Annotated in this window: 111 protein-coding genes, 1 tRNA gene, 1 other RNA gene, 1 pseudogene and 1 riboswitch (1 of these 115 cut by a window edge); of the genes and pseudogenes, 87 read left to right on the top strand and 27 right to left on the bottom strand. The window is 68.0% G+C overall.

Going from position 1 to position 113,405, the window contains the following annotated elements; translation table 11 throughout:
* A protein-coding gene (locus ABZ909_RS18605; protein ID WP_357000930.1) for a hypothetical protein crosses the window boundary here: on the bottom strand, positions 1-251 show its 5' portion. Its footprint begins 91 nt before the window's first position; 251 of the gene's 342 nt are visible here — the first part of the coding sequence; its start codon is at positions 249-251; its stop codon lies beyond the left edge, outside the window.
* A 104-nt stretch (positions 252-355) separates the two neighbouring features.
* Here ABZ909_RS18605 and ABZ909_RS18600 point away from each other — a divergent pair, with 104 nt between their 5' ends.
* From ABZ909_RS18600 to ABZ909_RS18590, 3 genes are all read left to right on the top strand, one after another.
* Positions 356-565: a hypothetical protein gene (locus tag ABZ909_RS18600; RefSeq protein ID WP_357000927.1), complete on the top strand. Its 210-nt coding sequence runs from the start codon at positions 356-358 to the stop codon at positions 563-565.
* Positions 566-716: 151 nt separating this feature from the next.
* Positions 717-968, top strand: a complete 252-nt coding sequence (locus ABZ909_RS18595) for a hypothetical protein (RefSeq protein WP_357000924.1) — start codon at positions 717-719, stop codon at positions 966-968.
* Positions 965-1,324, top strand: a complete 360-nt coding sequence (locus ABZ909_RS18590; protein ID WP_357000922.1) for a hypothetical protein — start codon at positions 965-967, stop codon at positions 1,322-1,324. Before ABZ909_RS18595 ends, ABZ909_RS18590 begins: the two co-directional genes overlap by 4 nt.
* A 125-nt stretch (positions 1,325-1,449) precedes the next feature.
* Here ABZ909_RS18590 and ABZ909_RS18585 read toward each other — a convergent pair whose 3' ends face one another.
* The gene (locus ABZ909_RS18585; RefSeq protein WP_357000920.1) at positions 1,450-2,076 is read right to left on the bottom strand and encodes a hypothetical protein; all 627 of its coding nucleotides are present in this window, start codon (positions 2,074-2,076) and stop codon (positions 1,450-1,452) included.
* Positions 2,077-2,285: 209 nt separating this feature from the next.
* On the opposite strand from ABZ909_RS18585, the gene ABZ909_RS18580 reads away from it, so the two are divergent.
* The 30 genes from ABZ909_RS18580 to ABZ909_RS18435 all read left to right on the top strand — a co-directional run bounded on the left by ABZ909_RS18580 (position 2,286) and on the right by ABZ909_RS18435 (position 23,309).
* Positions 2,286-2,546: a hypothetical protein gene (locus ABZ909_RS18580; protein WP_357000917.1), complete on the top strand. Its 261-nt coding sequence runs from the start codon at positions 2,286-2,288 to the stop codon at positions 2,544-2,546.
* On the top strand, positions 2,533-2,946 hold the full coding sequence (locus ABZ909_RS18575) for a hypothetical protein (RefSeq protein ID WP_357000915.1): 414 nt from the start codon (positions 2,533-2,535) through the stop codon (positions 2,944-2,946). Before ABZ909_RS18580 ends, ABZ909_RS18575 begins: the two co-directional genes overlap by 14 nt.
* Positions 2,891-4,354 carry a hypothetical protein gene (locus ABZ909_RS18570; RefSeq protein WP_357000913.1) on the top strand — a complete coding sequence of 488 codons (1,464 nt, stop codon included), beginning with the start codon at positions 2,891-2,893 and terminating at the stop codon, positions 4,352-4,354. Before ABZ909_RS18575 ends, ABZ909_RS18570 begins: the two co-directional genes overlap by 56 nt.
* An 11-nt stretch (positions 4,355-4,365) precedes the next feature.
* Positions 4,366-4,554 (top strand): hypothetical protein, encoded by a 189-nt coding sequence (locus ABZ909_RS18565; RefSeq protein ID WP_357000911.1) that lies wholly within the window; start codon positions 4,366-4,368, stop codon positions 4,552-4,554.
* Positions 4,551-4,697 (top strand): hypothetical protein, encoded by a 147-nt coding sequence (locus ABZ909_RS18560; protein ID WP_357000909.1) that lies wholly within the window; start codon positions 4,551-4,553, stop codon positions 4,695-4,697. The genes ABZ909_RS18565 and ABZ909_RS18560 overlap by 4 nt, the downstream gene beginning before the upstream one ends.
* Before the next feature lie 5 nt (positions 4,698-4,702).
* On the top strand, positions 4,703-5,944 hold the full coding sequence (locus ABZ909_RS18555) for a phage portal protein (RefSeq protein WP_357000906.1): 1,242 nt from the start codon (positions 4,703-4,705) through the stop codon (positions 5,942-5,944).
* Positions 5,941-6,744 (top strand): HK97 family phage prohead protease, encoded by an 804-nt coding sequence (locus ABZ909_RS18550; protein WP_357000904.1) that lies wholly within the window; start codon positions 5,941-5,943, stop codon positions 6,742-6,744. Before ABZ909_RS18555 ends, ABZ909_RS18550 begins: the two co-directional genes overlap by 4 nt.
* Positions 6,745-6,902: 158 nt before the next feature.
* A complete protein-coding gene (locus ABZ909_RS18545; RefSeq protein WP_357000902.1) occupies positions 6,903-8,315 on the top strand; it encodes a phage major capsid protein in 1,413 nt (470 codons plus the stop codon).
* 87 nt (positions 8,316-8,402) lie between these two features.
* A complete protein-coding gene (locus ABZ909_RS18540; RefSeq protein WP_357000899.1) occupies positions 8,403-8,792 on the top strand; it encodes a hypothetical protein in 390 nt (129 codons plus the stop codon).
* 76 nt (positions 8,793-8,868) lie between these two features.
* Positions 8,869-9,471 (top strand): hypothetical protein, encoded by a 603-nt coding sequence (locus tag ABZ909_RS18535; RefSeq protein WP_357000896.1) that lies wholly within the window; start codon positions 8,869-8,871, stop codon positions 9,469-9,471.
* A complete protein-coding gene (locus tag ABZ909_RS18530; RefSeq protein WP_357000894.1) occupies positions 9,468-9,950 on the top strand; it encodes a hypothetical protein in 483 nt (160 codons plus the stop codon). Before ABZ909_RS18535 ends, ABZ909_RS18530 begins: the two co-directional genes overlap by 4 nt.
* 16 nt (positions 9,951-9,966) lie before the next feature.
* Positions 9,967-10,236 carry a hypothetical protein gene (locus tag ABZ909_RS18525; protein ID WP_357000891.1) on the top strand — a complete coding sequence of 90 codons (270 nt, stop codon included), beginning with the start codon at positions 9,967-9,969 and terminating at the stop codon, positions 10,234-10,236.
* Positions 10,237-10,238: 2 nt separating this feature from the next.
* A complete protein-coding gene (locus ABZ909_RS18520) occupies positions 10,239-11,534 on the top strand; it encodes a phage tail tube protein (RefSeq protein WP_357000888.1) in 1,296 nt (431 codons plus the stop codon).
* Between the two features lie 14 nt (positions 11,535-11,548).
* The gene (locus ABZ909_RS18515) at positions 11,549-11,995 is read left to right on the top strand and encodes a hypothetical protein (protein WP_357000886.1); all 447 of its coding nucleotides are present in this window, start codon (positions 11,549-11,551) and stop codon (positions 11,993-11,995) included.
* Positions 11,996-12,033: 38 nt separating this feature from the next.
* On the top strand, positions 12,034-12,213 hold the full coding sequence (locus ABZ909_RS18510) for a hypothetical protein (RefSeq protein ID WP_357000883.1): 180 nt from the start codon (positions 12,034-12,036) through the stop codon (positions 12,211-12,213).
* Entirely contained in the window at positions 12,210-12,698 is a 489-nt protein-coding gene (locus tag ABZ909_RS18505) for a hypothetical protein (RefSeq protein WP_357000881.1), read from the top strand. The genes ABZ909_RS18510 and ABZ909_RS18505 overlap by 4 nt, the downstream gene beginning before the upstream one ends.
* 9 nt (positions 12,699-12,707) lie before the next feature.
* Entirely contained in the window at positions 12,708-15,293 is a 2,586-nt protein-coding gene (locus ABZ909_RS18500) for a phage tail tape measure protein (RefSeq protein ID WP_357000878.1), read from the top strand.
* Positions 15,290-17,269 (top strand): hypothetical protein, encoded by a 1,980-nt coding sequence (locus ABZ909_RS18495; RefSeq protein WP_357000876.1) that lies wholly within the window; start codon positions 15,290-15,292, stop codon positions 17,267-17,269. Before ABZ909_RS18500 ends, ABZ909_RS18495 begins: the two co-directional genes overlap by 4 nt.
* Positions 17,270-17,298: 29 nt before the next feature.
* A complete protein-coding gene (locus tag ABZ909_RS18490; RefSeq protein WP_357000873.1) occupies positions 17,299-17,823 on the top strand; it encodes a hypothetical protein in 525 nt (174 codons plus the stop codon).
* Position 17,824: 1 nt separating this feature from the next.
* Positions 17,825-18,352 (top strand): hypothetical protein, encoded by a 528-nt coding sequence (locus ABZ909_RS18485; RefSeq protein ID WP_357000870.1) that lies wholly within the window; start codon positions 17,825-17,827, stop codon positions 18,350-18,352.
* A 4-nt stretch (positions 18,353-18,356) separates the two neighbouring features.
* Positions 18,357-18,887 (top strand): hypothetical protein, encoded by a 531-nt coding sequence (locus ABZ909_RS18480; RefSeq protein WP_357000867.1) that lies wholly within the window; start codon positions 18,357-18,359, stop codon positions 18,885-18,887.
* Positions 18,888-18,903: 16 nt separating this feature from the next.
* The gene (locus ABZ909_RS18475) at positions 18,904-19,797 is read left to right on the top strand and encodes a glycoside hydrolase domain-containing protein (protein ID WP_357000864.1); all 894 of its coding nucleotides are present in this window, start codon (positions 18,904-18,906) and stop codon (positions 19,795-19,797) included.
* On the top strand, positions 19,794-20,147 hold the full coding sequence (locus tag ABZ909_RS18470) for a hypothetical protein (RefSeq protein WP_357000861.1): 354 nt from the start codon (positions 19,794-19,796) through the stop codon (positions 20,145-20,147). The genes ABZ909_RS18475 and ABZ909_RS18470 overlap by 4 nt, the downstream gene beginning before the upstream one ends.
* Positions 20,144-20,569, top strand: a complete 426-nt coding sequence (locus tag ABZ909_RS18465; RefSeq protein ID WP_357000859.1) for a hypothetical protein — start codon at positions 20,144-20,146, stop codon at positions 20,567-20,569. The genes ABZ909_RS18470 and ABZ909_RS18465 overlap by 4 nt, the downstream gene beginning before the upstream one ends.
* An 8-nt stretch (positions 20,570-20,577) precedes the next feature.
* Positions 20,578-20,922, top strand: a complete 345-nt coding sequence (locus ABZ909_RS18460) for a hypothetical protein (protein ID WP_357000857.1) — start codon at positions 20,578-20,580, stop codon at positions 20,920-20,922.
* The gene (locus ABZ909_RS18455; RefSeq protein WP_357000854.1) at positions 20,919-21,236 is read left to right on the top strand and encodes a hypothetical protein; all 318 of its coding nucleotides are present in this window, start codon (positions 20,919-20,921) and stop codon (positions 21,234-21,236) included. Before ABZ909_RS18460 ends, ABZ909_RS18455 begins: the two co-directional genes overlap by 4 nt.
* A 78-nt stretch (positions 21,237-21,314) precedes the next feature.
* Positions 21,315-22,049 carry a hypothetical protein gene (locus tag ABZ909_RS18450; protein ID WP_357000851.1) on the top strand — a complete coding sequence of 245 codons (735 nt, stop codon included), beginning with the start codon at positions 21,315-21,317 and terminating at the stop codon, positions 22,047-22,049.
* A 4-nt stretch (positions 22,050-22,053) separates the two neighbouring features.
* Positions 22,054-22,203, top strand: a complete 150-nt coding sequence (locus tag ABZ909_RS18445) for a hypothetical protein (protein WP_357000849.1) — start codon at positions 22,054-22,056, stop codon at positions 22,201-22,203.
* A gap of 3 nt (positions 22,204-22,206) precedes the next feature.
* Complete coding sequence (locus ABZ909_RS18440; protein ID WP_357000846.1) at positions 22,207-22,575, top strand: hypothetical protein; 369 nt, start codon at positions 22,207-22,209, stop codon at positions 22,573-22,575.
* Positions 22,572-23,309 (top strand): hypothetical protein, encoded by a 738-nt coding sequence (locus ABZ909_RS18435; RefSeq protein ID WP_357000844.1) that lies wholly within the window; start codon positions 22,572-22,574, stop codon positions 23,307-23,309. Before ABZ909_RS18440 ends, ABZ909_RS18435 begins: the two co-directional genes overlap by 4 nt.
* Positions 23,310-23,378: 69 nt before the next feature.
* On the opposite strand, the gene ABZ909_RS18430 is transcribed toward ABZ909_RS18435, so the two are convergent.
* Positions 23,379-23,771 (bottom strand): hypothetical protein, encoded by a 393-nt coding sequence (locus ABZ909_RS18430; protein WP_357000841.1) that lies wholly within the window; start codon positions 23,769-23,771, stop codon positions 23,379-23,381.
* A 393-nt stretch (positions 23,772-24,164) separates the two neighbouring features.
* A complete protein-coding gene (locus tag ABZ909_RS18425) occupies positions 24,165-24,476 on the bottom strand; it encodes a hypothetical protein (protein WP_357000838.1) in 312 nt (103 codons plus the stop codon).
* A 147-nt stretch (positions 24,477-24,623) separates the two neighbouring features.
* On the opposite strand from ABZ909_RS18425, the gene ABZ909_RS18420 reads away from it, so the two are divergent.
* Positions 24,624-25,337, top strand: a complete 714-nt coding sequence (locus tag ABZ909_RS18420; RefSeq protein WP_357000835.1) for a helix-turn-helix transcriptional regulator — start codon at positions 24,624-24,626, stop codon at positions 25,335-25,337.
* 3 nt (positions 25,338-25,340) lie between these two features.
* Positions 25,341-25,670 carry a DUF296 domain-containing protein gene (locus ABZ909_RS18415; RefSeq protein WP_083868508.1) on the top strand — a complete coding sequence of 110 codons (330 nt, stop codon included), beginning with the start codon at positions 25,341-25,343 and terminating at the stop codon, positions 25,668-25,670.
* Between the two features lie 65 nt (positions 25,671-25,735).
* On the opposite strand, the gene ABZ909_RS18410 is transcribed toward ABZ909_RS18415, so the two are convergent.
* The 3 genes from ABZ909_RS18410 to ABZ909_RS18400 form a co-directional block, all read right to left on the bottom strand.
* Positions 25,736-27,148 (bottom strand): site-specific integrase, encoded by a 1,413-nt coding sequence (locus ABZ909_RS18410; protein WP_357000831.1) that lies wholly within the window; start codon positions 27,146-27,148, stop codon positions 25,736-25,738.
* Positions 27,149-27,298: 150 nt separating this feature from the next.
* A tRNA-Ser gene (locus ABZ909_RS18405) sits at positions 27,299-27,387 on the bottom strand.
* Positions 27,388-27,441: 54 nt separating this feature from the next.
* Positions 27,442-28,512, bottom strand: a complete 1,071-nt coding sequence (locus ABZ909_RS18400; protein ID WP_357000829.1) for a hypothetical protein — start codon at positions 28,510-28,512, stop codon at positions 27,442-27,444.
* 99 nt (positions 28,513-28,611) lie between these two features.
* Between ABZ909_RS18400 and ffs the strand changes: the two genes are divergently transcribed.
* Both ffs and ABZ909_RS18390 read left to right on the top strand, forming a co-directional pair.
* Positions 28,612-28,706, top strand: an RNA gene (ffs, locus tag ABZ909_RS18395) — signal recognition particle sRNA small type.
* A gap of 140 nt (positions 28,707-28,846) precedes the next feature.
* The gene (locus tag ABZ909_RS18390; protein ID WP_357000826.1) at positions 28,847-30,154 is read left to right on the top strand and encodes an aminotransferase class I/II-fold pyridoxal phosphate-dependent enzyme; all 1,308 of its coding nucleotides are present in this window, start codon (positions 28,847-28,849) and stop codon (positions 30,152-30,154) included.
* 166 nt (positions 30,155-30,320) lie between these two features.
* Here ABZ909_RS18390 and ABZ909_RS18385 read toward each other — a convergent pair whose 3' ends face one another.
* Positions 30,321-31,175 carry a methyltransferase domain-containing protein gene (locus ABZ909_RS18385; protein WP_357000823.1) on the bottom strand — a complete coding sequence of 285 codons (855 nt, stop codon included), beginning with the start codon at positions 31,173-31,175 and terminating at the stop codon, positions 30,321-30,323.
* A 79-nt stretch (positions 31,176-31,254) separates the two neighbouring features.
* On the opposite strand from ABZ909_RS18385, the gene ABZ909_RS18380 reads away from it, so the two are divergent.
* The 18 genes and pseudogenes from ABZ909_RS18380 (at position 31,255) to ABZ909_RS18295 (ending at position 47,033) form a co-directional block, all read left to right on the top strand.
* On the top strand, positions 31,255-31,830 hold the full coding sequence (locus tag ABZ909_RS18380; protein WP_357001204.1) for an HhH-GPD-type base excision DNA repair protein: 576 nt from the start codon (positions 31,255-31,257) through the stop codon (positions 31,828-31,830).
* A 117-nt stretch (positions 31,831-31,947) separates the two neighbouring features.
* Positions 31,948-32,643, top strand: a complete 696-nt coding sequence (locus tag ABZ909_RS18375; protein ID WP_357000821.1) for a hypothetical protein — start codon at positions 31,948-31,950, stop codon at positions 32,641-32,643.
* Positions 32,644-32,802: 159 nt separating this feature from the next.
* On the top strand, positions 32,803-33,525 hold the full coding sequence (locus ABZ909_RS18370; protein WP_357000818.1) for a hypothetical protein: 723 nt from the start codon (positions 32,803-32,805) through the stop codon (positions 33,523-33,525).
* Between the two features lie 138 nt (positions 33,526-33,663).
* On the top strand, positions 33,664-33,786 hold the full coding sequence (locus tag ABZ909_RS18365) for a hypothetical protein (protein ID WP_357001218.1): 123 nt from the start codon (positions 33,664-33,666) through the stop codon (positions 33,784-33,786).
* A gap of 141 nt (positions 33,787-33,927) precedes the next feature.
* Positions 33,928-34,476 carry a flavin reductase family protein gene (locus tag ABZ909_RS18360; protein ID WP_357000815.1) on the top strand — a complete coding sequence of 183 codons (549 nt, stop codon included), beginning with the start codon at positions 33,928-33,930 and terminating at the stop codon, positions 34,474-34,476.
* A gap of 102 nt (positions 34,477-34,578) precedes the next feature.
* Positions 34,579-34,671: riboswitch (SAM riboswitch) on the top strand.
* Between the two features lie 8 nt (positions 34,672-34,679).
* Positions 34,680-35,576 carry an amino acid ABC transporter permease gene (locus ABZ909_RS18355; protein WP_357000812.1) on the top strand — a complete coding sequence of 299 codons (897 nt, stop codon included), beginning with the start codon at positions 34,680-34,682 and terminating at the stop codon, positions 35,574-35,576.
* Positions 35,573-36,337 carry an amino acid ABC transporter ATP-binding protein gene (locus tag ABZ909_RS18350; RefSeq protein WP_357000809.1) on the top strand — a complete coding sequence of 255 codons (765 nt, stop codon included), beginning with the start codon at positions 35,573-35,575 and terminating at the stop codon, positions 36,335-36,337. The genes ABZ909_RS18355 and ABZ909_RS18350 overlap by 4 nt, the downstream gene beginning before the upstream one ends.
* 28 nt (positions 36,338-36,365) lie before the next feature.
* Positions 36,366-37,343, top strand: a complete 978-nt coding sequence (locus ABZ909_RS18345; protein WP_357000807.1) for an ABC transporter substrate-binding protein — start codon at positions 36,366-36,368, stop codon at positions 37,341-37,343.
* Entirely contained in the window at positions 37,340-37,858 is a 519-nt protein-coding gene (locus ABZ909_RS18340) for a GNAT family N-acetyltransferase (protein WP_357000804.1), read from the top strand. The genes ABZ909_RS18345 and ABZ909_RS18340 overlap by 4 nt, the downstream gene beginning before the upstream one ends.
* The gene (locus tag ABZ909_RS18335; protein WP_357000801.1) at positions 37,855-38,925 is read left to right on the top strand and encodes an LLM class flavin-dependent oxidoreductase; all 1,071 of its coding nucleotides are present in this window, start codon (positions 37,855-37,857) and stop codon (positions 38,923-38,925) included. Before ABZ909_RS18340 ends, ABZ909_RS18335 begins: the two co-directional genes overlap by 4 nt.
* Entirely contained in the window at positions 38,922-40,556 is a 1,635-nt protein-coding gene (locus ABZ909_RS18330; protein WP_357000799.1) for an ABC transporter substrate-binding protein, read from the top strand. Before ABZ909_RS18335 ends, ABZ909_RS18330 begins: the two co-directional genes overlap by 4 nt.
* A 2-nt stretch (positions 40,557-40,558) precedes the next feature.
* Positions 40,559-41,518 (top strand): ABC transporter permease, encoded by a 960-nt coding sequence (locus ABZ909_RS18325; protein ID WP_357000796.1) that lies wholly within the window; start codon positions 40,559-40,561, stop codon positions 41,516-41,518.
* Positions 41,511-41,666, top strand: a complete 156-nt coding sequence (locus ABZ909_RS18320; RefSeq protein WP_357000794.1) for a hypothetical protein — start codon at positions 41,511-41,513, stop codon at positions 41,664-41,666. Before ABZ909_RS18325 ends, ABZ909_RS18320 begins: the two co-directional genes overlap by 8 nt.
* Positions 41,659-42,498 carry an ABC transporter permease gene (locus ABZ909_RS18315; RefSeq protein WP_357000791.1) on the top strand — a complete coding sequence of 280 codons (840 nt, stop codon included), beginning with the start codon at positions 41,659-41,661 and terminating at the stop codon, positions 42,496-42,498. The genes ABZ909_RS18320 and ABZ909_RS18315 overlap by 8 nt, the downstream gene beginning before the upstream one ends.
* On the top strand, positions 42,495-44,120 hold the full coding sequence (locus ABZ909_RS18310) for an ABC transporter ATP-binding protein (RefSeq protein ID WP_357000789.1): 1,626 nt from the start codon (positions 42,495-42,497) through the stop codon (positions 44,118-44,120). Before ABZ909_RS18315 ends, ABZ909_RS18310 begins: the two co-directional genes overlap by 4 nt.
* Before the next feature lie 29 nt (positions 44,121-44,149).
* Positions 44,150-45,091: pseudogene (locus ABZ909_RS18305) on the top strand (LLM class flavin-dependent oxidoreductase); the annotation flags it as partial.
* The gene (locus tag ABZ909_RS18300; RefSeq protein ID WP_357000786.1) at positions 45,088-45,900 is read left to right on the top strand and encodes a DUF1684 domain-containing protein; all 813 of its coding nucleotides are present in this window, start codon (positions 45,088-45,090) and stop codon (positions 45,898-45,900) included. The pseudogene ABZ909_RS18305 and the gene ABZ909_RS18300, both read left to right, overlap by 4 nt.
* Positions 45,897-47,033 (top strand): LLM class flavin-dependent oxidoreductase, encoded by a 1,137-nt coding sequence (locus tag ABZ909_RS18295; RefSeq protein WP_357000784.1) that lies wholly within the window; start codon positions 45,897-45,899, stop codon positions 47,031-47,033. Before ABZ909_RS18300 ends, ABZ909_RS18295 begins: the two co-directional genes overlap by 4 nt.
* Positions 47,034-47,218: 185 nt before the next feature.
* Here ABZ909_RS18295 and ABZ909_RS18290 read toward each other — a convergent pair whose 3' ends face one another.
* Positions 47,219-48,493 (bottom strand): ROK family protein, encoded by a 1,275-nt coding sequence (locus ABZ909_RS18290; protein ID WP_357000781.1) that lies wholly within the window; start codon positions 48,491-48,493, stop codon positions 47,219-47,221.
* 705 nt (positions 48,494-49,198) lie between these two features.
* Here ABZ909_RS18290 and ABZ909_RS18285 point away from each other — a divergent pair.
* Genes ABZ909_RS18285 through ABZ909_RS18260 form a run of 6 tightly spaced genes read left to right on the top strand, consistent with a single transcriptional unit; the run spans position 49,199 to position 56,078 of the window.
* Positions 49,199-49,987, top strand: coding sequence for a GntR family transcriptional regulator (locus ABZ909_RS18285; RefSeq protein WP_357000779.1), 789 nt, complete (start codon positions 49,199-49,201; stop codon positions 49,985-49,987).
* Complete coding sequence (locus ABZ909_RS18280; protein ID WP_357000776.1) at positions 49,988-50,215, top strand: ferredoxin family protein; 228 nt, start codon at positions 49,988-49,990, stop codon at positions 50,213-50,215.
* Between the two features lie 8 nt (positions 50,216-50,223).
* Positions 50,224-51,663, top strand: coding sequence for an ABC transporter substrate-binding protein (locus ABZ909_RS18275; protein ID WP_357000774.1), 1,440 nt, complete (start codon positions 50,224-50,226; stop codon positions 51,661-51,663).
* A gap of 31 nt (positions 51,664-51,694) precedes the next feature.
* The gene (locus ABZ909_RS18270; RefSeq protein WP_357000771.1) at positions 51,695-52,561 is read left to right on the top strand and encodes an ABC transporter permease; all 867 of its coding nucleotides are present in this window, start codon (positions 51,695-51,697) and stop codon (positions 52,559-52,561) included.
* Positions 52,558-53,319 carry an ABC transporter ATP-binding protein gene (locus tag ABZ909_RS18265; RefSeq protein WP_357000768.1) on the top strand — a complete coding sequence of 254 codons (762 nt, stop codon included), beginning with the start codon at positions 52,558-52,560 and terminating at the stop codon, positions 53,317-53,319. Before ABZ909_RS18270 ends, ABZ909_RS18265 begins: the two co-directional genes overlap by 4 nt.
* Positions 53,319-56,078: a fumarate reductase/succinate dehydrogenase flavoprotein subunit gene (locus tag ABZ909_RS18260; RefSeq protein WP_357000766.1), complete on the top strand. Its 2,760-nt coding sequence runs from the start codon at positions 53,319-53,321 to the stop codon at positions 56,076-56,078. The genes ABZ909_RS18265 and ABZ909_RS18260 overlap by 1 nt, the downstream gene beginning before the upstream one ends.
* On the opposite strand, the gene ABZ909_RS18255 is transcribed toward ABZ909_RS18260, so the two are convergent.
* Positions 56,035-57,636, bottom strand: coding sequence for a DUF2207 domain-containing protein (locus ABZ909_RS18255; protein WP_357000763.1), 1,602 nt, complete (start codon positions 57,634-57,636; stop codon positions 56,035-56,037). The two genes, ABZ909_RS18260 and ABZ909_RS18255, sit on opposite strands and share 44 nt — an antisense overlap.
* A 100-nt stretch (positions 57,637-57,736) precedes the next feature.
* Between ABZ909_RS18255 and ABZ909_RS18250 the strand changes: the two genes are divergently transcribed.
* A complete protein-coding gene (locus ABZ909_RS18250; protein ID WP_357000760.1) occupies positions 57,737-59,065 on the top strand; it encodes a neutral zinc metallopeptidase in 1,329 nt (442 codons plus the stop codon).
* Positions 59,066-59,200: 135 nt separating this feature from the next.
* On the opposite strand, the gene ABZ909_RS18245 is transcribed toward ABZ909_RS18250, so the two are convergent.
* Positions 59,201-60,496: an ammonium transporter gene (locus ABZ909_RS18245; protein ID WP_357000758.1), complete on the bottom strand. Its 1,296-nt coding sequence runs from the start codon at positions 60,494-60,496 to the stop codon at positions 59,201-59,203.
* Positions 60,497-60,602: 106 nt separating this feature from the next.
* Positions 60,603-61,436 (bottom strand): hypothetical protein, encoded by an 834-nt coding sequence (locus ABZ909_RS18240; protein WP_357000756.1) that lies wholly within the window; start codon positions 61,434-61,436, stop codon positions 60,603-60,605.
* Positions 61,437-61,860: 424 nt separating this feature from the next.
* Here ABZ909_RS18240 and ABZ909_RS18235 point away from each other — a divergent pair, with 424 nt between their 5' ends.
* From ABZ909_RS18235 to ABZ909_RS18215, 5 genes are all read left to right on the top strand, one after another.
* Entirely contained in the window at positions 61,861-64,356 is a 2,496-nt protein-coding gene (locus ABZ909_RS18235; protein WP_357000754.1) for a DNA polymerase III subunit gamma and tau, read from the top strand.
* Between the two features lie 254 nt (positions 64,357-64,610).
* A complete protein-coding gene (locus ABZ909_RS18230; RefSeq protein ID WP_357000751.1) occupies positions 64,611-65,822 on the top strand; it encodes an acetyl-CoA C-acetyltransferase in 1,212 nt (403 codons plus the stop codon).
* 113 nt (positions 65,823-65,935) lie between these two features.
* Positions 65,936-68,089, top strand: a complete 2,154-nt coding sequence (locus ABZ909_RS18225; protein WP_357000748.1) for a 3-hydroxyacyl-CoA dehydrogenase NAD-binding domain-containing protein — start codon at positions 65,936-65,938, stop codon at positions 68,087-68,089.
* A 192-nt stretch (positions 68,090-68,281) separates the two neighbouring features.
* On the top strand, positions 68,282-71,899 hold the full coding sequence (locus ABZ909_RS18220; protein ID WP_357000745.1) for a protein kinase: 3,618 nt from the start codon (positions 68,282-68,284) through the stop codon (positions 71,897-71,899).
* 111 nt (positions 71,900-72,010) lie between these two features.
* A complete protein-coding gene (locus tag ABZ909_RS18215) occupies positions 72,011-73,483 on the top strand; it encodes an alpha/beta hydrolase-fold protein (RefSeq protein WP_357000742.1) in 1,473 nt (490 codons plus the stop codon).
* Between the two features lie 56 nt (positions 73,484-73,539).
* Here the strand turns inward: ABZ909_RS18215 and ABZ909_RS18210 are convergent, their stop codons facing one another.
* Together ABZ909_RS18210 and ABZ909_RS18205 are read right to left on the bottom strand one after the other, a co-directional pair.
* Complete coding sequence (locus ABZ909_RS18210) at positions 73,540-74,856, bottom strand: class I SAM-dependent methyltransferase (RefSeq protein ID WP_357000739.1); 1,317 nt, start codon at positions 74,854-74,856, stop codon at positions 73,540-73,542.
* Positions 74,853-76,301 (bottom strand): FAD-binding oxidoreductase, encoded by a 1,449-nt coding sequence (locus ABZ909_RS18205; RefSeq protein WP_357000736.1) that lies wholly within the window; start codon positions 76,299-76,301, stop codon positions 74,853-74,855. The genes ABZ909_RS18210 and ABZ909_RS18205 overlap by 4 nt, the downstream gene beginning before the upstream one ends.
* 353 nt (positions 76,302-76,654) lie before the next feature.
* On the opposite strand from ABZ909_RS18205, the gene ABZ909_RS18200 reads away from it, so the two are divergent.
* A complete protein-coding gene (locus ABZ909_RS18200; protein WP_354838852.1) occupies positions 76,655-77,089 on the top strand; it encodes an SRPBCC family protein in 435 nt (144 codons plus the stop codon).
* Between the two features lie 10 nt (positions 77,090-77,099).
* Here the strand turns inward: ABZ909_RS18200 and ABZ909_RS18195 are convergent, their stop codons facing one another.
* Together ABZ909_RS18195 and ABZ909_RS18190 are read right to left on the bottom strand one after the other, a co-directional pair.
* Positions 77,100-77,453 carry a VOC family protein gene (locus ABZ909_RS18195; protein WP_357000734.1) on the bottom strand — a complete coding sequence of 118 codons (354 nt, stop codon included), beginning with the start codon at positions 77,451-77,453 and terminating at the stop codon, positions 77,100-77,102.
* Positions 77,454-77,468: 15 nt separating this feature from the next.
* Positions 77,469-78,278, bottom strand: a complete 810-nt coding sequence (locus tag ABZ909_RS18190) for a MerR family transcriptional regulator (protein ID WP_357000731.1) — start codon at positions 78,276-78,278, stop codon at positions 77,469-77,471.
* Between the two features lie 100 nt (positions 78,279-78,378).
* Here ABZ909_RS18190 and ABZ909_RS18185 point away from each other — a divergent pair, with 100 nt between their 5' ends.
* A complete protein-coding gene (locus tag ABZ909_RS18185; RefSeq protein WP_354838861.1) occupies positions 78,379-78,711 on the top strand; it encodes a YbaB/EbfC family nucleoid-associated protein in 333 nt (110 codons plus the stop codon).
* A 14-nt stretch (positions 78,712-78,725) separates the two neighbouring features.
* Positions 78,726-79,334: a recombination mediator RecR gene (recR, locus tag ABZ909_RS18180; protein WP_033090831.1), complete on the top strand. Its 609-nt coding sequence runs from the start codon at positions 78,726-78,728 to the stop codon at positions 79,332-79,334.
* Positions 79,335-79,353: 19 nt separating this feature from the next.
* Here the strand turns inward: recR and ABZ909_RS18175 are convergent, their stop codons facing one another.
* The 3 genes from ABZ909_RS18175 to ABZ909_RS18165 form a co-directional block, all read right to left on the bottom strand.
* Positions 79,354-79,560, bottom strand: coding sequence for a hypothetical protein (locus tag ABZ909_RS18175; protein ID WP_357000727.1), 207 nt, complete (start codon positions 79,558-79,560; stop codon positions 79,354-79,356).
* Between the two features lie 144 nt (positions 79,561-79,704).
* Positions 79,705-80,346, bottom strand: coding sequence for a hypothetical protein (locus tag ABZ909_RS18170; protein ID WP_357000725.1), 642 nt, complete (start codon positions 80,344-80,346; stop codon positions 79,705-79,707).
* A gap of 16 nt (positions 80,347-80,362) precedes the next feature.
* Positions 80,363-80,581: a hypothetical protein gene (locus ABZ909_RS18165; RefSeq protein WP_357000723.1), complete on the bottom strand. Its 219-nt coding sequence runs from the start codon at positions 80,579-80,581 to the stop codon at positions 80,363-80,365.
* A gap of 129 nt (positions 80,582-80,710) precedes the next feature.
* Between ABZ909_RS18165 and ABZ909_RS18160 the strand changes: the two genes are divergently transcribed.
* The 5 genes from ABZ909_RS18160 to ABZ909_RS18140 all read left to right on the top strand — a co-directional run bounded on the left by ABZ909_RS18160 (position 80,711) and on the right by ABZ909_RS18140 (position 91,957).
* Entirely contained in the window at positions 80,711-84,277 is a 3,567-nt protein-coding gene (locus tag ABZ909_RS18160) for a transglutaminase family protein (protein WP_357000720.1), read from the top strand.
* A gap of 23 nt (positions 84,278-84,300) precedes the next feature.
* Positions 84,301-87,069, top strand: a complete 2,769-nt coding sequence (locus ABZ909_RS18155) for a circularly permuted type 2 ATP-grasp protein (RefSeq protein ID WP_357000717.1) — start codon at positions 84,301-84,303, stop codon at positions 87,067-87,069.
* Positions 87,069-87,944, top strand: coding sequence for a transglutaminase family protein (locus ABZ909_RS18150; protein WP_357000715.1), 876 nt, complete (start codon positions 87,069-87,071; stop codon positions 87,942-87,944). Before ABZ909_RS18155 ends, ABZ909_RS18150 begins: the two co-directional genes overlap by 1 nt.
* A 199-nt stretch (positions 87,945-88,143) precedes the next feature.
* A complete protein-coding gene (gene leuA / locus ABZ909_RS18145; protein ID WP_357000712.1) occupies positions 88,144-89,946 on the top strand; it encodes a 2-isopropylmalate synthase in 1,803 nt (600 codons plus the stop codon).
* Between the two features lie 136 nt (positions 89,947-90,082).
* Complete coding sequence (locus tag ABZ909_RS18140) at positions 90,083-91,957, top strand: AAA family ATPase (RefSeq protein ID WP_357000710.1); 1,875 nt, start codon at positions 90,083-90,085, stop codon at positions 91,955-91,957.
* Between the two features lie 82 nt (positions 91,958-92,039).
* Here the strand turns inward: ABZ909_RS18140 and ABZ909_RS18135 are convergent, their stop codons facing one another.
* Together ABZ909_RS18135 and ABZ909_RS18130 are read right to left on the bottom strand one after the other, a co-directional pair.
* Positions 92,040-93,029, bottom strand: a complete 990-nt coding sequence (locus tag ABZ909_RS18135; RefSeq protein ID WP_357000708.1) for an LLM class F420-dependent oxidoreductase — start codon at positions 93,027-93,029, stop codon at positions 92,040-92,042.
* Between the two features lie 69 nt (positions 93,030-93,098).
* Entirely contained in the window at positions 93,099-93,998 is a 900-nt protein-coding gene (locus ABZ909_RS18130; protein WP_357000705.1) for a LysR family transcriptional regulator, read from the bottom strand.
* A gap of 327 nt (positions 93,999-94,325) precedes the next feature.
* Here ABZ909_RS18130 and ABZ909_RS18125 point away from each other — a divergent pair, with 327 nt between their 5' ends.
* The 7 genes from ABZ909_RS18125 (at position 94,326) to ABZ909_RS18095 (ending at position 102,706) form a co-directional block, all read left to right on the top strand.
* Positions 94,326-95,303: an EamA family transporter gene (locus tag ABZ909_RS18125; protein ID WP_357000702.1), complete on the top strand. Its 978-nt coding sequence runs from the start codon at positions 94,326-94,328 to the stop codon at positions 95,301-95,303.
* 126 nt (positions 95,304-95,429) lie between these two features.
* Positions 95,430-97,196 (top strand): FAD-dependent oxidoreductase, encoded by a 1,767-nt coding sequence (locus ABZ909_RS18120; RefSeq protein WP_357000700.1) that lies wholly within the window; start codon positions 95,430-95,432, stop codon positions 97,194-97,196.
* 64 nt (positions 97,197-97,260) lie between these two features.
* On the top strand, positions 97,261-97,884 hold the full coding sequence (locus ABZ909_RS18115) for a pyridoxamine 5'-phosphate oxidase family protein (protein WP_357000697.1): 624 nt from the start codon (positions 97,261-97,263) through the stop codon (positions 97,882-97,884).
* An 88-nt stretch (positions 97,885-97,972) separates the two neighbouring features.
* A complete protein-coding gene (locus ABZ909_RS18110) occupies positions 97,973-99,223 on the top strand; it encodes a MurT ligase domain-containing protein (RefSeq protein WP_357001202.1) in 1,251 nt (416 codons plus the stop codon).
* An 88-nt stretch (positions 99,224-99,311) separates the two neighbouring features.
* Complete coding sequence (locus tag ABZ909_RS18105; protein WP_357000695.1) at positions 99,312-100,022, top strand: glutamine amidotransferase; 711 nt, start codon at positions 99,312-99,314, stop codon at positions 100,020-100,022.
* Between the two features lie 158 nt (positions 100,023-100,180).
* Positions 100,181-101,809, top strand: coding sequence for a GMC oxidoreductase (locus tag ABZ909_RS18100; protein ID WP_357000693.1), 1,629 nt, complete (start codon positions 100,181-100,183; stop codon positions 101,807-101,809).
* A 108-nt stretch (positions 101,810-101,917) separates the two neighbouring features.
* On the top strand, positions 101,918-102,706 hold the full coding sequence (locus ABZ909_RS18095) for an ion transporter (RefSeq protein ID WP_357000691.1): 789 nt from the start codon (positions 101,918-101,920) through the stop codon (positions 102,704-102,706).
* Between the two features lie 28 nt (positions 102,707-102,734).
* Here the strand turns inward: ABZ909_RS18095 and ABZ909_RS18090 are convergent, their stop codons facing one another.
* The 4 genes from ABZ909_RS18090 to ABZ909_RS18075 form a co-directional block, all read right to left on the bottom strand.
* The gene (locus tag ABZ909_RS18090) at positions 102,735-103,943 is read right to left on the bottom strand and encodes a low temperature requirement protein A (protein ID WP_357000688.1); all 1,209 of its coding nucleotides are present in this window, start codon (positions 103,941-103,943) and stop codon (positions 102,735-102,737) included.
* Positions 103,944-104,034: 91 nt separating this feature from the next.
* Positions 104,035-104,625: an SRPBCC family protein gene (locus ABZ909_RS18085; protein WP_357000685.1), complete on the bottom strand. Its 591-nt coding sequence runs from the start codon at positions 104,623-104,625 to the stop codon at positions 104,035-104,037.
* Between the two features lie 194 nt (positions 104,626-104,819).
* Positions 104,820-105,002 (bottom strand): DUF1918 domain-containing protein, encoded by a 183-nt coding sequence (locus ABZ909_RS18080; protein ID WP_357000682.1) that lies wholly within the window; start codon positions 105,000-105,002, stop codon positions 104,820-104,822.
* Between the two features lie 31 nt (positions 105,003-105,033).
* Complete coding sequence (locus tag ABZ909_RS18075) at positions 105,034-105,612, bottom strand: TetR family transcriptional regulator (protein ID WP_357000680.1); 579 nt, start codon at positions 105,610-105,612, stop codon at positions 105,034-105,036.
* A gap of 72 nt (positions 105,613-105,684) precedes the next feature.
* On the opposite strand from ABZ909_RS18075, the gene ABZ909_RS18070 reads away from it, so the two are divergent.
* Positions 105,685-106,260, top strand: coding sequence for a dihydrofolate reductase family protein (locus ABZ909_RS18070; protein WP_357000677.1), 576 nt, complete (start codon positions 105,685-105,687; stop codon positions 106,258-106,260).
* A 13-nt stretch (positions 106,261-106,273) separates the two neighbouring features.
* Here the strand turns inward: ABZ909_RS18070 and ABZ909_RS18065 are convergent, their stop codons facing one another.
* A complete protein-coding gene (locus ABZ909_RS18065; protein ID WP_357000674.1) occupies positions 106,274-106,738 on the bottom strand; it encodes a MarR family transcriptional regulator in 465 nt (154 codons plus the stop codon).
* Positions 106,739-106,835: 97 nt separating this feature from the next.
* Between ABZ909_RS18065 and ABZ909_RS18060 the strand changes: the two genes are divergently transcribed.
* From ABZ909_RS18060 to ABZ909_RS18045, 4 genes are all read left to right on the top strand, one after another.
* Positions 106,836-107,294 (top strand): SgcJ/EcaC family oxidoreductase, encoded by a 459-nt coding sequence (locus ABZ909_RS18060; protein ID WP_357000672.1) that lies wholly within the window; start codon positions 106,836-106,838, stop codon positions 107,292-107,294.
* Positions 107,295-107,406: 112 nt separating this feature from the next.
* Positions 107,407-108,672: an aspartate kinase gene (locus ABZ909_RS18055; protein WP_357000669.1), complete on the top strand. Its 1,266-nt coding sequence runs from the start codon at positions 107,407-107,409 to the stop codon at positions 108,670-108,672.
* Positions 108,673-108,750: 78 nt separating this feature from the next.
* Positions 108,751-109,782, top strand: a complete 1,032-nt coding sequence (locus tag ABZ909_RS18050; protein WP_357000667.1) for an aspartate-semialdehyde dehydrogenase — start codon at positions 108,751-108,753, stop codon at positions 109,780-109,782.
* 752 nt (positions 109,783-110,534) lie between these two features.
* A complete protein-coding gene (locus tag ABZ909_RS18045) occupies positions 110,535-111,785 on the top strand; it encodes a helix-turn-helix transcriptional regulator (RefSeq protein ID WP_357000664.1) in 1,251 nt (416 codons plus the stop codon).
* 22 nt (positions 111,786-111,807) lie between these two features.
* Here ABZ909_RS18045 and ABZ909_RS18040 read toward each other — a convergent pair whose 3' ends face one another.
* The gene (locus ABZ909_RS18040) at positions 111,808-113,151 is read right to left on the bottom strand and encodes a serine hydrolase (protein ID WP_357000661.1); all 1,344 of its coding nucleotides are present in this window, start codon (positions 113,149-113,151) and stop codon (positions 111,808-111,810) included.
* Between the last annotated feature and the right edge of the window lie 254 nt (positions 113,152-113,405).

The raw sequence follows: 113,405 nt of genomic DNA, 5'->3' as shown, positions 1-113,405 counted from the left end.
AGGTATCGCCGGTACATCTCGATTCCGGTCAACCACTTCAACATCAACTCGCCGATGAAGTACTTGGCGTCTCCGTCGCCCGGAAGGTCCGGCAGGTGGAGGTACGCGTCGATCACTGCCCGGTAGTGGCTTCCGATCGTCTCCGGATCATGGAGCTCCGGCAGATCGTAGGGAAGTTCGAGCCTGAGGAGCAGGCACTTCCGGAGGATCATGTACGTCTCGAGGAATTGATCGTTCCGTGGATCGATCATCTCAATCTCCTTGTCTCTGTGGAATTTTCGATGTGCTTGCCTTGCTCCCTAACTATACAACATGACGTTGCAAGGTGGCAACACTACGTTGTAAGGTGATTCGCATGATCGAGTACCTCGGAATCAAGCAATTCGCCGAACTGCACGGGATCGAAGAGGCGACCGCTCGCCGGTACAAGCACGACGGCCGATTGCCCCCACCCGACGCCGTGATCGGCACCGGCCCGCGCGCGCATCACGGCTGGCTGCGCGAAACCGCCGAAGCATGGAAGCGGCCGGGGCAAGGAGCTCGCACGGATCTGCAAAACGACTGAGCCGCCACGCGGTGGGCGGCTGGATCGGCCGCCGGAAAAATCCCAGGTGGTACGGTATTGCACAACAGGCCGCTACTGACCGCGCATGCGCGGAACCAGGTAGCGGCCTTTCTCGTGCCCTCGAAACTGGTCGCCGAACGGGGGTGGTCACATGTACCGGCCCTCCGGCGAGACAACTTGGCTCACGCTCGGCGCAATCGTCGTCGCGCACGAATTGCTGTGCCGTGATGGTCAATTCCTGACCGAGGCATGCGACCGGGCGCGGCGGCGACACCCGGTGCTGGTCTGGGCGACCATCCTCACGACCGCCGGCCACCTGCTCGACGTCCTGCCGCACGAAATCGACCCGTGGCGCCGCCTGGGCCGCCCGCTGGCCGCTGCGGTGAAAGCGAGGCTCGCGTGAGCGCCGACGACGAGCAGGCGACCGGCGAGCCCGGCCTCGCGCGCCGCGCGCTCGACCAGTTGCCCGCGCTGCTCGCCTCGACACCCGTGATCGTCCTCGGCGTCGGGCTGTTCGGCTATCTCGTCGTATTCGCTGGTATTGCAACGCTTCTCGGCCACCCCGACGCCGTTTCGACCAATGCGCAACTCATCCTCGGCAACTACACCAACGTCTCGAGCTCGGTCGGTGCGGGCGTGGCCGCCGGTGCCTCCGTGCACGCCGCTCGACGCCATCGGCGCACACATGCGCTCATGCGCGAGGCCCATCGGCTCGCCGAGGAAACTCACGCGCTGCTGAACCGCCTGCACGGTGACTAGCGGCCCTGAACGCCTGAAACCGGTTCGGGCACAACAGAATAAGGAGTGATCCATCATGGTTACCAACCTGATCACCGATGTCGTCAAGCTGATCGGCGACCTCATCGCCGACGTGCCGAAGCTGGTCACCGACGGTATTGCCGTCGCCCACTCGCTCGGCCTGTTCTAGGCGGATGGCCGGGGCCATGAAGCGGCGAGCGTCGCGCGATATGCGCACCACCACCGAGCGTGGCCTCGGCTACCAGCACCGGCAGAACCGCGAGTACCTGCTCGCCAAGCACCACGACGGCGCACCGTGCCCAATGTGCGGACAGCCGATGTACCTGAGCCAGGGACTCGACGCCGATCATTCTCGGCCCAGAGTGGCCGGTGGTACCAAGGCCGATCGCCTGGCGCACGCATCGTGTAACCGGTCCGCTGGGGCGCGGCTCGCCCACCGACGACAGGGCCATCGCGCCCGGCCCGAACCGTCCGCAATTCCTCAGGATCGAACCTCGGAAAGCTGGTGACCCATGGCCGGCCGTCGCACCCATCACACCCGAGGACATGCACCTACCCACCACGTCGCCCACCGTGCGGCGGCGCGGCATCGCCGACAGGAGCAGCGCGGCGAGCACCACACCGGGCACCGCGGCGCCACACACCAACAGCACGGTGTCGGCCACCACCAGGGCGCGCACCGCACCGGCGTGCACGACCACCAGCGCGCGGCGCGGGGTGCGCACGATCAGCACACGCAGCACGGCCAGCACTCGCAGCACCACCACAAATAGGACATACCGGACCGGTCGGCCTGGTCGAGATGTCCGGTTCGTACCTGAGTGTCGGGTACACCCGGTTTTTGGGTCGGGGGGCGCGTGACCGCCACACAGGAGCCTTCTTTTCTCTCCCCGAAGCGTTCCGAACTCGCCCCGATCTGTACCGAACCCGCCTGATCTGCGGAAATGCGAGGGGGAACGCCATGTATTTGCGCCAGCACTTCGGCGGCATGTGCACATGCGGCCTGTGCCAGGGCCGCGGCGGCGTCGAGTTGTGCGGCGAGCTCGAGCAGCACACCGCATTCTCGCCCGAGCTGCTCGACCAGGCCGCGGCCTGGTACCTCACCCGCGTCGAGGACGTAGTGACGCTGCGGTGTCTGAACGGGAACTTCCGCTATCGCCTCACCGGCGAGCAGGTGGTCGGCGGCCTGGCCGCGGAGTTGATCACCGATGCCGCGGGCTGACCCGCTCCGCTCACCGCGCGCCCTCGGCCCGGCCGGGCAAGCCCTGTGGCGCGAGATCAACACCGGCCGCACCCTCGACGGCCCGACCGCCCTGCTGGTCACCCAGGCGTGCCGGATCGCCGATATCTGCGCGGGCCTGCGCGAGGAGCTCGACCGCTCCCCGCTGACCGTGACCAACGACCGCGGCGACGAGGCCCCGAGCCCGCTGGTCAGCGAGACCCGTCAGCAGTCCCTCGCCCTGCTGAACATCCTGACCAAGCTCGGCGTCGGCAAGCTCCCGGCCGCCGCGAAGACCACGCGCTCGGCCCTCGACGAGCTCGCCGACGAGTTGAAGGAGCGCAGGCGTGCCAAAGCTGCTCGGGTCGACGACGCCGAGGATCCAGACGGCACCGGCGGCTGAGGACACCCTCGGTCCCTTGGTCGTCAAGGCGGCGCAGGCCGCCGGCCTCCGGTTATTCCCCTGGCAGAGGCACGTACTCGACGTCGCGCTCGGCGAGAACGACGAGGGCAAATGGGCCGCTTCGCAAGTCGGGCTCATAGTGCCTCGTCAGAACGGCAAGGGCGGGATTATCGAGGCCCTCGAGCTCGCCTGGTTGTTCCTCACCAAAGAGGAACTGATCTTGCACTCGGCGCACGAGTTCAAGACCGCGGCCGACGCCTACCGGCGAATCACTGCGCTGATCAAGAACGTCCCCGAGTGGGCCGAGCAATGCAAATTCTCGAACACCAACGGCAAGGAAGGTATCGAGCTCGACGACGGCCGCGCACTGAAATTCGTTGCGCGCTCTACTGGTTCGGGCCGAGGCTTCCCCGCGAAAAAGCTCGTGATCGACGAGGCATACGACTACACCGAGGCCGAAAACGCCGCGATGGCTCCGACGCTGACCGCGGCCGAGAACCCACAAACCTGGTTCACCTCGACGCCGGTCAACCAAGAGCAGCACCACAACGGCCACATCCTGGCGAAAGTCCGACGCCGCGGTATCAAGGGCGAGGCGAACCTCGCCTACTTCGAATGGTCCATGCCCGACGACCTGCCGCTCGACCGCTACGGCGACGAGGACGTCTGGGCGGCCGCGAACCCGTCCTACGGCCGTACCATCCAACGGCGCACCCTCGCAGACGATTTCGGCACCATGACGCGCAAGGTCTTCGGTGTCGAACATCTCGGCATCGGTGACTGGCCGCTGCCGCTCGACGAGACGTCGACTGTGATCGACATGGGCCTGTGGCGCTACCTCACCGACCCGCGGTCGCGGATTGAGGGCGAGCGGGCGTTCGCGGTCGACGTTTCGCGCGGCGGCGAGCGCGCCTCGATCGCGGTCGCGGGCCGCCGGTCGGACGACCTCCTGCACGTCGAGATCGTGGACCGGAGAAACGGAACCTCGTGGCTGCTGCCGCGCCTCGCCGAGCTCGCCGACCGCTGGCGACCGCGGGCAATCGTGGTCGACGTGAAGTCGGCGGCGGGCGGCCTGGCCGTTGACCTCGAAAAGCACTACCGCACCACCGACGGCCGCCGCTCAAGCACCATGCCCGACATCCTCCGTATCGACTACACCGAGGTCTGCCAAGCCTTCGCGCTGTGGCGAGACAAGGTCGTCGACGAGCAGCTCGTGCGCCACATCGGACAGGACTCGTTGACCGAGGCTCTTGAGGGTGCGAGCACCCGCACCATCGGCGAGGCGCAGGCATGGGACCGCAAGAACACCAGCGTCGACCTGACACCGCTGGTCGCTGTCACAAATGCCCTGTGGGGCTTCACCGTGTCGGCCGGTCGCGTCATCGATGCCGCTGCGAACGTTTGGTGAGGAGTCAACGCATGTCCGTACAACGGACCGGCCGCCGCGGTTGGGCTGCTCGGCGCGCGCGTCTGGATTCGATGCTCCGCCGCGACGGCACGGTCGAATACCGGCGCGTCCGACTGCCGGACGGGAATTCGGCCGACGACGCGCACGTCGTCGGACAGCCCGCGTCGGCACAGTGGGATACCTCGGCGAGCGTCTGGTGAGTACCCACAGCCTCACTCACCTCGTGAAAGTTGTTGCCGCGCTGGCACTGATCGGCGTCGGCGTTGCCCTGTGGTCGGTTCCGGCCGCGCTGATCACCCTCGGCGTCCTGGTCCTCGTCGACATCGTGACCGATCGGAGGTAGCGGGCGTGGGCATCCTGTTCGGCAGTCCTGGGCGTGAACGACGGCAGGCATTTCCTGAGCCGCCGATCCCGCCGTTCCCGGGCGCGCCTACCGGCTATTCGACCTCGACCCCGAACGTCGACACGGCCATGCAAGTACCGTCGGTGTGGGCCTGCGTTGCGCTACTGGCCAATTCGGTTGCCATGCTGCCGCTGGAAACGTTCCGGCACGAGGGCGAGCTGAAACGGCGCATCCCGGATCCGCTGATCGTGACGAGCCCGGCGCCGCGCATGACGCAATCGGAGTTCTGGCACATGGCGATGGTCTCGCTGCTGCTGCGCGGGAACTCGTACAACCTGATCACGCAGCGCGATCCCACGAGCGGCTATCCGACGCAGGTGCTTCCGCTGCACCCCGACGAGGTGAGCGTCCGCATCGACCACGAGGGCCAGATCACCTACTGGGCCCGCAACGGCAAACAGATTCCGGCCGAGGACGTTTGGCATATCAAGGGCCTCACGGTGCCCGGCGAGGTGTGCGGCCTGTCGCCGATCAGTTACGCGGCGGCGAGCATCGGCGTCGATCTGTCCTCGCGCCGGTTTGCCACCGAGTTCTTCGACGGGTCGCAGATCCCCAAGGCGACCTTGGAATCGGACCTGGAGATCAACCAGGAGCAGGCCGAGACGATCAAACAGCGCATGATCACGGCTACTCAGACGAGGCAGCCGATCGTGCTCGGCGCGGGCCTGAAGTATGTGCCGATCCAGGTCAAGCCGGAAGAGTCGCAATTCCTGCTGACCCAGAAGGACAACGTTGCTCAGATCGCGAGGTATTTCAGCGTCCCGCCGGAAATGATCGGCGGCACCGGCACGAGTTCCATGACGTACGCGAACGTGGAACAGAGGAGCATCGACTTCCTGACCTACTCAGTGTCGTTCTGGCTCAAGCGGATTGAGGACAGCATGTTTCCGATGCTGCCCGGCAAGCAGTTCACCCGCTTTAACACGACGGCGCTGCTCCGGACCGACGCCGAGACGCAGGCAAAGGTGCACGTACAGCAGGTCGCCGCCAAGCTGCGGACCCCATCAGAGATCCGTGTGTTCGACCTGAATCTCGCGCCCATGACCGACGACCAAAAGGCCGAGGTCGACATGGTCCCGCTCACGGTCACGCCGAACGGCGGCGCGAAGGCCCTCGCCGGCATAAAGAATCCCGGCGGCAACCCGGCCGCGGTCGCGCCCGACGACGAAGGAGATGACTCCCAATGAAACTGGCCGATCGCGGAGCCCTGACCAAACAACCGGAATTCCGTTCCTACCCGGCTGATTTCGCGGTCAGATCCACGGGCCCGACCACGGTCGAGGTCGAGGGCTACGCCTCGGTCACCGAGACCCCGTACACGATGTACGACTATTACGGCGAGTACTCCGAAGTCGTACGCGCCGGGGCGTTCGCGAAGACCCTCGGCGAGGGCGCGGACGTCGCTTATCTGGCCAATCACGGCGGATTGACGTTGGCGCGCACCAAGACCGGCACGCTCGCCCTGTCCGAGGACTCGACCGGCCTACACACCGTCGCCACCCTGAACACCGCCCGCGGCGACGCCCGAGACCTGGTGACCGCGATCCAGGACGGTGCAATCACCGAAATGTCGTTCGCGTTCCGCGTGATCCGCCAGCAGTGGAGCCCGGACTACGACGAGCGCGCGCTCGTCGAGCTCGACCTGAACCGGGGCGATGTGTCCGCGGTGAACTACGGCGCGAACCCGTACACCTCGGTCGGAACCCGCGCGTTCCGCTCGGCCCGTCCCGCCAGGATCGCGCGCCTCGCGGCGCAGGTTCGAGCGGGCTCGCTGTCCGACGTCGACGCCGCCACCATCGCGCACGTACTCGACCTGGTGGCCGCCGCCGATGTCGCGGTCGACCGGGCTCAGCCGCTACTCGCCGAGCTGATCGGCGTGCCGAACCCCGATGACGAGGACGGCGACGAGGACCAGGCCGCGCGCGGCGCGGGCCTCGTCGAGGTGCTGCGCATGGCCGAGGCCGAGCGCGCACACCGCTCCCGCTGACCCATCCCACAAGCCACCGGACGGCCGCCCGGCCGCCCGGTTCCAGTTGTGCGCGCACAGCGCCGGACCTCGCGCCGACCGACCCGATCGGTCACCCGAGGCACCACCCGAAGGCAAGCGCAACGCCACCACCACCCACCACAGAAAGGAGTGCCGCCATGAACGCACTCGATATCGTGCGGGCGCGGCTGGCCGAGCTGCGTACCGAGATCCAGACCCACAGCGACAAGCGCGGCGCGATCCTCGACGCCGCCGCCCTGGCCAAGCGCGGACTGACCGACGCCGAGCAGGCCGACTACGACGCGGCCGGCACCGCACGGGCCGCGGCCGAGGCTCAGGTCGCCCCGCTCGTCGAGCGCGAGGCCGAGCTCGTCGCCGAGGAGCAGCGCGAGACCGCGCAAGCACACGCCCGCGTCCAGGTCGGACAGGCCGACACCCGCAGCGGCGGCGCCAGCGTCACCGACGCCCCGGTGTACGAGCGCGGCAATCACGAGACGTCGTATTTCCGCGATCTCTACCTCGCCCAGCGCACCCAGGACGGCCAGGCTGCAGAGCGGCTGCGCCGCAGCGACGCGCAGATCATCGACGCCTACAAGCGCCGCGCGCCCGAGGCCCGCGCGCTGAACACCGCCCCGGGCACGATCGGCGAGTTCGCGCCGCCGCTGTGGATGGTCGCCGAGTTCGTCAAGCTGGCCCGCCCGGGCCGGGTCTTCGCCGACTCGCTGAACCCGATGACGCTGCCCAAGGGCGTGAGCAGCGTGAATATCCCGAAGGTCGGCGCGGGTACCTTGTCCGGCCTCCAGTCGGCGCAGAACACCGCTCTGCCTCAGCAGGACATGAAGTCGACGAGCATCTCGTCGGGCATCAGCACCCATGGCGGCAAGCAGGTCATCAGCTTGCAGCTGATCCAGCAGTCCGGCATCAATATCGACGAGGTCATCGTCCCGGACCTGGCCGCCGCCTACGCACAGGACTTCAATAACGCTGCGGTCAACGGCGCGGGCAGCCCGGATCTCATGGGCGTTCTCACCCAGGCGAGCGCGGGCCCGAACAACGTCACTTTCACCTCGGCCAGCCCGGCGCCCGGCGCGTTCTACTCCAAGGTGATGGGCGCGATCCAGTCGATCGCGACCACCTTGTTCCGGCCCGCGGACACCATCTACATGCACCCGCGCCGCTGGTACTGGCTGCTCGCCCAGACCGACTCGCAGGGCCGCCCCCTGGTCGTGCCCTCGACGATCGACACGGTCTCGATGAACGCCATGGGCGACGGCTCCGCCGATGTGCCTCAGGGCACCGTTGGACGGATGGGCGGCCTGCCGGTCGTCACGGATCCGCTGTTCCCGACCACCCTCGGCGCGGGCAACAACCAGGACTGCGTTTTGGTCGCCCGCCGCGCCGAGCTGCGTCTGTGGGAGGGCCAGCTCAACGCCGATACCCAGACCGCGCCGTATGCCGACAGCCTGGGCGTGCTGTTCCGGGCGTGGGCGTACTCGGCCGCGATCCACTCCCGCTACCCGCAGGCGCTGGCGCGCATCGACGGTACCGGCCTCGTCGCGCCGACCTTCTGACCATGACCGAGCAGTCGGCCCGCTCGCAGTCTCCGCGACTGGAGCGGGCCGTGCCCCCTCGCCTCGAAAACCGAACGGAGACAGCCCATGCCGAACTACACGGCGACCCTGCCCGCACAGAGCGCGGGCGGCGCAACCTCGACCACGATCATTTGCTCGACCGCACCGACTGACGCCGCTGGCGTCGGCATCACCTCGGTCGCGCTCACCTCGCCCTCGGCCGTGACCGGCGCGGCGACCAACAACGCGACCATCAACGTGCGCCAGCTGCGCAACGGCACACCGATCGCTGGCTCGCCGATCGCGACGCTCACCCTCGCGGCAGGTACCAACCTCGCCGCCGAGGTCCCGGTCGCCCTGGCGATCACCCTCGGCTCGTACGTGCAGCCCGGCGACGTCCTCGACGTGCAGCTCGTACAGAACGGCACCGGCCTCGCGCTCCCGGCCGGGCTCGTCGTGTCGATCGTCGTCGCCTGATCCCTCCCGGAACGGGCGCGCCGGCCTACTCCCCGGCGCGCCCGCAATCCCCTATGTATCGGAAGGCGGTAGCCCCGTGGGCCTGGTCTCCATGTCGGATGTCTATCGGCATTTGAACCTCGACGAGTCCGACCTCGCGCCGATGGCCGAGCTACAGGGATTCATCGACGCCGCAACACCGTTCGTCGAATACATCACGGGCCCGATGCTGCCGACCACCGTCACCGAGACCTATCCGGTCGTGGTCGGACAGACGCAGATCATGTTGCGTACATGCCCGGTGCTCTCGATCCAAACCGTCACCGAATACCTCGCCACCGTCGCCCGCACGCTGACCAACCAGCCGCGCGGGTCGAGCACCGACAACTACGGCTACAGCCTCGACATCGCCTCGGCCGGACTGCTGGTGCGCCGCGGCGTCGTCGGTGTCGCGATCCCGTTCCTCGGCGATACCGTCGTCGTCTCCTATACCGCTGGTCGCGCCACCGTCCCGGCACATGTGCGCATGGCCGCGCTCGAGGACATCCGCGGCCTGTGGCAGCAGACCCAGCAGGGCGGCAACCCGCGCTTCGGCGGCGACCGCGCGGCCGAGGACGGCTGGACCGTCGGACCCATCCACCTGTTCCCGCGGCTCGCGGCGCTACTCGAGGGCACGACGAGAGTGCAGTCGATCGCATGACCACCCCGGCCGCGCAGATCCCGGTGTCGACCGTCCCGGCGGTGAAAGCGTTTCTGTTCCAGCAGATCTCGGCGTCGGTCACGCCGAACCCGAACCCGTCGTTTCCGTTGCTGGTCACCTACGACCAGCCCGGCACGAACCAACCCGCGGAGATCGTGGTCGTCGGATCGACCCGCCACCGCACCGCCAAACCTTTTCAGATGGTCGGCAGCGGCGGGCACGGGTGGCTGTACGAGGAATACGAGCTCGAGCTCGAGATCGCCGTATTCCACGGCGGCGACGACGCGCAGGGCTGCTACGAGCGCGCGTATTCGATCCTCGGCCAGATCGAGGCCGTCATCCGCTCCGATCCCTCGCTCGGCGGGCGGGTGGTCGTCGCCCACCCCGCGACCACGCGCGACACCTGTACGTGGGAGCAGGAGCACAAGGGCCGATTAGTCGTTGTCGAGCTCACCGTGAACGTGTCCGCTCAAATCTGAAAGGGATAGGCGTGCAATGAAATACCACTATGTCGGCGAGCCCGAGCGGGTCTATCCCGAGCTCGGTATCGAGCCCGAATTCGGCGAAACCTACGAACTCGACCGCGACCCCGGCGACGGCCGATGGATGGCCGTCATTCCCGGCCTCGACACCGTCGCCGAGGCCCTCGGCGAACCGGCTGCCGCCGCGGACGTGCCTGCGTGCGAGGACCAGGCCGACGAGGACGACCCCGAGCCCGACGACGAGACCGACCCGGCCGTCGACGACCACGACGAGGAGCAGTAGTCATGCCTATCGCACGGTTTCGGTCATTCATGGGCATCGCCAAGGAGGCGACGCCCGGAACCCCGGTTTCGCCAACGGATTACATCACCCTGACCAGTGATCCGAAGCCCAAGGACACCTATACCAAGCTCGACGACAAGAGTTGGCGCGGATCCGCGGTCTCGACGTATGCGAAGGTGGTCGGCCAGCGCAAGGCCGAGATCTCCATCGACGGCAACGTGAACCCGAGCACCATCGGATACCTGCTCGGGTCGCTGCTGCCCGACCTGTCGACCACCGCGGCCAACACCACGACCCTGAGCCTCGGCACGACCGCCAGCTCGGGCGGCACGTTCGCCGCGGGCGCCGAGTACTGGGTGATCACCGCGCTCGGTGCATGGGGTGAGTCCGGCAAGAGCAACGAGGTCACCGCCACCCTGGTAGCCAACGGCACGCAGGTACTCAACTGGGTCGCGGTTGTCGGCGCGACCGGCTACAAGATCTACCGCGGCACCACGCCCGCAGGCGAGTCCGTGCTCGTCACCACCATCGGCAGTGGCGCGACCATCACCTACACCGATACCGGCACCAGCTCGGGTGCGGGCACGCCCCCGGCCGCCGGCACTTTCCTCAACACGCACGCGTTCGCGGTCCGCAACGTCGTCGACGGCCAGCCGACCTCGTTCACGCTCACCGATTTCAACGGCGACCAGGCCAAGCAGTACGCCGCCGCGAAATTCGAGGATCTCGCGTTCAAGTTCTCGGCCGACGGCCTGATCACCTACGCGGCCAAGGCGAAATGCTGGGCGTCGAGCGTCGCCGGAAGCATTCCGACGCCGAGCTATTCGACCGTCGATCCCATGGCGGCCTGGACCGGTGTCGTCTCCCTGTCCGGTGCGCCGGTGCCCTACGTGATGTCGGGAGAACTCTCGATCAAGCGCCCCGTCGAGGTCCTGCAGACCATCAACGGCATTCAGGACCCCTACGCGCTGTTCTCGGGCGCGGTATCGGTCACCGGCAAGTTCTCGACCGTGTGGCAGACCAACGACCCGAACTATCAGAACTACATCGGCGCGACCGGCGGCGGATACCTGCCGATCGATATCAAGTTCACGCAGCCGAATTCGTCCAACTCGCTGCAGCTGCATTGCAGCAAGGCGGCTTACACGATGGTCGAGTACGCCCGAGGCAAGGACTATGTCGAGGGCGCCCTCTCGTTCGAGGCCGTCGGCAGCACCTCGGACGCCGGTGCGTCCGCGGGCTATTCACCGATCAAAGCCACGCTGACCAACATGGTCGCGTCCGGAACCTACCAGTAGACAAGGGAATTCGAATGGCGACGCGTGTCGAGCTGCCCGCCGGACAGTGGGCCGAGCTGTACGAACCGACCCAACTGCCCGAGGGGCGGCGGCGGCGATTGAAGATCGCGCAAATGCGGATGGGATCGATCCCGAGTTTCCGCGAGGCGATCCGCTCCGGCCGATTCGAGGACGTCGCCGGCATCGACGCCAAGGCGGCGATCGAGTTCGTTGACCCGGCCGACATGGAACAGGTCATGTCGCTGTCGATGGAAATCGAGGACACCGCGATCCTCGCCTACGTGCGCGCCTGGTCGGCGGGCCCGACCGTCGACGCCGTGACCCTGCTGGAACTGCCCGGCGAGGTCTATGACGCTCTCAAGGATCACGTCGGGGCGCTGACCAAGGGCGGCAGCGCGCACGAGCTCGACACTGCACCGAATCCGGATCCGGCATCCCCTATCGAGCCCTCGATCGTCTGAGGCAGGCGATCGAGGGTGCCGATGTCGGGGCGTGGGAGTTGCCCGAGTGGGCGCAGACCGCGACCCGGCGGCATCGGTTGCTGTCGCTCGGGGTGAGCGTCACCGAGCAGGAACAGTTGCCCGCCTACGAGCTCGACGCGCTGCTCGCTGTGGACGACGTGATTAACCGAGTGCAGTCCGACCGGATCGACCGCGCGAAATCGGAGGCCACACCATGAGTTTCGAGGCATCACTCCGCTCGGACTTGACTCGCTGGATCGAGGCCAAGGCCGAAATGGATGTGCTCGTGGACAGGGCGAGCATGTGGGCACTGCGCGAGGCCGGTCGCCAGGTCAAACGCGAGGCCCGCAAACTCGCACCGGTTTACGGCGGCACGACCAAGTCGGTCGCGATCGGATCCCGGCGCGGGTTCAATGTCACCACCGGCCCGCGCAATGCCGAGGGCAAGCGGGGCTACAAGTACGTCGAGGGCGTGCAGCCCGGCTTGCTTCAGAGCTCGATCAGCCCGAGCCGCAGGCTCAAGAAACGCGGCGAGCACGACTATCGCCTCTCGGTCGGTCCGCGCGGCGGGCACGTGCACCTGTATTCGGGCAAGCAAGAGGGCCGCGTCGGCTATATGGAGGCGGGCCGCGCCGCGGCATCTGGCCGCTTTCAAACCATCTTCGAGACCGCGCAGCGAAATGTGCTGCGCAAGTACGGATAGGGGGCAGCCGTGAGCATTCCCGTCATGGTCAGCCTCGACGCCGTTGCGGGTGGATTCTTCTCCGTGCTCGGCCAGGCTGGAACGTCGCTGACCAAGCTCGGTGACGATTCGGAAATGGCTGCGGCCAAGCTCAAGAAGATCGGCACGGCGGTCGCGATCGGCGTGACTGCGGCCGCCGCGACTATCGCCGTGAAAACTGCTGAGATGGCAGCAGATTGGGAATCGGCGGTTACGCACCTGGTGACCGATGACGGCGAGCTGCGCGAGAACATGAAGATGGTCTCCGACGGCATGCTCGACGTCGCCCAGAAGACCGGGACCTCGGCCATGGCACTCCAGGACGCCATGAAGCCGATCGAGTCCTCGGGCTATCACGGTGCCGACGCGCTCAACGTGCTCAAGGTGGCGGCCGAGGGGGCGAAGGTCGGCAATGCCCAGCTGACCACGGTCACCGACGCCATGACCTCGATCATGGCGTCGTTCGGCTATAAGGCCCAGGACGCGACGGGCGTGATGAACGCGCTCGTCGAGACCGTCAAGAACGGCAAGATCCGCATGGAGGACCTCGCGGGCGCGATCGGCAATGTCGCGCCGGCCGCCGCGACCGCCCACATCGGCCTCGAACAGGTGCTCGGCGCGATGACGACCATGACCTCGCAGGGCACCGACGCGAGCAAGGCTGGCACCTACCTGCGTCAAACCATCACCGCCCTGTCCGCGCCATCAGCGAAGGCAGCCACGGAGATGCGAGGTCTCGGGATCGACGTGTTCGACCTGCAGCAGCACCTCGGCGACCGCGGCCTGACCGGAACCCTGAAAATCCTGTCCGACGCCATCGCCTCGCACGCGGGCCCCGACGGGGCGGTCCTGGTCGAGACATTCAAGAAGTCCAAGAACGCCACCTCGGATTTTCAGAAGATCCTCGCGAACCTGCCGCCCGAGAGTCAGACCGCGCTGCAGGCCATGGCCGACATGATGGGTGGCGCGAAGTCCATGCAAGCCGCGCTCGAGCTCACGGGTCCGGCCGCCGACCACTTCAACACCGCTGTCCAAAACATCGGGAATTCGCTGCACGGGTCGGGCAGCGACGTGCAGGACTGGGCCGAGATCCAGGAAACGGCCAAGCAGAAGATGGAGGAGGTCAAGGCCACCGTCAACGCCCTCGGAATCAAGCTCGGCGAGCACCTGCTCCCGGCCGTGAAGAAGGTCGCCGACGCATTCCTGTCCAGCGTCGAGTTTTTCGAGAAGCACAAGACCGCCGCCGAGGTGCTGATCGGTGTGATCGGCGTGGGCCTGGTCCTCGCGTTCGGCATGGCCGCCGCGGCGGCATGGAGTTTCGCGGCCGCGATGTGGGCGACCGGCATTCCCGAGATCGTGCTCGCCATCGTCGCCGCGATCGTCGTGATCGTCATCATCGTCATTTGGGTCAAAGACCATTGGCGGCAGGCGTGGGAGGACATCAAGCAGTGGGCCAAGGACGCCGCCGACTGGATCGTCGGCGCATGGAATTGGCTGTATGACAAGGCATCTGACATCTGGCAGGGCATCGTCGATTGGATCAAAGGCGTCTGGAACGGTCTCACCTCATGGGTCTCGGGCGCGTGGCATACCGTGACCGACCCGATCGTGAACGGATTCCATTGGCTCTGGGACCATATCGTTTCCATTTGGAACGGCATCAAAGGATTCTTCGAGCAGTGGTGGCCGCTGCTGCTGGTCATCTTCGCGACGCCGGTCGCGATCATCATCGCCCTGTGGAACCACTTCCACAATGCGATCATGGGTGCGGTCCATTTCGTGTGGAACGCGATCAAGGGCTTTCTGTCGACCATCTGGGACGGAATCACCTCGGCCGCCCAGGGCGCGTGGGATCTATTCAGCCGCTATGTGATTCAGCCCGTCCAAGCCTTGTGGGGCTTCCTCGTCACCATCTGGAACGGGGCCGTGGCGTTCCTGTCCGGCATCTGGTCGAGCATCACCTCGGCCGTGTCCGACGCGTGGAACTCGATCTACGACACCGTCTCGAATCTGCTCAACTCGATTTGGACCGTGATCACCACCATCGGCGAGGACATCTGGCAGGCGATCAAAGCGCCATTCGTAACCGCCTGGAACGCGATCAAGGACATGGTCGGTGAGTTCATGGACCTCGGCAAGAACATCGTCGATGGCGTGATTCAGGGCGTCGAAAACGCAGGGGGCGCACTGATTCAGAAATTGAAGGACCTCGCCCACTCCGCGCTCAACGCCGCAAAATCGTTCCTCGGCATCAGCTCACCGTCGAGGATGTTCGCCGACGAGGTCGGTCAGTGGATCCCGCACGGCATTGCCGAGGGCATCACCGCGCACGCCGGGGTTGTTGGCAACGCGATCACTGCGGCCACCGATGCGCGCGGCTTGCGGCTGGGCCCGGGCCCGATCGGTGGTCTGAGTGCCGGCGGATTCGGCGCGGCGCCGGGTGGCATCGCGCTCACGGTCCAGTTCCAGGGCCCGTTCTACGGACAGGGCGGCGTCGAGCAGGCCGCCGCAGATATCCGTGATGCGCTGCTGCGCTTGCAAGTTCGCACGCCCCTCGGGTTCAAGGCGACGGCATGACGACCAACCCGAATTGGCCGAGCATCGCGGTCCAAGTGCAGTTCTCGGGCTCGACCTGGACCGATATTGCGGGGCGGGTGCAGAAGATCGACGCGAAGCGCGGGCGGCAGTATGAGCTGACCCGCGCGCAGGCCGGATCGCTGACGCTGACCGTCGACAATAGCGACGGCGCGCTCGACCCGACCAACACCGCGAGCCCCTATTACCCGAATGTCATTCTGTACCGGCCGATTCGGGTGCAGGCCACATGGGCGGGCGTGACCTCGACGCTGTGGAGCGGGTTTGTCGAGCGGTGGCCGCAGGAATGGGGCGAGGCGGGCAACCATCAGATGACAACGGTTGTGGCCGTGGACATTCTGGCTGCGCTCGCGCAGAAGAAGTTCGACGAGCACCTGACCGGCGAGCTGATCAACCAGCTCGGGCCTACCTATTGGTGGCCGTTGGAGCGGTCGACCGCGGCCTATCAGACTCCCGAGCGGGTCGGCGGTGTATGGAACGGGCGCGTGCTCACCTACGGCGGCAATCAACAGGTGCAGGTCGGCAGCGGCAACGGGCTCACCGGCTCACCGGGCGCGGGAGGCCTCGAGGGCGCGTCGATCGCTGTATTCACCCCGCAAATGGTCGGTTCGAACGTGGCGACGAACGCCTCGATCATCCGCCTCTACAGCACGGTGAACGGGCAGGCTCTCGCGTTCCCGGCGACGCCATGGACGCTGACGCTGACCCTGCAAACGAATCAGCGCTCGACCAGCAACGGCCCGGCCGTCTTCCTGGCCTTCGAGGATTCCGGCGCGGGCAATCAGTACCTGCGATTCGCGGTCGACCCCTACGGCTTCCTGTTCATCTGGGCCCGCGATTCGAACGGCTCGTCGTATTCGACCTCGTGGGGTGTGCAGCTGGGCGACGGCTCACCGCACGTGCTGTCGATCGAGCTGTCGGGTACAAACCCGGTGCTGTATTTCAGCGTCGACGGCGGCGGCTACGGCACCGTGTCGAGCGGCAATCCGTCGGGCTGGCAGTTCACGAACCTTGTCGACCTCAACCTCGGCGCGCAGTGGCCGCGGAACTCGGCCGCGGACGCCGCCCTGTTCTACGCCTATGGCGGCCTGCTGGGGCATGTCGCCTGGTTCGGCGGGCACAACTATGTCACCGCCGGCACTTTCTCCGGCGCGACCAGCTACCCGGCCCGAGCCGTGAAGGGCCTCGGTGGCGACGACACCTCGGCCCGGATCGCCAACATCATGTCCGTCGCAGGGCGCGGCTCGTCGTTCACCTCGCTCGGCACCGGAGACGCCACCCTCGAGAGCGCCGTGATCGGCGGCAAGGACGCCGCGGGCGCGATCCTCGAAACCAACGATTGGGAGAACGGCACCCTGTTCGTGCGCGGCGACGGTCAAATCGTGTTCGCGCCGAGGCGATCTCGCTACAAGCCGGTCAGTGCCTATACCCTCGGCGCGGGGACGAGTTACCCGCTCACGGTCCTCGCCCTGGACTACGACACGACCAAGCTCGCCAACGTGGTCAGCGTCGACCGGCGCGGCGGCATCAATACCATCACGACCAACTCGGCGTCGGTCTCGACGTACGGCACCTGGACCAAGCAGGTCAGTTCGACCGGGCTGGCCGACGACAATCAGTCCTACGCCCTGGGCCAATATCTCGCGGGCCGCTACAGCGCACCAGCCACCCGAATCAGCAAGGCCGCGCTCGATCCAGCGGGCAATCCGTCCTTGTGGCCGCTCATCGCGGGATCGTCTTCACTGGAGATCAATTCGTGTGTGACTGTGCAGCATTCGCCGCTCGCTGGGCACGCGGTCACCCTTCAATGCTGGGTCGAGTCAATCAATTACCAGATCAGCCCGGACCAGTTCGTCGTGTCCATGGATCTCTCACCCACCGACGCACGCACGTGGCTAACGCTCGACGATGCCACGAACGGACACCTTGACACGCCCCCGATCTTGCTGAGTTTCTGAAAGGTGCTGTGATGGCGGTAATTCCGGTCATGCCCTCATTCACTGCGGGTAACTTCGTCAAGGCCGCGGACCTCAATGCGTTGCGCGACGGGATCAACCTGCTCACGACCGGCATGCCGCACGCGTTCGCGCGCCAGGCCCTCACCACGACCAGCGTGCAGCCGAACACGTGGACGACCATCGTGTTCGACACGACCGAGGTCGACGTCGATGACGGGTGGGGGAGCAGCGGCGTCTACACCTGCGCGACTCCCGGTTGGTATTTCGTCACGGCGTCGGTGTGCTGGGCGAACCCCACGAACAGCACCTCGGGCAACCGCGGAACCCGGATCGTGGTCAACAACACCGCGGTTACCGGGGTCTCGCTGCTACCCGCGGCGACCTCGATCGTCACCGGCGGCTCGCTGGCGCGCATGGTCAAACTCGCGTTCGGCGATCAGCTCCAGGTGCAGGCGTTCCAGGACACCGGCGCGGCGATCACCACGATCGTCAACTACGCGGCCGGACGCAGCGAGGTCAGCTTCTGCGATATCGCGTTCTTCGCGGCGGCCTGACATGTCGACCATCCCCGTACAGCCCTCGTGGGTGGTGGGCCAGCAGGTCAACGCCGCCGCCCTGAACGCGATCCCGAACGGCCTCGCCTGGCTCTATCAGTCCCGGCCCGTGTGCACCGTGCGGGCGGCGAGCTCGCTGACGACCAGCCTGCCCAACCAGACATGGACAACCGTGCAGATGAACACCGTCGACGCCGACACCGATAGCGGATTCTCCACGAGCACAAGCCTTTACACCTGCGCGACGGCCGGTTGGTACTTCGTCATGGGGTGCGGAGTTTTCCAAACCCCCGCGTCGAACACCGGCAGCCGAGCAATCCGGTTCGCACTCAACGGCAACCCCGTCGCTGGAATCGCCGCGCACCCGCCGAGTAACTACAACGCTGGTGTCTCGCTGCAACGCACCGTCTACATGGGCCGCGGCGACACACTCGCGCTTCAAGCCTTCCAGGACTGCGGCAGCACGATCAGCACCGGCGCCAATGGCACCGAGTACCCGTTCATGTCCCTGTTCTTCTACGGAGCGTGATGCGATGCCCGCGCCGCCTACTCAGCACACCTACGCGACCGCCGAGGTCGTCACGGCCGCCAACCTGAACACGCACCCCCAGGGCATCACGTGGCAGCTCCGGAACAAGCCGCAGATGCTCGCCCGGCAGGTCTCGGCGACCACCTCGATACCGAACAACGCATGGACCATCGTCAAAATGGACACGGTCGATATCGACACCGAGACCGGATACTCCACCAGCACAGGCAAATACACGTGCAAGGTCGCGGGCTGGCACTACATCACGGCCAACATCGTTTTTGCCGCGAACAGCACCGGCGACCGCGGTGTTCACATCGTGACGTCCTTCGGGAACATCACCGGCGTCGAGCTCGCCCCGGCGTCGAACCTGAACACCGGCCTGAATTTCGCGGTCATGATCCGCTTGAACATCGGCGACACCGTGTGGTGCGAGGCGATCCAGACGAGCGGCGCGGCCTTGTCGACCAGCACGAACTACGCCAGCGGCCGCGCCGAGGCGTCATTCCTCGACATCATGTACCTCCGATTCTGAAAGGTCCGGTGCTGCAATGAAACTCGGATTGGATTACGCGGGCGGCCGCCCCGCCCCGCAGGCCATCGCAGACGCCGGATACGCATTCGTCGTCCGCTACCTCTGCGACGGCGGCCCCGACTTGCCCGGCAAGCTGCTCACCCCTGAGGAGGCATGCGGGCTGCGTGCGGCCGGTGTCTCGATCGTGTCGAACTGGGAGACGACGGCCGAGCGGATGCTCGACGGCTACGCGGCCGGGGCCGATGACGCCCGCGCCGCACTGGCACAGGCCCAAGCCTGCGGCGCACCGGCCGGACGCCCGGTCTACTTCTCGGCGGATTTCGATGCCGCGCCCGAGCAACAGCCCGCCATCGACGACTACCTCCGCGGCGCGGCCAGCGTGCTCGGCCCGGACTGCGTCGGCATCTACGGCGGATTCTGGCCCGTCTCCCGGGCCCTCGACGCCGGGACCGCACGTTGGGGCTGGCAGACCGACGCATGGTCGGGCGGGCAGCTCGACCCCCGCTGTGCCATTCACCAGCGCATCGAACAGGCCACCGTCGATGGCGTCAGCTGCGACGTGAACGAGACCCAGGTCGACGACTTCGGGCAATGGGATCACCAACAACAGGAGGCACCTGTGACCGCTCCCGGTATTCCGCCCGTCCCGCCGCCCCCGCCCGGCGAGCCCCTCAGCGTCGAGTACTTCCTCGGATTCATGAACAACGTCGTCAGCGACGGCAAAGACGCGCGCCAGCAGCTCACCGGCTCACGGGATCTCATGCGCAGCGCGGACGGCACGGTCGACGTGGCCGCGTCGTTCCCGGGCTGGCCTCAGCTCGGCGGCCGCACAATCGTCGACGCCGTCGCTGCTATCGGCGCACACCTGGGCCTGCCCGGCTTCGCCGATCCGAAAGCGGGGCACCAGTGATCAACGTCGAGAAGTACGCGAAGGCGGTCGAGGGCGCGCTCGGCATGGCCACCATGGTCGGCGCGGGCGTCCTGCAGTCGACCGCCGGCACTCTGCCGGGCCCGTGGCTGACCGCCGCGCAATCGGCGATCGCCACGATCACCGTTTGGCGAATCTGGCTTGTGCGCGAAGAACCGGCCATCGACGCCGCCGCGGCTGAGGCCGAGCAACTTGTTGCCGCGGCCCAAGGCTTCAACGGCCACAGCATCATCGAATCTCGACGCCCCCTCACTGCGGACGAACTCGCCGCGCTGCGCCGCACTGTGCGCCCGGCCGAGTCCGCGCACAATCCGCCGGGGGTGCAGCCATGATGTCCGCGATCCTGACGACCCTGCTCGGCGGCGCGGTCGGATCCGGCACGACGGTCGGATTCAGCCACCTCGCCGGAAAGCGGCGCGAACGCGCCGAGGTGGGCCTCGCCAACGCCGGGGCCGAGGCCCACCGGACCCAAACCGCTATCTCGTGGTCGGACGCGGCCGAGCGCCGCCTCGAGGAGGCCGAGAAACGCCTCGAACACTCCGACCAACGGATCGAGCAACTCGAGGCCGAACAGGCGCAATTCCGTAGCGAGCAAGCCGAATTCCGGGTCGAACAGACCCGCCTCGAGGGCCTGCTCGGCGACGCCCTCGACGCGATCCGCGAATTCATCGCCATCGTGGGCCGCGCCGGACTGCAATCCGCCCCGCTGACCGAGCGACTACGCGCCGAACTGGCGCGCCGCGCACAGGGATAGGGGCGACCGTGGCACCGATTGTGGCCGGGCAGACGCCGACACACCTGATCGTCGTGCTCAACCCTGGGTCGTTTTGGTCGTTCACTGTGAACAGCTCGAACCCCAACGGGACCGCCTATATGTGGCCCGTTGGGTCGACCGCGAAGATCAATCTCGTCAATAATGATGTGACGCCAGCATTTTCGGTCACGTGGGCGGGCGCGATCACGGGCTCTCAGATCGTGTTCACCGCGACGGCGACGCAGTGCGATGCGGTGCCGGACGGATCGATGTGCGAGCTCTATACCGACGCATCGGGCAACGGCACACAGCCGATGCTGCAAATGTCGGGGCGGGTGGTGCGCCGGTCATGACGAGCCCGATTGTCCTCACGGTCGCGCCGCCTTCGTCGGTTTCGATGGTCGCCGCTCCGCCACCGGCGACCACATTCGTTGCCGTGCCAGGAGTTCCGGGCCCCCAGGGCTCGACCGGTGGCAGCGGCTACGTCTGGACCCAGACCGTCGCGCAGGCGTCCTGGACGGTCAATCACACTCTCGGCCGCCTGCCGCTGGCCGTCATGGTCACCGTCGGCGGCCTGCCGGTCCTCACCGACATCGTCGCTCTCACCGCGACCCAAGTCGTCGTGCAATTCGCTACGCCGCAGACCGGCACCGTCTCACTCGTCTAGGAGTCCAGCATGTCTCTGTCAGTTCTGAATGGGTTGAACCTCAACAGCACTCGCATCAGCAACGTTCTGGACCCGTCGGTGTCCAGCGACGCCGCGACCAAGAACTACGTCGACGCCGCGATTCGCGGCCTGTCCTGGCACACCCCCGTACGCGTGGCCACCTCGACGAACACGACGCTATCGTCGCCGGGCACGAGCATCGACGGCGTGACCCTCGCCAACGGCGACCGCGTGCTCTTGTTCGGCCAATCGACCCAATCGCAAAACGGGCTGTGGGTATTCAACGGCAGCGCCGCCGCGATGACGCGACCGACCGACTACGCCTCGGCCGCAACGATTTCCCCGATCGCCGTCGCGGTCTCGGTCGAGGCGGGTACCACCAACGGCGACAAGATCTATTTGCTCTACACCTCGGCCAACGCCAACCCGCAACAGGTCGTTGTCGACACCGACGCAACCACCTGGAACACGGTCGCGGGCGGCGGCGCGACCTACACCGCAGGCAACGGCATCAACATCACCTCGAATGTGGTGAGCGCCGTTGCGGGCACCGGCATCACGGTCAACGGCTCGGGCATCAACGTCAATACCTCGGTCGTCGTGCAGAAGTACACGACCACCCTCTCGACGTCGTCGACGAGCTACACGATCACGCACAACCTCGGCACGCAGTACGTACAGACGACCGTGTTCAACCTGTCGACCGGGGCCGTCGTCTACCCGGACGTCGCCAACACGAACACCACGACCACGACGATTACGTTCGCCAGCGCACCCACTGCGGGCACCTACGGCGTCGTCTGCATGGGGTGAACCGATGGCACTCGCAGCAGTCAACGGCGTCAACGCCAACGGCAACAAGGTCACCAGCGTCGCCGATCCGACCACCTCGACCGACGCCGCAACCAAGAACTACGTCGACACCACCGCGAGGCCCGCCGCGCTCGCGCTCGTACTGGGAGGCTGACCGATGGCAGGCGCGGACGTTCTTCACGCGGCGACGATTTCGCCGCTGGTGCTCCAGTCCGGACAGCTCGGCACGACCGCGGACGCCACGATCTACACCGCGGCGGCGAGCACCTCGGTCAAGATCACGACCGCGGTCGTCTGCAACACGACCGGCTCGGCCGCGACGGTCTCGGTCGGTGTCTGCAAGGCCGGCCAGACCGCCGGCGCGGCGAACCGCGTTGTGTCCGGCTACAGCCTCGCCGCAGGCGACTCGCTGAGCCTGTCGGCCTATTTGAATGGTGCGATGCTCGGGCCCGGCGATTTCATCACCGCCTACGCCGGTACCGCCTCGGCGGTCAATCTCATCATCACGGGGATCGTGAACGCGTGATCGAGGCGAAGTCGCTGCTCGCGGGCCGCGCGCGCACGCTCGCGAATCTGCATGCAACGGCGCATGTTTGGGATGCGGCGCTCGCGGGGTACCGCGATCACTTCCCGGACCTCACCCGGTACGCCACCTATCGCGAGGACTTCAACGGTGGCGCGGGGTCCGGATGGGGTCCGAACTTCCGTCTCGACGTCAATACGCCGCAGGTCAGCAACAACGCCGCCCAGCCCGGCAATCTGCCGAGCAACTCAGGGACTACGGCGTTTTGGGGTACGTACACCGGCGGCAGCAACGGCGGCGCGATGTACACCGACAATGTGCTGATTACGGCGTCGCTCATCACGCCGATGTACTCGACCGCCAGCAACATGAATTGCTCGATCGTCCTGCGTAGCCCTGACACCTTCACCGGGTCTGGCACAACGATGGTCGTTATCAACACCACGACCGGCAACGGGTCGGCGATCTACACCTACAGCGGGTCGACGGGTACCGCGCGGGCCACGACGTCGACCAGCGTCACAGCCGGGGCCCTGTTGCAATGCGGTGCGGTCGGCAACCATTACGCTGCATTCGTCGGCGGCATACCCCTCATTTCGTGGGACGACACGACTGGAGTCGTGAAATGCGGGGCAGGGCAACGCCGGTGGGGAATCGAGATGGAAGCTAACTATCCGCTGTTCCAGCAGCAGTTCGACTCGCTGGCGATAGATTGGGTCACAGCGGTCGACCTGTGATCTGCGGCGGTGTAACGCAATACGGCCCGCCCTCACCTGGTGAGGGCGGGCCGTATTCGCGTGTCCAGGTCAGGCAGCCCGGCCGAACTGGTCCCACCCGAGATGGGCCTCGACCGCCCGTTTGGTCGCGCGCTTCCAATTCTGGATCTTGACTAAGCGCACGATCATCCAGATGTCGGCCGCCAGGAACAGCACGAGACCCAGCGGCGGCAACACGATCACCAGAATCAGGGAAACCACTATCGCCGCCCCGGCCCACTTGACCGGCGTCGTCAACGCGGCGGGTGTCTTCGGCATCGGCACGGCCTCGCGGGTGCGAGCTACACCGGCATGCACCCCGAACCCGGTGCCACCGCCGAGGCTGGCCCCGGAGTACGTGGTCGACGATTCGTGCGGCCGGTTCGGCAGCGCGGCGAGAAATTCCGGATCGAGTTCGGACCGGTCCGGGCGGTGGTGCGTCATGCTGTCCCTCTCGTTGATGGAGCCGGGTACGAACACTGCTGCTGAGATATCACGGAATATCGCTGACTGTTAGCCGTCGCGGTCACGTTGGCACGCAGTGTCGGCGTATTTGGCATGACATGGAAAGACCCCCGGTGCAAGCGGGGGGACTCCAGTAGGTTTGCGGCGCAACTGAAGAGGCACCTGCCGGGGGCCTTCCTGTGGAGCAGCACGGGGATAGGGTTGCCGGCGCTGCATCATCATGTCCTGAATGCTGTCTCTGTACGCACCTCCCTTCGAGATCCCGAGCATCGAAGTGGCCTAGTTCTCCCCGCAGTGTTCATCGGCGCGGCCATACCGCCCATATCAGGACCAGTACGCACAGCCCGATTGCGAAAGTCAGTCCGAGACAGGTCATTTCCGGCCCTCGTGCATGGCGAGCGCCCAGCGGGCGAAGCTCATCCGCGGTAGCACGACCTCGACGTCGACGAGCGACAGGAGCGCGTTCAGCATGAGCGGGTCGAGGTGTTCTGGGCGCGGAATGATCAGGGCGTCGACGTCGGCCTCGCGCACTACGTCGACGAGCGGAATCGTCAGAACCTCGGGCGCCCACTCCAGTTGGTAGCCGAGATGGCGGGCGAGTCGTCGAATCTGAGGCCGATCCCAATCTGGCGTTTCCGTCACGCCAATGTCGAGCCATCCCAATGCTGTTGGCTTATTTCGCATGGCTAGTCCCGTCGCCGATCGGACGTCGGGCCGCCAGGGAATTCGAAAGGGGGCCGTCAACACCCCGGCGGCTCGACGTAGGAGTAGCGTCCTGCACATCCGGCAACCGCCGAGGTCTACTCGCGTCTACTTCTTTCGGGAGTCGCCGTGATCAGGGGGCATCAACTCAGGGAGCTGCGTCGGTCGGCGCGGCTCAGCCTCGACGCCTTCGCGTTGAGGTGCTATCTGTCCAAGTCGTACATCGGCCTGGTCGAGACCGGCCGAAAGCCTGTGACCGAGACTGTCATTGGCGAATATGAACGAGTTCTAGGCGTACGCCTGTCCGGCGGGCATGATGACGATGTGAATCGTCGGATGTTTTTCGGTGCCGTCGCCCTCGCTGCTACCAACGCGTCATTGATCGGCGACCTCGGCGCATCCCTGTCCGGCGGTGATCCGGGCCCGCTGGCGTCCGTGCAGACATCGAACTCGCTAGACCATGCCATTGCCGCGACCGTCGACCGTCCGGTGTGGCGAAAGCTGGCGCGTTGGTCCGTCGGCGAATCCAGTGCCATTACCCGCGTGAACGCCCTCGGGATCGTCGCCAAGGCTCCAGGACAATCACTCGGGCAGCACGTCGCGACCGTGCTCGAGCACGACGAGGCTGTGCGCGACCTCTACCTCGCCGCAGTCGCCGCGCGCGTCCTCGGCGTTGAGCACACCACGGCCGCCTCCTACGTCGCAGACCCGGCCCGGCTGCCCGCCGTGCATCTCGCCGCACAACGCTTCGCGAGCGAAGCGATTGCGCCGAACGATGCCGGGGCTCGTTGGTGCGCGGCTACGATGCTGGCGCGTATGGCTCCCCACATCGGAAGGCGTTGAGAGATGCAGGTTTTCGAGATCAAGAACGGCGAGCTGATCAGCGAGCTTGAGGCACAGATTCGCGAGGCCGGTATCACCGATGCCGCGATCGTGTCCCTCATCGGTGCCGCTGATGAATTCACCATCTCCACGATGCCGGCGCACGACGCGAGCGCGGACATCGTCAACCGGTACGTTCTGCCCGCCGAGATGCACGGTTGCGGCGAGGTGCGTGATGGAAAGGTCCACCTGCACGCCACGATGGCCGTGCAGGGCGACCGCGCGGTCGCTGGACACCTGCATGCCGCTGTCATCGGCGAGTGGTTCGGCCGGGCATATGTGATTCCGGCCTAACGCCTCAGGCCTCAAAAGCGACGAGGGCCGCCCGGTCGGGCGGCCCTCCTGTTCTGATTGGTTCGCTACTTCACGCGGAACAAGGTGCGCAGTCTGGAGAGCTTGATATCCGCTGCCCCGCCGTGCTCCGATGCCTCGACGACCTCGGAGAGCAGTTCGCGTACCTCGTCGTCGGTCGGGCCGTCCCACCAGTAGAGCTTCCAGTCCTGCCACTCGCACCGTTCGCCGTTCTGCGCCACCCGCTCGAACTCGACCGTCCGGCCGATCCGGTCGGACAGCCATACCGAGAGAGCACGCACATCGAACGGGCCGGGGAACCGGAAACGCGCGCCGGTGCTCGGCTCGTCCGGCGAAGGGCCGGCGGGCACGTCTGCCGCGATCGCGCCGGGCAGATTGGCGGCGACCATGGCCGCGGCGGCAGTCGCCGACCGGCGATCGAAATGCCCGTATCTGTCGACGGTGGTCGTGATGCTCTCGTGCCCGAGGTGTGCCTGAACGACGTGCGGTACCGCGCCGCCGATCAGCATCCACGACGCGCAGGTGTGGCGGAGGTCGTGAATCCGAGGCCGCTTCCCGTGCAGGGGATCCCGGGCGTCGTGGTGGATCGCGTCGAGCGTGGGCACCCAGACACCTTTGTAGAAGCTGCTGATCTGGATCGGATTCCCGTCGTCGTTGACGAACAGGAACTCTGAGCGCTTGCGCCCGGCGAGCGGCAGCTCGGCGACGAGACCCGCGTCGAGGTTCAAATACCGATTCGAGCGCTTGGTCTTCGGCGCGCCGAGGATTCGCTTGCCCCCGGTGTACTTCCATGCCCGGTGCACGTGCACGGTGCACTGCACAGGGTTGACGTCGCCGACGCGCAGCGCGGTTGTCTCGCCCCACCGAGTGCCGGCGGCGACCATGAATTTCACGAGCAGTCGCCAGCGCTCGGGAATCTCGCGGTACAGCGCGGCAAATTCGTCGGCGTCCAAGAAACACATCTCTGCAGCCGTGGTTTCGGGGAGCTGAGTATCGGTGCACGGGTTTGTGGTCAGGATGGATTTCTTGACCAGCGACGCGCAGAAAGCGAACGCGAAGCCATGCTTATTCGCTATGGTCTTCGCGCTGTTGCCGACTTCCAGCTGTAGCCAGTTGACCCACCGGGAGACCCCGAGCTCGCCGAGCGCGGAGGACGGAATATCTCCAAAGAACGGCAGCAGGTCGTTACGCATGAATGCGCGGTACCGCTTGCGCGTGCCTTCCTCGATTCCGGTGAGATGGGCGATGTATTCCTCACCCGCGACCGAAAGTGGCGGTGCGCCGGTGCCCTTGGCACCTCGCTCGCCGTCGAGCAGTTTCAGGAATTCATCCGGTCCGACCGCGTCGAGAATCTCTTGCCAGCGGGCCGCGGCGGTCGCGTCCTCGAAGGTTTCGGAGGTCTGTTTGCCGTGGTGGCGGAAGCGAAGTTGATAGCAGGGCTTGCCCTGGCTGGTTCGCATGCGAAGCGAAGACATATGGCGGGCTCTCTCGGGTTGGGGTTCTCCGTAGGAGCCCCGCCGACATCCCCTCAGATGTCCCGAGTGTGGACCGCTGGTGTGGACGAGCCCCGGTCGGATCTGGCGAAAACCAGATCCGACCAGGGCTGATCCTGGCGGAGGATAGGGGATTTGAACCCCTGAGGGCTGTTAACCCAACCCGCGTTCCAGGCGAGCGCCATAGGCCACTAGGCGAATCCTCCGCCGAGCAATATACCGGGTGCCCCCCTGGTGGAAGCAAATGCCGTGGTCGGCGGCTACTTCTTCTTCAGATTGTCGAGGGCCTTCCGGGCCTGGTCCTTGCAGACCTGAGCGATCTCGTCCTTGCTGACGTCCTGGCCCTTGGCCATGCGCAGCCGGATGTTGACCTTGACCGACGCGTTGTCGTCCTTGACCGCGACCGTGTAGTCGGTGGTGGTCCAGTAGGTCCAGTCGTCGACCTTGGCCGACCAGTAGCCCGCCTCGCCGATGCCGTTCACGTCGCCGGCGGTGCGGCCGCTGCCGGTGGTGCCCGTGTCGGACGTCTTCCAGGTGTCGTATTCGGGCCGATTGTAGGCGGTCGACGAGCCGCTCAGGAAGGACACGTCGAGGGTGAGGTCGGCGGTGTTGGTGGTGTACTTGTCGGTCTTGCTGGCCTCTTCATTGCCGGCGCGGCATTCGAAGCGCCCGCCCGAGTAGTCGGTGGGTTTGGTCTCGGAGTGCTCGGGGGCGCCCTTGGAGGTGGGCACCCACTTGCTGAGCACCGAGGTGTCGATCACACTGCAGCCGTTGGTGACACCGTCCATCGTGTACTTGCCGGCGTTCTTCTTCTTGTCGTCGCTCAGCGGCGAGGGGCCGTCGCCGCCGGAGAGGGCGACCGCGCCGATGATGACGCCGACGATCACCACCAGGCCGATGACACCGCCGACGATCCAGCCGGTCTTGTTGCCGCCCGAGCGGGGCGGCTGTGCCGGGTAGCCGTAGGCGGGCGCGATCGGCGGGGTCGAAGGCGGCGGGGTGTACTGCTGCTGCGGGAAGCCGCCGGACATCGGCTGCTGCGCATAGCCCCCGGGGGCCGCCTGCTGCGGGTAACCGCCCGACACCGGCTGCTGCGGGAATCCACCCGACGCCGCCGGGTAGCCGCCGGAGGGCTGGCCGGTCGAAAGCGGCTGGGCGGGCGGCGTGTACGGCGGCATGCCGGCGGCGTTGTAGTTGAGCATGGTCGGGTCCGCGCCCTGGACCGGTTGGCCGGCGTCGGTTCCGGTAGGCGGGGTGGCCCACCACTGCGCGGTCTCCTGGGCTTTCGCCGGGTCGTGCGGCCCACCCGATCCTGGATCGGAACTCGTCATCTTGTCTTTCCCCTCCGGAATTTCGCGGGGGACCCCGCTTATCGCAGGCATCGTATCGACCCCGTGCCGCACGGGGCGCGGTGAGCCGCTACACTGGCCGACGGATCCAGCGCGGCGCGCATCCTGTGAACTCCCCCAGGGCCGGAAGGCAGCAAGGGTCAACGGGCTCTGCCGGGTGCGCTGGGTCCCCTTCTATTTTCGGGGCCCGGTCGCGTGGCGGCGGAACTGTATATATCCCTGCCGAATCGGAGCGGCTTCCTAGTAACGTGGTCGGTTGGGTTCGCGGTGCGCGCAACCCTGGACAAACATCCCACGCCATTGGAAAGGCTGTCAGATGCCTCGGCAGACGCAATTCGGTTTGATGAGCCATGCGGAACTCGTGACGGAACACGAGACGCAGACCGCGAACTACGCGAAGCTCAAGACCGAGAAGCTGACGCTGGACATTACGAGGGGAAAGCCCTCGCCCGAGCAGCTGGACCTTTCGCAGGAACTCCTCGAGCTGCCGGGCACCGCCGACTACCGCGACGCCAACGGCACCGATGTGCGCAATTACGGTGGCCTGCACGGCCTGCCGGAGCTGCGCGCCATCTTCGCCGAGCTGCTCGGCATTCCGGTGTCGAACCTGCTCGCCGGCAACAACGCCAGCCTGGAGATCATGCACGACCTGCTGGTGTTCTCGATGCTGCACGGCACCGCGGATTCGGTGCGCCGCTGGGCGGACGAGCCGGTGCTCAAGTTCCTGTGCCCGGTGCCGGGTTACGACCGGCACTTCGCCATCACCGAGTCGCTGGGCTTCGAGATGATCCCGATCCCGATGCAGGGTGACGGCCCGGACACCCACCTGATCGCGGAGCTGGTGGCCTCGGACCCCAGCATCAAGGGTCTGTGGGCGGTGCCGAACTACTCCAACCCGACCGGCGTCACCTTCTCCGAAGCCGTTACCCGCGAACTGGTTTCGATGCCGACGGCCGCGCCGGACTTCCGCCTGTTCTGGGACAACGCCTACGCGGTGCACCCGCTCACCGACACCGCGGAGCCGGTGCTGGACGTGCTGGGCCTGGCTGAGGCGGCAGGGCACCCGAACCGCCCGTTCGTGCTGGCCTCCACCTCGAAGATCACCTTCGCGGGTGCGGGCGTGAGCTTCTTCGGCTCGTCGACCGCCAACCTGGAGTGGTACCTGAAGCACCTGGGCAAGAAGACCATCGGCCCGGACAAGGTGAACCAGCTGCGGCACCTGCGCTTCTTCGGGGACGCCGAGGGCGTGCGGGCGCACATGCAGAAGCACCGCGCCATCCTGGAGCCGAAATTCAAGCTGGTGCTGCGGATCCTGGAGGACCGGCTGGGCGCCTCGAAGGTGGCGTCCTGGACCGAGCCCAAGGGCGGCTACTTCATCAGCCTGGACGTGCTGGAGGGCACCGCGAGCAAGGTGGTGGCGCTGGCCAAGGACGCGGGCATCGCGCTGACCCCCGCCGGATCGTCCTATCCGTACGGAAAGGACCCGGAGGACAAGAACATTCGCATCGCGCCCAGCTTCCCGTCCGAGGGTGAGCTGGAGAAGGCGATGGACGGCCTGGCCACCTGTGTGCTGCTGGCCGCGTCCGAGAAGCTCATGAGCTCCCACGCCTCCTCGAGCCTTTAGCGGGCGGCTCGGGTGCCGTGACCAGTCGGCAACCCGTGTCGGCGGTTGGGCGCCACTACCATTTCGGGGGTCCCCGGCGAGTTACCCTCGCGCCCCGAAATCAGTTGTTGCGAAGCATTTTCTCGCATTGGGCGCGCACCGAATCGGTGCGCGCCCAAGAGGTTTCTCAGCGCGGCTTGTGGGCCAGCACCGCGAAGATGGTCACCGACAGGTGGATGTCGCCGCTGGCGGCACCGGCCTCGAGGTCGGCGAGCAGCTGGTCGCGCTGGCGCTCCGTAATCGCGCTGCGTGCGACGGCCCGGTCCGCCACCCGGGCCACGAGTGCGCCCGCGCCGATGCGGCCGTCCTGCACCAACGCGTGCGAGCCGATGTCGTCGACGACCAGCCCGGCCTTGGTGAGCTGACCCGCCAGCCGGCGGCCCGCGTAGGGATTGGTGGTGCCCGCGATCATGGTCTCGATGACCTCGTGCACGACGTGCCGGTCGCCGGGATGCACGATGGCTGTGCCCCAGTCGCTGTCCATGACCACCACGCGCCCGCCGGGACGCAGCACCCGGGCGATCTCCCCGGCGGCCCGGGCGGGTGCGGTGAGGTGCTGGAAGACGCGCTCGCACAGTGCCACGTCGAAGCTCTCACTGCCGACGGGCAGACCGTAGGCGTCACCGCTGATGAATTTGGCGGCGGATCCGGCCTGGGCGGCGCGGCGTTCGGCGGCGCTCAGCAGGTGCGGGTCGGGTTCGACGCCGAGCGCGGTGCCGGTGGGGCCGACCAGGTCGGCGAAGGTCAGTACCTCCGACCCGGAACCGGACCCGATGTCGACGGCGCTCTCGCCGGTCCGGGTGGCCAGGGCCTCGTGGACCCAGGCGCGCAGGCTCCGGATGCCCGGCAGCGCTGCCTGTAGATCGTGAACGTCGACGAGCTGGTCTTGTCCATCGCGGTCGAAACGGTCCGGTCGCAGTCCGGACCCAGCGGCAGGGTGCGCCGCGGCTCGCACTGAAGAATTAGCCATGGTGTCGGGCATGGCCGAAGCCTAGTCCTTCGGAGGGCATAGCGTGACCCGCGTCACCGCGACCCGGGATGAATGGGATGATCGATACATGGTGAGCCGCACGCTGTGTATTGCGCAGGAATCCGATGCCGACGAGCTGCTTTCGACCGATGATTTCGCCTTGTTGGTCGGAATGATGCTGGATCAGCAGTTTCCGATGGAGCACGCATTCCGCGGCCCGTGGAAACTCGCCGACCGCATGGGCGGGTTCGATATTCACAAGATCGCCGCCGCCGATCCCGAGGAATTCGAGGAGCTGGCCGCGACCCCGCCGGCCATCCACCGCTACGGCCGGTCCATGGGCCGACGCGTGCAGGAGCTGGCTCGATTCATCGTGGAGAACTATGACGGCACGACCGCGGCGCTGTGGACCGAGGGTGATCCGGATGGCAAGGAAATCCTGAAGCGGCTGAAGAAGCTGCCGGGTTTCGGAGATCAGAAGGCCCGGATCTTCCTGGCGCTCCTGGGTAAACAGGGCGGTCTGACCGCCAAGGGTTGGCGCGAGGCCGCGGGCGCGTACGGTGAGGACGGTTCCCGCCGCTCGGTCGCCGATGTCACCGACGCCGAATCTCTCACGCAGGTACGGGAATTCAAGAAGCAGGCGAAGGCCGCCGCCAAGGCAAAGTAAACGATGTCCAGTTCGTCTGGATCGAATCAAGCTGGTTTTTAACCTCCAGAAACCTGGGAGGTTGCTTAATGCTTGCCGCCGACAGTTCAGTTCGTCGCAGTGGGAAGCAGTACCAGCATGAAGATGAGGAAATTCGCCGGAATCGCGGCATTGACGATCGCGGCGACCGGCGTGACGGCCGGAACCGCCTATGCCGGCCCGGCCGAGGTCGATGGCGGCGCGATCAATTACACGGCCCAGACCACCGATGCCGGCACGGTCATTCGGACCGACGCCGGTTCGATCGTGGTCGATGACGGCGCTTTGAAGATCAAGGCCGCCGATGGAACCACCGTCGCGGGCACGGAATTGAAATTCCGTGTCGACGAATTCGAATTCCCGATCGCGGCGCAAGTCAGCGACCGCACGGCCACCCTGACGCCGCAGCTCGATGTGGACCACGCGGTCTACAAGCCGGTCGCGCTGCCGTACGAGGACCAGGCCCCCTGGAAGACCCAGTACGACCGTGAGCAGGCCGCCTGGAACCGCCTGCGCGACACCATCGGCGTGGGCGCGACGGTGGGCACGCTGGTCGGCGGCCTCGGCGGCGCGGCGCTGGGCTGCGTTGCGGGTATCGGTGTCGGCCTGGTAGCCACCGGTGCGCTGGCCACGCTGTTCGGCGCGGGTCCGCTCGCGGGCTGCGTGGTCGGTGCGGCCACCGTCGGCTTCCTGGGTACCATCGCCGGTCAGTTGTTCGTGACGGCTCCGGTCGCGATTGCCGCTGCGGTGCAATACTTCACGACTATCAATCAGCCCTTCACGCCTGCTAAATAGGAAATTTCGGCAACCGATGGGCAAAGGTTCACCGGCAAGGAACCGACCTGCCACGTGGCGTTTGTAAAAGCCGGTTTCTATCACAGCGTCCCAGGGGTTACACCTGACCTTGTTCCCCTGGGACGCATCCGCTCATCACAAGAGGAATCCCGAATACACATGCGTCTCAAGAATTTCGCCGCAGTGTCTGCGCTCGTGGTCGCGGCACTGGGTGTCACCGCCGGCACCGTGAACGCCGCGCCCGCCGCCGATGACAACGCGCCGATCAACTACACCGCCACCAACTCCGAGACCAACACCGTCATCCGCACCGACGGTGGTTCGATGGTCGTCGAGAACGGCAACTTCGAGATCAAGGCCGCCAACGGCAACATCATCGCCGGCATGCCGCTCAAGGTGCAGGTGGACGACTTCACCTTCCCGATCGCCGCGGAGATCTCGGACCGCACCGCGACCCTGACCCCGCAGTACGACATGGACCACGCGGTCTACACCCCGCAGAACGTCAAGGACGTTGCCCTGCCGTACGAGGACCAGGCTCCGTGGAAGTCGGACTACGACCGTGAGCAGGCCGCCTTCAACCGCATGAAGGACACCATCTCCACCGGTGCCACCATCGCCACCCTGGTCGGTGGCCTGAGTGCCGCGGCCGTCGGCTGCGTCCTCGGCTTCGGTGTCGCGGGCCTCGCTTCGGCTCCGCTGGCCGCCCTGTTCGGCGCGGGCCCGATCATCGGCTGCCTCGTCGGCGCCGCCACCGTCGGCTTCCTGGGCACCATCGCCGGTCAGCTGTTCATCACGGCGCCGGTCGCGATCGCCGCCGCGATCCAGTACTTCTCCACCGTCAACGAGCCGCACATCACCGCTCCGGCTCCGGCCAAGTAAGAGCGCGGTTCTATAAGAGCGAGGGGCTCTATAGGCATCAGCGAATACCTCATCGGGACAGCCCGTTCGGCCGTATGGCCGGGCGGGTTTCCCATTTTCAACGGTGCGCTGCGCCAGGCTCGCTCGGCTGCATCCTGGGTGCGGATCGGCTTCCTGGGCACCATCGCCGGTCAGCTGTTCGTGACCGCGCCGGTCGCCATTGCCGCCGCCTACAACTACTTCGTCACCATCAACCAGCCGCACATCGAGGCGCCGAAGTAACAATCGCGAGGATCCCGACCAGCGTCCGGTGCCTGCCGGGCGGGGTTTCGCATTGTCCCGCAACAGGACCGCGGCCGCCGACTTGCAATCGAGGTGAATGCAATCCTGTTGCGGCGCGTACGCCGGTGCTGGAGTGGGGTAATGGGCGAGCTGACCTCGATTCACGGCGCGGCCGCCGCGCTCACTCCGGTCGACGGGACCGATCTGCGGCGGACCTTTTCGCACTTTCCCAGCGGGGTGGTGGCCGTGTGCGCACGCCTTGGCGGGACACCATATGGCCTGGTGGCGAGCACCTTCGTGCCGGTCTCCCTGGACCCGCCGCTGGTGTCGATCTGCATTCAGTATTCGTCGGAGACCTGGCCGCGGTTGGAGCAGGCGAGTCGTTTGGGCCTGAGCCTGCTGAGCAGCGAGCAGGAGCCGGCGGCGCGTGGGCTGAGCTCGCGGCGCGGGGACCGCTTCCGCAATGTCGACCTGCATGCCGGGAACGGGAACGCGGTGTTCGTAGCCGGGGCCACGGCGTGGCTGGAAACCTCGGTGCACGAGCAGGTTCCGGCCGGTGATCACGCGGTGGTATTGCTGCGGGTGCACCGGCTCGGCACCCACCCCGATTCCGAGCCGCTGGTCTTCCACCGCAGCGGTTTCCGCGCCCTCTACGACCCGGCCCCGGAGCGCGACGAGGAAGCGGGCTGATCTCCCCGTTTCCACCGGAATTCAGGAAAAGGGCTGTCATGCAATTGAATTCACGTTGATCCGGACCGGCGACATGCGCAGCCGGAATTCGTAGTGTCGTCTACACCATCCAGAGCGATCGAGAGACCCGGCTCGCAGACATCGCAGCAACCCCCGCGCACGTGGTGCGGGTGCTTCCGCCGGGACCGATGGAGGACGAATCCATGAGTACGCTGGCGGCACCCACGCAGACGGAGCCCGAAGCCGAACACCACGACGGGGATCTGCCGGTCGTCCGCGCCCGCCACCCGTGGCGCTGGGTCACCGCGGCGATCGCACTGGTGCTGGTCGCGCAGTTCGGGCACGGGTTGATCACCAATCCGGGCTGGGACTGGGGAACCTTCGCGCAGTATGTCACCGCGAAGTCGGTGTTGTCGGCATTGAAGGTGACGCTGGAGCTGACCTTCTGGGGCACCCTGCTGGGCTTCTTCCTGGGTGTCTGGCTGGCCGTGGGCCGGTTGTCGAAGAACCCGGTGCTGCAGGCGATCTCGTGGAGCTATGTCTGGGCTTTCCGCTCGATCCCGCTGATCGTGCAGCTGCTGTTCTGGTTCAATCTGGCCTACCTGTACAAGTCGCTGTCGCTGGGCATTCCGTTCGGGCCGGAGTTCGCGCGGTTCCAGACCAATGGCGTGATCAGCGGATTCACCGCGGCCGTCATCGGTTTGGCGCTGCATCAGGCCGCGTATTCGGCGGAGATCATCCGGGCCGGGATCATCTCGGTGGACGAGGGTCAGTGGGAGGCGGCCCGGTCGCTGGGCCTGCCGTGGCGTCGGCAGTTCTTCACGATTGTCGCGCCCCAGGCCATGCGCGGAATTCTCCCGAACGCCGCCAATGAGGTGATCAGCCTCTTCAAGGGCACCTCGATCGTGTCGACCATGGCGATTGCCGAGCTGTTCTATCAGGTGCAGGTCATCTATGGCCGCAATGGCCGGGTGGTGCCGCTGCTCATGGTGGCCACGGTCTGGTACATCCTGCTGACCAGCGTGCTGAGCGTCATCCAGTTCTATATCGAGCGGCATTTCTCGAAGGGGCGTCGTTCGAAGGCCGGTGATCGTCGGTGACCGAGTTCGCGATCGAATTGCGCGGCATCCGAAAGTCATTCGGCCGCAATGAAGTGCTCTCCGGTATCGACTTGGCGGTACGTCCCGGCGAGGTGGCGGTGATCCTGGGCCCATCGGGTTCGGGCAAGTCGACGCTGCTGCGCACCATCAACCATCTCGAGCAGGTGGACGGCGGCACCGTGCGGGTCGGCGGCGAGCTGGTCGGCTACCGGCGTGGGGACGGCAAGTTGCACGAGCTGCACGAGCGCGAGATTCTGCGGCAGCGGGCGCGCATCGGATTCGTGTTCCAGAACTTCAATCTCTTTCCGCATCTGACGGTTCGGGAGAATGTGGCGCTCGCGCCGGTGGCCGCGCAGCGCCGCGCCAAGGCCGAGGTGAACGTCAAGGCGCTGGAGCTGCTGGCGCGGGTCGGCCTGGCCGACAAGGCGGACGAGTATCCGAGCCGGTTGTCGGGTGGGCAGCAGCAGCGCGTGGCCATTGCGCGGGCGCTGGCCCTGCGGCCGGAGGTGGTGCTGTTCGACGAGCCCACCTCCGCGCTGGATCCCGAGCTGGTCGGTGAAGTCCTCGATGTCATCAAGGATCTGGCGCGCGGCGGTTCGACCCTGGTGATCGTCACCCACGAGATCGGTTTCGCCCGCGAGGTCGCCGACACCGTGGTGCTGATGGACGCCGGCCGCATCGTCGAGCATGGTCCGCCCGCGCGCGTGCTGGACAACCCTTCGCACCCACGCACCAAAGCCTTTCTCGCGCATGTCCTCTGACGTGTTCTCACCAGGTAAGGAAAAGCCCATGTCTCTGGCGAGCCGTCGCAGACGGATCAGCGCCTTGATCGCCGTCACCCTGCTGAGTCTGTTGGTGGGCGGCTGTGCCAAGGGTGATGGCGGCACCACCGACACGCGCAGCGTGAACGGCCTGACGTACGACCTGTCACCGGAGCAGAAGGGGCGCATTCACGCCGAAAAGGTGGATTCGATTGCCGCGCAGGTCCCGCGGGCCATTCGCGACCGCGGCACCCTGGTGGTGACCGGCACCATCGGCGCGACCCCGCCGCTGGGCTTCTACGCCACCGACGATCGCACCGTCATCGGTTCCGAAGTGGATGTCGCGGAGCTGATCGCCGACATTCTCGGTCTGAAGGTGGACCACCGGAACGGGGACTGGGCGCAGAACTTCGTGAAGATCGACTCCGGCGAGGCCGACCTGTTCGTCAGCAATACCACGGTCACCGAGGAGCGCAAGGAGAAGTACGACTTCGCCACCTATCGCAAGGACAATATCGCCCTGGAGGTGCCCAAGGATTCGACCTGGACCTATCAGGATCGGAAATCGCTGGCGGGCAAGAAGATCGGCGTCGCCTCCGGCACCAATCAGGAGCAGCTGCTGGTCGCCTGGAACGACCGGAACGTGGCCGAGGGCCTGCCCAGGCTGGAACTCGCCTACTACCAGCAGCCCGCCGACTACTACCTGGCGCTGTCCTCCGGCCGCATCGACGGTTACGTGGGGCCCAACCCGTCGGCGCAGTACCACTCGTCGACGACCGGCAACAAGGTCCTGACCACCTGGTCCGGCGCGGGCGACGCGTTGCAGGCCGAGATCGCGGCGCTAACGCGCAAGGACAACGGGCTGATCGGGCCCGTGCAGCAGGCCATCCAGTACGCCATCGACCACGGCACCTACAAGCAGGTATTGGACCGGTGGGGCCTGGGCGGCGAAGCCGTGTCGCAGTCGCGGATCAATCCGCCCGGACTACCCAAGAAGAAGGGATGAGCGTGTCGCGCACCGTATTCCACATCGCACAGCACGATCCGCTGGCCGCGCCGCTGCTGGCGGAGCTGGCCATCGAATACAGCAGCCGCTACGGCCGTACCCCGGGTGAGGTGCACGCGGATCTGACCGGCTATTCGGCCAGTCATTTCGCGCCGCCGCACGGCGATCTGCTGGTCGTGGTGGAGGACGGCGAACCGGTGGCCGGCGGCGCTTTCCAGCGCTTCGACGCGGAAACCGCGGAGCTGAAACGGATCTGGACGTCGAGCGCGCACCGCCGCCGGGGGCTGGGCCGGTTCGTGCTCGAGCAGCTGGAGGCCGAGATCGCCCGGCGCGGCTACCGGCGCATCTACCTGACCACCGGACCGCGTCAGCCGGAGGCCGTGGCGCTGTACACGGCCGCGGGCTACACCGCGCTGCCGCGCGACATCGTGAAGGAGGTCGGACACGTGCACCCGTTCGAGAAGTTCGTCCCCGCCGGCGAGCGCTCCGGCGACACCGAGGCGGTCCCGGCATGAAATTCCTGCTCCTGACCCTGATTACGCACACCCCGGACCCGGTGACCGGCACAGCCGAGACGCCCCGGCAGCGGTTGCGCCGCGTGATCGACAGTGCCCGGCTGGCCGAGGACCTCGGCTACGACGGTTTCGCGGTGGGGGAGCGGCACGAGGATCCGTTCATTTCCGCCGCCCCGCCGGTGGTGCTGAGCCATATCGCCGCGGTCACCTCGCGCGTGGCCCTGTTCACCGGTGTCACCACGCTGAGCCTGCTGGATCCGGTGCGCGCGTTCGAGGACTACTCCACCCTGGACAATCTCTCCGACGGGCGCCTGGAACTGATCATCGGCAAGGGTAATGGCGCGGCGCAGGCCAAGCTGTTCCATGTCACCACCGATGACCAGTGGGATCGCAATCGCGAGGGCTACGAGCTGTTCCGCAAGCTCTGGGACAGCGACAACGTCACCTGGTCCGGCCGTTTCCGGCCGGCGCTGAACGAGGCCAAGGCGCTGCCCCGGCCACTGCAGCCGCGCCTGCGCATCTGGCACGGCAGCGCGACCAGCCGGGAATCTGCGGATTATGCGGCGCTCCACGGGGATCCGCTGTTCTCGGCGAATGTCACCTATCCGATCGAGCCGTACGCCGAACTGGTGGACCACTACCGGGAACGCTGGGCGGCCTACGGGCACGATCCGGCCGAGGCGCTGGTGGGCGCGGGTACGGCGGGCTTTCTGGTGACCCGGACCTCGCAGCAGGCCGTGGACCTGTATCGCCCGGTCTTCGAGGCTCGTCAGGCCGTGGCCCGGAAGTTTGGCGTACCCATCGTCTTCGAGACGTTGGAGGATTTCGTCGAACGCTCCTCGGCGCTCATCGGCAGCCCGGAGCAGGTACTGGACAAGGTGAGCCGCTACCACGAGCGGTTCGGGCACGAGGTGATCCACCTGAGCGCCGACGCCGACGGCCGCACCGAGGCCCGGCATCGCGAGAGCCTCGAGCTGTTCCAGGCCGAGGTCGTATCCGAACTGCGCCAACGCATTCCGAGCCGCCCGCTGGGCGGCGATCGCTACCCGTCCGGAGACCCCGCATGAATCACCCCTGCACCGCCCGGGCGGTCCGTCCCCTGGCGCTCGCGGGCGCGCTGGCCGCCACTTTCGCGCTGACCGCGTGCGGTGGTAGCGGAACCACCGGCGGCAACGGCGAGCCGACGGGCCCGCCGCGGCCGGGCGGCATCCTGCGCTACGGTCTGTCGCTGGCTCCGACCTGCTCGGATCCCGCACAGTCCGCGACGAATCAGACCATCTACGTGACCCGCCAGATCGTGGACTCGCTGGTCGATCAGGACCCGGAATCCGGTGCACTGAAGCCGTGGCTGGCGGACACCTGGACTGTCTCATCGGACGCCAGGTCGTTCACCTTCCACCTGAAGGACGGCATCACCTTCAGCGACGGCACCCCGCTCACCGCGGACTCGGTGCGCAAGAACTTCGATTCGATCGTCGCGCTCGGCGGGGCCAAGGCGCCCCTGGCCGCGAGCTACCTGGCCGGATACACCGGCAGCACGGTGGTGGATTCACGCACGGTGCGGGTGGACTTCGCGGCGCCGAATGCCCAGTTCCTGCAGGCGACGTCGACGCCGCAGCTGGGGATCCAGTCCGACGCCACGGTCGCCAAGCCTGCCGACGACCGTTGCCTGGGCGCGAATATCGGCAGCGGCCCGTTCACCTACGCGGCATGGAAGCAGAACGCCTCGGCCACGCTGACCAAGCGCGCCGGATATGCCTGGGGTTCGGCGGTTTTCGCCACCGAGGGTGAGGCGTACCTGGACAAGATCGTGTTCACCGTGGTCCCGGAGTCAGGGGTCCGCACCGGCAGTCTCGCCTCCGGTCAGCTCGATGCTATCAGTGACGCGCTGCCGCAGGATGTTTCGCAGATCGAGGCGGGTGGCGGGCGGGTGCAATTCACCGCGAATCCGGGCGTGCCGTTCGGCCTCCAGGTGAATGTGACCCGCGGACCGCTGCGGGACCCGGCGGTGCGGGCGGCGCTGTTGCCCGCCCTCGACCGCAAGGAATTGGTGGACACCGTGCTGGGCCCGCAGTTCAAGCCGGCCACCAGCGTTCTCGCCGCGAAAACCCCGGGCTATGTGGATCTTTCAGCACGCGTGAAGTATGACCCGGACGCGGCGAAGAAGCTCCTCGACCAGGCGGGCTGGGTGCCCGGCGCGGACGGGATCCGGGTCAAGGACGGGCAGCGGCTGGCCGCGGGTGTCATCTTCGCCCCGGTCTTCGCGGGTAACCAGGCCATCCTCGAACTGACCCAGCAGCAATTGAAGGCGGTCGGATTCGATCTCCGCCTGGAGCCGCTGTCGGTGGCGGAATCGAATGTGCGCCAGAACAACAAGGACTTCGACTTCGACTATTACAACTCGACCCGTGCCGACGGCGACATCCTGCGCACCACCTTCGCGGTGGACCAGCGCAACCTGAACGCCCGCGGCCCGGCCGAGCCGCTGGACTCCTTGCTCTCGCAGCAGTTGTCGGCCACCGACCCGGCCGCGCGGGCCCGCATCATCGGCGACGCCCAGTCGGCGGTGCTGGATCAGGGCCTGTGGATTCCGACCATCGAACTGTCCCAGGCCATCGGCGTGGGTAAGGGCGTGGCCGGGGTGAAGTTCGAGGCGTCGGCCCGGTTGCAGTTCCACGACACCTGGCTGCAGCGGTAATCATGGGCCGCTATGTGATCGGACGGGTTCTCCAGGCAACAGGCGTGCTGTGGGCGGCGTTCACGCTGTCGTTCGTTGTGCTCTATCTGCTGCCGGGAGATCCGGTGGACATGGCCGCCAACGCCGCCACCGGCACCCCCGTGGACGCGGCGGCCGTCGCCGAGATGCGGGCCAGATACGGCCTGGACCAGCCGCTCTGGACGCAGTACTGGACGGCGCTCACCCACGCGGCGCACGGCGATCTGGGGCATTCGATCTTCAGCGGCCAGACCGTCACCGGCGCGCTGGCCGACGCGCTGCCCCCGACGCTGGCCCTGGCCGGACTCGGCCTGCTGCTGGCGTTGCTCGGCGGCACCGGGCTCGCCCTGGCCGCCGCCTATACCGAGCGGCCGTGGCTGCGCGGCCTGCTCACCGCACTGCCGCCGATCGGGGCGTCCATGCCCGGCTTCTGGGTGGGATTGCTGCTGCTGCAGCTGTTCTCGTTCCGGCTGCGGCTGGTGCCCGCGATCGGCGGGACCGGCTTCAGCGGCACCATTCTGCCCGCGGTCACCCTCGCCATTCCGGTGGGCGCGGTGATCGCCCAGGTGCTCTACGGCAGTCTGATCGCCACCTGGCGGCAGCCGTTCGTGGCCGTCGCCTTCGCCAAGGGCGCCTCCCGCTGGTGGGTGCAGCTCCGCCACGTGCTGCGCCCCGCCGCGACCCCCGCGTTCACGGTGGCCGGTCTGTGGGTCGGCCAGGTGCTGGCGGGCTCGGTCGTCACCGAGACCGTGTTCTCCCGGCCGGGACTGGGCCGCCTCACCCAGGAATCGGTGCTGAACCAGGACATTCCGGTGGTGCAGGGCATCGTCGTGTTCGCCGCGCTGGTCTTCGTCACGGTCAACCTCCTCATCGATCTCGCCTATCCACTGTTGGATCCCCGTGTGGCGCACCGGGATACCCGCAAGGAGCGCGCCCATGCCTGACCTCCTGCCCGCTCACCTGATCCGGAACCTGCGCGAACACCTGCGCGTCCCCTCCGGCCCGCGCTCCCGGCTGCGAGTCATCACCCTGACCCACCCGCTCCTGGACCCGGGCATCGCGTACTGGGAAGAGGAGGCGTCCGATGCGTGAGGACCTGGTGCCGCGGCCGGCACCCGCGGCGTGGGTGCGAGGGAATCTCGGGCTCTTGGCGGCGAGTGCCGTGGTAATCCTGGTGCTGGCGTGGGCGGTCGCGCCGGCGGTATTCGCCGGAAGCGATCCCCTGCGCGGCGTGCCGGTGCAGAAGCTGCGCGGGCCCAGCGCGGAGCACTGGTTCGGGACCGACAATCTCGGACGGGACCTGTACGCACGCGTGGTGCACGGAACCGGACTCTCGGTGAGCGCAACCGTGTTCGCGGTGCTGCTCGGGCTGGTCGCGGGCTCGCTGCTGGGGTTGGTGGCCGGCGCGGCGGGCGGCGCGGTGGACACCGCGATCATGCGGGTGGTCGACGTGTTGCTGTCCATTCCGGATCTGCTGGTCGCGCTCGCCATGATCACCGTGCTGGGGCTGGGCACCCGCAATGTGGCCATCGCCGTGGGTATTTCGCTCATCGCCCGGTTCGCGCGGGTGATGCGGGGCGAGGTGCTGCGGGTGCGGCGCGCCCCGTATGTGGAGGCGGCCTTCGCCTCCGGGGTGCGGTGGCACACGGTGCTGTTCCGTCACGTGCTGCGCAATGCCTACGGTCCGGTGGCGGCGCTGGCGGCGGTCGACTTCGGGGTCGCGGTGCTGTTCGTGGCCTCGCTGAGCTTCCTCGGCTACGGCGCGGTGCCGCCGACGCCGGAATGGGGATCGCTGGTCTCCGACGGCCGCGGCTTCCTGGCCACCGCGTGGTGGCTGACGACCATGCCCGGGCTGGTGATCGTCGTGCTGGTGCTGTCCACCCAGCGCATTGCCCGCGCACTGCAGAAGGACGGTGCCCGATGACCGATCTGCTGTTGAGCATTGAGGGGCTGCAGGTCGAATACCGGGGCAGTACCGGGACGACGGCTGCCGTACGCGGTGTCTCGCTGGAGGTACGGCGCGGTGAGACGGTCGCGCTGGTAGGCGAATCCGGGTCGGGCAAGTCGACTCTCGCGCACGCGGTGATCGGGCTGTTGAACGGCGGCCGGATCACGGCGGGTGCGATCGGCTTCGCCGGGGAGCGCCTCGAACACGCCTCGCAGCGGGCGCTGCAACGGATCCGGGGTGCGCGCATCGGCCTGGTCCCGCAGGACCCGGGCACCTCGCTGAATCCGGTGCGGCGCATCGGCGATCAGGTGGGGGAGGTGCTGCGCATTCACGGCCGGGCGGATCGTCGCACCGCCCGGATCGAGGCGGTGCGAATTCTGGCGCAGGCCGGGCTGGATCGGCCCGACGTGCGGGCCGGGCAGTATCCCCAGGACCTGTCCGGTGGCCAGCGCCAACGGGTGCTGATCGGCATCGCGCTGGCCTGCGGCCCGGACCTGGTGATCGCCGATGAGCCGACCAGCGCCCTCGACGTCACCGTGCAACGCCGCATCCTCGACCACCTCGCGCAGCGTACTGCGGAATCCGGTACGGCGGTCCTGCTCATCACCCATGACCTCGCGGTGGCCGCCGAGCGCGCGGACCGCATCGTGGTCATGCAGAACGGACTGATCGTCGAAACGGGCACGGCGGCAGGGGTACTGGGCAATCCTCAGCACGAATACACCAAGCGGTTGATCGCCGCCGCCCCGACCCTCGACCGGGATCAGCATCCGCGCCCCGCCCGCGAGCACGGGACGCCGTTGGTGTCGGCGACCGGGCTGCGCAAATCCTTTCGTGTCACCGGGGATTTCACGGTCACCGCGGTCGACGACGTCGCCCTGGAGATCAATCGCGGCGAAACCCTGGCCGTGGTCGGCGAATCCGGTTCGGGCAAGTCCACCACCGCCCGCATCATCGCCCGGCTGGCCGAACCGGACGCGGGCACCGTCACCTTCGACGGGCAGGACATCAGCGTGTTGAAGGGGGCCGGGCTGCGTGCGCTCCGCCGCCGCGTCCAGGTCGTCTATCAGAACCCATACGTGTCGTTGAACCCCAAGCTGAGCATCGGCACCATCGTGTCGGAACCCTTGCAGGCGTTCGGAATCGGCGATCGCCGGTCCCGCCGCGCAACGGCCGCCGAACTCCTGGACCAGGTCGCGCTGCCTGGCGCCTACCTGGATCGCCGACCTGCCGAACTCTCCGGCGGCCAGCGGCAGCGCGTCGCCATCGCCCGCGCGCTGGCCCTGCGCCCGGACCTGCTCGTCCTCGACGAACCGGTATCGGCCCTGGACGTCTCGGTGCAGGCCCAGATCCTGGATCTGCTCGAACGGCTGCAAACCGACCTGGACCTGGCCTATCTGTTCATCTCCCATGATCTGGCCGTGGTCCGCCGCCTGGCCGACCGGGTGGCCGTCATGCGCCAGGGCTGTGTGGTCGAAACCGCCACCACGGCCGAGCTTTTCGGTAATCCGCAGCAGGACTACACCCGCGAGCTGCTCGCGGCCGTCCCCCGGGCGACCCCGCCCGATGTCCCCCTTCCGCTCGAAAGGACAGCCTGATGCCGCACCTCACTCCGCTGCTGCTGGGCAGGCGCGGCGGCTATCTGGAGCACGCCAAGCGCTACACCCGCGCGCACGAGGTGGTCGACGCCACCCGCGCGCTGTGGGACAGCTGGCCCGCTGACGCCCTCGTGATCGACCGGGAGCGCGGGGTCTTCGCCCGGCCGGTGCCGGAGGTCCACTTCAGCAGCGATCAGTTCGAGATCGACGGCCGGTTGGTGCTGCCGCGCAGTCCGCAGGGTCGTCCGGTGCAGATCCAGGCCGGCGACTCCGACGAGGGCCGCGAATTCGCCGCCGCGAAGGCCGATGTCATCTTCAGCGCGCACGGCGAGCTCGAGGACGGGCAGCGCTTCTACCGGGATGTGAAGGACCGGCTCGCCAAGTACGGCCGCGGTCGCGACGATCTGAAGATCCTGCCCGCGGCCGGGTTCGTGCTCGGCGACACCGCGGCCGAGGCGGCCGAACGCGCCAACCATATCCGCCGGCAGCAGGTGACGCCGCAGACCGCCATCTCCTTCCTCGAACAGGTCTGGGGCCGTGACCTTTCCGCCTACGATCCGGACGGACCGCTGCCGGACATCGATCCGGCCGAGGATGTGAACATCACCCGCGGCAGGGTCCGGCACGCCCGCGATCCGCGCGCCATCGCCGAGGCGTGGCGGGCCAGGGCCGAGGCCGAGAAGCTCTCCATACGCGAGCTCATCATCGCCACCACCGCCCGCCAGCAGTTCGTGGGCACGCCCCGGCAGGTGGCGGCCGAGATCGACCACTACGTCCAGTCCGATGCCGCCGACGGCTTCGTGCTGGTCCCGCATCTCACACCGACCGGTCTCGACGAGTTCGTCGAGAAGGTCGTCCCGGAACTGCAGTCCCTGGGCAGCTTCCGCACCGAGTACACCGGCGCGACCTTGCGTGACCACCTGGGCCTGCGCCACCCCCACCACGGCACCCAAGGAGTCCGCGCCTCATGACCGCCACCGCCACCGAATTCGACCAGCAGTGGGCCACGTTCCGCGGCGAACGCGCCGCCTGGGCCCGCCAACCGCTGGGCTGGCTCAGCCTGACCGGCCTGCACTGGCTCGGGGGACACTACGAGACCGTCGACGGCCTGCCCGGCCGCTGGCGCGCAGACGGCGAGAACGTCCATGTGACAGTCGAATCCGAGGAGGCCGGGCAGTTGCTGCTGAACGGCGCGGCACTCGCCGGTTCGGCGGTGCTCACCCCGGGCGAGGGCGCACCTGGCCTCGAGGTCCACACCGGTGACCGTGTCATCGAGGTGATCCGGCGGACCGGACAGTTCGCGCTGCGCGTCCACGATCCCGCGTCGCCGACCCTGGCGGCCTTCAGCGAGATCCCGGTCTACCGGCCGGATCCGGCCTGGGTCGTGGCCGGCCGGTTCGAACCCTTCGAGGTGGCCCGCGTGGTCACCACGGGCGCGGTGGTCGAGGGCCTCGAACACCACCACACCGCCACCGGAACCGTGACCGTCGAATTGGACGGCCAGCAGCGGCCGCTCATCGTCTTCGGCAACCAGACGGTCGGCCTGCATGTGCTCTTCACCGACGCCACCAGCGGCGTCACCACCTACGGCGGCGCCCGGCGGCTGGACCTGTCCCGGCCCGCCGCCGACGGCACCGTGCTCCTCGACTTCAATCGCGCGGTCAATCTGCCCTGCGCGTTCACCGACTACGCCACCTGCCCGGTCGCCCCGGCCGGGAACCGGCTGCCGCTGGCCGTCGAAGCAGGCGAACAGGATCCGCGGAAGGAGCACACCGCATGACCATTCCGCTATCCGTCCTGGATCTGGCGCCGATCAGCGCGGGCTCCACACCGCAGCAGGCGGTGCGCAACAGCATCGACCTGGCCCGGCAGGCCGAACGGCTCGGCTACCACCGGTTCTGGGTCGCCGAGCATCACTTCGTGAAGGTGGCCGGCGCCGCGCCGACCACCCTCATCGGATTGATCGCCGCCGCAACCGAATCCATTCGCGTCGGATCGGCGGCCGTGCAGCTCGGGCACCACACCTCGATCTCGGTGGTCGAGGCCTTCGGCACCATCGACGCCCTCTACCCGGGCCGCCTGGATCTGGGGCTGGGACGCTCCGGTCACCGTGGGGACCAGGTGCGGTCGGCGGGTGTGCCTCCGGTGCCCGCGCCAGATCGCCCCACCGAGGTCCGCGACGGCGTGGTCATCCCGCCCCCGTTCTACCCCGGCCAGCTGCTCGACTTCTCCAGGGTGCGAGCGGGTTTGGGCGCGCTGCACCTGCCGGGCGCGCAACCGCTGCCCTACCCCGAACAGATCCCGGAGATTCTCGCGCTGCTCGATGGCACCTATGTCACGCCCGACGGCATCGACCTGCACGCCGTCCCCGGTGAGGGCGCCGACGTGCAGCCCTGGCTGTTCGGCAGCAGCGGCGGTGAAAGTGCCCAGCTGGCAGGGCGATTGGGCCTGCCGTTCGCGGCGAACTATCACGTCTCGCCGGGCACCGTCGTGGAGACGGTCGAGGCCTACCGCGCGGCCTTCCGCCCGTCCGCCCGCTTCCCACGTCCCTACCTGGTGGTCTCCGCCGATGTGGTGGTCGCCGCGGACGATGCCACCGCTCAGCACCTGGCCGCCACCTACGGGCACTGGGTCTACAGCATCCGCAGCGGTGCGGGCGCGGCGGAATACCTCGATCCCGACACCGCTCCGCCACTGTCCGACCAGCAGCGACGCCTCGTCGACGACCGGGTCACCACCCAGTTCGTCGGCTCCCCGGCCATCGTCGCCGAACGTCTGCGCGCCTTGCAGCGGCTCACGGGGGCCGACGAAATCCTCATCACCAGTGTCACTTTCGACTACGAGGACCGGGTGAACTCTCACCGCCTGCTGGCTCGCGAGTGGGGGCTGTCCCCACAGGTGCGCGCCGCCTGAGACCACCGCCGCCCGCCCGGAAGGGGACTCCGGGGCGGGCGGCGGGGAAACCCGCAGCGCGCGCAAGGGCCTCGCGTGCGTGCGGGACCGGGGGTCGGGCCGGACCGTGGACCGTCCGGCCCGATCCCCTTCGGCCACGAAGAAATCCCCGCCGGACGCACCGGCGGGGATTTCGTCGTATCGGGCTAGCGGGCCCGGGTGGCCCGGCGCATGGCCGACAGCGGATCGGCATAGAACACGCTCACCGAGGTCACCGCCGCCGCGAATTCCTGCACCCGCCCGCCGAATCGGCTGATCCGCAGATCCGCCGCCGGCAGGGTGGTCGACTCCGCGAAGGCCTTGGCGACCCGCTCCATGCCCGGCCGCCAGCCGGTGAAGGCCTGACCGCCCAGCACCACCCGGTCCGGATTGAACATGTCGCGAACCAGAGCCGCGGTGCGGCCCAGGATTTCGGCCCGCTCGATGAGCAGGTCGCGGGCGGCGGCATTGCCCGAGTCCGCGGCCCGGTACAGATCGGTGATCGCCGGGCGGCGCGGGGCCTCCGGCTTGGGCAGCACGCCCTTGCGCACCGCGCGCTCCAGCAGAGCGCGCTCACCGATGGCGGCCTCCAGGCAGCCGCGCCGGCCGCAGGTGCAATCCACCTCCGACCCGGTCGGCAGGTGCGCGATCGAGCCGGGGCCGTTGGCGGGCGTGTGCACCCGATCGTGCAATGTCACTGCCACACCGGCGGTTTCGCGGGCGTAGACGAACAGGCTGCTGCCCGGTCGCGCCTCGTCGCCCGGCTCGCGCGGGGTGAGCAACAGCTCCGCCGCGGCCATCGCCTCGACGTGCGCGGACACCGAGACCGGCAGATCCAGTACGCTGCTGAAGACCGCCGCCACCGGCGCGGCCTGCCAGCCCAGGCGGGGATGGTCCACCACGCCCGCGGCAGGATCCACCCGCCCGGCCAGCGCCACGCCGGTCCACAGCGGCCGCCGCCGCGGCAGCCGGTCCAGGAACGCCTTGGCGCTGCGGGCCACTATGGTCAGCGCCGCGTCCTGACCCGTTTGGGGCGTGGCGATTTCGAGTCCGCCCAGAATGCGGCCGGACAGGTCCGCGGCCACGATGCGGGTGACGGTGAAGCCGATGTGCACACCCAGCGTCACGTACGTGTCGGTATCGACCTCGAACGGCACCCGTGGGCGGCCCACCGCGCCGGAGGCGGTCAGATCGGCGCGCTCTCGCAGCAGTCCGGCCGAAAGCAGCGCGGACACTTGGCGATTCACGGTGGCGATGCTCAGACCTGTGGACTGCGCGGCGATATCGCGAAAGATGGGTCCGCGGGTGGCGGCACGCAGCACGGCGGCCGCCGGATTGTCGGTGATGCGCAGCTCCGGTGGCACCGCCGGGCGGGCCGGAGCCAGTCGTGCGGTCGCAGTGGAGACGGCTGTATGGGGACGTTCGAGCGTGGGGCTGGACATTTTTCGCAATCCTTGCTGCGGTCCCGCCTGCCGACAGGGGGACGAATGCCTACATGGAGGAATCAGCGGTGCAGCGAGGAACCCGGATCCGGGTGAGTGATGCTTGAATGATCCAGGTCAGAACTCGGCTGCGCAACGGCAGGGACAACACAGTTCCCGTTGCCGCGGCAGCCGAACGCCCAGCGCGATGGTCACGTAGGTGACCCGCGGCGCGGAGAGAGGGCGACTGGCAGACATAGGATCAAAGTATCATTGAGATCACGGCGAACGGAAGGCGCGCGCGTCCGCCCCGGCAGCCTCGGGCCTGTCGGCGCGCTGCGGCTGCAAACCCTCCGAACAACTTCCCGTGTGGCCGAATCTTTTGTACTGGTTGATATTTCACGCCACCGAACGCACCGTGCACAGCCGATGGAAAATGTGGTGCACGCCACGTTGCCGTCCCGCATCTCGAGAAAACGGGCCTGTCCCGACCCACTCCGGACCCAGGTTCGGTGCACGCATTCCGCTCAGCGTGATTCCAAGTCCCCCACCCTGGGCCGAGGTGGCGCAATAGCTGGAATCGCCGGCATTTCGGCAGGCCGCGCGCGCGGCCGGGCGGCGTAGAAACGCACCGCCCGCACGACCCTCCCGTGCGTGCCCCGGTGCCCTCCCGCATCGCCTTTACAGTTCTGAAACCACAGGTCAAAGGCGTTGAGAGGAGTCGAGGTGTCGCCGGAACCGGTACCGCTGCGCGCACCCCTGCGCCGGGCCGATCGTGCCCGTCAGGTGGCCGATGTGCTGCGTCAGCAGATCCACGCGGGCGCGTTCGAGGGCGCGCTGTCTCCGGAACACGAGCTGGCCGCCGAATTCGCGGTGTCGCGGAACACGATCCGCGACGCCCTCGCCCTGCTCAAGGACGAGGGCCTGATCGAACGCGCCCCGAAGGTCGGCACCCATGTCGCCCAGCGCAAGTACGACCACGGACTCGACGCCCTGCTCGGTCTGAAGGAGACGCTGCGCGGGCACGGCGAGGTCCGCAATGAGGTGCGCGCGGCCCGGCGGCTCCTGCCGCCGCCCGCGGTCGCCCGCAAGCTGCGGCTCGAACCCGGCGAACAGGCCGTCTATATCGAGCGCCTGCGGTACCTCGGCGACCTGCCGCTGAGCCTGGACCTCACCTATCTGGCCCCCGACATCGGCGACGCGGTCGTCACCCGCGATCTCGAGACCAATGACGTCTTCGCCCTCATCGAGCAGATCAGTGGCGGCCCACTCGGTTCCGCCGATCTCGCGCTCGAGGCCATCACCGCCGACGCCCACTCGGCCATGACCCTGCAGATGCCGGAGGGCGGCGCGCTGCTGCTGCTCGAGCGGCTCACCAAGCTCGAGGACGGCCGCCCGGTCGACCTGGAATACATCCGCATGCGCGGGGATCGGATCACCATGCGCGGCAGCCTGATCCGGCCACCGGAGCGCTCACCGGGTGCCGAAGCCGGCACCGACTGGAGGTTGATCTAGATGGCTGTGGTCGAGCACCGGGCCGACGTGCCCGTGACCATCGACGAATCGCAGTGCATCCAGGGCTGCACGCTGTGCGTCGAGATCTGCCCGTTGGACTCGCTGGCGATCAACCCGGACAACGGCAAGGCGTACATGCACGTCGACGAGTGCTGGTACTGCGGCCCCTGCGCGGCCCGCTGTCCCACCGGCGCCGTCACCGTCAACATGCCCTACCTGCTGCGTTGAGGAAACCCATGCTGTCGACCCTTCGTGAGAACCGCCCCACCCGCCTTGCCACGGCCGCCCTGGCCGCCGCCCTCGCCCTGACCGCGTCCGGCTGCTCGCTCGAGAGCACCAGTGGCGGTGACACCGTCAAGGTCGTCATCGGCTACCAATCGAAGACCATCAATACCGTCACCGCCGGAACCTTGTTGAAGGCCAGGGGCTTTCTGGAACAGCGCTTGAACGCCCTGAGCGGCCACAAGTATCAGGTCGAGTGGCAGGACTACGACACCGGCGCGCCCATCACCGCGCAGATGGTCGCGGAGAAGATCGACATCGGCTCCATGGGCGACTATCCGCTGCTGATCAACGGCTCCCGCACCCAGGCCAATGAGCGGTCGAGGACCGAGCTGGTCTCCATCACCGGCTACCACCCCAAGGGCGCGTTGAACATGGTGGTGGTCGGGCCCGACTCCAAGGCGCAGTCCATCAAGGACCTGGCCGGGCAGAAGGTTTCGGCCAGTGTCGGCTCGGCCGGCCACGGCACGCTGGTGCAGGCGCTGACCCGCGCGGGCATCGACCCCAAGAACGGGGTGGAGGTCCTCAACCAGCAGCCCCAGATCGGTTCCTCGGCACTGGAATCCGGTCAGGTCGCGGCGGTGTCGCAGTTCGTGGCCTGGCCCGGCCTGCTGGTCTTCCAGAACAAGGCCAAACTCCTCTACGACGGCGCGGAGCTGAACGTGCCCACCTTCCACGGCGTGGTGGCCCGCCGCGACTACGCCGCGCAGCACCCGGAGGTACTCGATGCCTTCCTACAGGCCCAGCTGGACGCGACCGATTTCATCCACCAGCACCCCTTGGAAGCGGCGAAGATCGTCGCCGATGACACCGGGCTGCCCCAGGAAGTCGTATACTTCTACAACGGGCCGGGCGGAACCTCCTTCGACACCACGGTGAAACCCGCGCTGGTCAGCGCCTTCAAAGGCGATGTGCCGTACCTGAAGTCGATCGGCGACTTCGCCGACTTCGACATCGACAAGTTCGTCGATCCGACCGCCCTGAAGCAGGTCTACCAGGAACGCGGCCTGAACTACGAGGCCGCACTGGCCAATACCGCCAACCCGGCGCCCATCACCGGTACCGACCCGGTCGCCGACCGTCCCGCCGCGAATCCCGCACTCGCGAGCGAGATCTGGTTGGCCGGCCAGGACACCACCCAGCCCGCCGCCGACCCCACCAGCCTGCTGCGCGCGGTGAAACAGGCTCGTGCACAGGGCAAGACGGTGCGCGCCGCGTACGTACCCGACGCCGAGCTCGGCACCCGCTGGTTCGCGGACAAGGCGCTGTGGGTGCACGACGGTGACAGCTACCTGCCGTTCTCCACGCCTGGGGCCGTGCAGCGCTACCTGGCGCAGCACCCGAGCGGCAAGACCGTCGGCTACGACGAAGCGGTGAATGAGGTGCGGCAGTGAGCGCGTCGGGCACGGCAGGGGCGGTGCTGTCATGAGTGCCACCGCCGTCGTTCCCCGCCAAGCGTCACTCACCGTCCCCGAACCCGCGGCCGCGCCGGCCCGAGCGCGGGCCGGGCGGGCGGTGTGGTTCTCACGGCTGATCCGCATCCTGTCGGTCGTGGTCGCGATCGGGGTCTGGCAGTTCCTGACTTCGCAGCACATCCGGCTCTGGGTGCGGTTCGACACCCTGCCCACCGCCACCCAGATCGTGCTCGCGTTCCGGCACCAGTTGGCTACCGACACCTACTATCTCGACCTCGGCCAGTCACTCGTCCGTATCCTCACCGGCTTCGGCCTGGCCGCCGTGCTCGGCGTGAGCAGCGGTGTGGCACTGGGCCGTTCGCGCTGGTTCGCCGATATCCTCGGTCCGCTCACCGAACTCGCGCGGCCCATCCCGGCCATCGCCATCGTGCCCGTCGCCATCCTGCTGTTCCCGGACGACGAGGCCGGCATCGTGTTCATCACCTTCCTGGCCGCCTACTTCCCGGTCATGGTCGCCACCCGGCACGCGGTGCGCGCCCTGCCGACCATCTGGGAGGAATCGGTGCGCACCCAGGGCGGCACCCGCTGGGACGTGCTCTGGCGAGTGGTGCTGCCCGGCAGCCTGCCGGGCGTGTTCAGCGGCCTGTCGGTCGGCATCGGCGTGGCCTGGATCTGCGTGGTCTCGGCCGAGATGATCTCGGGCCGGCTGGGTGTCGGTTACCGGACCTGGCAGGCGTACACCATCGTCGACTACCCGGGCGTCTTCGTCGGCATCATCACCATCGGCGTACTCGGCTACACCACCTCCGCCGCCGTGGAACTGCTCGGGCGGCGCGTCACCCACTGGCTGCCGCGCGGACAGGAGACGGCGAAATGAGCACCGCTGGAATCGGTTTGACCCTGGACCGGCTGTGCCTGTCCTACACCGGCGCCCCGGTCATCACCGACCTGTCGCTGCAGGTGCTCCCCGGCGAGATCCTGATCCTCACCGGCCCCTCCGGCTGCGGCAAGTCCACGGTGCTGCGCGCCCTGGCCGGGCTGCTGCGCCCCGACGCCGGCCGGGTGCTGGCCGACGACGTCGAGGTGACCGGCACCGACCGCGACCGCGCCGTCGTCTTCCAGGACAACGCCCTACTGCCGTGGAAGAGCGTGCGCGCCAATATCGAACTGGCGCTGAAACTCCGGGGCGAACCCCGCGCGGGCCGTCGCGCCCTGGCCGACCGCTGGATCGAGGAGATCGGCCTCAGCGACTTCGCCGGATTCCTGCCCAAGTCGCTGTCCGGCGGCATGCGCCAGCGCGTGCAACTCGCCCGCGGCCTGGCCGGCGCACCCCGCGCGGTCATGATGGACGAACCGTTCGGCGCCCTCGACACCCAGACGCGAAACACCATGCAGCGCCTGCTGATCGACACCTGGCGCACACACCCCACCACCATCGTCTTCGTCACCCACGACGTGGACGAGGCGCTGTCGCTCGGCGACCGGATCGCCGTCCTGGGCCGCGCCGGGGAACCGCTGCGCGCCGTCCTCGACGTCCCCCGCCCACGCGAACTCGGTGTGGACCGCACCGGCCTGCGTGCCGAAATCATCACCGCCCTGGACTATTCGGGCGATCTCACGGAGGTACCCGCCTGATGGACATCCCCGATCTCGCCGACACCACCCGCCTCGACTGCGACGTGCTGGTGATCGGCGGCGGCACCGCCGGCACCATGGCCGCGCTCACCGCCGCCGAAGCGGGCGCGAACATACTGCTGCTGGAGAAGGCGCACGTCCGCCACTCCGGCGCGCTGGCCATGGGCATGGACGGCGTCAACAATGCCGTCATTCCCGGCAAGGCCGAACCCGAGGACTACGTCGCCGAGATCACCCGCGCCAATGACGGCATCGTCAACCAGCGCACCATCTATCAGACCGCCACCCGCGGCTTCGCCATGGTGCAGCGGCTCGAACGCTATGGCGTGAAATTCGAGAAGGACGCCTACGGCGAATACGCCGTGCGCCGGGTGCACCGGTCCGGGTCGTACGTGCTGCCCATGCCGGAGGGCAAGGACGTGAAGAAGGCGCTGTACCGAGTGCTGCGGCAGCGGAAGATGCGCGAGCGCATCGGAATCGAGAACCGGCTGATGCCGGTGCGGGTGCTCACCGAGAACGGGCGTGCCGTCGGCGCGGCCGCCTTGAACACGCGCACCGGTGAATTCGTCGCGGTCGGCGCGAAGGCCGTCATTCTGGCCACCGGACCGTGCGGCCGCCTCGGGCTGCCCGCCTCCGGGTACCTCTACGGCACCTACGAGAACCCCACCAATGCCGGCGACGGCTACGCCATGGCCTACCACGCGGGCGCGGAGCTCTCGGGCATCGAATGCTTCCAGATCAACCCGCTCATCAAGGATTACAACGGCCCGGCCTGCGCGTATGTGGCCAATCCGTTCGGCGGGTACCAGGTCAATGCCCTCGGCGAGCGCTTCGTGGACTCGGACTATTGGTCCGGTCAGATGATGTCCGAGGTGAAGCGGGAGATCGAATCCGCGCGCGGCCCCATCTATCTCAAGGTCTCACACCTGCCCGAGGAGACCCTCGACGCCCTCGAGGGCATCCTGCACACCACCGAACGCCCCACCCGCGGCACCTTCCACGCCAATCGCGGCCATGACTACCGCACCCACGACATCGAGATGCATATCTCCGAAATCGGTTTGTGCAGCGGGCATTCCGCCTCCGGCGTCTGGGTCGACGAACACGCCCGCACCACCGTGCCCGGCCTCTACGCCGCCGGTGATCTGGCCTGCGTCCCGCACAACTACATGATCGGCGCGTTCGTCTACGGCGACCTGGCCGGTACGCACGCCGCATCCACCCTGAGCGAGGTCACCGCTCCCGCCGAGCTGCCCGCCGACCAGCTCGCCGCCGCCCACGAACTCGTCTACCGTCCGCTGCGCAATCCCGACGGGCCGCCACAGCAGCAGGTCGAATACAAACTGCGGCGGTTCGTGAACGACTATGTGGCCCCGCCCAAGACGGCCGCCAAACTCTCCCTGGCCATCGAGACCTTCGACCGCATGCTCGATGATCTCACCGCCATGGGCGCACGCACTCCGCACGAGCTCATGCGTTGCGCCGAGGTCACCTTCATTCGCGACTGCGCCGACATGGCCGCCCGTTCCTCGCTCACCCGCACCGAATCCCGCTGGGGTCTCTACCATGAGCGCGCCGACCTGCCGGAACGCGACGACGTCGAATGGCGGTACCACCTCAACCTGCGCAAGACCGCCGATGGCCGGATGGAATTCCTGAAGCGTCCGGTCGCACCATATTTCGTTCCGGTGCCCGGGTTGGACGACCTGCCCGGCACCGACGACGCCGTCATCCCGGTGGATCAGCCCGCCCTCATCGGCACCCCGCCCAACCTCGGGGCGCAGCTGCGCTCCCACACCGCGGCCGCGGGCATCGTGACGAAAGACGTTGTGGCACCCCGGATCGCGTTACTGCTGAGCCTCGACGCACCCGGTATCCCGGGGTTGCTGCCGTTCCTCTCCGACGCGGATCCCCGGGTCCGCGCCACCGCCCTGGCGGTCCTCACCGAGCACACGCCGGACGGATTCGCCGACCAATTGATCGCGGCGCTCGCGGACGAGGACGCCGAAGTGCGCTCGGCCGCCGTGTCCGGCCTGCGGGAACTAGCCGAAATCCTGCCCGCCGCAACCGGTCTCGTGCCGCACGCCGATTCCCCGGACCCGATCGTGCGCGCCGCGGTGGTGGATCTGCTGCGCGCCCTGCGGTCCGGCTCGGCGGCGCTCTTCGCCGAGGCCGCCGTCGACGCCGACCACCGCGTCCGCATCCAGGCCGTGCACGCCCTGGTCTCCCTGGACGACTGGACCGCTCTGACCACGGCCGCCCACGACGACAATCGCGAGGTCAGGATTGCCGCCGCGCGCGGCCTGGCCACCATCGGACGCGGCGGCGGCGACACCGTCCGCGCCCTCACCGCGGACCGCGACCCGCTGGTCCGGGCGGCCGCCTTCACCGCGCTGTCGCGACTGGGCGCCGACTCCGACGCCACGGCGCTGACCGCCGCACTGGGTGATTCGGCGTGGCAGATCCGGGAAGGCGCAGCCCGCGGCCTGGCCGCGGTCGGACCGGATCGAGCGGTCGAACCGCTGAGCCGGGCCCTCGCCGATATCCATCCCGACATCCGCAAGGCCGCGGTGCTGACCCTCAGCACCTGGCCGGAATCCGCCGCCGCCCTGGCCGCCCTCGAATCCGCCCGCGCGGACAGCGATGCAGATGTGCGCGCCTACGCCCGACGCGCGCTGCAGGCCCGCCACCAGCGCATCGGTCGTTCCGAGCGGGTCAGCGCTGGCCGGCGGTCCGGAACAACCCTTCGACGGCCGTGATGAAGTACGGGAAGTGCGCGCCGAAACGCTGCAGCGCGCGGTCGCCCTCGAAACCGCCGAACCAGTACAGGCCCGGGCTCCCGTCCGCCGTCGGATCCAGCTCGCGGAAGGTGCGCACCCACTGGTCCCCGCGGCGCGCGGCCACCAGGAACGGCAGCGCACGGGAGAACACCAGCTCCTGATCGGCGGCCGGAATGCGGTGCGGCGCAACCGCGTCCAGTCCGCGCTGCATGGCCTGGACCCGACCGGTCAGCTCCCGGCCCAGCGCCGTGCGGGCGGGCAGATAACGCGGCAGCAGCAGCGCCGCCACCCCGCCGAGCGCGATGGCCGCCCCGACCAGGGCGTGCCGCTGCGGGCCGAAGGCCAGCGCCACGGTCGCGATGACCCCCAGCAGGATCAGCGCGACGCCGAGCCAGAACTCGAAACCCCGGCGGGTCCGGTCGATGAACACCCCGGCGGCCACCGCATCCCCGATCAGCGCCGCCCGCACCGCGCTCGCATCCACCCGGCCCTTGCGCTCGGACAGCAGCACCGACTCGACGCCCTCCGGAATCACCGCCGCGTACACCGCGCGCTCGTAGCCGGTCAGCTGCTCGTCGGGCGGATTCACCCGGGAGAAACGCCAATCCGAATCGCCGACAGCGCTCACCCACAGATAGTTGCGGACCGCCAGATCCACCACGGTCGACGCCATATCGGGCACATCGGCGTGGCCATCGAGCAGCAGCCCGGCCGTGCTCGGCAGCATCCCGTCGGGCGAGGTGAACTGGACATGGGCGCCCGCGCGCACCAGCGGATCGAGCACCTCGGTGCCCGCCGGCGCGGACCGCCGCGACCACACCACGTACCCGGCCGCCGCCGCCAGCGCCGCCAGCAGCACGCCGAACGCGGCGAACACCGGACCGGTCGGCGAGAAAGCGCCGGGCGCATTGTCGTCGCGCACATCGGCATTCGCCTTGACCGTGCTCGGCGGCAGCTGCAAGGTCACATCCAGGATGTCGCCCTTGTGCAGGTCGGTCTTCTCCAGATGCGCGAACCCGTCCGGCTCCACGCGAATATCCGCGCAGTCCTGGGGATTTCCGGGCGGGCCCACCGTGCACCTGGTGATGCCCATGCGGAAACTGGGGCTCGACACCGTCGCATTGATCGACGCCACATCGGTATTCAGCACCCCGGTCCACTGGAACACCTGCGCGCCCGAAGCGTCACTGACGGTGTTGTGCACCGTGTACTTGAAGGTCGCCGAACCCGGCCGGGCCTCGATGGTGAACTGGTCGTCGGCGACCTTGGCATCGCCGTCTCCGTCGGCGGACACGTCGGTCACCTGAAAATTGCGCTGCACGGCCGAGCCCACCTGCACCCGCAGCGGCAGCACCTGCCGAAACTCGCCGCCCTCGGGCACTTTCACGGTTTCGGTGATCCGCAGCAGACCGTCGTCGCCCAGATTCACCTCGGCGGTGATATCCACACCGGCCGGCTGCGCCACCGCGGCCGGCGCCGCCACACCCGCCACTGCGAGCAGCAGCGCGACCAGGGCGGCCCCCCGAAAAATCTGCATGACTGGCTACTCTAGCCAGCTTGCTATCCTTCCTCAGCGGCAAGTCACAGGTCTATGGAGCCGGCAGGTTATCTCTGAGGAACGAGGGGGTGCGGGGGAGATGACTCGCCCACCGTCCGAGCACGGACCGACACCCCCGGGCCAGCGTCCCGTGCCACCGCGCGGAACCCCGCCGCCGCAGGGCAATCCACCGCAGCCCGCCGTGCCGCAGGGCTTCCCCGCCGTCCCGCGGCAGCATCCGGCCGGTGGCCCGCCGCCGGGCGGCACACCCCCGCCGGCCGGGTCGCAGCAGCCGCCCGGATACCAACGGCCGCCGGGATATTCGCCGCAGCCGGGTCGGCCCACTCCGCCGCCCGGGTATCCCTCCCAGCGCCCGGGATACCCGCCCCCGCCCGCTGCGGGTGCGCCCCGGCCGGGATATCCACCGCACCAAGGCTTTCCGCCGCTCGGCCACGGCCAGCCGTCCGGTTACCCGGCCCGGCCCGCCTACCGCGCACCCATGCCGCCGCCCACCGCCGCCCCGCCGACCGGCGCGATCACGATGACCCGGCCCGCGCCGCCGCGCCGCGGCCGGATCGGTGTGCTGGTGGTGATCCTGGTTCTGCTGGTGACCGGCGTGCTGCTGCGCACCGCCATCACCACCGGCCTGAATTCCATCAACGCCGGCTCGACCGTCAAGACCACCTACTCGGGGGATGCGGGCGAGAACCGCGGCGTCCCGGCCACGGCCGACAACCCGCTGCTCACCAATGCCGATTACACGCTGCTCCCCGCCAAGTGCGCCTATACGCCGTGGGGCACTCAGGTCGAGGTGGCCCGCAAGTTCTTCGAAACCGCGGCGGACTGCCTGCACTCGACGTGGAAACCGTTGTTCGACAAGATCAATCTGCCGTTCGAGGCGCCCAAGCTGAACGTGTCCGCCGACACCAGCGGAATCACCACCCTGTGTACCGGGAACAGCACCAATTTCGCGGCCTTCTACTGCTCGGCGGACATGACCATCTACATGCCGATCAGCCAGTTGCAAACCGATCTCTTCGGCAACAACTGGGTCGTCTACCTGTCCGTGTTCGCCCATGAATACGGCCATCACGTCCAGGCCCAGGCGGGCATTCTCGGCAAGGTGCACCAGCAGCGGCGCGACGCCGGCTCCCGCAGCGACACCGGCCTGGAACTGTCCCGCCGGACCGAATTGCAGGCCCAGTGCTTCGACGGCATGTACCTGTCGTCCTCCAGCAATGGCGGCTCACTGACCAGCGCCCAGATCGGCGTGGCCCGCAACGACGCCTACCACCGCGGCGACGGGCCCGGCGACATGCGCGACCACGGCACCGCCCAGAACATGGGCGGCTGGTTCGAGATCGGGTACGACAAGGACCGCACTCTCCAGTGCAATACCTTCAGCATCCCCGCTAGCAAGGTGAACTGAACCGGACCGCAAAGCATTCGAGCCCCGCTGCGAGACGCAGCGGGGCTCGAAAGGTCTGACAGCTCAGTGCCCTATATATCGCACAGCTCGGTGCTCTATATATCGCACAGCTCAGTGCCCGAAATATCGCACAGCTCAGTGCCCGTGCGGCTTGCCGATCCGGCTCGGCGCGTGCCCGTGCACACCCTCGGCGTAGGCGGTTTCCGCGTGCAGCGCGAAGTCGATGCCGCCGATCTCGTCCTCCTTGGTGATCCGGAAGCCGATCAGCTTGTCCAGCACCTTGCCCAGCAGGAAGGTCACCCCGAAGGCGAAGGCCGCCACGGTCAGCACGCCCACCGCCTGCTTGCCCAGCTGACCCAGTCCGCCGCCGTAGAACAGGCCCTTCGGCCCACCGGTCATGACCGCCGAGGCCAGGAAGCCGATGAGCAGCGTGCCCACGATGCCGCCCACGAAGTGCACGCCCACCACGTCCAGCGAATCGTCGTAGTTGCCCTTGAACTTCCAGCTCACCGCGAACGAACACACCACGCCCGCAACCAGACCCACGATCACCGCGCCGATGGTGTTCACCTCGCCGCAGGACGGCGTGATCGCGACCAGACCGGCCACCGCACCCGAGGCCGCGCCGAACGTGGTCGGCTTGCCGTCGCGCCGAGCCTCGACCACCAGCCAGCCCAGCATGCCCAGACAGCCCGCCACCAGCGTGTTCAGGAACACCGCGGAGGCAATGCCATTGGCCGCCAGGGCCGAACCCGCATTGAAACCGAACCAGCCGAACCACAACAGGCCCGCGCCCAGCAGGACGAACGGCAGATTGTGCGGACGCATGGCATCGGTCTTGAAGCCCACCCGCGGTCCCAGCACCAGCGCCATGGCCAGTGCCGAAGCGCCCGAGGCGATCTCGACCACCAGACCCCCTGCGTAATCCAGCGCGCCCAGCTTGGCCAGCCAGCCGTCCGGCGTCCACACCCAGTGCGCGATCGGCGCGTACACGATCAGCGCCCAGGCCGGCACGAAGATCATCCACGCCGAGAACTTCGCGCGGTCGGCGATCGCGCCGCTGATCAGCGCCACGGTCAGGATCGCGAAGGTCAGCTGGAAGGTGACGAACAACAGCTCCGGCACCGCCGCCCCGCTCTTGTCCACCACGTGCAGCGTGTTCGGATCGATTCCGGCCAGCCCGAAATGCCTGAGATTGCCGATGATCCCGTCGCCCGCGTCATCCCCGAAGGCCAGGCTGTACCCGAACAGCAGCCACGCCACCGCGACCAGCGGAATCGAGATGAAGCTCATCATCAGCATGTTGAGCACACCGCTGGATCGCACCATGCCGCCGTAGAAGATCGCCAGTCCGGGTGTCATCAGCAGCACCAGCGCGGTGGCGGCCAGCAGCCAGGCCGTCGCCGCCGGGTCGAGGTGAGGTGGTGTCATGCGGTAACTCCTTCCACGCGGTGATCGCGTTTCGTGGAAGTTACCGAATCCTCACGTTAAGGCGCTGTTACAAAAATGAGGCTTTGGATACCTGCCGTTAACAGCCCTAGCTGCGATGATCCTTGACCTTTTTGGCCAGCGCGCGCAATCCGCGCGGGCCGGGGACCGGATTGCCGTCGTCGAGCGCCATCCAGTCGGCGGTCACGAGCCACTGCTGCTGGGTCCGGGCGTCGGCTGTGTCGTTGAACACGCGCCGCCCCCGGTCGTCGCGCAATTCATAGGCCAGTACCGACCAGCGTGGCGGGCGGCCGTGCTCGGCCAGCTGGTCCCGCAGATAGGCCGCCACCAGCGGGCCGATGGTGTTCACCGGTCGCAGCGACACCCGATTACCGTACCGGGCGGCATGGAAACGCCTTCCGGCACACAGGGATCGGGGCGTGGCGTTGTAGGCGATCCAGCCCGCGCGCTGGGCGCGCTCGATCAGCCACAGATGCTTGATGGCGGTCGGTGGGATATCGCCCACCCGCTCGCGGATCAGGGCGATCGCCGGTTCGGAGAGCAGAATGTCGCGTCGGGTCGGACCGGTGCCGTGCAAGATCCAATAGTCATCGGTGAGTTTCGCCAGCACCCGCCCGAAATCGTCGATGCTGCGCTGCGCCCGCCGGCCCAGCCGCTCGATGCGGTCGGCCTCGGCCCGCATGTCGTTCTGCACGATGAGGGTGTGTATCGCCGCCAGGGTCGGCACCTGGCCGCGCTGCAGCAGTTCCAGAATCGCGCCCGCGGTGGCCGGATCGGCGGCGGCGGACACGGGTAGGGAGTCGCGCTTGATGTCGTAATCGTGCGGACTGATGGCCCGGCTGAGCAGTCCGACCGCGGCGGAATCGCCGGCGAATTCGGTACTCGAGAGCCAGGCTGCGGCGATGACGTCATGCGACGGCACGAGGCATGTCCTCCGGGAGATTTGGTTGTGCCCCGGTCGGGATGAGGGACCGGCCGGGGCGACCAACCTGATGAAGGTTTGGCTACCGAAGTTGCCGTTGCCTACGGTAGCCAAGCGATTGCGATCTTGCCGCATCGTTTGACTGGATCGTTATGTCCGCTCTGCGGAGCTGAAACAGAACGTAAGTCTGTATCTGGTGAAGTAGCTGGTAGATGGTTTCGGACAATCGATTGTAAGAATGCGCTGAGAATTAGCTATTGGACTTGTCGGGATATCCGTCCGGGTCGGTCGGTTCTGACCTGACCCCGGGATTGCATGTGATTTGCGCCACAATTCGAGTGGTTCACTGGACGGAACCGACGTACCGGACGACCGGCCCGGCGGTGCATGTCCAGCTGTCGGTCTGCCCCGGTAACCTCTCCACGTGGCTCTGTACCGGAAGTACCGACCGGCAACGTTCGCTGAAGTGGTGGGTCAGGAGCACGTCACCGATCCCCTGAGTATCGCGCTCGACACCGGGCGGATCAGTCATGCCTATCTCTTCTCCGGACCGCGCGGTTGCGGCAAGACCTCCTCCGCGCGCATCCTCGCGCGCTCGCTGAACTGCGTACAGGGCCCGACCTCCAAGCCGTGCGGCGTCTGCTCGTCCTGTGTGGCGCTCGGCCCGGGCGGATCCGGCAATCTCGATGTCATCGAGCTCGACGCCGCCAGTCACGGCGGTGTGGACGACACCCGCGAACTGCGCGACCGTGCCTTCTATGCCCCGGCCGAATCCCGGTACCGCGTCTTCATCGTCGACGAGGCGCACATGGTCACCACCGCGGGCTTCAACGCGCTGCTCAAGATCGTGGAGGAGCCGCCCGCCCACCTGATCTTCGTCTTCGCCACCACCGAGCCGGACAAGGTGCTGCCCACCATCCGCTCGCGCACCCACCACTACCCCTTCCGGCTGCTCCCGCCCGCCACCATGCGCGGACTGCTCGGCAAGATCTGCGACCAGGAGGGGGCGCAGGTCGAAGAGTCGGTGTACCCCTTGGTGATTCGCGCCGGCGGCGGCTCACCGCGCGACAGCCTCAGCGTGCTGGACCAGCTGCTGGCAGGCGCGGGCCCCGACGGCGTCACCTATCAGCGCGCGGTCTCGCTGCTCGGCGTCACCGATGTCGCCCTGATCGACGACGCCATCGAGGCGCTGGCCGCCTCCGACGGCGCGGCCCTGTTCGGCACCATCGACCGCGTGGTGGAGGCGGGTCACGACCCCCGTCGCTTCGCCACCGACCTGCTCGAGCGGCTGCGCGACCTGATCCTGCTCCGCGCCGTCCCCGACGCCACCGACCGCAACCTGGTCACCGGCCCCGGCGACGTCATCGACCGCATGCGCTCCCAGGCCGAGCGCCTCGGCGCCGCCACCCTGGCCCGCCACGCGGAACTCCTGCACGAGGGCCTCGGCGACATGCGCGGCGCCACCAACCCCCGCCTGCTGCTCGAAGTCATCAGCGCCCGCATGCTCCTTCCGGCCGCCTCCGACGCCGAAACCGCCACCCTCCAGCGCCTCGAGCTGCTGGAGCGCCGAATGGCGAGCGGCGCAATCCCCGCTGCCCCGCAGCAGGCGCAGGCCGCCCCGGCTGCCCAGGCCGCAGCCTCGTCCGCCGCTCCCGCGGTGCCCCCGGCCGGCGGCGACAACCGCCGGCGCGGAGCCGCGGCCCTGGCCGCGCTGCGCGCCGAAAAGTCCGGCACCACGGCAGCTGCCGTCGCCGAGACGGCGTCCGCGCCGGTCGCTCCCGCACCGGCGCAGGCGGCTCCTGCCCCGGCCGCCGATCTCACACCGCAGGCCGTCACCGGCGGCATCGCGGTCCGGCCGCCCGAACTGAGCCCGGTGGGCAGCGCCGCACCACAGGTTGCGGCGACCCTGGGATCGGAAAGCCCTGTGCCGCAGCCGGTTCCGGCCGCCGCTGAACCCGTGCCCGCGCCGGTGGCACCTGAGCCGGAGCCGGTGGCGGTCGAATCCGTTGCGCCGGTTGCCGATCCGATCGCGGTCGCGCCGGTGGCGCCGGTCGCGGAGCCGGTGGCCGAGGCCGAGCCGGTCGTTACTCCCGAGCCGGAGCCTGTCCCCGCGCCCGAGCCGATCGCGGCACCGGCCGAGGTCGCTGCTCCGGCGGCCACCGCGCCCGCGGGCGACGCCGTGCTGCAGGAGATCGAGGCGGCCTGGGCGGATATCCGGGCCAAGGTGCGGGATTTCGGCGCGGCGGTGCAGGCCCTGCTGACCGGGGCCAGCGTGGCTCGGGTCGAAGGGGAGACGATCGTTTTCGCGCATCTGCACGCGCCGCTGGCGCAGCGGTTGTCGCAGCCGCAGAACCTGGACGCGGTGCGGTCGGCGGTGCGGGCCGTGCTGGGGCGCGACCACGATGTGCGGTGGGAGGTCGGGGGACCGGCCGGTGGCGGATCGGCGGCCAAGGCGGCGGCGGGGCGGGCCCCGGCGGGCGGGCAGCCCGCGCCCAAGAAGGCCGCGCCGAAGTTCTCGCGGCCGAGTCAGGCCAAAGCGGCCGCGGCCGCGTCGGTCGCCGAGCCCGCGGCGGCCGGTGGATGGGGGAGCACCGCCGCACCCGCGGCGCCGGCCGCTCCGGCACCGGCGGATCCGGGTCCGGGGGGCGGGGATCCGTTCGATGCGAACAGTGCCCGGTTCGCGCCGCCGGAGGACGATATTCCGCTGCCTGACGGGCCGGATCTTCCGGATGATCCGGGGCCGGGGGACTACTCGCCGGTAGGTTATGACGGCGTCCCACCTGCTACTACGCCGGAGGAGGAGCGGGAGATGCTGGAGGAGTCGGCGAAGCCGGTGCCTCCGGAGGAGCGCCGCGACCCGGATGAGGTGGCACTAGCGCTGCTGCGGTCGGAGTTGGGGGCCACACCTCTCGAGGGTTGACAGTTCCCCTGCGGGGCAACTTAAGTTAACCGGAGTTCGCATAGTTCGGTACTATGATCGGGTGGCCGTGAGTATCGGTTTCGCGAGGTTCTAGAGTGTGCCCAGGCGTACGGGCCTACCGGAGCGTCAACAAGCCTGCTCGTGACGTGGTTTGTACAGCGTCAGGCGGCTGGTCGTAAGGCCGGTCGGCGAGGTTACCCGCGGCCGCTCCGCACAACGCGGTGACGGCGCACCCAAGAGAGGAAAACTCCGATATGACCACAGAGGCCTACATTTACGAGGCCATCCGCACCCCGCGCGGCAAGAACCGCGGAGGGGCGCTGCACTCGGTCAAGCCGATCGACCTGACCACCGGTCTGGTCCAGGAGCTGCGGAACCGCTTCCCGAACCTGGACGAGGACCGCATCTCGGACATCATCCTGGGTTGCGTCTCGCCCGTCGGTGACCAGGGCGCGGACATCGCCCGCACCACCGTGCTGACCGCGGGCCTGCCCGACACCGTCGGCGGCGTGCAGCTGAACCGCTTCTGCTCCTCCGGCCTCGAGGCCGTGAACCTCGCGGGCGCGCGCATCCGCGCGGGCTTCGACGACCTGGTGATCGCCGGTGGCGTCGAGTCCATGTCCCGCGTGCCGATGGGCTCCGACGGCGGCGCCATGTTCATGGACCCGAAGACCAGCTACGACGCTTACATTGTGCCGCAGGGCATCTCGGCCGACCTCATCGCCACCATCGAGGGCTTCACCCGTGACGACGTGGACGCCTACGCGGTCCGCTCGCAGGAGCTGTCGGCCAAGTCCTGGGACAACGGCTACTTCTCCCGCTCGGTCGTCCCGGTCAAGGACATCAACGGCCTGACCGTCCTCGACAACGACGAGCACATGCGCCGCGGCACCACCACCGCCGACCTGGGCAAGCTGAAGCCCGCCTTCGAGGGCATCGGCGAGATGGGTGGCTTCGACGCCGTCGCCATGCAGCGCTACACCTATGTCGAGAAGATCAACCACATCCACACCGGCGGTAACTCCTCCGGCATCGTCGACGGCGCCGCCATGGTGCTGATCGGCAACGAGGCCGCCGGGCAGGCGTCGGGTCTGAAGCCGCGCGCCCGCATCGTCGCCGCCGCCACCTCCGGCGCGGACGCCACCATCATGCTGACCGGTCCGACCCCGGCCTCGCTCAAGGCCCTGGCGCAGGCCGGCCTGAAGCCGGAGGACATCGATCTCTACGAGATCAACGAGGCCTTCGCCTCGGTCGTCCTGAAGTTCCAGAAGGACCTGCAGATCCCGGACGAGAAGCTGAACGTCAACGGTGGCGCCATCGCCATGGGCCACCCGCTGGGCGCCACCGGCGCCATGATCCTCGGCACCATGGTCGACGAGCTGGAGCGCCGCAACGGCCGCTACGCCCTGCTGACCCTGTGCATCGGCGGCGGCATGGGTGTCGCCACCATCATCGAGCGCGTCTGACGCCCACCCGACGCGAGCGTCAGGGCCCGGAGGCGGCAGCCTGCGTAACCACGTAGGGCCCCGCTCGCGTCGAAATCAGATACAGACTTTTCTCAAGGGAGACACGAAAAACTATGACCGAGAACATGATCGGCTGGGAAAAGGACGCCGACGGCATCGTCGTGCTGACCATGGACGACCCGAACCAGGGCGCCAACACCATGAACCAGCTGTACAAGGACTCCATGCGGGCCACGGTGGACCGCCTGGTCTCCGAGAAGGACGACATCACCGGCGTCGTCATCACCTCCGCGAAGAAGACCTTCTTCGCCGGCGGTGACCTCAAGAACATGATGCAGACCACCCCGGCGGACGCCGCGGCCATCATGGAGGAACTGACCTTCATCAAGGACGACCTGCGTCGTCTGGAAACCCTTGGCAAGCCGGTGGTTTCGGCCATCAACGGCGCTGCCCTGGGCGGCGGCCTGGAGATCACCCTGGCCACCCACCACCGCATCGCGGCCGACATCAAGGCCGTGCAGCTGGGCCTGCCCGAGGTCTCCCTGGGCCTGCTCCCGGCCGGTGGCGGCGTCACCCGTATCACCCGCATGCTCGGCATCGCGAACGGCCTGATGGGCGTGCTGCTGCAGGGCCAGAAGTTCAACGCGCAGAAGGCCAAGGCCACCGGCCTCATTCACGAGACCGTCGCCTCCGTCGAGGAGCTGGTCCCGGCCGCCAAGGCGTGGATCAAGGCCAACCCCGAGGGCGGCGTGCAGCCGTGGGACGTCAAGGGCTACAAGATTCCGGGCGGCACCCCGTCCAGCCCGGCGCTGGCCGCCAACCTCCCGGCCTTCCCGGCCAACCTGCGCAAGCAGCTCAAGGGCCAGAACATGCCGGCCCCGCAGGCCATCATGGCCGCCGCGGTCGAGGGCGCCCAGGTCGACTTCGACAACGCCTCGCTGATCGAGTCGCGCTACTTCGTGTCCCTGCTGACCGGTCCGGTCGCCAAGAACATGATCCAGGCGTTCTTCTTCGACCTGCAGCACATCAACAACGGCGGTTCGCGTCCGAAGGACGTGCCGAAGCGTGAGATCAAGAAGGTCGGCGTGGTCGGCGCGGGCATGATGGGCGCGGGCATCGCGTACGTCACCGCCAAGGCCGGCATCGACGTGGTCCTCAAGGACGTCACCATCGAGGCCGCCAACAAGGGCAAGGACTACTCGGTCAAGCTCGAGGAGAAGGCGCTCTCGCGTGGCAAGACCACCGAGGAGAAGTCCAAGACCCTGCTCGACCGCATCAAGCCGACCGCCGACGCGGCCGACTTCGCGGGCGTTGACTTCGTCATCGAGGCCGTGTTCGAGAACCCCGATCTGAAGGCCAAGGTCTTCCAGGAGATCGAGGACGTCGTGGACGCCGACGCGCTGCTCGGCTCCAACACCTCGACCCTGCCGATCACCCTGCTGGCCAATGGCGTGAAGCGGGCCGAGGACTTCATCGGCATCCACTTCTTCTCGCCGGTCGACAAGATGCCGCTGGTCGAGATCATCAAGGGCGAGAAGACCTCCGACGAGGCGCTGGCCCGGGTGTACGACTACACCCTCGCCATCCGGAAGACCCCGATCGTGGTGAACGACTCGCGTGGCTTCTACACCTCGCGCGTGATCGGCAAGTTCATCAACGAGGCCATCATGATGCTCGGTGAGGGCGTCGACCCGCAGACCATCGAGCAGGCCGGTCTGCAGGCGGGCTACCCGGCGGCGCCGCTGAAGCTGTCGGACGAGCTGAACTTCACCACCATGCAGAAGATCTACAAGGAGACCGCCGAGGCGATCATCGCCGCCGGCGGCGAGATCGACGCCGCCTCCGGCGCGACCGCGCAGATCCTCGACAAGCTGGTGGGCGAGTTCGACCGCAAGGGCAAGGCCGGCGGCGCGGGCTTCTACGACTACGTCGACGGCAAGGCCACCGGTCTGTGGTCGGAGCTGCGCTCCACCTTCAAGACCTCCACCGCGCTCCCCGAGGGTGTCACCCTGCAGGACCTCGAGGACCGCATGCTGTTCGCCGAGGCCATCGAGACCCAGAAGTGCTTCGACGAGAACGTGCTGACCTCGACCGCCGACGCCAACATCGGCTCCATCTTCGGCATCGGTTTCCCAGCCTGGACCGGCGGCACCCACCAGTTCATCGTGGGCTACCCGGGTGGACAGGAAGCCTTCGTGGCCCGCGCCGACGAGCTGGCCGCCAAGTTCGGCAGCCGCTTCGAGGTTCCGGCTTCGCTGCGCAAGTAATACGCAAGTAATAACGGCGCTCCTGCGCTGAAATACCCGGCCCGGGTCGCGAATACGCGGCCCGGGCCGGGTGTTTTACGGGTGTGTGAAGAGGACCGGACGGGCCACCCGGAGCTGAGTGAAAGGTCCACACGCCCGTGCGGTCCGCGCTACGTTGGAATATGCGCGGGAGAACACCGGAGGCAGGTCCAGATGAATCCACAGGCGCGCCCGGGCGGCTCGCGGAGTGAGCAGGCCCCTCCCGAGAACTCCACGCAGTCCTACCTTCCCATGACCCTCGACGACGAGCTCGAGGCCATGGGCCTGTTCGACGCGGAGGAGATCGGCCGGGGCGGTTTCGGGGTGGTATACCGCTGTGCCCAGCGGGCCCTGGACCGGGTGGTGGCGGTCAAGGTGCTGTCCACCGAGATCGACGACGAGAGCCGGGAGCGGTTCCTGCGCGAGGAACACGCCATGGGCCGGCTGTCGGGGCATCCGAATATTGTCGACATTCTGCAGGTGGACGTGACGCCCAGCGGGCGGCCCTTCATCGTGATGCCCTATGCCACCCGCGGTTCCCTGGAACAGGTGGTGCGGGACAGCGGGCCGCTGTCCTGGACGGATTCGGTCCGGGTCGGGGTGAAGCTGGCGGGGGCCATCGAGAGCGCGCACCGGGCCGAAGTGCTGCACCGGGATGTGAAGCCGGCGAATGTGCTGCTGAGCCGGTACGGGGAACCGCAGCTCACCGACTTCGGAATCGCCCGCATCCCAGGGGGTTTCCGCACCTCGACGAGTCTGATCACCGGTTCGCCCGCGTTCACCGCGCCCGAGGTGCTCAAGGGCGACGAGCCGACCGTGCGCTCGGATGTGTACGGGCTGGGATCCACCCTCTTCGCGCTGCTGACCGGTCACGCCGCCTTCGAACGGCAGGCCGGGGAGAAGATCGTGGCGCAGTTCCTGCGCATCACCAGTCAGCCGGTGCCGGATCTGCGGGAGCTCGAGATTCCGCCCGACGTGGCGGCGGCCATCGAGGCGGCCATGTCGCCGGATCCGCGTGATCGGCCCGGCAGCGCCGTGGAATTCGGGGAGCTGCTGCGGACCGTGCAGGGTGAGCACGGGCAGGTCCCGGATGAGATGGCGCTGCTCGAGGGTGAACAGCCCGGGGCGGACGGCGCGGATTCCGCTGCCACCCGGACATATTCGCGCCGACGGACGCACACCGTGGTCACCGCCCCGCGCACCCGCTCGCTGACGCTGCGCCCGCAGGGCAATCCCAGCGCCGTGTTCGGGGCCGCCGGCACTACCGAGTTCGGGGCCGTCGGCAATACGCTGCCGCCCACGGCCACAACGAAATTCCTGCCCCCGATGCCGGCGCGCGAGCCGATACCGCGCCCGCGTCTGCTGGAACCGCTGCGCGCGGGCGGTCGCCGCCGGCTGGCGGTGATCCACGCCCCGGCCGGATTCGGTAAGAGCACCGTCGCCGCGCAGTGGTGTGCCGAGCTCACCGATCGCGGGGTGGCGGTGGCCTGGATCGGCATCGACCGTGACGACGACAACGAGGTGTGGCTGCTGGCCCACATCATCGCCGCCATCCGCAAGGTGCGGCCGGAGATCGGCGCGGGGCTCGAGCAGTTGCTGGAGGAGCGGCCCGCCGAGGCGGTGCCGTACGCGGTGTCGGCGCTGATCGACGAGGTGCAGGCGAGCGGGAGCCCGGTGGTCGTGGTGGTGGACGACTGGCATCGGATCACCGACGCGGGGGCGCAGCGGGTGATGGAGTCGCTGCTCGACAACTGTTCGCACGAAATGCGTTTCGTCATCACCAGCCGGGAGCGGACCGGGCTGCCGCTGAGTCGCCTGCAGGTGGCCGACGAACTGGTGGAGATCGGCTCCCGTCAGCTGCGGCTGACCGAGGCGGAGACCCGGCAGATCCTGGTCGGGCGCATGGGGCTGGAGCTGAGCGAGCGGCAGGTGGAACAGATCCACACCGCCACCGACGGCTGGCCCGCCGCGATCCAGCTGGCGGGGCTGTCGCTGCGGTCGGCCGATCACGACGTGGACCGGCTGATCACCGGACTCTCCGGCGACAACAAGGCGATTCGCGAGTACCTCGCGGAGAACGTGCTCGACACCATCGAGCCGCGCATGCTCGAATTCCTCAGTGCCATAGCGGTTCCCGAACGCGTGAACGCCTCGCTGGCCGAGGCGCTGTCCGGCGCGAAGGACGCCGCCGATCTGCTGGATCAGGCCGAGCGGCGGGAACTGTTCGTGCACCGGCTCGCCGACGATCCGAGCTGGTACCGGATGCAGCCGGTGGTGGCCGAGCACCTGCGCACCCGCCTGGACCGCGCCCAGCCCGGGCAGCTGAAGAAGTTGCACGGCAAGGCCTCTCGCTGGTTCGCCGAACACAATTTGATCAAGCAGTCGGTGGATCACGCGCTGGCCGCCACCGATCTGAAGTACGCGCTGGACCTGGTCGAGAAGGGCGGTATGGATCTGATCGACAGCTCCCGGCTGGCGACCCTGTTCGCCACGGTGTCGAAACTGCCGGTGCAGCAGGTGACTTCGCGTTCCAAGCTACTGATGGCGCTGGCCCGGGCCAATGTGAACCTGCAGCAGTCCGGTGCGGCCCGCACCGCGCTGGGGCGGTTGTCGAACATGCTGGCGCGCAGTGGCACCGACGACGCCGAGGCGGTGACCCAGCGCTGTCAGGCGGCGGTGCTGGCCGCCGCCGATCAGGTGGCCCGCGACCGCACCGAGGGCGTGCTCGACAAGATCACCGAATGCCTGAAGCTGGCCGACAACCTCCCGGCGTGGACGGTGTCGACGGCCGCGAATCTGGCCTCCTTCGTGCGCCTGTGCGACTTCGACTTCGAGGGCGCCCGGGACATGCAGGAGTGGGCCGCGCCCTATCACGTGCGGTCGGCCGATCCGCTGGGCGAGGTGTTCGGCCGCTGCGCGCAGGGCGACGCCGCGTACGAGCAGCTCGATATCGACACCGCCACCAGGTGTTTCGAGCAGGCATGGCAGATCGCCCGCGACCGCGCGGGGTCGCGCTCGAACTCGGCGCGGGTGGCGGCCGCGCTGCTGGGCGAGGTGGCCTACCGGCGTGGTGACCTCGACAGCGCCGAGCGGCTGCTGGATCAGAGCCACGAACTGACCGCCCGGGTCGGCCCGGTGGACTTCCTGGTCACCATCTTCGTGAGCGGGGCCCGGGTGAAGGCCGTCCGCGGTGACCTGGAGACCGCCGCGGCGCGCCTGGACGAAGGCGCGCGCATCGCGGCCGACCGCCGGCTCACCCGTCTGGCCGCCCAGGTCCGGGCCGAGCGCCTGCGGCTGGGCCTGCCCGCCGATTCCCTGACCGCGGGCCTGATCACCGACCCGGCGGTCCGCCCGCTGCGGCACGCCACCGGTGCGGCGGCGCTGGCCGCCGAGGCGGAGGAGATCGCCACCATCCGCGCCCTGCTGGCCCGGCACTACCGGGGCGAGGACCGCGCCACCGACGACCTGGCCCCGCTCGGCACCGACGACACCGCGGTCAAGCGCGCCCGTGCCCTGTATTCGCGTATCCGCGAACAACACCGGCCGCGCGCCGAACTCGACGTGGCGCTGCTGCTGGCCGAATGCCTGTCGGTCTCCGGCTGGCTCGGGGAGTCCATCGCTGTGCTCACCCCGGTGGTGGTCCGCTGTGCCGGGCTGGGCTGGTCCCGGCCGCTGCTCGATGCCGGGCCGGGCGTGGTGAACATCCTGCGCACCATGCGCCACGAGATGCCGCTGGACGTCGATACCGATGCGCCGGAGCTGCCGCGGCGATTTCTCGATTCGCTGCTCTGAGCGGCGGATTCGGCGGTACGGTCGGCGAATTCGGGCGAGCGCGCCCAGCATCCAGGCTTCGTGCAGCCTATTCACAGGGTTTCTCGAGGAACGGTATCGAGAATCGCCGACGTGCCTGTGACGACGATGCTGCAGTCCCCGCCCGCTGTGCCGCCGGCACCGCAGTTGCCCGCACAGACCCAGACCGGGTTCGGGGGCGGGTTCCACCACGGGGTTTCACTGCTGCACGGCTGGCTCCCCCAAGTGATCACCTTCGTCGCGGTCTTCCTGCTGGTGGTGGCGTTCGCGCGGTTCACGCGCCGCTGGTGGCTGCTCTGGGTGCCGGTCTGTGCGGTGTTCGCGCTCGGGGTGGTGTGGGCCTCCTGGATGTACACCGACAACGAGGGGCTGGCGTCGGATCCGGCGCCGGCGCTGCTGTGGGTCGCGGTCGGCCTGGCGGGGGCGGCGCTCGCCGCCGCGGTGGTCGGCATCCGGACCGGTGGCTGGTGGCAGCGGATCGTGGCCGTGCTGGCGGTGCCGGCGGCGCTGCTGAACGTGGGCGTCGTGCTGAATCAGTGGGTGGGGTACTACCCCACCGCGAATGCGGCGTGGGCTGCCGTGACGGCGGAACCGCTGCCGCATCAGACCAACCTGGATTCGCTGGCGTCGCTGCGGAACACGAATGTGGGAACCGGGCGGATCGTGCCGGTGGACATTCCGGAATCGGGTAGCCACTTCAATCACCGCACCGAATACGTGTACCTGCCGCCGGCCTGGTTCCAGGGCGACCAGCCGCCCACCCTGCCGGTGGTCATGATGATCGGCGGCGAGTTCAACACGCCCGCGGACTGGGTGCGCAGCGGTCAGATCATGCCCAGCGTGGACGATTTCGCGAAGTCCAACAGCGGCCAGACGCCGATCCTGGTGTTCGTCGATTCCGGCGGCAGTTTCAACAACGACACCGAATGCGTGAACGGCCCGCGCGGCGACGCGGCCGACCACCTCACCAATGATGTGCCCGCATATGTGGAATCGACCTTCGGCACGTCCGCGGATCCCGCGAGGTGGGGGATCGTCGGATGGTCCATGGGCGGAACCTGCGCGGTGGATCTGGCGACCATGCATCCGGAACTGTTCGGCACGTTCGTGGATATCGCGGGTGATCTCGGTCCGGCCGCGGGCAACAAGGAGCAGACCGTCAAGCGGCTCTTCGGCGGCAGCGAGCAGGCCTGGGCGGCCTTCGATCCCACGACGGTGATGCAGAAGCACGGTCCGTATGCCGATATGGTCGGCCTGTTCGACGATCTGACGCCGCCCGCGTGGCAGAAGAAGATGGCCTCCGACCCCAAGGTGAAGGCCTACATGCAGCAGCAGTCGATCGACGAGAGCAAGGTCGGCATGGGCGGCAAGGACGGCGTCTACGACACCGGCGAGGTCGGTGCGGCCGAGGCGCTCTGCGCCCAGGGACAGCAGGTCAATATCAACTGCACCGTGCACACCACTGAGGGCGGGCACACCTGGCAGTTCGCTGCGGCGGCCTTCACCTCGTCATTCCCGTGGATGACCGCGCGACTGGGAATTCCGGTGGCGGGTCTGTCCTCGTAGAGGCGAAAGCAGGCGTGCGGTGAAAGCCGCACGCCTGCTTCGTCTTACGAGGGTTCTTACGCCTTCCACCAGGGGCGTAGCGGCACTGTCCATTCCTGGTCCGCGCCGAGCTTGACGCCCAGGATCTGGTGCAGCTGCACCACATTGCGTTCGAAGCCGAGCTGACAGCCGGCCATGTAGAGCCCCCACACCTTGGCGGTGCCCTCGCCGACCTCCTCGACGGCGGCATCCCAGTTCTTCACCAGGTTGTCGCACCATTCGGCGAGGGTGAGGGCGTAGTGCCGGCGTAGGTTCTCCTCGTGCAGCACCTCGAGGCCCACGTTCTGGACCTCGGAGATGATGCGGCCGGAGCCGGCCAGTTCGCCGTCGGGGAAGACGTAGCGGTCGATGAAGTCGCCCGCCTTGGTGATGCGGGTGTTGTCCGGCCGGGTGATGGAGTGGTTCAGGAACAGGCCGCCGACCTTCAGCTTCGACTTGATGAATTCGAAGTAGGCAGGGTAGTTGTGCACGCCGATGTGCTCGGTGAGCCCGATGGAGGAGACCGCGTCGAACTCACCCTCGCGCACGTCGCGGTAGTCGCTGTGGCGCACCTCGGCGAGGTCGGACAGGCCCTCCTCGGCGATCTTGGCCTGCGCCCACTCGGCCTGCTCGGCCGACAGGGTGGCGCCGATGACCCGCACGCCGTGCTTGGCGGCGTAGCGCACCATGCCGCCCCAGCCGCAGCCGATGTCGAGCAGCCGGTCGCCGGGCTTCAGGTTCAGCTTTTCGAAGACCAGGCGGTACTTGTTCTCCTGGGCCTGCTCCAACGTCCAGGCCGGGTCCTCGTAGGCGGCGCAGGTGTAGGTCATGGACGGGCCCAGCACGTACTCGTAGAACATGTTGGAGACGTCGTAGTGGTGGTGGATGGCCTCGGCGTCACGAGTCTTGCTGTGCCGCAGGCCTTCCAGTGCGATGCGCCGCCAGCGCGGCATGGCCTCCTGTGGCGGCGGGGGCACCGGCTTGAGCAGTTCCCAGCCCAGCGAACGGGCGATGACCACCAGCTGCAGGGCGGTGGGGCGGCGGAACTTCATGCCCGCCATGGCCTTCAGCAGGGCGTAGGGGTCGCCGGGTTCGACGCCGTGGGCGATCAGGTCACCGGAGATGTAAGCACGGGCCATGCCCAGGTCGCCGGGTGCGGTGGCGATGAAGTTGACGCCGCGCGGGGTGGTGATCTCCAGGCCGAACTCCGAGTCCTCCGGTCCGGCGCTGCTGCCGTCGTAACAGGTCAGGCGGATCGGTACGGGTCCGTCGAGGAGGGTCTCGAAGATCTCGGCAATGCTGAGTTTGGTTCCGAGCTCGGCGAATACCTCGGAACGATCCTTGTATGTGGTCACTTGCGTTGCACCGCCTTCGAATACAGATCCAGTAGACGAGAATCCGGGTCGTAGCGTTTCTTGAGGGTGGAGTAGGTATCGCCGCCGTAGTAGAGGGAGGCGAATTCATCCTGGCCGTAGAAGGAGTCCGAATACAGGGATTTATGACCGTCCAGTTCGGACACCTTGCGCTCGATGGCACGGTTGGCCGCGCCGTCGGCCTGTCCTGGCACGGTCGGCACGGCCGACCAGAAACCGACATTGACGTAGCTGCGGCCGGGCTCCAGCGGATAGAGCGGCCAGGGGCGTTCGGCCGCGTCCCGCACCTCCGCGCGGCTGTCGCGCAATCGCAAGGGGCACAACCAGATCGGCTCGATGGGGATCTCGCGGAGGAACCACTCCACGAAATCCGCGGTGTGCTCGATGGGCACCTCGATGTCCTGCACCACTCGTTCGCGCGGCGGATTTCCGTGCCGCGCCTCGATCTTGTCGCCGATCGCGTACCTGTGATCCAGCGCGATGAGCTTCCAGTAGAAGCTGGAGCGCCGATACTGCTGGGGCCAGAAGCGCCGGATCCGCGGGTTCTGCGCTCCGAATGCCCGTGAGCACCAGAACCAGTCGGTGTCCCAGCGCCACAGGTAGTCGTGGATGGTCAGCCGATCACGCTTGGGCCGTGCCGAATCGTGCTGGATGGATCGGTAGTAGATGTCCATGCCGGTGTAGTCGCTGACCGGGCCGGGCTCGTCGGTCTGGCGGCCCAGGACGAGATAGCTCTCGTCGGCGGTGAAGACCACGCCGTCGAGATAGTCGACCGGTTCGCCGTCGTGGGAGCGGTCCGCGATGATCTGTGTCATCATCGCCTCCAGCTCCCGCAGATCGTGGAACCGTATGTGCCGCAATGCCACGTAGGGCAGTACCGGTTCGAGTTCTATCTTCAGCCGGGTCGAGTACCCGAGCGTGCCGTAGGAATTCGGGAATCCGCGGAACAGATCCGCGTGTTCGCCGTCCGGGGTGGCGGTGACGATCTCACCGGCGCCGGTCAGCACGTCGATCTCGAGCACGGATTCGTGCGGGAGACCGTTGCGGAACGAGGTGGACTCGATGCCCAGTCCGGTGACGGCGCCGCCCAGGGTGATGGTCTTCAGCTGCGGGACCACGAACGGGGCCAGCCCGTAGCGCAGGGTGGTGGCGACCAGGTCCTCGTAGGTGGTCATGCCGGCCACGTCGGCCGTGCGGGCCTCCGGGTCCACCGCGATGACCTGCGTCAATCCGGACACATCGAGGCCGGGTGCGGTGCTGCGCGCCCGGGCCCGGAAGAGGTTGGACGTCTTCTTGGCCAGCCGTACGTTCGCATCCGGCGGTATGGCGCGGTACGAGGCCAGGAGGTGATCGACTCCGGCCCGATGCGCGGCGAAACCTGATTCCTGTGCGGCCGGTGCGCGGCCGGCCTTCCCCAACAGACTCACTGCCACCTTCGGAAACCTAGCGTGCACCGACCGGTACGGCCAGCAGGGGAGCACCGGCGGGGCGGGTTTTCACGCACAGTTTGCATGCGTGTCGGCGGGTGCGACCTGCCGCGTAGCGAGGGTATTCCCGTCCTCGCCGTGATGATTGTTACTTCAGCTAACAATTGGGTTACGGTGCGGCCAGGCGCTTTACGGCGGGTCGTCGAGCTCCTGATCGAACCGTCGTCGCCGGCGCCGGCCAGCAGCCGACCCGACGCGGCGCAGCGAACCGGCGCACCCCGATGCGGCGTAGCATGACCGGCGGTAGCAGGGCAGAGTGCCGGTCGGCCCGCGCAATCACTAAGGAGCACATGGTGGGACAGGTCAGCGCCTCCAGTTCGATCGTCGTCGCGGCGGATCCGAAGCGCACCCTCGACGCGATCGCCGATTACGAGACAGTGCGGCCCAAGATCCTCTCCGCGCACTACCGCGACTACAAGGTGGTCGAGGGCGGCCAGGGCGCCGGCACCGTCGCGGAGTGGACCCTGCAGGCCACCGAGAAGCGCTCCCGCAATGTGCGCGCGGCCATCTCGGTCTCCGATTCCATGGTGACGGAACGGGATTCGAACTCCTCCATGGTCACCGCCTGGACCGTGACCCCCTCGGGCACCGGCTCGCTGGTCACCGTGCGCACCACCTGGAAGGGTGCGGGCGGCATCGGCGGCATCTTCGAGGGCATCTTCGCGCCGCTCGGCCTGAAGAAGATCCAGGCCGAGGTGCTCGAGAACCTGAAGCGCGAGCTCGCCTAGCGAGCGGGGGTCAGCCCTCGCCGCCGATATCGAAGAGGTTGCCCTCCGGGTCCGCAAGCGTCGCCCACTTCACGCCGTATTCGTCGAAGTCCGCGAGATGTTTGGCCCCGAGGGCAACCGCGCGCTCCACCTCGGCGGTCAGTGCGCTGCCTGCACTCAGATCGACGTGCACGACGTTCTTGCCCGGGTTCTTGTCCGGCACCTGGACGAACATGAACGTCGGGGTGGCGGCGGCGTTGTCGATGGTCGCGAAATGCTCGTTCGCGCCCTCGTCGACCGGGCGGTCCAGCAGTTGCGCGTAGAAGCCCGCCAGCGCGGCGGCGTCGTGGCAGTCGAAGACGACATTGCCTAGAGACAGTGCCATGGATTCCCTCCTTCTTCAGAGCCGGCCGATGGGCCAGCAGACTTCGGTGCGGTAGTCGGCGGGCCGGGCGTCACCGGGCCCGACCAGGTAGATCTCGCGCACGGGTTCGGCGAGCGCGGTGTCGTGTTCGGCCACATGGCTGCCCAGCGCGCCATAGGTGCGGTCGAATTCGGTGAACGGTCCCGCGTGGACGGCGATGGCGAACCGGCGGGCGGGCAGGTCGAGGACGGTCCCGGCGTCGATGCGGTCCCGGTGCCGCTCGTCGATGGGCACGAAGGTGACGACTTCGCCCCGGTCGTATTCGAAGAACTCCGGCGCGTAGGTGGCGCCACCCGGTCCGGAGGGTGCGAGGTTCGCGGCGGTCAGTTGCGCATACATGGTTCCGTAGCTGTGCTCACACCACGCATCGCACTCCTCGCGCGCCACTTCCGATCTCATGGCCAGCGCCGGATAGCTTGCGACGGAACGGTATTCGACGTTGATCCCGGTCGACGGCAGCAGGAGCGCCCGGAGCGAGGCCACCACGTCGCGGGTGCGCACCAGCTCGGCCTCCATGCGCTCGAGATGCGCTCGGATGGCCGCGTCCCGAGCCGCCTGATCCGGGGCGGCCATCACCGCCTTGATCTCCGGCAACGGCATGTTCAGCTCGCGCAGCCGCTTGATCAAGTGTGCCTGGTCCACCTGCTCGGTCGAATAGAACCGGTAGCCGGAGCCCGGGTCGATCGCGACGGGGGCCAGCAGGTCGATCTCGTGGTAGTACCGCAGCGTCTTGATGGTCAGGTAGGTGAGCCGGGAGAACTCGCCGATCGGAACCGTTGCCGTCATGCCCTAAGCGAACACCCTCCAGCGAGGGGAGAGTCAAGCAGCGCGGAGCGCGTCGCCGACTAGGCTGGGGGCGATCACCATCCCCCAGGAAGGACGCGCCGTGCAGCCCGGTGAAGGTTTCGATTTCCAGCAGTTGATGGCCCAGGCCCAGCAGATGCAGCAGGCCGTCATGGCCGCGCAGCAGGAGATCGCGGAGTCGGAGGTCGAGGGCGAGGCGGGCGGTGGCCTGGTGCGCGCCCGGATCCGCGCCACCGGCGAGGTGCTGGCGCTGACCATCGACCCGAAGGTGGTCGATCCCGAGGATGTGGACACGCTGCAGGATCTGATCATCGGCGCGCTCAACGACGCCATGGAGACCGCGCAGAACCTGGCCGCCGAGCGGCTGGGCCCGCTGGCCGGCGGTCTCGGCGGCGGCGCGCTGCCCGGACTCTGATCGGGGCTGGGTAGGTGTACGAGGGTCCGGTTCAGGATCTCATCGACGAGTTGGGCAAGCTGCCCGGCGTCGGCCCGAAGAGCGCGCAGCGCATCGCATTTCATCTCCTCTCGGTGGAGCCGCCGGAGATCGACCGGCTGCAGGCGGCCCTGCAGAAGGTGCGGGACGGCGTGCGGTTCTGCGCCGTCTGCGGCACCGTCTCCGACGGAGAACTGTGCCGCATCTGCGCCGATCCGCGGCGCGATCGCACCATGATCTGCGTGGTCGAGGAGCCCAAGGATGTGCAGGCCATCGAGCGCACCCGTGAATTCCGCGGGCGCTATCACGTGCTCGGCGGTGCGCTCGACCCGCTGTCGGGTATCGGCCCGGACCAGTTGCGCATCCGGGAATTGCTGACCCGCATCGGAAATCAGGACGATGGCGTGGATGTCACCGAGGTGATCATCGCCACCGACCCGAATACCGAGGGTGAGGCGACGGCCACCTACCTGGTCCGCATGCTGCGCGATTTCCCGGGACTGAGTGTGACGCGCTTGGCCTCGGGCCTGCCCATGGGCGGCGATCTGGAATTCGCCGACGAATTGACCCTGGGCCGCGCCCTTTCCGGGCGTCGCGCCCTGTAAGTGGTTTACCGGGATTGGGTTATGTCCAGGTCGGCGGCGCGGGGAGCGCCGCCGGCTGCGGGCAGGGGATGTGCTGAACGTTCCTGGGGATATCGGCCCCGGCCCCGCTGGCGTGCAATGCCACGGCGATAGCGAAGGTAGCCGCCAAACCGGCCACGACTGCCAAACCCTTACGCAAGGTCCCGGTCTTCAAGGACGGGCGTAGCTTCGACGGGCGTAGCTTCATTTTTCGCTCCTCGCCTCGGTGAGTAATTCGTACAAGCTCGGAAACACCGCGTGCAATTAGCGAAATGCTAGCTTTCCTGCGCGAGCGCAGCCTTCATTCCGGGGGGTTGGAAGTGGAAATTGAAATCTGTCTGTTATTCGACGGTCAGAACGTGAGACGTTGCCAATCCAGCGCGGCGAATCTCGAACGATCTCCCGTGGCCCAGCCCCAGATCAGATCGGCCACAATTCGCGGGTCGTTCGCGGTGGCGGCGAAATGCTTGTCGGCGGACCCTTCCCGGTATTCCAGGTCGTAATGCCCGTCCGGATGCCGATAGGTCTGGATGTAGATCTGATCTCCGGTTTCCACGATCAGATACGGACCGGGCTGTCCCAGCTCCGGAATCCACAGCTCCACCAGTTGCCGTGTCAGATACGGGAATTCACCCGCCCCGCCGTGCGTGACGGCGGCCGTGACCGATTCGGCCGGATCCACCAGCCAGGCCAGCTGCGGGTCCCACAGCGCATAGTCGTGCGGGGTGCCCAGCTCGAACAGCAGCCCGCGCACATGCCCGATGGCGTCGTAGGGGGTGGACACGAACAGGGCGTCGCCCAGCACGCCGTCGACGGCGGGCGAGCCCAGGAAGCTGTCCGCCTCGGGCAGTTCGCCATTGCGCTCGTCCAGCTCGGCCGCGATCTCGGCGACGGCGTCACCGGCCGGTCTGCCGTCCTGCGCGGTCAGGTACGTGTCCACCTCGGCGGGGGACACGGCGGCTCCGGAGGGCAGCAGAACGAGGTCGTAGCTCACCCGGCCAGGCTAATGGCTAGCCGGCGCGGGTCTGCCGCCCGGTGTCCGCCGCGGCGGCGGCACAGCCGCAGCCGCCCGCCATATCGGAGCAGTCGGCCACGAACAGATGCCGTGACCGATCGGTCTCGAAGCAGTCGGATTCGGTGCATTCCACCGATCCGGTGGCGTGCACGATCAGTGTCCCGTGGCAGTGATCGAGTGCCGATTCGCACGGTGAGCAATCCGCAGGATGCACCGCAACCTCCTTCACGCGTCGTTACGGTGATATCACCCGCGTGCGACATCTGCGGGAGCTCACCGCGTGTCGCCCGAACTGTCGGAAAAACTCCAGCGTGTCCCGGCCTTCGCGTGGTGAACTGGACAGATGGGGATCAAGGTTTCCCTCGAACACCGCACCACCTATTCCTTCGACCATCCCGTGCGCGTCCATCCGCATGTGGTCCGCCTGCGACCCGCCCCGCATACGCGCACCGCCATCGAGGCGTACTCGATGCGGGTGACCCCGGGGAACCACTGGGTGAACTGGCAGCAGGACGCGTTCGGGAATTTCCTGGCGCGCTTGATCTTCCACGAGCCCACGCCGGAACTGTCCATCGTGGTCGGGCTGATCGCCGATATGGACGCCATCAATCCCTTCGATTTCTTCGTAGAGGAGCACGCCGAGCATTTCCCGTTCGGCTACTCGCCGCAGTTGTCCACGGACCTCGAGCCCTATCTGCGGCCGGTGGACGAGGGCGAATCCGGTTCCGGCCCGGGCGCTTCGGTGCGGGACTGGGTGCGCCGCCACACGCCGTCGGACCGGCCGCGCACCATCGACTTCCTGATCGCGGTGAATCAGGCGCTGCGCCACGATGTCGCCTACACCATCCGGATGGAGCCGGGCGTGCAGTCGCCGGATCACACGCTGCGCGCCGCCCTCGGCTCGTGCCGGGATTCGGCCTGGCTGCTGGTGTCCATCCTGCGGGAATTCGGGCTGGCCGCCCGCTTCGTCTCCGGGTACCTCATCCAATTGGCCCAGGACGTACCGTCTCTGGACGGACCCTCCGGGCCGCCCGCCGATTTCACCGACCTGCACGCCTGGACCGAGGTGTACCTGCCCGGCGCGGGCTGGGTGGGCCTGGACCCCACCTCGGGCCTGTTCGCGGGGGAGGGCCACATTCCGCTGGCCGCCACCCCGCATCCGGTCTCGTCGGCGCCGATCACCGGATCCACCGACCCGGTCGCCGCCAGCCTCGACTTCTCCAACACCGTGCGCCGGATCCACGAGGATCCGCGAGTCACCCTGCCCTACACCGATTCCCAGTGGGAGCGCATCCGCGCCACGGGCGCGGAGGTGGACGCCCGCACCGAGGCCGCCGGGGTCGGCCTGACCATCGGCGGTGAACCCACCTTCGTCGCCCTCGACGATCGGACCGGTCCGGAATGGACCACCGAGGCCGACGGCCCGCGCAAGCGCGAACGCGCCGCCGACCTGGCCGAACGCCTGCGCCGCATCTACGCGCCGACCGGCCTGGTGCAGTACCGCCAGGGCAAGTGGTATCCGGGAGAACCCCTGCCGCGCTGGGAAATCGCCATGCTGTGGCGTGACGACGACGAACCGCTCTGGCGGCACCCCGACCTGCTCGCCCACCCCTGGCTCCCGCTGGCCGGCCATGTGGGTGAGGCCGCCGCGGGGACATCCGGTGCGCCCGAACAGCGGCGGGCCGCGCCGGGCGGCGCACGTCGATCACGTGGCTCGGACCCGGTGACCGAAATGCTTGGCACAGCGGATGTTTCGAGTTCGAACGGTATCGCCGAGCGTCGGGTGGTCGCGTCGAATCCGGATAGTCCCTCGCCGGAGCCGGCCGTGACCGGGACGGAACCGTCGTGTCCCCCGGACGCACGGGTCGCGCGGGCGGTGATCGCCCACATCGCACGGGGCCTGGGGCTGCCGGACAGTCAGGTGCGCCCCGCCTACGAGGATTCGCTGCTCCGGATGGCCGCCAAGGCCGCTGTGCCACAGGGCGATCCGGTCCGTGCCGACGAGGATCTGGACAGCGGCGGGGATTCGCCGTCGGCGCGCAGCGCGCTGCTGGCTCGGCTGGATGCCGCCGTCGGCGAGCCTGCCGCCTACGTGCTGTCGCTGTATCGCCGGGACGACGAGGCCGGGTGGGCGAGCGCCGACTGGAAGCTGCGGCGCGGTCGAATCGTCCTGACGGAGGGCGATTCCCCGGCCGGACTGCGGTTGCCACTGCGGTCCGTCACCTGGAACGCGCCGCCGCCGCGACCCGAGGCGGACCCGTTCGCGCCGCGCCCGCCGCTGGCCGCGGATGAGCCGCCCGCGGTGGTGGAGTCCGCCGAGCGCGCGCCGATCACCGCGCTGGTCGCCGAGGTCCGCGACGGCCGGCTGTTCGTATTCCTGCCTCCCGTCGAGGAATTCGGCGCGTTCTGCGATCTGGTGCGCCGGGTCGAGGAAGCCGTCGTCGCGGTCGGGCAGCCGGTCGTGCTGGAGGGTTATCCGGCACCGGTGGACGGCCGGCTGCATACCCTGTCCCTGGCTCCCGACCCGGGCGTGATCGAGGTGAACGTCCAGCCCACCACCGGTTTCACCGAGCAGTCGCGGCTGCTGGAGACGCTCTACGAACAGGCCCGGCTGGCCCGGCTGAGCACCGAATCCTTCGATGTGGACGGCACCGACCGCGGCACCGGCGGCGGCAACCACATCACGCTCGGCGGCCGCACCCCGGCGCGCTCACCCCTGCTGCGCCGCCCGGACCTGCTGGTGTCCCTGCTCACCTACTGGCAGCGGCATCCGGCGCTGTCCTATCTGTTCTCGGGCCGGTTCATCGGACCGACCTCGCAGGCGCCCCGCGTCGACGAGGGCCGCGAGGACGCACTCTACGAACTGGAGATCGCCTTCGCCGAGATCGCCCGCCTGAGCCGGGCCGCCGCGGCCGCCGATCCCGACGAGCCGGCCGCGCCGCCCTGGGCGGTCGATCGCGCGCTACGCCACCTGCTCACCGACCTCACCGGCAATACCCACCGCGCCGAATTCTGCATCGACAAGCTCTACAGCCCGGATTCGGCGCGCGGCCGCCTCGGACTGGTGGAGTTGCGCGGCTTCGAGATGCCGCCGCACTTCCGCATGGCCATGGTGCAGTCGCTGCTGGTGCGGGCGCTGGTGCTGCGGTTCTGGGAGCACCCCTACACCGCGCCGTTGCTCCGGCACGGCGCCAACCTGCACGGGCGCTACCTGCTGCCGCATTTCCTGCAGGCCGATATCGCCGAGGTGGCGGCCGATCTGCGCGCGCACGGCATCGAATTCGACACCAGCTGGCTGGATCCGTTCTCGGAGTTCCGTTTTCCCCGGTTCGGCACGGTGGTACTCGGGGATATGGAAGTGGAACTGCGCGCGGCGATCGAGCCGTGGAACACCCTCGGGGAACAGACCACCGCGTCTGGGACCGCGCGATACGTGGACTCCTCGGTCGAGCGCCTGCAGGTCCGGGTGACCGGGGCGGACCGGGACCGGTATGCGGTGACCTGCAACGGTTTCCCGCTGCCCCTCATCCCAGCCGGGCGGGCGGACGTGCAGGTGGCGGGCGTGCGGTATCGGGCGTGGCAGCCGCCGGAGTCGCTGCATCCGACGATCACGGTGGACGCACCGCTGGTCTTCGACGTGGTCGAACTGCAGACCGGCCTGTCCCGCGGCGGCTGCACGTATCACGTGAGCCATCCAGGCGGTATGTTCTATGCCGGGCCGCCGGTGAATTCGGTGGTGGCGCAATCCCGGCGCAATCGGCGATTCGAATCCTCCGGGCACACCCCGGGCCCGGTCGATATCGCGGATTTGCGTGCCAAAATGGCCATACAGGCAACAGATGTCGGCGCGCCCGGAATACTCGATCTGCGCCGGGCGCGGACCGTGTGGGGCGTCGTCGGCGATCGATAGGCATACCCGGGGAAGTGGTAGCGGTGACAGTGCTCGACGCAGTGCCACCCAGCGAGGAGTTCGCGAATTACCGTGCCGCCGCGGCCGATACCGGCACCCGCGACGCCTGTGGCCTGGCCACCGGCGGCTTCTACGACGAACTGGTCGATCACGACGGCCGCCTGCGCAGCCTGTGGGCCGACCTGTCCGCCGACTTTCTGGACCAGGGCCGGGCCGGACTGCACCGCATCGACGGCCGGGTCCGGCGGCTGATCGAGGACGACGGCATCACCTACACCGAACTGACCAGCTCCGAGGAGCCCACCACGCCCTCGCCGTGGCGGCTGGACCCGATTCCGCTGCTGCTCTCCGACACCGAGTGGGCGGCGCTGGAATCCGGTGTGGTGCAACGCTCCCGGCTGCTCGACGCGGTGCTCGCCGACGTGTACGGCCCGCGCCGCACCCTTACCGAGGGCCTGCTGCCGCCGCAGGTGGTCTTCGCGCATCGCGGCTATGTCCGTGCCGCACACGGTATTTCACTGCCTGGCCGGCATCAGTTGTTCCTGCACGCCTGCGATGTCAGCCGCTGGAGCGACGGCGGCTTCCGGGTGCTCGCCGATTGGGCGCAGGCTCCTTCCGGCGCAGGCTATGCGCTGGCCGACCGCCGCGTGGTGTCCGCCGCCATTCCCGAGGCGTTCGAGCTGGCCAGCCCGCGTCCGCTCACCCCGTTCGTGCGGGCCATGCGGCTCATGCTCATCGAGGCCGCGCCGCGCGGCGCCGACGAGGACCCGGTGGTCGTGGTGCTGAGCCCGGGTGTGCACTCCGAAACCGCCTTCGATCAGGCGTATCTGGCCTCCGTGCTGGGCTTCCCGCTGGTGGAGAGCGCCGACCTGGTGGTACGCGACGGCCGGCTGTGGATGCGCTCGCTGGGCACGCTCGAACGGGTCGACGTGGTGCTGCGCCGCGTGGACGCCGAGTTCTCCGATCCCCTGGACCTGCGGCCGGATTCGCGACTGGGCGTGGTGGGTCTGGTGGAGGTGCTGCGTCGCGGCGCGGTCACGGTGGTCAACACCCTGGGCAGCGGGCTGCTGGAGAATCCGGCGCTGGCCGCGTTCCTGCCGCGCCTGTCACGGCGGCTGCTGGACGAGGAGCTCACCCTGCCCGGCATCGAATCATATTGGGGTGGAGACGATTCCGAACGCTCTCACCTGGCGGCCAACCTGCACCGCCTGATCCTGCGCTCCACCGTGGACGGCACCACGGTCTTCGGTCCCATCCTCACCGCCGTGCAGCGTGCGCAGTGGCGGGCCCGCATCGAGACCGAGGGCTGGAAGTGGATCGGCCAGGAACCGGCCCGCTTCTCGGTCGCCCCCGCGGTCGACGGCTCCGGCGGACTCGCCGCCGCCCCCGTCGCCGTCCGCCTGTTCTCCCTGGCCGGACGTGTCGGATACCGCATCATGCAGGGCGGATTGGGGCAGCTGCATCAGCGCGGCGGACCCGAGGGCACGGTGGGGGAGGCCGCCGCCAAGGACGTCTGGGTGCGCGCCGCGCCCGCCGCCGTCAAGGCCGTGCCCGCGGCGACCGCCGAGGTGCCCGAGGAGCGTGAGCGCCGGGTGGTCGCGGTCGCCTCGATGGAGGTGGTCAGCTCGCCGCGTGTGCTCAACGACCTGTTCTGGCTGGGCCGCTACGGCGAGCGCGCCGAGGTCACCGTGCGCCTGCTCAGCGCCATCCACGAACGCCACCAGGACTACCGCTACCGGCCGTGGCTGGAGGGCGCGGAGGCCATGCCCATCCTGATGGCCGCCCTCGCCCGCATGACCGGCACGACCCCGGCCGAACCGAAGCTGCCTGGCGTGCCGAAACCGACGGCCGTGCAATCGGATTCATCGGAGCGTCGGCGCAGGCGCCGCCAGTCCGAGGCGCAGACCGCTGCACAGACCCGGTCAGGATCCCAGCCGCCGCGGCGGCGCGAATACTCCGACGAGCCGACCGTCCCGATCGCGCTGCCCGGCGCGTCCCGCCGCGACCACGACTACCTGGTCTCCCTCACCGTCGACCGCGGGGTTCCCGGCTCGCTCGCGTTCTCCGTGGAGCGCTACGCGAAAGCCGCACGCGCCGTGCGTGATCAGCTCTCTCCCGACACCTGGATGGTGCTCGGTTCCATCGATCGCGCCCTGTCGGAGTATCGCGCTGTCCGCGGCGATCGCGGCGCGGCGCTGTCGGCCGTGCACTCCCGCGCCCTGTCCGCACTGTTGTCGCTGACCGGCATCGACGCGGAATCGACCGTGCGGGATACGGGGTGGCATGTCATGGACATCGGCCGCCGCATCGAGCGCGCGCTGGCGCTGTCGGCCCTGCTGACCTCCGCCCTCACCGGCGCCTACCGGCCGGAGGTCGGCCGGGTGGTGACCGACGCGGTCCTACAGGCCACCGTGTCCGCGGTGAGTTACCGCCGCCGGCACGGTGATTCGGTCCGCATCGCCGCCGTCGCCGGACTGCTGCTGTTCGACGGGCACAATCCGCGCTCGCTGGCCTACCAGCTGGAACGCCTCGAGGACGACTTCCCGGCGCTGCCGGGGGCCTCCGGATCCTCACGCCCGCAACGACTCCTGGCCGATGCCCAGCGCATGCTGCGCCGCGTCGACCCGGCCGAGCTGGAGACCGTCGCGGACGGCCGCCGCACCGAACTGGCCGAGCTGCTCGACGGCGTCCACCTGCGGCTGCGCAAACTCTCCGAATCCTTCGAGGCGAGCCGGCTGTCGGTGCCGCGCGAGATCCAGCCGCTGTGGGGCTCCGCCCGGGTGGTGGGCTGATGCGCCGCTATCGGGTGCTGCACCGCACCGTCTACCTGTACTCGGACGTGGTCAGCAGCTCCTACGGCCGCGCCTACCTGACGCCGCGCGAGTTTCCGGGACAGCGGTTGCTGTCCCACGACATTCGCGTCGATCCCCTCCCGTCGGATCGATCGGTGGGCACTGACGTGTACGACAACACCACCCTCTACTTCCACGTCACCGCCGAACATCGCCGCCTGGAGGTGACCGGCGAATCCCTCGTCGAAGTCGGCGCGCCCGCCGCGCCCGCCGCGCAGCCGGCCTGGGAGCAGGCCCGCCCGACCGCCGAGAACGGCCCGCTCGCCGTGGAATTCACCCTCGACCTGACCCCGCCCGAGATCATCCCCGAGGTCGCCGCCTACGCCGCCGAATCCTTCCCGCCCGGGCGTCCGCTGCTGGACGCGGTGCGGGAACTGACCGCGCGCATCCACACCGACTTCGCCTACGAATCCGGCTCCACCACCGTCAGCACCAGCGTCGCCGACGTCTTCGCCGCCCGTCACGGCGTCTGCCAGGACTTCGCCCGTCTCGGCATCGCCTGCCTGCGCTCCCAGGGGCTGGCCGCCCGGTATGTCTCCGGCTACCTGTCCACCGACCCGCCCCCGGGCAAGGAACGCATGGTCGGCGCGGACGCCACCCACGCCTGGGCCGCCGTCTGGCTCCCGGGCGGCGCCGGGCACTGGATCGGCTTCGACCCCACCAACGGCCAGTTCGCCGACGACCGCTACGTCACCGTCGCCTGGGGTCGCGACTACGCCGACGTGCCGCCTCTGCGCGGCATCATCTATACCGACGCCAAGGAATCGATCATCAGCGTGTCGGTCGATGTGGCACCGATCGCCGCCGATGAGTGACACACTCGCACTGTGGCCCCCGCCTCCCCGACTTCCGGGCGTCTGTTGCGCCCCTGTAAGCTCGCGATCATCATGCAGCGGGCACTTCTCCTCGGCCGCCGCGACGGGGTCTGATTCGGACCGGCTCCCGTCGCGGGGATCTGCCGTGCCGGTCTACCCCATACCTGGGATCCAGCCACACCCTCGGAGATAAATCGCCATGTCAGCCGCTGACGCTTTCGTATCCGGTACGCGGTCCATCACCGCGCCGTCCAAGCCTGCGCCCGCCGACCAGCCCGCCTGGAACACGCAGAAGAACTCCTCCATGCCGGTCTTCCGGTACCGGCCCTTCGCCGAGGAGGTCGAGCCGGTCACCGTGCCCGACCGCACCTGGCCGGACAAGATCATCGACCGCGCGCCCGGCTGGTGTGCCGTGGACCTGCGCGACGGCAACCAGGCGCTGATCGACCCGATGAGCCCCGCCCGCAAGCGCCGCATGTTCGACCTGCTGGTGCGCATGGGCTACAAGGAAATCGAGGTCGGCTTCCCGGCCGCCTCGCAGACCGACTTCGACTTCGTCCGCGAGATCGTCGAGGACGGCGCGATTCCGGCCGACGTCACCATCCAGGTGCTGACCCAGTCCCGGCCCGAGCTGATCGAGCGCACCTTCGAGGCCTGCGCCGGCGCGGCCAACGTGATCGTGCACTTCTACAACTCGACCTCGATCCTGCAGCGCCGCGTCGTCTTCCGCGCCGACCGCGACGCCGTCAAGAAGATCGCCACCGACGCCGCCGAGCTGTGCCTGGAGGTCGAGAAGCGCTACCCGGACACCAACTGGCGCTACGAGTACAGCCCGGAGTCCTACACCGGCACCGAGCTGGACTACGCCCGCGAGGTGTGCGACGCGGTCTCCGAGATCATCGCGCCGACCCCGCAGAAGCCGCTGATCATCAACCTGCCGGCGACCGTGGAGATGGCGACGCCCAACGTCTACGCCGACTCCATCGAGTGGATGCACCGCAACCTGGCCCGCCGCGACTCCATCGTGCTGTCGCTGCACCCGCACAACGACCGCGGCACCGCCGTGGCCGCGGCCGAACTGGGCTACCAGGCCGGCGCCGACCGCATCGAGGGCTGCCTGTTCGGCAATGGCGAGCGCACCGGCAATGTCTGCCTGGTGACGCTGGGCATGAACATGTTCTCGCGCGGCATCGACCCGCAGATCGACTTCTCCAACATCGACGAGATCCGCCGCACGGTCGAGTACTGCAACCAGCTTCCCGTCGCCGAGCGCCACCCCTACGGCGGCGACCTGGTCTACACGGCCTTCTCCGGCTCGCACCAGGACGCCATCAACAAGGGCCTGGACGCCATGAAGGCCGCCGCCGACGCGCAGGGCGCCGACGTGGACGACATCGTGTGGGAGGTCCCGTACCTGCCCATCGACCCGAAGGACGTCGGCCGCACCTACGAGGCCGTGATCCGGGTGAACTCGCAGTCCGGCAAGGGCGGCGTGGCCTACATCATGAAGACCGATCACGGGCTGGTGCTGCCGCGCCGGCTGCAGATCGAGTTCTCGCAGGCCGTGCAGAAGATCACCGACGGCGAGGGCGGCGAGGTCACCCCGAAGGAGATGTGGGACGTCTTCTCCGAGGAGTACCTGACCCCGATCCTGCCGCTGGAACGCATGCGCCAGAAGGTCACCGCCTCCGAGACCGACGGCGGCGTCGATCACATCGAGGCCGTGGTCAAGGTGGACGGCGTCGAGCACGCCATCTCCGGCGAGGGCAACGGCCCACTGGCCGCCTTCGTCGACGCGCTCGCCACCATCGACTACGACGTGCGCGTGCTGGACTACAGCGAGCACGCCATGTCCTCCGGCGACGACGCCCAGGCCGCCGCCTATGTCGAATGCGCCATCGGCGATCAGGTCACCTGGGGTGTCGGCATCGCCACCTCCATCACCACCGCCTCGCTGCGCGCGGTCGTCTCCGCAGTCAACCGCGCTGCCCGCAAGGCCTGAGCGAAATCGCAGGTAGGAGAGCCCGTCTCGACGTTGTCGAGGCGGGCTCGCCGCGTCCGGACGGGTCAACAATGCTAGCGTTGGGGCGCATTAGCGCCGAGCTCTCTGTTCGAGCCGTCGAGCAGATGGGGGACACGTGACCACGAAAGATCAGAATTCGACCTCTAAGCCTGTGCAGGGCAAGGGGGATACCGACGACGCCGTCAAGTTGGCCGATGTCGAGGCCGAGCAGGTCGAGGTGCAGGCCGACGGACAGGCCGAGAACAACGGCGCGGCGAGCGATTCCGAGGAGCAGGTGGCCGGATTCTTCCCGCCGGTACCGGATTCGATCGACCGGGCCGTGCCGCACAACGGTCCCTTCCCGGGGCCCTACGGGCCGGGCGGGCCGGACGGCCACAACCCATTCGCGAGCGATGGCCACAATCCGTTCGCGCCGGGCGGTCCCGGGCCGTACGGCCAGCCGGGCTTCCCGCCCGCCGGCGCGTTCCCGCCGCCGGATGCCGGGCAGTTCGCGCCGCCGCCGAATCCCGGTGCGCCGGGCGGTTTTCCGCCGCCGGGTGCGCCGCTGGGTGAGGTGCGCGAGCAGACGCCCTACGGCGAGATCCGGCAGGAGATCGGCAGCGACGGCATGGTGCGCCGGGTGTTCCCCGAGCCGCCGGGCGTGCCGGGTGACGGTGAGAAGCCCGGGGAGCCGGGACATTTCGGTGGTCCGGGACAGCCGGGGCAGTTCGCGCCGTCCAATGATCAACCGGGCGGGCCGATCTACAGCTGGTCGCCGCCCCCGGCCGCGCCGCCGCTGCAGACCCAGCTATCCCAGCCGCAGCCCCAGGTCGGTTTCCAGCCGGGCTGGAATCCGCAGCCGCAGCAGGGTTTTCCGCAGCAGCAGGGCGGTTTCGGGCAGCAGTTCGGGCAGCAGCCGCTGCCTCCGGGGCATTCGGTCAATGATCTGAATCTGTTGAAGCGGGCCAAGCGGGCGCCGCGCAGCGGGTGGCGGCGGGCCGTGCACAAGGCGTCCGGCGGTGCCATCAACCCGGGCGAGTCGGCCGCGGACGTGGTGTACCGGCAGCTGGTGGACCGGGTGAACCAGCCCGTCCGCGGGGACTACCGGATCGCGATCCTGTCGCTCAAGGGCGGCGTCGGAAAGACCACCACCACGGTCGGTCTGGGCTCCACCTTCGCCTCGCTGCGCGGTGACCGGGTGATCGCCATCGATGCCAACCCGGACCTCGGGACGCTGGCGCACCGTGTGCCCCGGCAGACCCGCTCCACGGTGCGAAACCTGTTGGAGGACGGGCACATCTCGCGGTATTCGGATGTGCGGGCCCACACCTCGCAGGCGCCGAGCCGACTGGAAGTGCTTGCCAGTGAACAGGATCCGGCCGTGTCGGAGGCGTTCTCCGAGGCGGATTACCGCAAGGCCATCGGCATCCTGCAGCAGTTCTACAACATCATCCTCACCGACTGCGGCACCGGCCTGATGCACTCGGCCATGTCCGGCGTGCTGGATATGGCCAGCTCGCTGGTGCTGGTGACGTCCCCGGCCATCGACGGCGCGCGCAGTGCCTCGGCCACCCTGGACTGGCTCGACCACCACGGCTATCACAAGCTGGTGGAGCGAACCGTGGTGGTGGTCAACGCCTCTCGCAAGGGTTCCTCCACGGTGGACCTGGACCAGCTGCGCAAGCTGTTCCTGGACCGGACCCGCGCGGTGCAGGTCGTCCCGTTCGACGACCATCTGGCCGAGGGCGCGGAGATCGACCTCGAACTGGTCGGCAAGCCCACGCGGCGGGCCCTGCTGGAACTGGCCGCCATGGTGGCCGACGATTTCGGCTATCAGGCTGTGCAGCAAGGGTTCCCGCCGCAGGGCGGCTTCCAGCCGCAGCCCCCGCAGGGCGGCTTCCAGCCGCAGCCCCCGCAGGGCGGATTCGCGCCGCAGCAGGGCGGCGGTTACCCGCCACAAGGTGACGGCGGCTATCCGCCGCACGGCGACGGCTTCCGGCCGCAGGGCTGATCCGGTATCGAACACGAAATGCCCCGCGGTTCAACTGAACTGCGGGGCATTCCTATGAGTCGGCCTCGGGAAGGGGAGCGGGTCAGCCCTGGACCAGGGGAGCCAGGGCGCGCCCGGCGAGTTCGACCGCGCCGGCCTCATGGCCGTTGGTGACCATGTTCACGATGATGCCGTCGATGCCGTGGTCGAGCACCCGGGACTGGATCTGCTCGGCGACCTGGTCCGGGGTGCCGACGAACTGGCGGTCCGCCGGGGTGTTGCGCAGGGCCTCGTTGGGCAGCGCGCCCAGATCGGTGATGCCGATGCGGGCCAGCATCTCGGCCTGGGTCTTGCGGGCGCGGTCGCCGTCCTCGTCCACGATGACGAACGCCAGGAAGCTGGTCTCCAGGGTCTTCGGGTCGCGGCCTGCCTCGTCCAGGCGCGCGTGCAGGGCCTCGAGCTTGCGGGGGATCTCCGAGGCATTGCAGATGATGTTGAGGTGGTCGGCGAAGCGGGCGGCCAGGCCGAAGGTCTTCTTCTCGCCACCGCCGCCGAGCAGGATGGGCAGGTCGTCGCGCACGCGCGGCTCGTTCATGGCGTTGTTCGTGCGGTACCACTTGCCGTCGAACGTGGAGTGCTGCCCGCGCAGCATCGGGGTGATGATCTCGAGGGCCTCCTCCAGCTTCTCGAACCGCTCGGTGAAGGTGCCGAAGTCGAAGCCGTAGGCCTGGTGCTCGAGCTCGAACCAGCCCGCGCCGATGCCCAGCACGGCCCGGCCGCGGCTCACCACGTCCAGGGTGGTGACGGTCTTGGCGGTGAGCGCCGGATTGCGATAGGTGTTGCCGGTCACCAAGGCGGACAACTGGATTCGCTCGGTCGAGGCGGCCAGGCCGGACAACGCGCTGTACGCCTCCAGCATGGGCTCCCCGGGCGCGCCGAGCAGCGGCAACTGGTAGAAGTGGTCCATGACGAAGGCCGCGTCGAAACCGGCCGCCTCGGCCTCCCGCGCCTGCGCCACCACCGCCGGGAACAGGTCCCGCGGCGCGACCCCGTAGCTGAAGTTCGGCATCTGATACCCGAGTCGAATGCTCATGCCGCAAAGGTAGAACTTGGAGTGCGCTCCAAGTCAACCGCTGATTCCCGGTCGCGCGGCGCGGCCGGGCTATTCGGTCCCGGTGGCGCGGCGGGCGGCGGCCTTGAACGCGGCGATGACCATGGCGACGGCCGGACGCTTGTCGGCATGCGGGCGGGTGGCCAGATCGTAGACGCGGGCGGCGCGGACACCGGCCAGCCGGAGCATGACCAGGTCGGGGTGACGGACCGCATGGCGGGGCATGAGGGCGACGCCGTAGCCGGTGGCCACCAGCGCCTCGATGACGCTGAACTCGTTGAGCCGCTGCGCGATTCGCGGCTGCACGCCGGTCACGGTCGCGATCGAGCGCAGCACGTCGTCGACCGGGAAGCCGGTGCGGACGCTGATCCAGGTCTCGTCGGCCAGCTCCGCCGGAACCACCGCGCCCTGCCTGGCCAGCCGGTGATCGGGCGCGACCACCACGTCGATCGGCTCGCGCATGAGCACCCGCGAGGACACCCGCGGCCCGCTGAGCGAGGGCGCCCGCTCGTCGCGATGGGTCAGCACCACGTCGTAATCGGCCAGCAAGCGCGGCACCTCACTGGGCGGCACATCCTCGTCGCGCGCCACCATCTCCACCCCGCTGTCCGCCAGCTCGGCCAGCACATGCGGCAGCAGCAGCGCTGCCCCCGACGGGAACAACGCCACCCGCACCCGCCCGCGCGGTGACCCGCGATACTCCGCCATCTCGCTGACCGCCCGTTCCATGGCGGCGAGCACCTCGTCGGCTCGCACCACCAGCGCCCGCCCCGCATCGGTCAGCCGCACCCGCCGCCCATCCGGCTCCAGCAGCGCCACCCCCGCCTCCCGTGCCAGCACCTTCAGCTGCTGCGACACCGCCGACGGCGTCATCGACAACGCCTCCGCTACCGCGGCAACCGTCCCGCGATCGGCCAATTCTCTTAGTACCCGCAGCCTTTCGAGCGACATGAGCGGCCCATCGGCCCGCGCCGCACCGGACCCCTCGAGCTGCGCACGGCCGGCCTCCGCCGCTCCGCCCGCGCCTCGGCCGCCCGCTCGGACCGGGGCTGTGCCGGGAGGGCCCGGCTTGACACGCCGCGCCCGAATCGGGGCGGGGCCGGGGTGGTCTGTGGTTGCCGGTGCTTCCCGTGCGGCGGCTGGGGTGTCTCGGGGTACGCGGCGTGGGGGTGGGACGGAGCGGGGTGGGTCGGGCTGGGGCATGGTTAAGTAGTACTACATTGTTGTTGCAGAATTATTCGATTGTTCTTATCTATTAGCGTTAGCAAGATTTTCGGCATGACCAATCGCGATCGACTGCTCGGGCTCACCGTCGTGGTGCTGTGGGGGTTGAACTTCCTGGCCATTCACGTGGGGCTGGAGCATTTCCCGCCGTTCTTCTTCGCGGGGCTGCGGTTCGCCGTGATCGCGATTCCGGTGTTGCTGTTCGTGCCGCGGCCGAGGGTGCCGTGGAAGTGGCTGCTGCTGTACGGGATCGGGTTCGGGATTCTGCAGTTCGCATTTCTGTTCACAGCCATGCGGGCGGGGATGCCGACGGGGCTGTCCTCGCTGGTGCTGCAGTCGTCCGCGCCGTTCACGGTGCTGCTGGGCGCGGTGTTCCTGCGGGAGCGGCTGCGTGGCGTTCAGCTGGCCGGAATTGCGGTGGCAATGGCGGGTATGACGGTGATCGGATGGGACCGCTCGCACCACGCGGCGCTGCTGCCGTTGGTGCTGACCCTGCTGGGCGGATTGAGCTGGGCCTTCGGCAATATCGGGTCCCGGCTGGCCGCGGCCTCGTCCGAGCAGGTGAACCCGCTGCACCTGACGCTGTGGATGGCCGTGGTGCCGCCGATCCCCATGTTCGTGCTGTCCGCGCTCACCGAGGGCCCGGCCACCGGCTGGAACGACCTGATCGACTCCTTCTCGGCGACCGGTTGGCCCGCTTTCGCGGCCCTGGCCTACATCGTCGCGCTGGGGACCATCGCGGGGTCGGGGTTGTGGACCTATCTGATGAGCCGCTATCCGGCGGGCACGGTGGCGCCGCTGTCGCTGGCCGTGCCGGTGGTGGGCATCGCCGCCTCGTGGGCGTTCCTGCACGAGACTCCATCCACGTTGTCCCTGCTCGGGGCCATCGTCGTGATCGCCGGCGCCTTCACGGCCACCTCGGCGGGCCGCCGGGCCCGGGTGCCGGAGGCGGCGCTCGACATGCCCGGCCCCATCCGACCCGCCGAGCCGACACGCCGGTCAGAACTGGACCCGAATCTTGTCGAGGCCTAGCTGAGCAGTCCGATTTGCTGTGTTTCGCTCATCTTCCGGGCCTTCGGGATGAAATTTTCTACCCCAACCGACCATCTGTCTGCGACAGCTCCATAGGATGCGGGCCAGGCGTGGGAGGTAACGGGTATGGCAGGACAGCGTTTGTCCGTCACGCGGCGATCAGTGCTGCGTGGAGCGGTCGCAGCCGGGGCAATGGCGGGAACGGTGGCGGCGGGGGCCGCCCGCCCCACCGCCGCCCGGGCCGAGACCGGACGGCGGGTCGCGGTGCTGGGCGGTGGGGTCGCGGGTCTGACCGCGGCACACGAACTGGCCGAACGCGGCTTCGAGGTGACCGTCTACGAGCGGCGGGCCCTGGGCGGCAAGGCGCGCAGCATCGCGGTCCCGGGCAGTGGCAAGGACGGGCGGCCGGATCTGTGGGGTGAGCACGGATTCCGGTTCTTTCCCGGCTTCTACCGCCACATTCCCGACACCATGCGGCGAATTCCGTTCGCGGGCAACGCCAATAGTGTGTGGGACAACCTGATCGCCGCCCCCGAGGCGCGGTTCTCGCGCAAGGACGCGGACGACACCATCATTCCGATGGGCAAGTTCGGCAAGCTCTGGTCGAGTCCGGACGACTTCCGCGAGACCGTCGGGTCGGCCATTTCGACCTCCACGAAAATGGGCACCAGCGATGCCCTCTATTTCGCGAGTCGCCTGCTGGTCTTCAACACCAGCTGCGACGCCCGCCGCTACGGGCAGTGGGACAACATGGCCTGGCGAGATTTCGTGGGCGCGGGCAGGCGCTCCAACGAATTCCGCATGCTGCTCTCGCGCACGCTCACCACGCTGCTGGTGGCCGCGCGGGAAGACAAGGCCAGCACCCTCACCATCGGCACCATGGGCGAGCAGTTCCTGGGCAATCCGCTCGAGGTCGGCAATGACGGCGCGCTCGACCGACTATTGAACGGGGCCACCAACGAGGCATGGATCGATCCCTGGGTCAACCGGCTCCGGGATCTCGGCGTCACCTTCGTCAACGCCGAGGTCCGGGGTCTGGATCTGGAGGGCGCGCGCATTTCCGGTGCGCGCGTGGTGGATTCCTCCGGAGCGGCCCAGACGGTCATCGCCGACCATTTCGTGAGCGCGCTGCCGGTGGAGGTGGCCCGCACCCTGTGGACACCCGAAATCCTGTCGCTGCGACCGGAATTGGCGGGCATGAGCCAGCTGACGGTGGACTGGATGACCGGCATCCAGTTCTTCCTCCGCCGCCCCACCGATATTGCGCGCGGTCACACCGCCTACGTCGACTCCCCCTGGTCGCTGACCTCCATTGCGCAGGGCCAGTTCTGGAACCGCACCCCGGTCACCGGCATGGGCGACGGCACCGTGCAGGACTGCCTGTCGGTCGACATCTCCGACTGGAACACGCCCGGCATGCTCTACGGCAAAACGGCCAAGGAGTGCACCCATGACGAGATAGCGCGCGAGGTGTGGGCGCAACTGAAGGCGCACCTCGACGATCGCGCCGACCTGCTGCGCGACGAGGATCTGCACTCCTGGTTCCTCGACACCGGCATCGCGTGGGACGCCGCGCAGCAGCGCAACGCCAATGCCGATCCGCTGCTGATCAATACGGCGGGCTCGTGGGCGCTGCGCCCGGAATCGCATTCCGACTCGCTCCAGAACCTGTACCTGGCAGGCGATTACGTGCGCACCAATGTGGACCTGGCCACCATGGAGGGCGCGTGCGAGGCGGCCCGCGGCGCGGTGAACAAACTGCTGGAGGTGGCGGGTTCGGATGCCCCGCGCTGCAAGCTGTTCACGCTCTACCGCGCGGAGGTGCTGGAGCCGTTCCGGCAGCTGGACATCCAGCGGTACGCGGCGGGACAGCCGAACATGTTCGACACCTAGGGTGCTTCCTCACACCGGTGAAAAAGGCTGGTGTGAGACCCGCGCCCCGCGTTGAATCGGGAGTATGAGCGAGATCACGGACCCGGTCGAACTGCGTGAACTGCTGGGGGAGGTCGCGCCGCGGCCGCGGAACAAGGACCGGTACTCCCTGCATCACTGGGATCGGGAATGGATCGCCCGCTCACCGTTCGTGGTGCTGGCCACCAGCGACGCCGACGGCAACTGCGACGCCTCGCCGAAGGGTGATCCGGCGGGGTTCGTGCAGGTACTGGACGACAAGACCATCGCCATTCCCGAGCGGCCCGGCAATCGCCGCGCGGACGGCTACCTCAATATCCTGAGCAATCCGCATGTCGGCGTGCTGTTCCTGATTCCGGGCCGCGGCGACACCCTGCGCATCAACGGCCGCGCCCGATTGGTCCGTGACGCACCGTATTTCGACGATATGGTGGTCAAGGGTCATCGCCCGATCCTGGCCATCGAGGTCGCCATCGAGCAGATCTTCTTCCACTGCTCCAAGGCGTTCATGCGCAGCGCGCTGTGGAAGCCGGAAGAGTGGCCCGAGGACACCATGCCCAGCGTCGCGCGCCTGGTGAAGGATGTGCAGCCGGCCACCCCCGATACCTTCGAGCAGCTCGAGGCGTACTACACGGGCGAGGCCTATCGAAAGATGCTCTACAACGGCTGATTGCGGCGCGTATCACGCCGTGGGCCCCGATGCCGCCTGCACGTCCCGCCCGCCATCCCCATAAACTCGCGTCGTGGCAGACATCTCGATGCGCGGACAGCTGGCGCTGCGGGCGGCGACGGCGGCGTCGTGGGCCTCACGGCGGGCCGGGCGCGGCAACGGCTCGATGATCGGCGGGCTGATCGCGCTGAAGATCGATCCCTCCCTCATGACGCAGCTGGGTCGCGGCAAGCGCACCGTGCTGGTGACCGGCACCAATGGCAAGTCCACCACCACCCGCATGACCGCCGCGGCGCTGCAGACCCTCGGCGGTGCGGATCGCCGAGGACTCGGCAGTGTCGCCACCCAGGCCGACGGCGCGAACATGGACGCCGGGATCGTGGCCGCGCTCACCGCGCACCGCAGCGCGCCGCTGGCCGCCATCGAGGTGGACGAACTGCATCTGCCACATGTCGCCGACGCGCTGAACCCGTCGGTGGTGGTGCTGCTGAACCTCTCCCGGGACCAGCTGGACCGGGTCGGAGAGATCAATATGATCGAGCGCCGCCTGCGCGAGGGCATGGCGCGGCATCCCGCGGCCGTGCTCATCGCCAACTGCGACGACGTGCTGGTCACCTCCATCGCCTACGACCACCCGAATGTGGTGTGGGTGTCGGCCGGCAGCGGCTGGTCGGTGGACGCCACCAGCTGCCCGCGCAGCGGTGAACCCATCGTGTGGGAGGGCGAGCACTGGTACAGCACCGGCGCCGACTTCCAGCGGCCCGTGCCGCAGTGGCGGGTCGGCGAGCACACGCTTTCCGGGCCGGACGGCCTGGAAATCCCGCTCGCCCTTGCCCTTCCGGGGCGCGCCAATCGCGGCAACGCCGCGCAGGCGGTGGCCGCCGCCGTGGCGCTGGGCGCGGATCCGGCCGCGGCCGCGGCCGCCGCGGGCACCGTGCGCGAGATCGCGGGCCGCTATCGCACCGTCGAGGTGGACGGCCGCCGCACCCGCATGCTGCTGGCCAAGAATCCGGCCGGCTGGCAGGAGGCGCTGTCCATGATCGATCCGGCCGCAACGGGTCTGGTGATCGCGGTCAATGGTCAGGTGCCCGACGGCGAGGACCTGTCCTGGCTGTGGGATGTCCGCTTCGAGCATTTCGAGGGCACACAGGTGGTGGCCGCCGGCGAGCGCGCCACCGATCTCGCGGTCCGGCTCACCTATGCCGGCGTCGAGCACATCACTGTCGCGGACCCCCTGGACGCCATCGCCTCCTGCCCGCCGGGACGGGTCGAGGTGCTGGCCAACTACACCGCGTTCCGCGACCTGAACCGCGACCTGGAGACGGGGACCGGCGCGTGAGTGGGCAGGCCCGGAGGCGTCGCTCCACCTCCCAGCGGTTGCGCAGCGTAACCACGAAGGGCCGCACTCACGCGCGAAAGGAAACAGCATGAGTGAATCGACCGTCCGTATCGGCCTGGTCCTGCCCGACGTCATGGGCACCTACGGCGACGGCGGCAATGCCGTGGTGCTGCGCCAGCGCCTGCGCATGCGCGGCTACGACGCCGAGATCATCGAAATCCCGCTCACCGAGCCGGTTCCCAACTCGCTGGACGTCTACACCCTCGGCGGCGCGGAGGACTCGGCCCAGCGCCTGGCCACCCGCCACCTGCAGCGCCACCCGGGCCTGCAGGAGGCCGCCGAACGCGGCGCTCCGGTGCTGGCCATCTGCGCCGCCATCCAGGTGCTCGGCCACTGGTACGAGACCTCCTCCGGGGAACGTGTGGACGGCGTCGGCCTTTTCGACGTCACCACCTCCCCGCAGGAGAAGCGCGCCATCGGCGAGGTGGCGACCCAGCCCCTCGTTCCGGGCCTCTCACAGCCCCTCACGGGCTTCGAGAACCACCGCGGCGGAACCAAACTCGGTGGCGACGCCAAACCGCTGGGGCGCGTCACCAAGGGCGTCGGCAACGGGGTGGGCGACGGCCTCGAGGGCGTCATCCAGGGTTCGGTGCTCGGCACCTATATGCACGGCCCGGCCCTCGCCCGTAACCCGGAGCTCGCCGACTATCTGCTGATCCGCGCCCTGGGCGTGGATTCGCTTCCGTCCCTGGATCTCCCGGAGGTCGACCAGCTCCGCCGCGAACGCCTCCGGGCCTGACAGCGCCTGCCTCCGCCCGGTCCCGCGATACCGGTGAAGTGTGGAAACACCCAGCGGGCCAGCATATCTCGGTAGCGATCTCACGGCAACCGGTTGAGGCGTCGCCGACCGGCCGGTAATCTCGCGCGCGGCCATGCGTGATCGAGGGAGGTGGCCGCTTGCGTAGGCGCGCCGTGTTGAAGGCTGCCGCTTTTGCGGCTCTGCTGGCAGGCGTCGGGACGGGTACCGCCGGTCGCGGTGCTGGCCCGGCTTCGGCCAATCCGTTGTGGAACGCGCTGTTCCAGGCGTGGGTACCGGAAATCTTTGCGCCGCTACCGGATCCGCCGGAGCACAGCGAGGCCATCGTCATCGGCTCCGGCTTCGGGGCTGCGGTGACCGCGCTGCGGCTGGCCGAGGCGGGCGTGCAGAACACCGTGCTCGAGCGCGGCTCGCGCTGGCCCAACGACCCCTGGCGAGAGATCTTCACCGGCGACGACCTGCCCGACGGGCGCGGCTTCTGGCATCGCACCAGCTTCACCGGCATCACCAAGGTGCCCATGCCGTGCTCGGATTTCGGTGGCGTGCTGGACGTCACGGAGTACCCGGGCATCGACGTGTGGCGCGCCGCCGCGGTGGGCGGCGGGTCCATCGTGTTCAGCGGCGCCATGGTCGCGCCGCCGCGGAACCTGTTCGACCAGGTCTTCGGGGGCGTGGTGAACTACGACGAACTCGATTCGGTCTACTACCCGCGGGTCCGCCAGATGCTGCGACTGTCCACCATGCCGCCGGACGTGTACGCCTCCACGCCCTTCACCCATTCGCGGGTATGGGATCAGCAGGTGCGGGCCGTGGGTTACGAACCGGAGGCCAATGATTCGATCTTCAACTGGGATGTCATCCGCGCCGAGCTGGCGGGCACCAGCCGGGCCTCGGCCACCGCGTCGCGCAGCAATCTCGGCAATTCCAATGGCGCCAAGTTCGATCTGAACCAGAACTACCTGCGCTACGCCGAGGGCACCGGCCGCTCGGCCATCTACCCGGGCCATCGGGTGGACACCATCGGCCAGGACGGCAGCGGCAGGTACGTGGTCACGGTGACCAAGCTGGCCCCGACCGGTCAGATGCTCGGCACCCGCACCCTCACCTGCGACCGCCTGTTCCTCGGCGCGGGGTCGGTGGGCACCTCCGAACTGTTGGTGCGCGCCCAGGCCACCGGCGCCCTGCCCAACCTCAACGAGCATGTGGGCGACGGCTGGGGCACCAATGGCGATGTGGTGCTGGCCCGCAGCATCAGCTCGCTGTCCATGACCGGCGGTGGCGTGCCCAGTGCCAGCCGCATCTTCGACGACTCGGGCATGCCGCTGCACCTCGAAAGCTGGTACGTGCCGGGCATTCCGGTGGACACCGGCGCCATCGCCTCGCTCGGCATCACCCTGGATCCGACCCGGGCCCGGTTCGGCTACGACGCCGGCCGCAACGCGGTGGGGCTGAGCTGGCCCAGAGCGGCCCAGGATCAGGTGGTCGCAGCCTGCCGAGCGGTCGATCAACGGGTGGCGCAGGCCGACCACTCGCTGGTGAACTACACGCCGATCGGCTATGACGCGCAGGGCTTTTTCACCGCGCACCCGTTGGGCGGGGCGGTGCTGGGGCAGGCCACCGACGCCTACGGCCGCGTCATCGGGCATCCGGGCCTGTACGTCATGGACGGCGCCGGCATTCCGGGCAGCACCGCGACGGTGAACCCCTCGCTCACCATCACCGCTGTGGCGGAACGCAATATCGAGGCGATCATCCGGGCCGGGAGGTAGCCCGGCCGCGGTATGCACCGGGCCCGGCCGCCCGGCCCCCCGAAGCCCGCCTCGCGGTCGTTTGCGCCGACTACGCTGGCGGGACCGTTCGATGAGGAAGGGGACGTCGTGATCGAGCTCGGCGCTGCGGATGAGGATGAATTCCCCCACAAGCCTCCGACCCTGTGGACCGATTTCGTCATGCTCGGGCTCGCGGTGGTCTCGGTGGCGCTCGTCACCTGGGTGACCTTTTTCCCGGTCTCCGATCACACCTACCGGACGATCCGCATCACGGACTACAGCATTTGCGCGGTGTTCCTCGCCGAATTCCTGTGGCGCTGGCGGCGTGAGGGCTGGAGCTGGACCTTCCCCTTCATCTACTGGTACGAGGTCCTCGGCATGATCCCGGTGACCAGTCCGTTCTTCCGCGGTTTCCGGCTGCTGCGCATCGTGGTGATCGCGGTGCGGGTGGGCCGGGTGGCCGACCGCGCGTTCGGCGACCGGATCACCGCGGCCCTGGTGAACCGGTCGATCGGCGCCATCGTCGAGGCCATCGAGCGCCCGATCACGGTGGCCGTGCTGGACGAGGTCGCCGAGGTGTTGCGGTGCGGCAAATACACCCGCAATATCGCGAATGCGCTGGAGGAGAACCGCTCCGAGATCGACGAGATGATCCTCGAGGTGATCCGCAATGATCCTCAGCTGGGGAGGGTGCGCTACGTCCCGTTCCACGAGGAGATGATTCGCGGCATCGCCGACGCCAGTTTCCGCGTCGTGCTGCAGGTGCTCGCCGATCCGCGCACCGACGAGCTGGTGGCGGATGCCCTGCGCGAGAACATCAATCAGATCCGTGAGGCCGTGCACTCGGGGGAGCGGGTGCCAGAGGCCATCGACAACCGGCTCGCCCCGCGTCCCTGAGCTGTCGCCGGCCGCGTGTCCGAGGGCCTCAGTCCAGCCCGTGCCGGATCAGATCGCGCGGCTGGGCGTAGCGCACCACCTCGAACACGATGAGCGCCAGCAGCATCGCACAGAGCATGCCCAGCGCGGCCAGCGCGGGCACCGTCGACGCCAGCGGGATCAGGGCCAGCAGCACCACCGCCGTCACCAGCCGCGGCACCAGCACCTTGCCGGTCGCGTAGTGCCGGAACCCGACCAGGGCGATCAGATACGTGATCACACCGCCGTACAGCGCGAACAGCGGGATCCCGTGCAGCTCGTCGCTGAGCGAATGTCCTTGCGCCCCACCCACGTAGTTGAGCACCTTCTTCAAACCCAGTGCCATGGCCACGATTCCGGCGATCATCGGGAAGTGCCAGAAGGTGTAGCAGTTGCGCGCGATCTGGATGCGGCGCTCGCCGCCGGCGCGATGCATCGCGTGCTCTACGACCAACGCGGCCACATCGAAGTACGCCCACCACAGCAGGCCCGCCACCCCCAGGCCCAGCATCGAGCCCACGGTGATGGACCAGGAGATCGGCAGCCCTGCGACGCCGACGCCGATGGACACGATGGATTCGCCCAGTGCGATGATGACGATCAGCCCGTATCGTTCGGCGAAGTGCGATGGTGAGTAGACCCGCCACTCGTTGCCCGCGAAGAACGTCCAGCCCATGTCCCAGACCAGCGCCGCCAGCCACAGCACCAGCTGCGCGGTCCCGGTGGTGAGCGCGCCGGCCACCAGCAGCACGCTGGCCACGCTGAGTGAGCCTGCGGCCCAGCGGATCACCTGGCGGCGTAGCTGGGCGTCGTGGGCGCTGGCCATCCAGAACACGGTCAGGTGCACCAGCCGGACGGCCAGGTACGCGATGACGAACACCAGCGGCCCGTACCAGCCGCCCGGCAGATCGTGGAAGGACTCGGGAATGGTGAGCGCGATAATGAACACCGCGCCCATGGCCACGAACATGGCCACCCGGGCGACGCCCTCATCGGCCTTGACCACATTGCCGAGCCAGGAGTAGCCGATCCAGCCCCACCACAGCATGGCCAGAATGAGCAGCGCGCGCAGCAGGTTGACCGCGGTGGTCTCGTGCGCGGCGAAGTCGGTGACCATGGTGAAGGCGAACACGATCACCAGGTCGAAGAACAGTTCCAGCTGCGTCACCGAGGCATCCTCGGCGACGGGCATCATGCGGGTGCGAACGGGACCGGGCATGAGGGACATCCTGCCCAATGCGCGACCCGAAAGGCAGTGCCGATCAGGAATGTTCGCTGTTCGCGATCAGCTGCGAGTGTTCGCGGCCGGCCTAGGCGGTGCCGAAGCCGGGCTCGAAATTGCGGCCGTAGTCCAGGCGCTGCGCGTAGCCCGGCTGGGCGTACCCGGGCTGGGCCTGACCGGGCTGCTCGAAGGCGGCCGATTCGGAGTAGGGCGCTTCCTCCATGTCGCCGAGTCCTTGGACGCCGGTGACGGATTCGACGAATGCGATGAAGTTGCTGATCATCGTGTCGCCCTCACGGCGGGCGGTGCGCTTGAGCAGCATGCCGGGCGCGGGAATCGGAAGGTAGACCTCGGAGTGGTACCAGACCTCGGTGGCGCCGTCCTCGGTTTCGCCGAGGTCGAACCAGCCCTTGCCGCCGGCGCCGGCGCTGGATTCGGAAACCCGCCATTCGACGCGGTTCTCGGTGCAGGTGTACTCGACGACCTGCCGGTCGGGGCGGCCCATGAGGTTGGCCGACACGTAGACGCGCTTGGGGCGGCCGCGCTTGTCGCGGGTGGCGACCCGGACGTCCTGATGGGAGGGGGACCAGTCGGGCATCTGCTCGACCATGAGCAACGCATCCATCACCTGTCCGGGATCGATGTCGATGACGAACCGGTGATCAGTCTTCGTTCTCATATCTACCCTTCCATCCGGGCACCGATTGTGACCAGGGTCGCTCGGAGAGTCAACTGTGCTACCCCTCGCTTCTGACCGACTGGTCGGTCTGGTAAGTCCCGATTTCCCTGCTCGGCAGGGCTATCCGATCGCGTCGGGGCGCGATTGGAAAATCTTGGGCTAATGCGGCCGAAACGGGTTGTGACCGGGTGTCGTCAACCCGGCTGCACCACCGAGTCCGGACCCGGGAACACCAGGCTCGTATGGCCGTCGGCAAACCGCACCACGTAGGGCGGCTCACCTTCGGTGCCGCGTACTTCGACGATCTCCGCGGTGTGATCGGGGAGTCCGACATTGCGCCCATGGATGACCAGATGATCACCGACACTTGCTCGCATACTTGGGATTATTCGCCTGTGGTGATGCTCGTCACAAGGCCGGAATGGCACGTTCCACCGCCATGCGCACCAGCCGCGCCGCCTCCTCGCCGGTAAAGATGTCCGGCAGTGTGAGTCTTTCGACGATCAGCCAGTTCAGGGCCAGGTAGAGCAGCGTCACCGAGTCGGCGTCGCCGGGCAGGCCGGAGTCCAGATGGTTGCGGACATTGAAATCGAGGTCCGCGCGCACTCGCTCGGCGAGGATCGCCTGCAGCTCCGGGCGGCGGGTGGCCTCCAGCCGTAGTTCCAGCAGGGCGAGGTAGCCGGTGCGGAACCCGGTGATGCGGGTGATGGTTTCCGCCATCAGCTCCGCGATGGTCTCGCGGGTACGCGGGCCGGTGAAGAGATGGTCCATCGTCTCCTTGCTGGGTTGTAGCCGCTCGTAGAAGCGGTGTCCGGCCTGGACCAGGAGTTCGTCGCGATTGGAGAAGTAGTTCGAGGCCGTGCCCGCGGGCACCCGGGCCTCCTTGTCGACCGCACGGAAGGTGAGTCCGCGTGCGCCGTCGCGGGCCAGGATCTCGATGGCCGCGTCGATCAGGGCATTGCGTCGTTCCGGATTCGTCCTAACCATTGACACCACTCCGTCTGTAGTACTACATTAGTAATCACTACGGACATAGTACTACGAACAAGGCGGTAATTGATGCGAAAGCTCGTCTACTACGTGGCGGTCTCCCTCGACGGCTACATCGCCGGTCCGCAGGGGGAGTACGACTTCTATCCGATCGGCGACGACATGATGGCCTGGTTCAACGAGGCCATGCCGGAGACGGTCCCGACCCACATTCGCGAACTGGTCGGCCTGCCGGTCGATACGCCGAACCGGCAGATCGACACGGTCCTCATGGGACGCGGCAGTTATGAACCCGGCCTGGCTGCCGGAACCGACAGCCCGTACAACCACCTGAAGCAGTACGTCTTCTCGACCACCCTCGCGCCGGTCGGCAATCCGCAGGTGGAGATCGTCTCGGGCGATCCGGTCGAACTGGTCCGGCGAATGAAAAAGGAAGAGGGCCTGGACATCTGGCTCTGCGGCGGCGCGAATCTGGCGGGGCAGCTGATCGATGAGATCGACCGGTTGATCCTCAAGAGCTACCCGGTCATCGCAGGCGCGGGCCTCCCCATGATCGTCGGCAACTTCAGCCCGGCCCGGTTCGAGGTCACCCAGCGCCGGGAATTCGGCAACGGCACGCAGGTCACCTGGCTCGACCGGGCCTGAGTCCCGGTCCTGCTCAACCGCTTTCGCGGATCCGCGTGGTGACGTCCATCGAGGTCTCGTGCAGCCGGTTGAAGATCTCGAGCAGTAGCTCCAACTGCTCGTCCGAATAATCGAGGGCGATCTTGGCGAATTCCGTCGCCAGGAGCTCGTAGTGCGGTGCGATCTCGTCGATGCGGTCGTCCAGGGCGGTGATGATCACCCGCCGCCGATCTTTCGAATCATGTTCGCGCCGAACGAATCCACCCTTCAGCAACCGGTCGATCATCCGGGTGATGGCCCCGGTGGTGAGGCCGGTGCGCTGGGCCAGTTCGCCGGCGGTGGCGGGTCCGCCGATGCGCAGCATATTGAGACAGCGCAGGTCGGTGACGTGCAGGCCGAGCTTGTCGGCCATGGCCCCGTGCAGCATCACGGCGTCGGTGGCGCTGCGCTGGGCGGCGAAGGTGAGGGCGGCGCCCAGCTCGTCGTGTTTCTCGCTCATCCCTTGACAGCTTAGTCTCACTCGGACAATATCTGAATGAGTCAACTACTTCTCAAATCAGTTGATGACTCGTTCAGATATCTTCGGGAGGGATGTCATGACTGTTCAGCAGATCACCGACGAAGCCGCCGTTCGCGCGCTGTTCGACCGCTCGAATCGGGCGTGGGCGGACGGGGATGCCGCCGCCTACGCCGAGGTATTCACACCGGACGCCGACTACGTCACCTGGTTCGGCGCCCGGCTGCGCGGGCGCGAGGCAATCCGGGCCTCGCACGAACCGCTGTTCGCGAAGTACATGAAGGGCACCCGCCTCGACGGTGAGATCACTGACCTGCGGTTCGTCACCCCCGATGTCGCGGTCGTGCACGGCCGCGGCGCAGTGGTGAAGGGCAAGCGCCGCCGGAACCGCTTCAACACCAAGGTGAACGTGTACGTCGGGGTGCGGCGTGACGGCGAGTGGGGCTTCGCCGCCTTCCACAACACCAAGTACCGCTGGCTGTTCAACACCCTTGTCGCCAAGCATGATCCGGGCATGCGGATGTCGGCGCCGGAATAGCTGCCGGGTGACTGGAATACGCGGACGGGAGGTGGGACGAAAAGTCGTGGACCTGGGCCGGTAGTCTTGTGGGTCGGTAGCAGCAGTTTGTCGATCTTGGAGGATTTCCGCCGTGGCTCTAGTCGTCCAGAAGTACGGAGGATCCTCGGTCGCCACCGCCGAGCGCATCCGTCGGGTCGCTGAGCGGATCATCGAGACCAAGAAGCTGGGCCACGATGTGGTCGTCGTGTGTTCCGCCATGGGCGACACCACCGACGAGCTCCTCGATCTGGCCCAGCAGGTCGCGCCCGCCGCCCCGCCCCGCGAGATGGACATGCTCCTCACCTCCGGTGAGCGCATCTCCAATGCGTTGGTCGCCATGGCCATTCACTCTCTCGGCGCCGAGGCTCGTTCGTTCACCGGGTCGCAGGCCGGTGTCATCACCACCGGTACGCACGGCAATGCCAAGATCATCGACGTGGCCCCGGGCCGGGTGCAGCAGGCGCTCGGCGAGGGCACCATCGTGCTGGTCGCGGGCTTCCAGGGCGTGAGCCAGGACAGCAAGGACGTGACCACGCTGGGCCGCGGTGGTTCCGATACCACCGCCGTCGCGCTGGCCGCCGCGCTCAACGCCGATGTCTGCGAGATCTACACCGATGTGGACGGCGTCTTCTCCGCCGACCCGCGCATCGTCTCCGACGCCCAGAAGCTCGACACCGTCTCCTACGAGGAGATGCTGGAGATGGCCGCCTGCGGCTCGAAAGTTCTCATGCTGCGTTGCGTCGAGTACGCGCGCCGCTACAACGTGCCCGTTCACGTGCGGTCCTCGTACACCGACAAGACGGGCACCATGATTACCGGATCGATGGAGGACATCCCCTTGGAGCAAGCAATCCTCACGGGCGTCGCGCACGACCGCAGCGAGGCCAAGGTGACCGTGGTCGGCATTCCGGACGAGCCGGGCTACGCCGCCAAGGTGTTCCGCGCGGTCGCCGATGCCGAGATCAATATCGACATGGTGCTGCAGAACATCTCCAAGGTGGAGACGGGTAAGACCGACATCACCTTCACCCTGCCCAAGCTGGAGGGCCCGCGTGCCGTCGAGCTGCTCACCAAGCGGCAGGGCGAGATCGGTTTCTCCCAGGTCGTGTACGACGACCACATCGGCAAGGTGTCGCTGGTCGGCGCGGGCATGAAGTCGCACCCGGGCGTGACCGCCACCTTCTGCGAGTCGCTGGCCGAGGCCGGCATCAACATCGACCTCATCTCCACTTCGGAGATCCGGATCTCGGTGCTGGTCAAGGACACCGACCTGGACGAGGCCGTGAAGGTGCTGCACTCGGCGTTCGATCTGGGCGGCGACGAGGTCGCGGTCGTGCACGGTGGAACGGGACGCTGACTTGATCGGGTCAAGCGCGGAGGCGGCAGCGCAGCGTAACCACGTAGCGCTCCCGATCAAGTCGAAAGGACACAGCCCATGGGTGTGCGTGTAGGCGTCGTCGGCGCGACCGGTCAGGTCGGCGCGGTCATGCGAAAGCTGCTGGAGGAGCGCAACTTCCCGGCCGACGAGGTGCGGTTCTTCGCATCCGCGCGCTCGGCGGGCAAGACGCTGCCGTTCCGCGGCAAGGAAATCGTGGTCGAGGACACCGAGACTGCCGACCCGAGCGGACTGGACATCGCGCTGTTCTCGGCCGGTGCCACCATGTCCCGGGTGCAGGCCCCGCGCTTCGCGGCCGCCGGTGTCACCGTCATCGACAACTCTTCGGCCTGGCGCAAGGATCCCGAGGTGCCGCTGGTCGTCTCCGAGGTGAACCCGGAGGCCACCCGCAACCTGGTCAAGGGCATCATCGCCAACCCGAACTGCACCACCATGGCCGCCATGCCGGTGCTCAAGGTGCTGCACGACGAGGCCGGGCTGCAGCGGCTGATCGTGTCCAGCTACCAGGCGGTGTCGGGCTCCGGCCTGGCCGGTGTCGAGGAGCTGGCCTCGCAGGTGCGCGCCGTCATCGGCGACGCCGAGAAGCTGGTGCACGACGGTTCGGCGGTGCAGTTCCCGGCCCCGAACAAGTACGTGGCCCCCATCGCCTTCGACGTGATCCCGCTGGCGGGTTCGCTGGTGGACGACGGCAGTGGCGAGACCGACGAGGATCAGAAGCTGCGCAACGAGTCCCGCAAGATCCTGGGTCTGCCGGATCTGCTGGTGAGCGGCACGTGTGTACGTGTCCCGGTCTTCACCGGCCACTCGCTGTCGATCAATGCCGAGTTCGCGCAGCCGCTTTCGGTGGAGCGCGCCGAGGAGCTGCTGGCGAAGGCGCCGGGTGTGAAGCTCACCGATGTCCCCACTCCGCTGGCCGCCGCCGGTATCGACGAGTCGCTGGTGGGCCGTATCCGCCAGGATCCGGGTGTGCCGGACGGCCGCGGTCTGGCGCTGTTCATCTCCGGCGACAACCTGCGTAAGGGTGCCGCGCTCAACACGATTCAGATCGCGGAAGTTCTTTTGAACAACTGATCAGATCTATCCGTTACGGACCGTGCACAAGAAAGTGCACGGTCCGTTTTCGGATATTGTCCGAGTGTCAATGCGATAGGCTCTGCCCGGAGTCGGTCAATCCGCCCAAAGTTCGGCACAGGGGAGCGGCGGTAGTCGATCGGTCGGGGGCGCGTCGATGGTGACTTCTATGCGATGCGGGCGTAAATGCGCAGCGAGGCGTTCGGCAATTGCGCGCTCCGTACGGTAATCCAAGATCATTCCTCCGGGAAACCGCAGGCGCACATGGACTTCGTCGGTTTTCGGCGCGGCTGTCATCGTGGTGCTGCCCGATGCGCGGCTGGTTGACCTTTCATCGAGCGCGAGTTCCGGATACCCTCGCGTTCGAGGCGTGCGGTGATGCTTTGCACCGTCGCCCCGTCGGCAGTGGAGGAATAGTTGGTGGCCGCAAGGGCGCACGCCGCGAACCACATTGCCGCGCTGCCGATTCCGGCTCCGAGTAGGAAGAAGAGAAGTTCGCCGGGCATGACCACCTCTTGTCGTCCGTTTGGTTCGACGGGTCCTCTTCAAACGTTAAACACAGAAAAATTGCGGTGCAATAAGAAAAATCCATGTTCCATACTGTGCGCCGTAAGCTCGGTTGGTCTGGAATCCTTGTCGGCAGATCCCCCTCTGGATGGAAAGGGCGGAAGGAGAAGGGCATGGTAGACATCGGCGAAACAAGCGGGCGGTGACGGCCGGGAAAGCCGATCAGGCAGAAGGAGTTTGACCCGGTGGCCGAAAGTACCCTTGGGGCACGGGTAGCGGAGTTGCGCCGGCGGCGGGGACTATCGCAGAAAGAGTTGGGAGCGGCGATTCGGCGCTCGGAAAGCTGGGTGTCGCAGGTCGAGCGAGACGTGCTGCCTGTTGAGCGACTGTCCGTTCTGCAAAGACTGGCGGACGTGCTCGGAGTGGCGGTACGCGATCTACGTCCCGAAGCGGCCGAACCGATGGCCGCCGACCGCGGTGACGGGCATCGGCCCGGCTCGGCGGTGTTCGAGCAGCTGCGGCTGCTGCTCACCGGGCATCCCGCCCTGGAACAGCTCTTCGGAGACGAGGCCGATCGCAGTCTCGAGTCGAGTACTGCGGCCGCGAAACTGCCGGAGCTGCAACAGCGAGTGGACCTGGCCTGGCGGCTGGCGCACGAATCCCGGCTGGTCGAGGTGGGCAGCAGTCTGCTGGAACTGATTCCGGATCTCGAGCACGCCGCGCGGGCGGATGCCACGCGGCGGCCGGAGGTGCTGACTCTGCTCTCGCGCGCCTATCAGGTGGCCGCGACCGCGTTCACCCGCCAGGAAGAGGTCGACGCGGCGTGGGTCGCGGCCGATCGCGCACTGTCCGCGGCCGAAGAATCCGGTGACGCGCTGAGCGTGGTGGCCGGAACCTATCGCATGGCACAGGCATTCCTGCGTCTGCAACGCCTCGAACAGGCCGAGCAGGCGGCGCGAGTGTCGGTGGCCGCGCTGGCCGCGCAGGTGGCGGCCGAGCAGCCGCGGCCGGAAGTGCTGTCGCTCTACGGATCTCTGCAGCTCATGCTGGCGGTGATCGCGGCGACGGACGGGAATCGCACGGCCGCCCGCACCGGGCTGGCAGCGGCGCGCGCCGCCGCCGACCGGCTGGGCGAGGGCCGCAACGATTTCGACACCGAGTTCGGTCCGACCGGGGTCGCCGTGCACGCGGTGGCCGTGGCGGTCGAACTGGGTGACGCCGGCGAGGCGCTCGATACCGCGCGCACCGTCGACGCCTCGATCCTGTCTCCGGAGCGGCAGGCGCGCTTCCTGGTCGACGTGGCCCGCGCGCACGCACAGCGGCGGCAGGCGAGTGAGGCCTTGGAAGCGTTGCTCAATGCCGAGCGACTGACCCCGGAACTGGTGCACACCGATCATCGCGCCCGCGAAGTGGTGCGGGATCTGCTGCAGTTCGCCGGTCGCCGACCGGCCGACGAATTACGGGAGCTGGCGGGCCGCGCCGCGGTCACCCCCTGAACGAACCAGGGGTGGCGGCCGGTCAGCGAATTCCCGGTGTGCGCGGGTCGGGTCCGACGCATGCCAGCAGCAGGCAGCCCGGCGGCGTGTCACTGAACGGTGCCGCGAGGGGGAGGTCGAGACAGGACACCACGGTACAGTCCGGATAGGAGTCAGCGCCGAGGCCGAAGACGGCCAGCGTGATATCGGTATCGACGTAGGAGCGGTAGTCGACCGAGAGCGGTGCCTCCACATAGGGGCCGGGATCCGGAATCGGGTTGTCCCGCAAGGCCGCCAGGAGCCGACGGAAGAATTCGTGCGACGGCTCGCCGCCGTATTGGAGGACGCCGCTCAGGCCCTGCGTGGTGTGGACGCCGAAGACGCCGGTCCACACCACCATCAGATCCAGGCTGGGCACCACGAAGACGTGCTGCAGACCAAATCCGGACATGGAATAGGTGTCGGCGGGCAGGAATTCGGGATTCTCCGCGCATCCGGGACCGGTCCAGAACAGGTATCCGTAGCAGGGGTTGGTATCCGACGGGGTGATGGCGCGGTTCAGGTAGTCGGCGGAAATGATGGTGCGCCCGTTCCATTGCCCGTGTTCGGCGACCAGCATGCCCAGCCGCGCCAGATCGGCGGGCGGGATGTACAGGTGCGCGTAACCATAGGTGTGGCCGGACCGGTCCCGCGCCCAGTAGTAGTCGCCGCGCTGAATTCCGATGGGCCCGAACAGTTCCCGCTGCGCGAATTGCTGCAGTGGCTCGCCGACGGCCGATTCGATCACGTACGACAGCAGATCCACAGTGCGCTGGCTGTATTGGAAGGTCGTGCCCGGCGGTGTGTCGAACGGCACGCCCAGCGCCTGGACCGCACTGAACTGATCGATCGGGACAATGCCGGTAATCCCCTCGGTGAGCGCACCGACGCGCAGACCCGAGGTCTCCTGGAGCAGATTCCGCACCGTAATGGCGCGATGCGCGGCATCGCCGAGGCCCGGCGGGAGATAGCGGTCCAGGGGCGCGTCGATATCGAGTTTTCCTTGATCCCAGGCAATTCCGGCGAGCAGGGAGACGATGCTCTTGGTGACGCTCCAGACATTCCACGGCACCGAATCGGTCCGGGCATTCTCCGGGCCGGTGCCGATCAGGCAGTTGTGCCGGAAGACCTGGACATTCAATCGGTTTCGGGAGGCCGCGAAGTCGAGAGCGGCGGTCAGCAGGCGGGAATCCACCCCGGTGTCCTCCGGTGCGGCGCGCTGGAATTCGCGCCCTTCGGGTGCGCCGCAGTGTGCCGGCCCGGGCGCCGCCCCTGCGACGCCGCCGCCCATGATCACGCTGCCTGCCGTCGATACCGCCGCTATCGCGCCGGCCAACCCCCTGCGCATGCGCCACATGCGGCTCAGGCTAGCCCGGAAAGTTGAAGCCGACGCCCAACAAGCGCCTCTCGGCGAGTGGTCGCTCGTAGCGACGAAGGGTGCGGCCCGGGGCTGTTCCGACGCCGGCAAGGGTGATCAACCCGGCCTCTGCCGGATCTATTCCGGGGCGGGCACTGTGATCTGGGTAACGGTTCCGCGATAGCTCTTCGCTCGATATTTGCCTAACCTGCGCGGTCGGACCGTATACACCTTTGTTTACCTAC

This window comes from Nocardia sp. NPDC046763 (genome assembly GCF_040645495.1).
Lineage (GTDB): Bacteria > Actinomycetota > Actinomycetes > Mycobacteriales > Mycobacteriaceae > Nocardia.
The sequence above is the reverse complement of the archived record's forward strand: the minus strand, read 5'-3'. Positions and strand labels throughout refer to the sequence as shown.

What these genes read in the sequence shown, in the direction of transcription:
- ABZ909_RS18600 (WP_357000927.1), top strand. Translation starts at nt 356, where the DNA reads ATGATCGAGTACCTCGGAATCAAGCAATTCGCCGAACTGCACGGGATC.
- ABZ909_RS18595 (WP_357000924.1), top strand. Translation starts at nt 717, where the DNA reads ATGTACCGGCCCTCCGGCGAGACAACTTGGCTCACGCTCGGCGCAATC.
- ABZ909_RS18580 (WP_357000917.1), top strand. Translation starts at nt 2,286, where the DNA reads ATGTATTTGCGCCAGCACTTCGGCGGCATGTGCACATGCGGCCTGTGC.
- ABZ909_RS18575 (WP_357000915.1), top strand. Translation starts at nt 2,533, where the DNA reads ATGCCGCGGGCTGACCCGCTCCGCTCACCGCGCGCCCTCGGCCCGGCC.
- ABZ909_RS18565 (WP_357000911.1), top strand. Translation starts at nt 4,366, where the DNA reads ATGTCCGTACAACGGACCGGCCGCCGCGGTTGGGCTGCTCGGCGCGCG.
- ABZ909_RS18550 (WP_357000904.1), top strand. Translation starts at nt 5,941, where the DNA reads ATGAAACTGGCCGATCGCGGAGCCCTGACCAAACAACCGGAATTCCGT.
- ABZ909_RS18545 (WP_357000902.1), top strand. Translation starts at nt 6,903, where the DNA reads ATGAACGCACTCGATATCGTGCGGGCGCGGCTGGCCGAGCTGCGTACC.
- ABZ909_RS18540 (WP_357000899.1), top strand. Translation starts at nt 8,403, where the DNA reads ATGCCGAACTACACGGCGACCCTGCCCGCACAGAGCGCGGGCGGCGCA.
- ABZ909_RS18530 (WP_357000894.1), top strand. Translation starts at nt 9,468, where the DNA reads ATGACCACCCCGGCCGCGCAGATCCCGGTGTCGACCGTCCCGGCGGTG.
- ABZ909_RS18525 (WP_357000891.1), top strand. Translation starts at nt 9,967, where the DNA reads ATGAAATACCACTATGTCGGCGAGCCCGAGCGGGTCTATCCCGAGCTC.
- ABZ909_RS18520 (WP_357000888.1), top strand. Translation starts at nt 10,239, where the DNA reads ATGCCTATCGCACGGTTTCGGTCATTCATGGGCATCGCCAAGGAGGCG.
- ABZ909_RS18515 (WP_357000886.1), top strand. Translation starts at nt 11,549, where the DNA reads ATGGCGACGCGTGTCGAGCTGCCCGCCGGACAGTGGGCCGAGCTGTAC.
- ABZ909_RS18505 (WP_357000881.1), top strand. Translation starts at nt 12,210, where the DNA reads ATGAGTTTCGAGGCATCACTCCGCTCGGACTTGACTCGCTGGATCGAG.
- ABZ909_RS18495 (WP_357000876.1), top strand. Translation starts at nt 15,290, where the DNA reads ATGACGACCAACCCGAATTGGCCGAGCATCGCGGTCCAAGTGCAGTTC.
- ABZ909_RS18490 (WP_357000873.1), top strand. Translation starts at nt 17,299, where the DNA reads ATGCCCTCATTCACTGCGGGTAACTTCGTCAAGGCCGCGGACCTCAAT.
- ABZ909_RS18485 (WP_357000870.1), top strand. Translation starts at nt 17,825, where the DNA reads ATGTCGACCATCCCCGTACAGCCCTCGTGGGTGGTGGGCCAGCAGGTC.
- ABZ909_RS18480 (WP_357000867.1), top strand. Translation starts at nt 18,357, where the DNA reads ATGCCCGCGCCGCCTACTCAGCACACCTACGCGACCGCCGAGGTCGTC.
- ABZ909_RS18475 (WP_357000864.1), top strand. Translation starts at nt 18,904, where the DNA reads ATGAAACTCGGATTGGATTACGCGGGCGGCCGCCCCGCCCCGCAGGCC.
- ABZ909_RS18465 (WP_357000859.1), top strand. Translation starts at nt 20,144, where the DNA reads ATGATGTCCGCGATCCTGACGACCCTGCTCGGCGGCGCGGTCGGATCC.
- ABZ909_RS18455 (WP_357000854.1), top strand. Translation starts at nt 20,919, where the DNA reads ATGACGAGCCCGATTGTCCTCACGGTCGCGCCGCCTTCGTCGGTTTCG.
- ABZ909_RS18445 (WP_357000849.1), top strand. Translation starts at nt 22,054, where the DNA reads ATGGCACTCGCAGCAGTCAACGGCGTCAACGCCAACGGCAACAAGGTC.
- ABZ909_RS18440 (WP_357000846.1), top strand. Translation starts at nt 22,207, where the DNA reads ATGGCAGGCGCGGACGTTCTTCACGCGGCGACGATTTCGCCGCTGGTG.
- ABZ909_RS18430 (WP_357000841.1), bottom strand. Translation starts at nt 23,771, where the DNA reads ATGACGCACCACCGCCCGGACCGGTCCGAACTCGATCCGGAATTTCTC.
- ABZ909_RS18425 (WP_357000838.1), bottom strand. Translation starts at nt 24,476, where the DNA reads ATGCGAAATAAGCCAACAGCATTGGGATGGCTCGACATTGGCGTGACG.
- ABZ909_RS18415 (WP_083868508.1), top strand. Translation starts at nt 25,341, where the DNA reads ATGCAGGTTTTCGAGATCAAGAACGGCGAGCTGATCAGCGAGCTTGAG.
- ABZ909_RS18410 (WP_357000831.1), bottom strand. Translation starts at nt 27,148, where the DNA reads ATGCGAACCAGCCAGGGCAAGCCCTGCTATCAACTTCGCTTCCGCCAC.
- ABZ909_RS18400 (WP_357000829.1), bottom strand. Translation starts at nt 28,512, where the DNA reads ATGACGAGTTCCGATCCAGGATCGGGTGGGCCGCACGACCCGGCGAAA.
- ABZ909_RS18390 (WP_357000826.1), top strand. Translation starts at nt 28,847, where the DNA reads ATGCCTCGGCAGACGCAATTCGGTTTGATGAGCCATGCGGAACTCGTG.
- ABZ909_RS18385 (WP_357000823.1), bottom strand. Translation starts at nt 31,175, where the DNA reads ATGCCCGACACCATGGCTAATTCTTCAGTGCGAGCCGCGGCGCACCCT.
- ABZ909_RS18375 (WP_357000821.1), top strand. Translation starts at nt 31,948, where the DNA reads ATGAAGATGAGGAAATTCGCCGGAATCGCGGCATTGACGATCGCGGCG.
- ABZ909_RS18370 (WP_357000818.1), top strand. Translation starts at nt 32,803, where the DNA reads ATGCGTCTCAAGAATTTCGCCGCAGTGTCTGCGCTCGTGGTCGCGGCA.
- ABZ909_RS18360 (WP_357000815.1), top strand. Translation starts at nt 33,928, where the DNA reads ATGGGCGAGCTGACCTCGATTCACGGCGCGGCCGCCGCGCTCACTCCG.
- ABZ909_RS18355 (WP_357000812.1), top strand. Translation starts at nt 34,680, where the DNA reads ATGAGTACGCTGGCGGCACCCACGCAGACGGAGCCCGAAGCCGAACAC.
- ABZ909_RS18345 (WP_357000807.1), top strand. Translation starts at nt 36,366, where the DNA reads ATGTCTCTGGCGAGCCGTCGCAGACGGATCAGCGCCTTGATCGCCGTC.
- ABZ909_RS18340 (WP_357000804.1), top strand. Translation starts at nt 37,340, where the DNA reads ATGAGCGTGTCGCGCACCGTATTCCACATCGCACAGCACGATCCGCTG.
- ABZ909_RS18335 (WP_357000801.1), top strand. Translation starts at nt 37,855, where the DNA reads ATGAAATTCCTGCTCCTGACCCTGATTACGCACACCCCGGACCCGGTG.
- ABZ909_RS18330 (WP_357000799.1), top strand. Translation starts at nt 38,922, where the DNA reads ATGAATCACCCCTGCACCGCCCGGGCGGTCCGTCCCCTGGCGCTCGCG.
- ABZ909_RS18325 (WP_357000796.1), top strand. Translation starts at nt 40,559, where the DNA reads ATGGGCCGCTATGTGATCGGACGGGTTCTCCAGGCAACAGGCGTGCTG.
- ABZ909_RS18320 (WP_357000794.1), top strand. Translation starts at nt 41,511, where the DNA reads ATGCCTGACCTCCTGCCCGCTCACCTGATCCGGAACCTGCGCGAACAC.
- ABZ909_RS18315 (WP_357000791.1), top strand. Translation starts at nt 41,659, where the DNA reads ATGCGTGAGGACCTGGTGCCGCGGCCGGCACCCGCGGCGTGGGTGCGA.
- ABZ909_RS18310 (WP_357000789.1), top strand. Translation starts at nt 42,495, where the DNA reads ATGACCGATCTGCTGTTGAGCATTGAGGGGCTGCAGGTCGAATACCGG.
- ABZ909_RS18300 (WP_357000786.1), top strand. Translation starts at nt 45,088, where the DNA reads ATGACCGCCACCGCCACCGAATTCGACCAGCAGTGGGCCACGTTCCGC.
- ABZ909_RS18295 (WP_357000784.1), top strand. Translation starts at nt 45,897, where the DNA reads ATGACCATTCCGCTATCCGTCCTGGATCTGGCGCCGATCAGCGCGGGC.
- ABZ909_RS18290 (WP_357000781.1), bottom strand. Translation starts at nt 48,493, where the DNA reads ATGTCCAGCCCCACGCTCGAACGTCCCCATACAGCCGTCTCCACTGCG.
- ABZ909_RS18280 (WP_357000776.1), top strand. Translation starts at nt 49,988, where the DNA reads ATGGCTGTGGTCGAGCACCGGGCCGACGTGCCCGTGACCATCGACGAA.
- ABZ909_RS18275 (WP_357000774.1), top strand. Translation starts at nt 50,224, where the DNA reads ATGCTGTCGACCCTTCGTGAGAACCGCCCCACCCGCCTTGCCACGGCC.
- ABZ909_RS18270 (WP_357000771.1), top strand. Translation starts at nt 51,695, where the DNA reads ATGAGTGCCACCGCCGTCGTTCCCCGCCAAGCGTCACTCACCGTCCCC.
- ABZ909_RS18265 (WP_357000768.1), top strand. Translation starts at nt 52,558, where the DNA reads ATGAGCACCGCTGGAATCGGTTTGACCCTGGACCGGCTGTGCCTGTCC.
- ABZ909_RS18260 (WP_357000766.1), top strand. Translation starts at nt 53,319, where the DNA reads ATGGACATCCCCGATCTCGCCGACACCACCCGCCTCGACTGCGACGTG.
- ABZ909_RS18255 (WP_357000763.1), bottom strand. Translation starts at nt 57,636, where the DNA reads ATGCAGATTTTTCGGGGGGCCGCCCTGGTCGCGCTGCTGCTCGCAGTG.
- ABZ909_RS18250 (WP_357000760.1), top strand. Translation starts at nt 57,737, where the DNA reads ATGACTCGCCCACCGTCCGAGCACGGACCGACACCCCCGGGCCAGCGT.
- ABZ909_RS18245 (WP_357000758.1), bottom strand. Translation starts at nt 60,496, where the DNA reads ATGACACCACCTCACCTCGACCCGGCGGCGACGGCCTGGCTGCTGGCC.
- ABZ909_RS18230 (WP_357000751.1), top strand. Translation starts at nt 64,611, where the DNA reads ATGACCACAGAGGCCTACATTTACGAGGCCATCCGCACCCCGCGCGGC.
- ABZ909_RS18225 (WP_357000748.1), top strand. Translation starts at nt 65,936, where the DNA reads ATGACCGAGAACATGATCGGCTGGGAAAAGGACGCCGACGGCATCGTC.
- ABZ909_RS18220 (WP_357000745.1), top strand. Translation starts at nt 68,282, where the DNA reads ATGAATCCACAGGCGCGCCCGGGCGGCTCGCGGAGTGAGCAGGCCCCT.
- ABZ909_RS18195 (WP_357000734.1), bottom strand. Translation starts at nt 77,453, where the DNA reads ATGGCACTGTCTCTAGGCAATGTCGTCTTCGACTGCCACGACGCCGCC.
- ABZ909_RS18190 (WP_357000731.1), bottom strand. Translation starts at nt 78,278, where the DNA reads ATGACGGCAACGGTTCCGATCGGCGAGTTCTCCCGGCTCACCTACCTG.
- ABZ909_RS18175 (WP_357000727.1), bottom strand. Translation starts at nt 79,560, where the DNA reads ATGAAGCTACGCCCGTCGAAGCTACGCCCGTCCTTGAAGACCGGGACC.
- ABZ909_RS18160 (WP_357000720.1), top strand. Translation starts at nt 80,711, where the DNA reads ATGGGGATCAAGGTTTCCCTCGAACACCGCACCACCTATTCCTTCGAC.
- ABZ909_RS18150 (WP_357000715.1), top strand. Translation starts at nt 87,069, where the DNA reads ATGCGCCGCTATCGGGTGCTGCACCGCACCGTCTACCTGTACTCGGAC.
- leuA (WP_357000712.1), top strand. Translation starts at nt 88,144, where the DNA reads ATGTCAGCCGCTGACGCTTTCGTATCCGGTACGCGGTCCATCACCGCG.
- ABZ909_RS18135 (WP_357000708.1), bottom strand. Translation starts at nt 93,029, where the DNA reads ATGAGCATTCGACTCGGGTATCAGATGCCGAACTTCAGCTACGGGGTC.
- ABZ909_RS18130 (WP_357000705.1), bottom strand. Translation starts at nt 93,998, where the DNA reads ATGTCGCTCGAAAGGCTGCGGGTACTAAGAGAATTGGCCGATCGCGGG.
- ABZ909_RS18125 (WP_357000702.1), top strand. Translation starts at nt 94,326, where the DNA reads ATGACCAATCGCGATCGACTGCTCGGGCTCACCGTCGTGGTGCTGTGG.
- ABZ909_RS18120 (WP_357000700.1), top strand. Translation starts at nt 95,430, where the DNA reads ATGGCAGGACAGCGTTTGTCCGTCACGCGGCGATCAGTGCTGCGTGGA.
- ABZ909_RS18115 (WP_357000697.1), top strand. Translation starts at nt 97,261, where the DNA reads ATGAGCGAGATCACGGACCCGGTCGAACTGCGTGAACTGCTGGGGGAG.
- ABZ909_RS18110 (WP_357001202.1), top strand. Translation starts at nt 97,973, where the DNA reads ATGCGCGGACAGCTGGCGCTGCGGGCGGCGACGGCGGCGTCGTGGGCC.
- ABZ909_RS18105 (WP_357000695.1), top strand. Translation starts at nt 99,312, where the DNA reads ATGAGTGAATCGACCGTCCGTATCGGCCTGGTCCTGCCCGACGTCATG.
- ABZ909_RS18090 (WP_357000688.1), bottom strand. Translation starts at nt 103,943, where the DNA reads ATGCCCGGTCCCGTTCGCACCCGCATGATGCCCGTCGCCGAGGATGCC.
- ABZ909_RS18085 (WP_357000685.1), bottom strand. Translation starts at nt 104,625, where the DNA reads ATGAGAACGAAGACTGATCACCGGTTCGTCATCGACATCGATCCCGGA.
- ABZ909_RS18080 (WP_357000682.1), bottom strand. Translation starts at nt 105,002, where the DNA reads ATGCGAGCAAGTGTCGGTGATCATCTGGTCATCCATGGGCGCAATGTC.
- ABZ909_RS18075 (WP_357000680.1), bottom strand. Translation starts at nt 105,612, where the DNA reads ATGGTTAGGACGAATCCGGAACGACGCAATGCCCTGATCGACGCGGCC.
- ABZ909_RS18070 (WP_357000677.1), top strand. Translation starts at nt 105,685, where the DNA reads ATGCGAAAGCTCGTCTACTACGTGGCGGTCTCCCTCGACGGCTACATC.
- ABZ909_RS18065 (WP_357000674.1), bottom strand. Translation starts at nt 106,738, where the DNA reads ATGAGCGAGAAACACGACGAGCTGGGCGCCGCCCTCACCTTCGCCGCC.
- ABZ909_RS18060 (WP_357000672.1), top strand. Translation starts at nt 106,836, where the DNA reads ATGACTGTTCAGCAGATCACCGACGAAGCCGCCGTTCGCGCGCTGTTC.
- ABZ909_RS18050 (WP_357000667.1), top strand. Translation starts at nt 108,751, where the DNA reads ATGGGTGTGCGTGTAGGCGTCGTCGGCGCGACCGGTCAGGTCGGCGCG.
- ABZ909_RS18040 (WP_357000661.1), bottom strand. Translation starts at nt 113,151, where the DNA reads ATGCGCAGGGGGTTGGCCGGCGCGATAGCGGCGGTATCGACGGCAGGC.